121 protein-coding genes, 1 pseudogene, 7 riboswitches and 1 other annotated feature (2 of these 130 running past the window's edge) are annotated in these 113454 nt (G+C 41.0%); of the genes and pseudogenes, 91 read left to right on the top strand and 31 right to left on the bottom strand.

Annotated features, from left to right (window positions below):
* From MHB66_RS06130 to MHB66_RS06150, 5 genes are all read left to right on the top strand, one after another.
* Positions 1-1059, top strand: the 3' portion of a protein-coding gene (locus MHB66_RS06130; protein ID WP_046310710.1) for a peptide ABC transporter substrate-binding protein. 564 nt of this gene lie to the left of the window's left edge; 1059 of the gene's 1623 nt are visible here — the last part of the coding sequence; its start codon lies beyond the left edge, outside the window; the stop codon is at positions 1057-1059.
* 116 nt (positions 1060-1175) lie between these two features.
* Positions 1176-2117 (top strand): LD-carboxypeptidase, encoded by a 942-nt coding sequence (locus MHB66_RS06135; RefSeq protein ID WP_046310712.1) that lies wholly within the window; start codon positions 1176-1178, stop codon positions 2115-2117.
* Entirely contained in the window at positions 2114-3193 is a 1080-nt protein-coding gene (locus MHB66_RS06140; RefSeq protein WP_046310714.1) for a dipeptide epimerase, read from the top strand. The genes MHB66_RS06135 and MHB66_RS06140 overlap by 4 nt, the downstream gene beginning before the upstream one ends.
* Positions 3193-4110 carry an NlpC/P60 family protein gene (locus MHB66_RS06145; protein WP_046310715.1) on the top strand — a complete coding sequence of 306 codons (918 nt, stop codon included), beginning with the start codon at positions 3193-3195 and terminating at the stop codon, positions 4108-4110. Before MHB66_RS06140 ends, MHB66_RS06145 begins: the two co-directional genes overlap by 1 nt.
* Positions 4100-5068: an oligopeptide/dipeptide ABC transporter ATP-binding protein gene (locus tag MHB66_RS06150; RefSeq protein WP_041116397.1), complete on the top strand. Its 969-nt coding sequence runs from the start codon at positions 4100-4102 to the stop codon at positions 5066-5068. The genes MHB66_RS06145 and MHB66_RS06150 overlap by 11 nt, the downstream gene beginning before the upstream one ends.
* A 39-nt stretch (positions 5069-5107) precedes the next feature.
* On the opposite strand, the gene MHB66_RS06155 is transcribed toward MHB66_RS06150, so the two are convergent.
* The gene (locus MHB66_RS06155) at positions 5108-5989 is read right to left on the bottom strand and encodes a dimethylarginine dimethylaminohydrolase family protein (RefSeq protein ID WP_046310717.1); all 882 of its coding nucleotides are present in this window, start codon (positions 5987-5989) and stop codon (positions 5108-5110) included.
* A 179-nt stretch (positions 5990-6168) separates the two neighbouring features.
* Between MHB66_RS06155 and MHB66_RS06160 the strand changes: the two genes are divergently transcribed.
* The 5 genes from MHB66_RS06160 to MHB66_RS06180 all read left to right on the top strand — a co-directional run bounded on the left by MHB66_RS06160 (position 6169) and on the right by MHB66_RS06180 (position 9051).
* Complete coding sequence (locus MHB66_RS06160) at positions 6169-6690, top strand: acyl-CoA thioesterase (RefSeq protein WP_008346212.1); 522 nt, start codon at positions 6169-6171, stop codon at positions 6688-6690.
* Positions 6691-6804: 114 nt separating this feature from the next.
* Positions 6805-7131 (top strand): PadR family transcriptional regulator, encoded by a 327-nt coding sequence (locus tag MHB66_RS06165; RefSeq protein WP_034281498.1) that lies wholly within the window; start codon positions 6805-6807, stop codon positions 7129-7131.
* 4 nt (positions 7132-7135) lie between these two features.
* Positions 7136-7894, top strand: a complete 759-nt coding sequence (locus tag MHB66_RS06170; protein WP_046310720.1) for an NADH dehydrogenase — start codon at positions 7136-7138, stop codon at positions 7892-7894.
* A 105-nt stretch (positions 7895-7999) separates the two neighbouring features.
* Positions 8000-8488, top strand: coding sequence for a small multi-drug export protein (locus tag MHB66_RS06175; RefSeq protein WP_025092307.1), 489 nt, complete (start codon positions 8000-8002; stop codon positions 8486-8488).
* Between the two features lie 17 nt (positions 8489-8505).
* Positions 8506-9051 (top strand): GNAT family N-acetyltransferase, encoded by a 546-nt coding sequence (locus MHB66_RS06180; protein WP_046310723.1) that lies wholly within the window; start codon positions 8506-8508, stop codon positions 9049-9051.
* 14 nt (positions 9052-9065) lie between these two features.
* Here MHB66_RS06180 and MHB66_RS06185 read toward each other — a convergent pair whose 3' ends face one another.
* On the bottom strand, positions 9066-10109 hold the full coding sequence (locus tag MHB66_RS06185; protein ID WP_041116410.1) for a trifunctional transcriptional activator/DNA repair protein Ada/methylated-DNA--[protein]-cysteine S-methyltransferase: 1044 nt from the start codon (positions 10107-10109) through the stop codon (positions 9066-9068).
* Between the two features lie 219 nt (positions 10110-10328).
* On the bottom strand, positions 10329-10463 hold the full coding sequence (locus MHB66_RS06190) for a YrzI family small protein (protein ID WP_073204910.1): 135 nt from the start codon (positions 10461-10463) through the stop codon (positions 10329-10331).
* A 222-nt stretch (positions 10464-10685) separates the two neighbouring features.
* Positions 10686-10795: riboswitch (guanidine-I (ykkC/yxkD leader) on the top strand.
* A gap of 66 nt (positions 10796-10861) precedes the next feature.
* Between MHB66_RS06190 and MHB66_RS06195 the strand changes: the two genes are divergently transcribed.
* Positions 10862-11191 carry a multidrug efflux SMR transporter gene (locus MHB66_RS06195; protein WP_041116412.1) on the top strand — a complete coding sequence of 110 codons (330 nt, stop codon included), beginning with the start codon at positions 10862-10864 and terminating at the stop codon, positions 11189-11191.
* Complete coding sequence (locus MHB66_RS06200; RefSeq protein ID WP_024424636.1) at positions 11188-11502, top strand: multidrug efflux SMR transporter; 315 nt, start codon at positions 11188-11190, stop codon at positions 11500-11502. The genes MHB66_RS06195 and MHB66_RS06200 overlap by 4 nt, the downstream gene beginning before the upstream one ends.
* Positions 11503-11638: 136 nt before the next feature.
* Here MHB66_RS06200 and MHB66_RS06205 read toward each other — a convergent pair whose 3' ends face one another.
* Positions 11639-11824, bottom strand: a complete 186-nt coding sequence (locus MHB66_RS06205) for a hypothetical protein (protein WP_034281503.1) — start codon at positions 11822-11824, stop codon at positions 11639-11641.
* Between the two features lie 161 nt (positions 11825-11985).
* Between MHB66_RS06205 and purU the strand changes: the two genes are divergently transcribed.
* The 6 genes from purU (at position 11986) to MHB66_RS06235 (ending at position 17552) form a co-directional block, all read left to right on the top strand.
* Entirely contained in the window at positions 11986-12888 is a 903-nt protein-coding gene (gene purU, locus MHB66_RS06210; protein WP_046310727.1) for a formyltetrahydrofolate deformylase, read from the top strand.
* A 43-nt stretch (positions 12889-12931) separates the two neighbouring features.
* Positions 12932-13150, top strand: a binding site (T-box leader).
* Positions 13151-13205: 55 nt separating this feature from the next.
* Positions 13206-14303 (top strand): glutamate 5-kinase, encoded by a 1098-nt coding sequence (gene proB, locus MHB66_RS06215; RefSeq protein WP_034281505.1) that lies wholly within the window; start codon positions 13206-13208, stop codon positions 14301-14303.
* A gap of 12 nt (positions 14304-14315) precedes the next feature.
* Positions 14316-15563, top strand: a complete 1248-nt coding sequence (locus tag MHB66_RS06220; protein ID WP_046310729.1) for a glutamate-5-semialdehyde dehydrogenase — start codon at positions 14316-14318, stop codon at positions 15561-15563.
* A gap of 124 nt (positions 15564-15687) precedes the next feature.
* Positions 15688-16824, top strand: a complete 1137-nt coding sequence (locus MHB66_RS06225) for a Rap family tetratricopeptide repeat protein (RefSeq protein ID WP_046310731.1) — start codon at positions 15688-15690, stop codon at positions 16822-16824.
* Positions 16778-16948: a phosphatase gene (locus tag MHB66_RS06230; protein WP_235362209.1), complete on the top strand. Its 171-nt coding sequence runs from the start codon at positions 16778-16780 to the stop codon at positions 16946-16948. Before MHB66_RS06225 ends, MHB66_RS06230 begins: the two co-directional genes overlap by 47 nt.
* A gap of 175 nt (positions 16949-17123) precedes the next feature.
* Positions 17124-17552: an organic hydroperoxide resistance protein gene (locus tag MHB66_RS06235; RefSeq protein WP_041116420.1), complete on the top strand. Its 429-nt coding sequence runs from the start codon at positions 17124-17126 to the stop codon at positions 17550-17552.
* A gap of 33 nt (positions 17553-17585) precedes the next feature.
* On the opposite strand, the gene MHB66_RS06240 is transcribed toward MHB66_RS06235, so the two are convergent.
* Positions 17586-18032: a MarR family transcriptional regulator gene (locus MHB66_RS06240; RefSeq protein ID WP_024424644.1), complete on the bottom strand. Its 447-nt coding sequence runs from the start codon at positions 18030-18032 to the stop codon at positions 17586-17588.
* A 161-nt stretch (positions 18033-18193) separates the two neighbouring features.
* Between MHB66_RS06240 and MHB66_RS06245 the strand changes: the two genes are divergently transcribed.
* Positions 18194-18610 (top strand): organic hydroperoxide resistance protein, encoded by a 417-nt coding sequence (locus MHB66_RS06245; RefSeq protein ID WP_046310733.1) that lies wholly within the window; start codon positions 18194-18196, stop codon positions 18608-18610.
* 58 nt (positions 18611-18668) lie between these two features.
* On the opposite strand, the gene MHB66_RS06250 is transcribed toward MHB66_RS06245, so the two are convergent.
* The 3 genes from MHB66_RS06250 to MHB66_RS06260 all read right to left on the bottom strand — a co-directional run bounded on the left by MHB66_RS06250 (position 18669) and on the right by MHB66_RS06260 (position 22981).
* Positions 18669-19139: a nucleoside deaminase gene (locus MHB66_RS06250; protein WP_034281510.1), complete on the bottom strand. Its 471-nt coding sequence runs from the start codon at positions 19137-19139 to the stop codon at positions 18669-18671.
* A gap of 139 nt (positions 19140-19278) precedes the next feature.
* Entirely contained in the window at positions 19279-21567 is a 2289-nt protein-coding gene (metE, locus tag MHB66_RS06255) for a 5-methyltetrahydropteroyltriglutamate--homocysteine S-methyltransferase (protein WP_046310735.1), read from the bottom strand.
* 149 nt (positions 21568-21716) lie between these two features.
* Positions 21717-21908: riboswitch (cobalamin riboswitch) on the bottom strand.
* Positions 21909-22021: 113 nt separating this feature from the next.
* A complete protein-coding gene (locus MHB66_RS06260; RefSeq protein ID WP_046310737.1) occupies positions 22022-22981 on the bottom strand; it encodes a S8 family peptidase in 960 nt (319 codons plus the stop codon).
* Between the two features lie 443 nt (positions 22982-23424).
* Here MHB66_RS06260 and MHB66_RS06265 point away from each other — a divergent pair, with 443 nt between their 5' ends.
* The 7 genes from MHB66_RS06265 (at position 23425) to MHB66_RS06295 (ending at position 29825) form a co-directional block, all read left to right on the top strand.
* Complete coding sequence (locus MHB66_RS06265; RefSeq protein WP_034281512.1) at positions 23425-24111, top strand: response regulator transcription factor; 687 nt, start codon at positions 23425-23427, stop codon at positions 24109-24111.
* 3 nt (positions 24112-24114) lie between these two features.
* A complete protein-coding gene (locus tag MHB66_RS06270) occupies positions 24115-25464 on the top strand; it encodes an ATP-binding protein (protein ID WP_034281513.1) in 1350 nt (449 codons plus the stop codon).
* 66 nt (positions 25465-25530) lie between these two features.
* Positions 25531-26220 (top strand): PepSY domain-containing protein, encoded by a 690-nt coding sequence (locus MHB66_RS06275; protein ID WP_034281514.1) that lies wholly within the window; start codon positions 25531-25533, stop codon positions 26218-26220.
* 93 nt (positions 26221-26313) lie between these two features.
* Positions 26314-26832: a PepSY domain-containing protein gene (locus tag MHB66_RS06280; RefSeq protein WP_034281515.1), complete on the top strand. Its 519-nt coding sequence runs from the start codon at positions 26314-26316 to the stop codon at positions 26830-26832.
* Between the two features lie 280 nt (positions 26833-27112).
* Entirely contained in the window at positions 27113-27253 is a 141-nt protein-coding gene (locus MHB66_RS06285) for a hypothetical protein (RefSeq protein WP_003212346.1), read from the top strand.
* A gap of 134 nt (positions 27254-27387) precedes the next feature.
* Positions 27388-27552: riboswitch (M-box (ykoK) riboswitch) on the top strand.
* Between the two features lie 207 nt (positions 27553-27759).
* Positions 27760-29118 (top strand): magnesium transporter, encoded by a 1359-nt coding sequence (gene mgtE / locus MHB66_RS06290; RefSeq protein ID WP_024424654.1) that lies wholly within the window; start codon positions 27760-27762, stop codon positions 29116-29118.
* Positions 29119-29426: 308 nt separating this feature from the next.
* A complete protein-coding gene (locus MHB66_RS06295) occupies positions 29427-29825 on the top strand; it encodes a membrane lipoprotein lipid attachment site-containing protein (RefSeq protein WP_046310741.1) in 399 nt (132 codons plus the stop codon).
* Positions 29826-29859: 34 nt separating this feature from the next.
* Here the strand turns inward: MHB66_RS06295 and MHB66_RS06300 are convergent, their stop codons facing one another.
* Complete coding sequence (locus MHB66_RS06300) at positions 29860-30189, bottom strand: MerR family transcriptional regulator (RefSeq protein ID WP_024424656.1); 330 nt, start codon at positions 30187-30189, stop codon at positions 29860-29862.
* Between the two features lie 192 nt (positions 30190-30381).
* On the opposite strand from MHB66_RS06300, the gene MHB66_RS06305 reads away from it, so the two are divergent.
* From MHB66_RS06305 to MHB66_RS06315, 3 genes are all read left to right on the top strand, one after another.
* The gene (locus MHB66_RS06305) at positions 30382-30537 is read left to right on the top strand and encodes a hypothetical protein (RefSeq protein WP_087975683.1); all 156 of its coding nucleotides are present in this window, start codon (positions 30382-30384) and stop codon (positions 30535-30537) included.
* Between the two features lie 37 nt (positions 30538-30574).
* Positions 30575-30739 (top strand): stress protein, encoded by a 165-nt coding sequence (locus tag MHB66_RS06310; protein ID WP_034281517.1) that lies wholly within the window; start codon positions 30575-30577, stop codon positions 30737-30739.
* Between the two features lie 357 nt (positions 30740-31096).
* On the top strand, positions 31097-31561 hold the full coding sequence (locus MHB66_RS06315; protein WP_087975546.1) for a MarR family transcriptional regulator: 465 nt from the start codon (positions 31097-31099) through the stop codon (positions 31559-31561).
* A gap of 30 nt (positions 31562-31591) precedes the next feature.
* Here the strand turns inward: MHB66_RS06315 and MHB66_RS06320 are convergent, their stop codons facing one another.
* Positions 31592-34012, bottom strand: coding sequence for an EAL domain-containing protein (locus MHB66_RS06320; RefSeq protein ID WP_046310744.1), 2421 nt, complete (start codon positions 34010-34012; stop codon positions 31592-31594).
* Between the two features lie 246 nt (positions 34013-34258).
* On the opposite strand from MHB66_RS06320, the gene MHB66_RS06325 reads away from it, so the two are divergent.
* The 4 genes and pseudogenes from MHB66_RS06325 to MHB66_RS06340 all read left to right on the top strand — a co-directional run bounded on the left by MHB66_RS06325 (position 34259) and on the right by MHB66_RS06340 (position 38090).
* Positions 34259-34873 carry a DedA family protein gene (locus MHB66_RS06325; protein ID WP_034281519.1) on the top strand — a complete coding sequence of 205 codons (615 nt, stop codon included), beginning with the start codon at positions 34259-34261 and terminating at the stop codon, positions 34871-34873.
* A 77-nt stretch (positions 34874-34950) separates the two neighbouring features.
* Positions 34951-35057: riboswitch (yybP-ykoY riboswitch) on the top strand.
* A pseudogene (locus MHB66_RS06330) lies at positions 35053-35944 on the top strand (TerC family protein). Its footprint overlaps the riboswitch before it by 5 nt.
* A gap of 215 nt (positions 35945-36159) precedes the next feature.
* Positions 36160-36915 (top strand): RNA polymerase sigma factor SigI, encoded by a 756-nt coding sequence (sigI, locus tag MHB66_RS06335; RefSeq protein WP_003210952.1) that lies wholly within the window; start codon positions 36160-36162, stop codon positions 36913-36915.
* On the top strand, positions 36912-38090 hold the full coding sequence (locus MHB66_RS06340; RefSeq protein WP_046310746.1) for an anti-sigma factor domain-containing protein: 1179 nt from the start codon (positions 36912-36914) through the stop codon (positions 38088-38090). Before sigI ends, MHB66_RS06340 begins: the two co-directional genes overlap by 4 nt.
* 36 nt (positions 38091-38126) lie before the next feature.
* Here the strand turns inward: MHB66_RS06340 and MHB66_RS06345 are convergent, their stop codons facing one another.
* Both MHB66_RS06345 and MHB66_RS06350 read right to left on the bottom strand, forming a co-directional pair.
* Complete coding sequence (locus MHB66_RS06345; RefSeq protein ID WP_034281522.1) at positions 38127-38324, bottom strand: alpha/beta-type small acid-soluble spore protein; 198 nt, start codon at positions 38322-38324, stop codon at positions 38127-38129.
* A gap of 123 nt (positions 38325-38447) precedes the next feature.
* Positions 38448-39164, bottom strand: a complete 717-nt coding sequence (locus MHB66_RS06350) for a DUF1836 domain-containing protein (protein WP_025092320.1) — start codon at positions 39162-39164, stop codon at positions 38448-38450.
* Positions 39165-39442: 278 nt separating this feature from the next.
* Here MHB66_RS06350 and htpX point away from each other — a divergent pair, with 278 nt between their 5' ends.
* The 5 genes from htpX to MHB66_RS06375 all read left to right on the top strand — a co-directional run bounded on the left by htpX (position 39443) and on the right by MHB66_RS06375 (position 42983).
* Positions 39443-40342, top strand: a complete 900-nt coding sequence (htpX, locus tag MHB66_RS06355) for a protease HtpX (protein WP_034281524.1) — start codon at positions 39443-39445, stop codon at positions 40340-40342.
* A gap of 144 nt (positions 40343-40486) precedes the next feature.
* A complete protein-coding gene (locus tag MHB66_RS06360; RefSeq protein ID WP_080701186.1) occupies positions 40487-41833 on the top strand; it encodes a TrkH family potassium uptake protein in 1347 nt (448 codons plus the stop codon).
* A 294-nt stretch (positions 41834-42127) separates the two neighbouring features.
* Positions 42128-42646, top strand: coding sequence for a YetF domain-containing protein (locus tag MHB66_RS06365; protein ID WP_046310749.1), 519 nt, complete (start codon positions 42128-42130; stop codon positions 42644-42646).
* Between the two features lie 6 nt (positions 42647-42652).
* Entirely contained in the window at positions 42653-42817 is a 165-nt protein-coding gene (locus MHB66_RS06370) for a hypothetical protein (protein WP_087975542.1), read from the top strand.
* Positions 42810-42983, top strand: coding sequence for a hypothetical protein (locus MHB66_RS06375; RefSeq protein ID WP_170825835.1), 174 nt, complete (start codon positions 42810-42812; stop codon positions 42981-42983). The genes MHB66_RS06370 and MHB66_RS06375 overlap by 8 nt, the downstream gene beginning before the upstream one ends.
* A 26-nt stretch (positions 42984-43009) precedes the next feature.
* On the opposite strand, the gene MHB66_RS06380 is transcribed toward MHB66_RS06375, so the two are convergent.
* A complete protein-coding gene (locus MHB66_RS06380) occupies positions 43010-44029 on the bottom strand; it encodes an acyltransferase family protein (RefSeq protein WP_024426826.1) in 1020 nt (339 codons plus the stop codon).
* Between the two features lie 293 nt (positions 44030-44322).
* On the opposite strand from MHB66_RS06380, the gene MHB66_RS06385 reads away from it, so the two are divergent.
* From MHB66_RS06385 to MHB66_RS06395, 3 genes are all read left to right on the top strand, one after another.
* Positions 44323-46533, top strand: a complete 2211-nt coding sequence (locus tag MHB66_RS06385) for a PAS domain-containing sensor histidine kinase (protein WP_034281528.1) — start codon at positions 44323-44325, stop codon at positions 46531-46533.
* Between the two features lies 1 nt (position 46534).
* On the top strand, positions 46535-47026 hold the full coding sequence (locus MHB66_RS06390) for a methylated-DNA--[protein]-cysteine S-methyltransferase (protein ID WP_046310751.1): 492 nt from the start codon (positions 46535-46537) through the stop codon (positions 47024-47026).
* Positions 47027-47115: 89 nt separating this feature from the next.
* The gene (locus MHB66_RS06395; RefSeq protein ID WP_165585032.1) at positions 47116-47253 is read left to right on the top strand and encodes a hypothetical protein; all 138 of its coding nucleotides are present in this window, start codon (positions 47116-47118) and stop codon (positions 47251-47253) included.
* A 24-nt stretch (positions 47254-47277) separates the two neighbouring features.
* On the opposite strand, the gene mtnA is transcribed toward MHB66_RS06395, so the two are convergent.
* Both mtnA and mtnK read right to left on the bottom strand, forming a co-directional pair.
* Positions 47278-48339, bottom strand: a complete 1062-nt coding sequence (gene mtnA / locus MHB66_RS06400; protein WP_041116442.1) for an S-methyl-5-thioribose-1-phosphate isomerase — start codon at positions 48337-48339, stop codon at positions 47278-47280.
* 6 nt (positions 48340-48345) lie between these two features.
* Positions 48346-49539: an S-methyl-5-thioribose kinase gene (gene mtnK / locus MHB66_RS06405; protein ID WP_046310754.1), complete on the bottom strand. Its 1194-nt coding sequence runs from the start codon at positions 49537-49539 to the stop codon at positions 48346-48348.
* Positions 49540-49618: 79 nt separating this feature from the next.
* Positions 49619-49778, bottom strand: a riboswitch (SAM riboswitch).
* A 163-nt stretch (positions 49779-49941) separates the two neighbouring features.
* Between mtnK and MHB66_RS06410 the strand changes: the two genes are divergently transcribed.
* From MHB66_RS06410 to MHB66_RS06435, 6 genes are all read left to right on the top strand, one after another.
* The gene (locus MHB66_RS06410) at positions 49942-51123 is read left to right on the top strand and encodes a pyridoxal phosphate-dependent aminotransferase (protein ID WP_046310755.1); all 1182 of its coding nucleotides are present in this window, start codon (positions 49942-49944) and stop codon (positions 51121-51123) included.
* Positions 51124-51175: 52 nt separating this feature from the next.
* A riboswitch (SAM riboswitch) is annotated at positions 51176-51277 on the top strand.
* Positions 51278-51349: 72 nt separating this feature from the next.
* Positions 51350-52600, top strand: a complete 1251-nt coding sequence (gene mtnW, locus MHB66_RS06415; RefSeq protein ID WP_196797905.1) for a 2,3-diketo-5-methylthiopentyl-1-phosphate enolase — start codon at positions 51350-51352, stop codon at positions 52598-52600.
* The gene (locus tag MHB66_RS06420; RefSeq protein WP_046310758.1) at positions 52600-53295 is read left to right on the top strand and encodes a 2-hydroxy-3-keto-5-methylthiopentenyl-1-phosphate phosphatase; all 696 of its coding nucleotides are present in this window, start codon (positions 52600-52602) and stop codon (positions 53293-53295) included. The genes mtnW and MHB66_RS06420 overlap by 1 nt, the downstream gene beginning before the upstream one ends.
* Positions 53259-53897, top strand: a complete 639-nt coding sequence (locus MHB66_RS06425) for a methylthioribulose 1-phosphate dehydratase (RefSeq protein ID WP_034281536.1) — start codon at positions 53259-53261, stop codon at positions 53895-53897. Before MHB66_RS06420 ends, MHB66_RS06425 begins: the two co-directional genes overlap by 37 nt.
* A 16-nt stretch (positions 53898-53913) precedes the next feature.
* Positions 53914-54444, top strand: a complete 531-nt coding sequence (locus MHB66_RS06430) for a cupin domain-containing protein (RefSeq protein WP_034281537.1) — start codon at positions 53914-53916, stop codon at positions 54442-54444.
* 300 nt (positions 54445-54744) lie between these two features.
* Complete coding sequence (locus MHB66_RS06435; protein ID WP_024424676.1) at positions 54745-54987, top strand: aspartyl-phosphate phosphatase Spo0E family protein; 243 nt, start codon at positions 54745-54747, stop codon at positions 54985-54987.
* A 46-nt stretch (positions 54988-55033) separates the two neighbouring features.
* Here MHB66_RS06435 and MHB66_RS06440 read toward each other — a convergent pair whose 3' ends face one another.
* Positions 55034-56539: an ATP-binding protein gene (locus MHB66_RS06440; protein ID WP_034281538.1), complete on the bottom strand. Its 1506-nt coding sequence runs from the start codon at positions 56537-56539 to the stop codon at positions 55034-55036.
* Between the two features lie 204 nt (positions 56540-56743).
* On the opposite strand from MHB66_RS06440, the gene MHB66_RS06445 reads away from it, so the two are divergent.
* A complete protein-coding gene (locus MHB66_RS06445) occupies positions 56744-57199 on the top strand; it encodes a MarR family transcriptional regulator (RefSeq protein WP_034281539.1) in 456 nt (151 codons plus the stop codon).
* Between the two features lie 193 nt (positions 57200-57392).
* Here the strand turns inward: MHB66_RS06445 and motB are convergent, their stop codons facing one another.
* From motB to MHB66_RS06460, 3 genes are all read right to left on the bottom strand, one after another.
* Entirely contained in the window at positions 57393-58163 is a 771-nt protein-coding gene (motB, locus tag MHB66_RS06450) for a flagellar motor protein MotB (protein ID WP_034281540.1), read from the bottom strand.
* On the bottom strand, positions 58156-58950 hold the full coding sequence (gene motA, locus MHB66_RS06455; RefSeq protein ID WP_024424680.1) for a flagellar motor stator protein MotA: 795 nt from the start codon (positions 58948-58950) through the stop codon (positions 58156-58158). Before motA ends, motB begins: the two co-directional genes overlap by 8 nt.
* A gap of 377 nt (positions 58951-59327) precedes the next feature.
* Positions 59328-61430, bottom strand: a complete 2103-nt coding sequence (locus tag MHB66_RS06460) for an ATP-dependent Clp protease ATP-binding subunit (protein WP_046310761.1) — start codon at positions 61428-61430, stop codon at positions 59328-59330.
* 244 nt (positions 61431-61674) lie between these two features.
* Between MHB66_RS06460 and MHB66_RS06465 the strand changes: the two genes are divergently transcribed.
* The 5 genes from MHB66_RS06465 (at position 61675) to queF (ending at position 65328) form a co-directional block, all read left to right on the top strand.
* Entirely contained in the window at positions 61675-62718 is a 1044-nt protein-coding gene (locus MHB66_RS06465; protein WP_034623360.1) for a membrane protein, read from the top strand.
* Positions 62719-62789: 71 nt separating this feature from the next.
* Positions 62790-62834: riboswitch (PreQ1 riboswitch) on the top strand.
* A gap of 159 nt (positions 62835-62993) precedes the next feature.
* On the top strand, positions 62994-63650 hold the full coding sequence (gene queC, locus MHB66_RS06470; protein ID WP_046310763.1) for a 7-cyano-7-deazaguanine synthase QueC: 657 nt from the start codon (positions 62994-62996) through the stop codon (positions 63648-63650).
* Positions 63651-64091, top strand: coding sequence for a 6-carboxytetrahydropterin synthase QueD (queD, locus tag MHB66_RS06475; protein WP_034281544.1), 441 nt, complete (start codon positions 63651-63653; stop codon positions 64089-64091).
* A complete protein-coding gene (gene queE, locus MHB66_RS06480) occupies positions 64084-64815 on the top strand; it encodes a 7-carboxy-7-deazaguanine synthase QueE (protein WP_034281545.1) in 732 nt (243 codons plus the stop codon). Before queD ends, queE begins: the two co-directional genes overlap by 8 nt.
* 15 nt (positions 64816-64830) lie before the next feature.
* On the top strand, positions 64831-65328 hold the full coding sequence (gene queF / locus MHB66_RS06485; RefSeq protein WP_024426839.1) for a preQ(1) synthase: 498 nt from the start codon (positions 64831-64833) through the stop codon (positions 65326-65328).
* A 463-nt stretch (positions 65329-65791) separates the two neighbouring features.
* Here the strand turns inward: queF and MHB66_RS06490 are convergent, their stop codons facing one another.
* Positions 65792-66160 carry a winged helix-turn-helix transcriptional regulator gene (locus tag MHB66_RS06490; RefSeq protein WP_046310766.1) on the bottom strand — a complete coding sequence of 123 codons (369 nt, stop codon included), beginning with the start codon at positions 66158-66160 and terminating at the stop codon, positions 65792-65794.
* 168 nt (positions 66161-66328) lie between these two features.
* On the opposite strand from MHB66_RS06490, the gene MHB66_RS06495 reads away from it, so the two are divergent.
* The gene (locus MHB66_RS06495; RefSeq protein ID WP_034281548.1) at positions 66329-67075 is read left to right on the top strand and encodes a glucose 1-dehydrogenase; all 747 of its coding nucleotides are present in this window, start codon (positions 66329-66331) and stop codon (positions 67073-67075) included.
* A 387-nt stretch (positions 67076-67462) separates the two neighbouring features.
* Positions 67463-67681, top strand: a complete 219-nt coding sequence (locus MHB66_RS06500) for a hypothetical protein (RefSeq protein ID WP_046310768.1) — start codon at positions 67463-67465, stop codon at positions 67679-67681.
* Positions 67682-67784: 103 nt separating this feature from the next.
* On the opposite strand, the gene MHB66_RS06505 is transcribed toward MHB66_RS06500, so the two are convergent.
* Complete coding sequence (locus MHB66_RS06505; protein ID WP_046310770.1) at positions 67785-68309, bottom strand: GNAT family N-acetyltransferase; 525 nt, start codon at positions 68307-68309, stop codon at positions 67785-67787.
* Positions 68310-68456: 147 nt separating this feature from the next.
* A complete protein-coding gene (locus tag MHB66_RS06510; RefSeq protein ID WP_003211747.1) occupies positions 68457-68645 on the bottom strand; it encodes a DUF2187 family protein in 189 nt (62 codons plus the stop codon).
* Between the two features lie 167 nt (positions 68646-68812).
* Here MHB66_RS06510 and MHB66_RS06515 point away from each other — a divergent pair, with 167 nt between their 5' ends.
* From MHB66_RS06515 to MHB66_RS06540, 6 genes are all read left to right on the top strand, one after another.
* Entirely contained in the window at positions 68813-69007 is a 195-nt protein-coding gene (locus MHB66_RS06515; RefSeq protein ID WP_034281552.1) for a hypothetical protein, read from the top strand.
* A 306-nt stretch (positions 69008-69313) separates the two neighbouring features.
* The gene (locus tag MHB66_RS06520) at positions 69314-69964 is read left to right on the top strand and encodes a cell wall hydrolase (protein WP_034281553.1); all 651 of its coding nucleotides are present in this window, start codon (positions 69314-69316) and stop codon (positions 69962-69964) included.
* Between the two features lie 113 nt (positions 69965-70077).
* Entirely contained in the window at positions 70078-71394 is a 1317-nt protein-coding gene (locus tag MHB66_RS06525; protein ID WP_024424690.1) for a polysaccharide biosynthesis protein, read from the top strand.
* A 54-nt stretch (positions 71395-71448) separates the two neighbouring features.
* A complete protein-coding gene (stoA, locus tag MHB66_RS06530) occupies positions 71449-71937 on the top strand; it encodes an endospore biogenesis thiol-disulfide oxidoreductase StoA (RefSeq protein WP_046310774.1) in 489 nt (162 codons plus the stop codon).
* Positions 71938-72225: 288 nt separating this feature from the next.
* The gene (locus tag MHB66_RS06535) at positions 72226-74145 is read left to right on the top strand and encodes a heavy metal translocating P-type ATPase (protein ID WP_046310776.1); all 1920 of its coding nucleotides are present in this window, start codon (positions 72226-72228) and stop codon (positions 74143-74145) included.
* Positions 74146-74249: 104 nt separating this feature from the next.
* Positions 74250-75344: a Xaa-Pro peptidase family protein gene (locus tag MHB66_RS06540; RefSeq protein ID WP_034281559.1), complete on the top strand. Its 1095-nt coding sequence runs from the start codon at positions 74250-74252 to the stop codon at positions 75342-75344.
* A 53-nt stretch (positions 75345-75397) separates the two neighbouring features.
* Here the strand turns inward: MHB66_RS06540 and MHB66_RS06545 are convergent, their stop codons facing one another.
* Positions 75398-75541, bottom strand: a complete 144-nt coding sequence (locus tag MHB66_RS06545; protein ID WP_162842493.1) for a hypothetical protein — start codon at positions 75539-75541, stop codon at positions 75398-75400.
* Between the two features lie 93 nt (positions 75542-75634).
* Here MHB66_RS06545 and MHB66_RS06550 point away from each other — a divergent pair, with 93 nt between their 5' ends.
* From MHB66_RS06550 to MHB66_RS06595, 10 genes are all read left to right on the top strand, one after another.
* Positions 75635-76624 (top strand): LacI family DNA-binding transcriptional regulator, encoded by a 990-nt coding sequence (locus MHB66_RS06550; protein WP_046310778.1) that lies wholly within the window; start codon positions 75635-75637, stop codon positions 76622-76624.
* Between the two features lie 55 nt (positions 76625-76679).
* Positions 76680-77534 (top strand): transcription antiterminator, encoded by an 855-nt coding sequence (locus MHB66_RS06555; RefSeq protein ID WP_024424695.1) that lies wholly within the window; start codon positions 76680-76682, stop codon positions 77532-77534.
* A 202-nt stretch (positions 77535-77736) separates the two neighbouring features.
* A complete protein-coding gene (ptsG, locus tag MHB66_RS06560; protein WP_024424696.1) occupies positions 77737-79836 on the top strand; it encodes a glucose-specific PTS transporter subunit IIBC in 2100 nt (699 codons plus the stop codon).
* A gap of 93 nt (positions 79837-79929) precedes the next feature.
* Positions 79930-80196 (top strand): phosphocarrier protein HPr, encoded by a 267-nt coding sequence (locus MHB66_RS06565; RefSeq protein WP_003211078.1) that lies wholly within the window; start codon positions 79930-79932, stop codon positions 80194-80196.
* Positions 80196-81914: a phosphoenolpyruvate--protein phosphotransferase gene (ptsP, locus tag MHB66_RS06570; protein ID WP_034281562.1), complete on the top strand. Its 1719-nt coding sequence runs from the start codon at positions 80196-80198 to the stop codon at positions 81912-81914. Before MHB66_RS06565 ends, ptsP begins: the two co-directional genes overlap by 1 nt.
* Before the next feature lie 100 nt (positions 81915-82014).
* Positions 82015-82257 (top strand): transcriptional regulator SplA domain-containing protein, encoded by a 243-nt coding sequence (locus MHB66_RS06575; RefSeq protein ID WP_044331928.1) that lies wholly within the window; start codon positions 82015-82017, stop codon positions 82255-82257.
* Positions 82258-82339: 82 nt separating this feature from the next.
* The gene (splB, locus tag MHB66_RS06580; RefSeq protein WP_034281564.1) at positions 82340-83368 is read left to right on the top strand and encodes a spore photoproduct lyase; all 1029 of its coding nucleotides are present in this window, start codon (positions 82340-82342) and stop codon (positions 83366-83368) included.
* Between the two features lie 113 nt (positions 83369-83481).
* The gene (locus tag MHB66_RS06585) at positions 83482-85443 is read left to right on the top strand and encodes a methyl-accepting chemotaxis protein (protein WP_046310782.1); all 1962 of its coding nucleotides are present in this window, start codon (positions 83482-83484) and stop codon (positions 85441-85443) included.
* A 73-nt stretch (positions 85444-85516) separates the two neighbouring features.
* On the top strand, positions 85517-86302 hold the full coding sequence (locus MHB66_RS06590; RefSeq protein WP_034281567.1) for an SDR family oxidoreductase: 786 nt from the start codon (positions 85517-85519) through the stop codon (positions 86300-86302).
* A 13-nt stretch (positions 86303-86315) separates the two neighbouring features.
* On the top strand, positions 86316-87188 hold the full coding sequence (locus MHB66_RS06595; RefSeq protein WP_046310784.1) for an NAD(P)-dependent oxidoreductase: 873 nt from the start codon (positions 86316-86318) through the stop codon (positions 87186-87188).
* A 97-nt stretch (positions 87189-87285) separates the two neighbouring features.
* On the opposite strand, the gene MHB66_RS06600 is transcribed toward MHB66_RS06595, so the two are convergent.
* Positions 87286-88080, bottom strand: coding sequence for a CAP domain-containing protein (locus MHB66_RS06600; protein WP_034281569.1), 795 nt, complete (start codon positions 88078-88080; stop codon positions 87286-87288).
* A 337-nt stretch (positions 88081-88417) separates the two neighbouring features.
* On the opposite strand from MHB66_RS06600, the gene MHB66_RS06605 reads away from it, so the two are divergent.
* Positions 88418-90544 (top strand): penicillin-binding protein 2, encoded by a 2127-nt coding sequence (locus tag MHB66_RS06605; protein ID WP_046310786.1) that lies wholly within the window; start codon positions 88418-88420, stop codon positions 90542-90544.
* Between the two features lie 156 nt (positions 90545-90700).
* Positions 90701-92530, top strand: a complete 1830-nt coding sequence (locus MHB66_RS06610) for a PAS domain-containing sensor histidine kinase (RefSeq protein WP_065214310.1) — start codon at positions 90701-90703, stop codon at positions 92528-92530.
* 25 nt (positions 92531-92555) lie between these two features.
* Here MHB66_RS06610 and MHB66_RS06615 read toward each other — a convergent pair whose 3' ends face one another.
* The gene (locus tag MHB66_RS06615; RefSeq protein WP_046310791.1) at positions 92556-93725 is read right to left on the bottom strand and encodes an aminotransferase A; all 1170 of its coding nucleotides are present in this window, start codon (positions 93723-93725) and stop codon (positions 92556-92558) included.
* Positions 93726-94018: 293 nt separating this feature from the next.
* Here MHB66_RS06615 and MHB66_RS06620 point away from each other — a divergent pair, with 293 nt between their 5' ends.
* Entirely contained in the window at positions 94019-94903 is an 885-nt protein-coding gene (locus tag MHB66_RS06620; protein ID WP_024424706.1) for a cation diffusion facilitator family transporter, read from the top strand.
* Between the two features lie 64 nt (positions 94904-94967).
* Here MHB66_RS06620 and MHB66_RS06625 read toward each other — a convergent pair whose 3' ends face one another.
* Positions 94968-95120, bottom strand: a complete 153-nt coding sequence (locus MHB66_RS06625) for a hypothetical protein (RefSeq protein ID WP_162842519.1) — start codon at positions 95118-95120, stop codon at positions 94968-94970.
* A 301-nt stretch (positions 95121-95421) separates the two neighbouring features.
* Between MHB66_RS06625 and MHB66_RS06630 the strand changes: the two genes are divergently transcribed.
* The 3 genes from MHB66_RS06630 (at position 95422) to MHB66_RS06640 (ending at position 98379) form a co-directional block, all read left to right on the top strand.
* Positions 95422-95961 (top strand): RDD family protein, encoded by a 540-nt coding sequence (locus MHB66_RS06630; protein WP_024424707.1) that lies wholly within the window; start codon positions 95422-95424, stop codon positions 95959-95961.
* Between the two features lie 125 nt (positions 95962-96086).
* Positions 96087-97397: an MFS transporter gene (locus tag MHB66_RS06635; RefSeq protein ID WP_046312211.1), complete on the top strand. Its 1311-nt coding sequence runs from the start codon at positions 96087-96089 to the stop codon at positions 97395-97397.
* A gap of 73 nt (positions 97398-97470) precedes the next feature.
* Positions 97471-98379, top strand: a complete 909-nt coding sequence (locus MHB66_RS06640) for a chemotaxis protein (protein ID WP_024424709.1) — start codon at positions 97471-97473, stop codon at positions 98377-98379.
* 36 nt (positions 98380-98415) lie between these two features.
* Here MHB66_RS06640 and MHB66_RS06645 read toward each other — a convergent pair whose 3' ends face one another.
* Complete coding sequence (locus MHB66_RS06645; RefSeq protein WP_008356877.1) at positions 98416-98877, bottom strand: YkyB family protein; 462 nt, start codon at positions 98875-98877, stop codon at positions 98416-98418.
* Positions 98878-99192: 315 nt separating this feature from the next.
* Here MHB66_RS06645 and MHB66_RS06650 point away from each other — a divergent pair, with 315 nt between their 5' ends.
* Positions 99193-99624 (top strand): hypothetical protein, encoded by a 432-nt coding sequence (locus tag MHB66_RS06650; RefSeq protein WP_046310795.1) that lies wholly within the window; start codon positions 99193-99195, stop codon positions 99622-99624.
* Positions 99625-99763: 139 nt separating this feature from the next.
* Here the strand turns inward: MHB66_RS06650 and MHB66_RS06655 are convergent, their stop codons facing one another.
* The 4 genes from MHB66_RS06655 to MHB66_RS06670 all read right to left on the bottom strand — a co-directional run bounded on the left by MHB66_RS06655 (position 99764) and on the right by MHB66_RS06670 (position 103064).
* On the bottom strand, positions 99764-99979 hold the full coding sequence (locus MHB66_RS06655) for a hypothetical protein (protein WP_046310797.1): 216 nt from the start codon (positions 99977-99979) through the stop codon (positions 99764-99766).
* Positions 99980-100201: 222 nt separating this feature from the next.
* On the bottom strand, positions 100202-101479 hold the full coding sequence (locus tag MHB66_RS06660; RefSeq protein WP_024426859.1) for an MFS transporter: 1278 nt from the start codon (positions 101477-101479) through the stop codon (positions 100202-100204).
* A gap of 73 nt (positions 101480-101552) precedes the next feature.
* On the bottom strand, positions 101553-102050 hold the full coding sequence (locus tag MHB66_RS06665; RefSeq protein WP_034623332.1) for a L,D-transpeptidase family protein: 498 nt from the start codon (positions 102048-102050) through the stop codon (positions 101553-101555).
* Positions 102051-102206: 156 nt separating this feature from the next.
* Entirely contained in the window at positions 102207-103064 is an 858-nt protein-coding gene (locus tag MHB66_RS06670; protein ID WP_046310800.1) for a metallophosphoesterase, read from the bottom strand.
* A gap of 138 nt (positions 103065-103202) precedes the next feature.
* On the opposite strand from MHB66_RS06670, the gene fadH reads away from it, so the two are divergent.
* The 13 genes from fadH to MHB66_RS06735 form a co-directional block, all read left to right on the top strand.
* On the top strand, positions 103203-103967 hold the full coding sequence (gene fadH / locus MHB66_RS06675) for a 2,4-dienoyl-CoA reductase (protein WP_024426862.1): 765 nt from the start codon (positions 103203-103205) through the stop codon (positions 103965-103967).
* Between the two features lie 64 nt (positions 103968-104031).
* Positions 104032-105252, top strand: a complete 1221-nt coding sequence (locus tag MHB66_RS06680; protein WP_046312213.1) for an EAL-associated domain-containing protein — start codon at positions 104032-104034, stop codon at positions 105250-105252.
* Between the two features lie 399 nt (positions 105253-105651).
* The gene (locus MHB66_RS06685) at positions 105652-106548 is read left to right on the top strand and encodes a manganese catalase family protein (protein ID WP_046310803.1); all 897 of its coding nucleotides are present in this window, start codon (positions 105652-105654) and stop codon (positions 106546-106548) included.
* Positions 106549-106731: 183 nt separating this feature from the next.
* Entirely contained in the window at positions 106732-106974 is a 243-nt protein-coding gene (locus MHB66_RS06690) for a DUF1797 family protein (protein WP_003212254.1), read from the top strand.
* A gap of 146 nt (positions 106975-107120) precedes the next feature.
* On the top strand, positions 107121-107636 hold the full coding sequence (locus MHB66_RS06695) for a ribonuclease H-like YkuK family protein (protein WP_024426864.1): 516 nt from the start codon (positions 107121-107123) through the stop codon (positions 107634-107636).
* A 149-nt stretch (positions 107637-107785) separates the two neighbouring features.
* A complete protein-coding gene (gene abbA / locus MHB66_RS06700; protein ID WP_003210802.1) occupies positions 107786-107977 on the top strand; it encodes an antirepressor AbbA in 192 nt (63 codons plus the stop codon).
* A gap of 147 nt (positions 107978-108124) precedes the next feature.
* Positions 108125-108568, top strand: a complete 444-nt coding sequence (cbpB, locus tag MHB66_RS06705; RefSeq protein ID WP_024424720.1) for a cyclic-di-AMP-binding protein CbpB — start codon at positions 108125-108127, stop codon at positions 108566-108568.
* 96 nt (positions 108569-108664) lie between these two features.
* Complete coding sequence (locus MHB66_RS06710; RefSeq protein WP_024424721.1) at positions 108665-109546, top strand: LysR family transcriptional regulator; 882 nt, start codon at positions 108665-108667, stop codon at positions 109544-109546.
* Positions 109547-109669: 123 nt separating this feature from the next.
* Positions 109670-110146 (top strand): flavodoxin, encoded by a 477-nt coding sequence (locus MHB66_RS06715; RefSeq protein ID WP_024426866.1) that lies wholly within the window; start codon positions 109670-109672, stop codon positions 110144-110146.
* On the top strand, positions 110136-111029 hold the full coding sequence (locus MHB66_RS06720) for a hypothetical protein (RefSeq protein ID WP_046312215.1): 894 nt from the start codon (positions 110136-110138) through the stop codon (positions 111027-111029). The genes MHB66_RS06715 and MHB66_RS06720 overlap by 11 nt, the downstream gene beginning before the upstream one ends.
* A 16-nt stretch (positions 111030-111045) precedes the next feature.
* Positions 111046-111504: a flavodoxin gene (locus MHB66_RS06725; RefSeq protein WP_024424724.1), complete on the top strand. Its 459-nt coding sequence runs from the start codon at positions 111046-111048 to the stop codon at positions 111502-111504.
* Between the two features lie 109 nt (positions 111505-111613).
* On the top strand, positions 111614-112324 hold the full coding sequence (dapD, locus tag MHB66_RS06730) for a 2,3,4,5-tetrahydropyridine-2,6-dicarboxylate N-acetyltransferase (RefSeq protein ID WP_008347987.1): 711 nt from the start codon (positions 111614-111616) through the stop codon (positions 112322-112324).
* Between the two features lie 81 nt (positions 112325-112405).
* A protein-coding gene (locus MHB66_RS06735; RefSeq protein ID WP_034281599.1) for an N-acetyldiaminopimelate deacetylase crosses the window boundary here: on the top strand, positions 112406-113454 show its 5' portion. 82 nt of this gene lie beyond the right edge of the window; 1049 of the gene's 1131 nt are visible here — the first part of the coding sequence; its start codon is at positions 112406-112408; its stop codon lies off the right edge, out of view.

Here is a 113454-nt window from a genome sequence, read left to right on the forward strand (position 1 = left end):
TTTTTCCCTGTCAATGAGAAGGTAGCAGAGAAGGATCCAAACTGGGCAAAGGATGCCAAAACCTTTGTTGGGAATGGACCGTTTCAGCTGACAGAATGGAAGCATGATGAGAGCTTCACTATGGAAAAAAGTGAGACGTATTGGGACAAAAAATCAGTCAAGCTGGATCAGGTAAAGTGGCTGATGATCAGCGATCGAAACACTGATTATCAAATGTATCAATCGGGAGATTTAGATACTGCCTTCGTCCCAGCAGAACAAAGTGAAAATTTGCTGAAAAATAAAGATGTACAAATTGAAGATCAGGCCGGACTGTTCTTTTATCGTCTGAATGTGAACATGGAACCTTTTCAAAATAAGAACATTCGCAAAGCCTTTCAAATGGCGATCAATCCGCAAGATATCGTGGATTATGTCACGAAAAATAAAGAGAAGCCAGCCCGCGCCTTCGTTTCACCGGGGATTCTAGATTCAAAGGGTGATGATTTCAGAGAAGCTGGCGGTGATCTTGTCAAACAAGATACGAGTGAAGCTGCGAAGCTATTAGAAAAAGGGCTGAAAGAAGAAAACTATTCAAAGCTGCCGCCCGTCACATTAACATATAGCACAAAGCCTGAGAACAAGAAAAAAGCTGAAGCCATCCAGCAGCAACTAAAAGAAGCGCTGGGTGTGGACGTGAAGCTTGCAAACATGGAAGCCAATGTATTTGCAGAAGATCAAAAGGCACTGAAATTCCAATTCTCGCAAAGTTCATTTTTAGCAGACTATGCAGATCCGATTAATTTCCTAGAGAGCTTTCAAACAGGGAATGCGATGAACCGGACTGGATGGTCAAACGACACCTATGATCAGCTGATGAAAAAGGCGAGAAAGGAAGCAGATGAACAAAAAAGAAACAGCATCCTTCATGATGCAGAGGCACTTCTCATTGAAGAAGCACCAATCATTCCAATTCATTTTTATAACCAAGTGCATTTGCAAAAAGAGGGCGTGAAGGGAATTGTCCGCCACCCTGTTGGGTATATCGATTTAAAATGGGCACAAGTAGATGGAGAGTAATTGAAGGAAATGAGGAACACGGACGCTTTGAACAAAAGCGTCTGTTCCTTTATTTGTTCATGTTATGGAGAAGATGCCCATAGATTGTAAGAAATAAAGAGAAAGAGGGGATTGGCATGAACCAGCTGCCAGCGGCGCTTCAAACAGGGGATACGGTGGGGGTTATTGCACCAGCAAGCCCGCCTGATGAATTGAAATTAGCAAAAGGGATTGCCTTTTTAGAAAGCCTCGGGCTGAAGGTGAAAAAAGGGAAGTATCTTGATTCCCGGTACGGATATTTAGCAGGTCGTGATCATGAAAGAGTGGAAGATCTTCATGGCATGTTTCAAGATCCAGAAGTCAAAGCGGTTATTTGTGCCTGCGGAGGGTACGGAACTGGAAGACTTGTAGAAGTCATTGACTATGATCTCATTCGCCGGAATCCAAAAATCTTTTGGGGTTATAGTGACATTACGTTTTTACATACGGCCATCCAGCAGCAGACGGGTCTTGTGACTTTTCATGGTCCAATGCTTTCCTCTGATGTGGGACTTGAAGAGGTCCATCCGTATACGAAGGATACCTTTTTGCAGCTGTTCACGCCGAAGGCCTTTACGTATTCGCATCACTTGTCACCTCTTCATACCTTCTACCCCGGCACCGCTTCAGGGGACATCATAGGAGGGAATCTTGCCCTCATCGTGACAACACTTGGCACACCTTTTGAAATTGATACGAAGGGAAAGCTGTTGTTCATTGAAGATATTGACGAAGAGCCTTATAAAATCGATCGCATGATGCAGCACCTCACCTCTGCTGGAAAATTGGATGATGCGGCTGGATTCATCATTGGCGATTTTCATCAATGTGAACCAAAAAAGAAAGACCAGTCCTTAACCTTGGAACAGCTATGGGAAACCTATATTGTGCCGCAAAAGAAACCTGCACTTGGCGGCTTTCGGATCGGTCATTCATCACCCAACTTTGCCATTCCAATGGGCGTGCAGGCTGCACTAGATGCGGAAGGGAAAAAACTGCACATTTCTCCAGGCGTCGCAGCGAAAGAGGCGATCAAATGAAAATCGTGGATGTTCGTACATGCAGAACGAGTGTGCCGCTAAAAAAGCCTTTCAAAACCGCTTTAAGAACGGTGTATGACGCAGCATCTCTGATCGTCATCATCACATATGATCAAGGTGACGTCAGCTACGGAGAGGCAGTTCCCACATCGGTGATTACAGGAGAAACGCTGGAAAGCATCGACTATGCCATCTGTGAAGTGATCAGACCCATTTTGCTCGGGGCTTCCTTGGCAGAGTATGAACAAATCTTTTCTGCTATGAACCGCGTGCTCGCAAGCAACACAAGCGCAAAGGCTGCAATCGATATGGCCATTTATGATGGCTTAGCAAAGCAGTCAGGACTTCCGCTTTATCAATACCTTGGCGGATATCGTCATCAGCTCGAAACCGACTATACGGTCAGTGTAAACCGGCCGCTTGAGATGGCGGAAGATGCGAAGCAATACGCAGCCGAAGGCTTTCAGACGTTAAAGGTTAAAGTAGGAAAAGATGATATACACACGGATATGCAGCGGATCAAGCGGATTCGAGAAAAAGTCGGTCCGGATATTCAGATCAGGCTCGACGCCAATCAGGGCTGGACGTGGAAGGAAGCGATCACAGCCATTCGAAAAATGGAAGCGCTGAATATTGAACTAGTAGAACAACCAGTGCCGAAAGAAGATATTGAAGGTCTGCGCCGTGTGACAGAAGCAACTGAAACACTGATTATGGCAGACGAAAGCATTTTCAGTTTTCATGATGCCATTAGGGTGCTTGAAACGAGAAGCTGCGATCTGATCAATTTAAAATTAATGAAATCAGGCGGCATAAAAGAAGCATTAAAAATCAATGCCCTAGCCGAAGCATACGGTGTTCAGTGCATGGTTGGCAGTATGATTGAGTCAAAGCTTGGCATTACAGCAGCGGCACATTTCGCCGCAAGCCAGCCGAATATCACCCGCTGCGATTTTGATGCCCCGCTTATGCTGAAAGAGGACATGATAGACGGAGGAATCGTGTACAAAGGAAAAGATATATTTTTACCGCTGCATCATGGGTTAGGCATTCAAGGGGTGAAAGGAGTCTCATGATGATATACGAATCAAAGGTTCCAGTCGCTAACGTATGGACAGCGCCGCATTCGCCGAGAGAAATCGATCAGAAGGTACTTCAGGACTCCATCAACATCAAAGAGTGGATTGACCAGCAAACATATGAAGAAAAGCTGGCTTTATGTGAAGAGAATTTGATTCAATCTCAAGTACTGCTCGGCGGACGAGTGATTGGATTAGAAGAGACAGATGGCTGGATAAAAGTCGTCATACCGCAGCAGGCCAGCCGGAAACATCCAGAAGGCTATCCAGGCTATATACCTGCTGAGCAATTAACGCAAGTAACAGAGGGAAGTGTGTCAGCTGCATCTCTTATCGTTTGTCAGAAAAAAGCCATGTTATATCAAAACGGGGAACCAGATATGGAGATTAGTTTTTTAACAGAGCTGGCAGCAGCCGAAGAAACAGATGATCAATTTCATGTTGTCACCCCAGTAGGAATAAGAGAAATCAACAAAGCGGATGTACGCCCAGGCTCACATGCTTTCTCTATGACAGGCAAAGATGTCGTAGACGCAGGAAAACAATTTATAGGCCTTTCGTATTTATGGGGAGGCATGAGCAGCTTTGGCTATGATTGTTCAGGCTTTGCTTACAGCATGTACAAAGCGTGCGGATATCTTTTGCCGAGAGATGCAAGTGACCAAGCAGTTCAAGGAACGCCGGTTACATCAAGCCATTTAGAACAAGGCGACTTGCTGTTTTTTGCAAATGAAAACGGAAAGGGAGCGGTCCGCCATGTAGGGATCTACGCTGGGAACGGGATGATGCTTCATTCGCCCAAAACCGGCAGACAAATTGAGCTTCTCTCCCTTTCTGGCACTTCATATGAAAAGGAATGGGCAGGTGCAAGGCGGTATTTACCAAGCGAGAGGAGGAGCGATCATGACAGTTGAACCACTCTTACAAGTAAACAACCTTAAAAAACATTTTCATCTATCGAAAGGGAGAACCTTAAAAGCGCTGGATGGTGTCTCTTTTCAGCTGAAACAAGGAGAAACCTTTGGTCTCGTTGGTGAGTCTGGCTGCGGCAAATCCACACTTGGAAAAGTGCTCATGCGTCTTTATGAACCTACAGATGGTGAAGCCTTATATGAAGGGAAAAGTCTTCACCACCTTTCTAAAAAAGAATCATTTGATTTCAACCGGCAAATGCAAATGGTCTTTCAAGATCCGTATTCCTCGTTAAATCCAAGACTGTCAGTAAAAGATATTATGCTGGAGCCAATGGAGATTCATCAGCTTTATGGCAGTCAAAAGAAAAGGATTGCCCGCGTGAAAGAACTGCTTGAAGCGGTAGGATTAAGCTATGATTTTGCTACCCGCTATCCGCACGAATTTAGCGGGGGACAGAGGCAGAGAATCGGCATTGCAAGAGCACTTGCCTTAGCGCCAAAATTTATTGTGGCAGATGAGCCGATTTCTGCACTAGACGTCTCCGTTCAAGCGCAGGTCGTGAATCTGCTGAAAAAACTGCAAAAAGAGGAAGGATTAACTTTTCTCTTTATTGCACATGACTTGTCAATGGTGAAATATATTAGTGACCGGATCGGTGTCATGTATTTAGGTCATCTCGTCGAATTGACGACGAGTGATGCATTATATCAAACACCGCTTCACCCATATACACAAGCCTTGCTGTCTGCCATCCCCATTCCAGATCCTGACGTAGAGGACAAGCGCAAAAGGTTTATTTTAAAAGGAGAAATTCCAAGTCCAGTGAACCCGCCAAGCGGCTGTGTATTTCGAACACGATGTCCTGCCGCGATGGATGTGTGTGCTGAAAAAAAGCCGACATTACAAGCGGTGGAAGAAGGACATGAAGTCGCCTGTCATTTATACAATAGAAAATAGGACAAGCCCGATAAAAAGCCAGCAAGTAGACAAACTGTTCTACATGCTGGCTTTTTTAGTGGATGAACGCCGAATAGGCAATGTACAGCATCTGAAAGAGCCGCCAGATTTAATAATTTCCGAAAAGTCCACTTTAATAACGGTGTACCCGTGAGCGGTTAATAAAGCATTTGTTTCTTGGTTGCTGGGCAGGCTGATCACTTTTTTCTGCCCAATGGATAAAACATTTGGTCCAAGTGTGAATTGCTCTTGTTCGCTGATTTCAATCAAATCATAATACGTTTTGAGCAGCTGGAGATCCTTTTGCTTGAACGCGTCAGGATAAATGATTATCTCGTCATGAGACAGAATATTCATCACACAATCAAGATGCAAAATGTGAGGAGGAAGGTGAATCGGAATGATGTCATGATCCGGCAGTTCCTTTTTTAGCTGGTAGATAGCGGCTGAACTAGTTCTTTTGCTCGTGCCAACAAACACACGCTTCTGATCCACAAGCACATCGCCGCCTTCAATCGTTCCGTCTGTCAAGGTGACAGCTGACCACCCTTTTGCGTGTGCCCATTCTTTTAGGTATTGTTCTTCCCCTTGCCGTACCGGAGCGGCCATACTTGAAACAAACAGTGTCTGTCCAATCGTAAACCCAATATCCCGAGTGAAGACTTGCTCAGGGAAGCGTTCATTCGCCGGGAGCAGGATAGGCCGTACTTGATGATCTTTAAGGGTTTGGATCAATTGCTTATGCTGAGCGACTGCTTTCATTTGAGAAATATTTTCTTTCGCAAAATGTTTCTGGGTTTCGTTAATAATTTGTTTGATTTCCATATAAATAGGACTGCATAAAAGAACTTCTTCTAAATCGTCGTATTCATTCATGCATTGCGGCATTTTGTATAATTGCTCTGCTCTCATAGAATCCATCAAATGGCCTCCTTGTTCATTCATAGTTCTATTATTCCTTCTTCTAGCCATGGTTGAAACATTTCCGAAAGAAAATCTCTCACATAAGACTAAAGCAAAAAGTTTAGACAAACCTAAAAGAATAGTGTTTAATAAAAGTCGTTCCGCATCCACGAAAACAGCAAGAAGGAGCTATGATGATGAGTGAAGAAAATTTCAAATACTGCAAGGAATCAAAAGTTGTTAAAACCAGTAGGGTATTCCCTCTTGATACGAATAACCACCAAACGTTATTTGGCGGGAAATTAATGAGTTATATAGATGACATTGCCTCCATCTCGGCAGCAAGACACAGCCGCAGTGAAACGGTCACAGCTTCAATGGATTCTGTTGACTTTTTAGAGCCGATTGGACAAAAGGAGTCAGTATGCTTGGAATCCTATGTCACATGGGTGGGTACGTCTTCTATGGAAGTGTTCGTCAAAGTCATTAAAGAAAACTTGATGTCTGGAGAGCGCAGACTCGCAGCGACTTCATTTCTGACATTTGTCTCATTAGATGAAAACGGAAAGCCTAAACGAGTCCCGCAGGTGATGCCGGAAACAGAGGAAGAAATCATGCTTCATCAAACAGCGAAGCAGCGGGCAGAGGAAAGAAAAAGCCGCCGAAAGCATAGTAAGGCGCTTGCTGACGCACTTGGGACAGATAAGCCTTGGGCGTAAAAATCACCCTTTAAGCGGTGATTTTTTTCTGTGCCAGTATCTTGCATGGCAAGATAGTGTATGGTAAGATAAAGCTATCTTGTGATGCAAGATACTGGAATCGGAGGAACAATCATGACAACATCCACACAAATGCTAAAAGGAATTTTAGAAGGCTGTCTGCTGTCGATTATTTCTGAGGGCGAAATTTATGGGTATGAAATGACGAAGAAGCTCGCGCATTATGGGTTTGATCAAATTAGTGAAGGCAGTATCTATCCGATTTTGCTGCGTATGCAAAAGGAACAGCTGGTGACCACCGTTACAAAAGCGTCAGCGAGCGGTCCGAAAAGGAAATACTATACGCTCACACAAGCGGGAGAACAAGCGCTCACAGAGTTTATTGACCGCTGGAATGAGCTTTCAAAAAATGTAAACCGCTTATTACAAAAAGGGAAGTGAGATTATGGTATCAAAAGAAACAAGACACATTCTACTAGAGCTGCAACTTTATCTCATATCAAAGGGAAAAAATCAGGATGAAATCGATGAGCTGATGGACGAACTGACAGCACATGCGGTTGAGGCTGAAAAAGACGGCAAAACAGGTGAGGATGTGTTCGGAGGAGATCCGCGGAGCTATGCTGATGAACTGGCAAAAGAGCTGTCAGGAAACCATAAAGACTGGGTGCCATTCGTCAGTGCTTTCTTAATTGGATCGCTTTTTTATATGATCTTATCAGATGCAATCAGCCAAAACTTATCCTATTCTTGGTTTGCTTTAATTGGATATCCGCTCGTTTTAGTGGCCAATGTCATCATGATCATTGTGATGTTTAGAGCGTCTGCCTTTCAAACAAGCAGCCGGGTATTTCTTTACTTTTGGATGTTAGGAATCTTTCAGCTGACAGCGATGGTGACAATCAAACTATTGGATCAAAAGGTCGGCACACCACTACTTGTCCTTACTTCTGGCCAGAGGTGGGGCGTCATTCTGCTCATGCTGCTATGCATCGTTGTATTCAATGCAATCTTAAAGGCGAATGTCGTTTCATTGATTCCGATCATCTTTTTCGGACCGCAGCTCATCTTCGAATGGATTGGCTGGACGTCACCAAGTGTGATTTTGCTGCAAAGCCTGCTATCTATTGTGATTTTAATAGGGCTTATGCTCATTGTCCTGCGCCGGGCAAATAAGAAAAATGAAAATACGAATGTAAACTGAGCACATCTCATACGATGTGTTTTTCTTTTTCTAAAAAAATGTAGAAATGGAATTGTATTTTTCATTACAATGGGGAGAGGACAAAAATGAAAAGGGGTTCTGTTTTTGGATATCGTATGGGGATATGTACTCGTCTTTGTATTGGCTGCTTTGCCTTTTTTTGAAGTGATTGGTGTCGTTCCATTCGCAATCTTAAGTGGGCTGCACCCTGTGACAACGGCTGTAATTGGATTCATCGGCAACTTTCTCACAGTTTTGCTTCTCATTGTGTTTGTGGACCGGTTTAAAGCATGGTGGTTAAAGAGAAAAGAAGAGAAAGGTGATGAGAAAGGAGAGAAAAAGCAGCTGCGGGCGAGAAAAATTTGGGAACGATACGGTCTGCCTGGATTAGCGCTCATTGGTCCTTTTATCATCGGCAGTCATTTAGCGGCCTTGATGTGCATGAGCTTTGGAACGAAAAGAAAGCAAGTCGCGGTGTGGATGACCGTCAGTTTAATGATGTGGACAGCGCTGGCTGCAAGTTTAACCGGTGCGGGCTTCCATTACTTTGCCCCAGATTCAAATGGGTTGTTCGGAGATATTTTTAGCAAGTAAAAAAGGGGGGATCATCAATGACAGTTCAAACAAGAACAGTACTAGAAACAGAGCGCCTGAAACTGAGAACGATGAATGAACATGATGCGTCATTTTTATATGACGAGCTGTTCCAGGATGAAGAAGTGATGAAGTATTATCCTTCTTTGAAGGATGAACAGCAGACAAAAGAGTGGATTGCATGGAATCAAAAAAATGACCGCATGTACCACACCTCGCTATGGATCATTGAAGATAAAGAATCAAATGAACGTCTTGGACAAAGCGGAATTGTTCTGCAAAATATCGAAGGACAAACGGAGCTTGAGATCGGATATATGCTAAAGAAAGCGGCGTGGGGGAATGGCTATGCTGCTGAGGCTGCAAAAGGCTGCCTTACCTATGGATTTGAAGAAATGAAGGTCAGACGAATGGTCAGCCTAATTCGTCCTGAGAATGAAGCGTCGGTGAAGGTCGCTTTAAAAATGGGCATGAAACAAGAAAAAACCATTTCAAAATGGGACCAAATCATTGATGTATACAGCATCACCCGTAACGGAGAAAACGGCTCGCTTACCGATTAAGCAGAGCCGTTTTTTTATGCACGCTGTTCTAACTGAAGCAAATATTTCTTCCGTTCAATTCCCCCGCCGTAGCCTCCAAGCTCACCACTTGTTTGAATCACGCGGTGGCAGGGAATGATAATCGCCAATTGATTCGCACCATTTGCATTACCAACGGCACGAACCAAATGCGGATCGCCCAGTTTCGCGGCTAGATCACGATAGGATCTCGTTTCGCCTGCTGGAATGAGTGAAAGCTGCTCCCACACCTTCATTTGAAAAGGGGTGCCATGTAAGGAAAGCGGTACAGTAAACTTGGTCAGCTTTTTCTCAAAATATAAGGCCAATTCCTTTGCTAATTGCTGATGGACGTTTGTTTCTCCAACTAAAATGCGGGCATGATGCTTCTTTCTTAATGTTTCAATTTCTTTTTCGAGTCCCCGCCTGTCCATAAACTCCAGTAAATACACATGTGTGGCATCTGTCACACTCATCATCCGCCCGATCGGTGTGGAAATAAAATTAGCATAAAGAATGTGAATCTGCGCTTTTTTAGGGGGATTTCCCATGATTTTCGTAAATGCATCATTGAAGGCGCTTGAAGATTCATAGCCGAAAGTGACCTGCTGATCGATTACTTTTTTTCCGTTCAAAATTTCTTTAAAGGCAAGTCCCATTCGGCGTGATCTTGCATATTGAACAAAGGTCATGCCGTAAATATCTTTAAATTTTCTTCGAGCTGTGGCAGAGTGAATCCCTAATTGGCGGAAGTCCTCTTCCTTCCAGCGTTTCTCAGGATTTTTTTCTACTGCTGAAACGAGTGTTTTGACTTCTTCAGGAATGCTGTTCGGGTATGTTAATGGTGTGCAGCGCTTGCAAGGGCGATACCCTGCCAGCAGTGCTTCCTCCGCTGTAAAGAAAAACTCACAGTTTTCAAATTTTGGCTTTCTAGCCGTACATGTGGCATGACAGAAGATGCCAGTTGTCTTAATACAGGCAAAGAATGTGCCGTCATATTGCGGATTCTTGTCAACAAGTGCTTGATAAAATTCATGTTTTTGTTCATCGGTCATCATCATATGAAGCCACCTCTTAATTTTTTATAAAATGTTTTTCAGCATTATTTGGAGTACAACGGATGATCTGTAAATGCATCATCCTAAAGTTGAACGTTCATCACATCAATCTGATTTTATTATATCAGCGGTGTGATCGTTGCTGTACCCGGAATAGATCCTTCTCCCTCGTATAACAATCAAGCATCATTCTCCTTCTTTTCTCATTTTTCACTTCCTGTTTTAGTTCATATATTTTAGCTGCTTCTGTTTCATTTCTTCATAAAATGCTTCAACTTCTTGTTCGTAAAGTACGGTCTCCATGTCCTTGTATTTACGCTTAATCGTCAATGTCATAAAAAATAAATGAATTGTCATATACGCTCGTTTCCCTTCAGTTCGCAGCATGTGAAACAGCCCGCAGATCTTCTTTATCAGTTGACCTGTTTCTAACCCTTAGTATACGGAGGTCCCATAAAATTTCTTTCGAAAAATGAACAAGTATATTTGCGTGTGGCAAGCAAAGCGGTAGACCGGTATTTCGGGGTGTGATACAATTTTGACACACAGAATCTGCTTTAAGTCAGATCTGCTTATTAAGAATTGGTTTTCTAGGGTTCCGTGCGGGTGGCGCAGTCTGGACCGAGAGAAAACACATAAGGTCTACACAATAGACCGTATGTACACGGAGGGATAAAAGCCCGGGAGATTTGATCAAACGATCGATTTCCGGGCTTTTTTTGTTGGTTGGAATCGTTCAGAAAGGAAGGGATTAGATGAAATGGGGAAATGTCTTTATTGCGGCGATCTTTGAAGTCGGCTGGGTGATGGGGTTGAAATATGCTGACTCTTTATTGGAGTGGGCCGCAACCATCGTTTGTATTGTCGTCAGCTTTTATTTACTCCTGAAAGCCACGACTGTACTGCCAGTTGGCACACTTTACGCCGTTTTCACCGGACTTGGGACAGCAGGTACTGTCATAGTAGGTATGGTAATGGGTGAGCCGGTACAGCTAGTGAAATTACTTTTAATCATGGTGCTTTTAAGCGGTGTATTAGGGCTCAAACTGACCACGGGTGAAAAGAAAGGGGAGACTGAATCATGAGCTGGCTTTTACTTATTGGTGCAGGCATTTTAGAAATGCTTTGTGTCACCATGATGAATCAATTCCAGAAAGACCGGCATGTCAAATGGATTTTATTCATTGCAGCTGGATTTTCGCTGTCCTTTCTCATGCTCTCTCTTGCGATGAATACAATTCCGATGGGAACGGCATACGCCATTTGGACTGGCATTGGAGCTGCTGGAGGAGCCATTGTCGGCATGCTGTTTTACGGTGAGTCGAAGGACGCAAAACGTATTTTCTTTATCGCACTGATTTTATCTGCGGCGGTCGGGTTAAAAATCATTGAATAAGAAAAGGCTGGCATCTGTCTGCCAGCCTCTCCATGTAGACAAACCCTCGCATTCTTTGTCAGGGCTGCAAAGGTTTTCTATCACGCGTTAAAAGTAGAAAAAGGGCTCAAATAAAAATCATTTGAGCCCTTTTTTGTTACATCGAATGATGATTGGAATCGTTTTCATTTTTGCGGTAAAGCTGACTCACTAGAAGAAAACAGACACCAAATGTGAGTAAAGGAATGAGTCTCTCACCGGCTATAAAAAGATAAATACCTGTGATCAGACATACGATGCCGAGCCAAAAGCTCACTTTACCAAACAAAGTCATGCTTTTCATCTCCATCACTCCTTTTGTGATAAAAGGTCTACTCATATTATATCACGCTAGGTGCAGAATTGAATGAATATTCAATAAAAAATGGACTCTTCATTGCTTTTTCTCTTTCCAGTCCAGTATAATATTTCATTAGAATGAAAACGTAAATGAGGTCATGATACATGAGAACATTGATTACAGAGAAACTTGAATTACACAGACAAAAGCACGAGCAAAAAGGCAGATTACTTGTCAGCTGCCCGGATCAGCCTGGTATTGTATCAGCTGTTTCTTCCTTTTTATTTGAGCACGGAGCGAACATCATTGAATCCAGCCAATACACAACCGATCATGAAAGCGGCCGGTTCTTTTTAAGAATTGAATTTGATTGGAAAGACATCTCGGCGAATATGGATCAATTGAAAAATAGCTTTGAGCCAATCGCAGCATCATTTCAAATGACGTGGAGCATGTCGCGTGCAAGTGAGCTGAAAAAGCTGGCAATCTTTGTCTCAAAAGAGCTTCATTGTCTGCATGAGCTTCTATGGGAATGGCAAAGCGGAAATTTAATGGCTGAAATCGCAGTTGTGATCAGCAATCATGAAACGGCAAAAGATACAGTAGAAGCACTCGGAATTCCATTCCATTTTGTAAAGGCGAATAAAGATATTCGCAAAGAAGCTGAAAAAGAGCAGCTCGCCTTATTAGAAAAGTACGACATTGATGCGATTGTGCTTGCCAGGTACATGCAAATTTTAACGCCTGGATTCATTGAAGAGCATCCGAACAAAATCATTAATATTCATCATTCCTTCCTGCCAGCATTTATTGGTGCAAACCCCTACAAGCGGGCATATGAGCGGGGAGTCAAATTAATTGGTGCGACTTCTCATTATGTCACCAATGATTTAGATGAAGGACCGATCATTGAACAGGATATTGAGCGTGTAGATCACCGGGATGATGCGGAAGCCCTGAAAAATATTGGCCGGACAATTGAGCGCAGTGTGCTTGCACGTGCTGTCAAATGGCACCTTGAAGATCGAATTATTGTTCATGAGAATAAAACGATTGTCTTTAATTGACCGCTTGACTTTTCTTTAGCAATTGGTGATAATATAAAAAAATTAACGAGCGTTGAAAAGGAATAGTAAGCAGGAACTGATGCGTAAAGAGAGCAAATGATGTGCTGAAACATTTGCCGCAGACAGCTGCTGAACCTGCCCTTTGAGCCTTAGAGGAAAAATCTAAGCGCGTGCCTGGCGTTACAGGAGTTGAGTGGAATAAGCAGATCGCATGCTTATTCAATGAAGGTGGTACCACGGAAAATCCCTTTTCGTCCTTTACATAAGGAGAAAAAGGGATTTTTTTGTGCCTAAAGGTATAGCGGAGGGAATCAAGGATGAAAAAGCAAAGGATCGTCATAAAAATTGGCAGCAGTTCATTAACAGAGCAAAAAGGAGCCATTGATGAACAAAAGATGCGGGATCATGTAAGAGCCATCGCAAAGCTCAAAGAAGCAGGTCATGAAATCATTTTAATTTCGTCAGGAGCCGTTGCAGCAGGATTTGGCAGCTTAGGCTATCCATCAAGACCTGTGACCTTAAAGGGGAAACAGGCAGCTGCCGCCGTTGGTCAGGGCTTGTTAATGCAGAAATATACAGAGCTTTTTTCACAGTTTCACATGACACCTGCTCAAATGCTTTTAACACGTAATGACTTTTCAGATCGAACAAGATATCGAAATGCTTACGCAACGATGATGGAGCTGCTGGAAAGAAAGATTTTGCCGATCATAAATGAAAATGATTCAGTCTCCATCGAGGAGCTTACCTTTGGGGATAATGACATGCTGTCAGCTCTTGTCAGTGGATTAATCCATGCAGACCAATTGATTATATTAACAGACATCAATGGCATTTATGATGCAAATCCAAATGAGCATCCTGAGGCGAAGCGGTTTGATGTCCTGACCCACATTTCAGAAGAATTGTTTTCATATGCAAAGAGCACCGGTTCAAAGGTTGGAACAGGCGGAATGAAATCGAAGCTGTCTGCTGCACAAACGGCACTTTCACTTGGCGTGAAAGTCTTCATTGGCACAGGCACTGGGGAAGACAAACTGCTTCGCATTCTTGCGGGGCAAGGCGATGGAACGTATATCGGTGAACAGGATTTATCAGCCGTGAACAACCGTCGTCAATGGATTCAATTCCACTCACCGGTCTCTGGAAAGATCATGATTGATGCAGGAGCAGAAGCGGCGATTTTGCATAATGGCAGAAGCCTTCTTCCGGCAGGAGTCATTGATGTCGCTGGTGACTTTTCTAAAGGAGAAGTCGTAGAAGTCGTCGGTCCAAACGGATTAGTTGGTAAGGGACAAACCTTGTACGCCTCCGATGAGCTTCTCGGCATTAAAGGAATGCGAAGTGACGAGCTTTCAAAAGAGAAGCCTGAGGTCATACACCGAGATCACTGGGTACAGCATGTACAAAACTGAGGAGGGAATACGATGAATGAAGTTCTTGAAAAAGCAAAAAAAGCAAGTGCAGCCAAAGATCAGCTGCTTCTAAAAACGACGGAACAAAAAAATGCTGCCCTGCACGCCATCGCGAGTGCACTAAAAGCATCTTCAGCTTATTTAATAGAGGAGAACCAAAAGGATGTTCAGGCTGCTGAGGAAAAGCAGTTCACGCCATCTGTCATCGACCGGATCACGCTCACGGAAGAGAGAATTGAAGCCATTGCAGACGCGACCCTTCAACTCATTCAGCTAAAAGACCCAATTGGTGAAACGTTAGAAACCATTCAAAAAGAAAACGGCCTGCTCATCGAAAAGGTCCGTGTACCGCTTGGAACGGTTGGAATGATTTATGAAGCAAGACCAAACGTGACAGTCGATGCTGCGACCCTTTGCTTGAAAACTGGAAATGCTGTGATTCTGCGCGGAAGCTCATCTGCTATTCATAGTAATAAGGCAATTGTAAAGGTGATTCATGAAGCGCTTCATACGACGGATATTCCAGTAGACAGTGTGCAATTGATTGAAGATACTGGCCGTGAAACGGCGAAAACGCTGTTCACCTTAAATGAATACCTGGATGTCCTCATTCCGCGCGGCGGGAAGAATTTAATTGATCTTGTCGCGAGAGAGTCAACTGTGCCGGTGCTTGAGACAGGTGCAGGAAATTGTCATATCTATATTGATGAAACAGCAAAAAACGAAATGGCTGAGCGGATTGTGCTGAATGCCAAAACCCAGAGACCATCTGTTTGTAATGCGATCGAGAGCATTGTCATTCATGAAACATGGGCAAAAACATACGGTGCTTCGTTATTTGAAGCCCTTCAATCAAATGGGGTAGAAATACGCGGTGATGAAGCCGTTTGCGCGCTTGCTCCTAGTGCTGCATTAGCGACAGCAGAGGACTATGCAACGGAGTTTTTAGCACCGATCGTCAGTATTAAAATTGTAGAAAACATAGAACAAGCGATTCAGCATATTCAAACATATAGCTCTAAGCACTCTGAAGCGATCATTACGGAAAGCGATGAGCATGCAGCCCTTTTCTTAACAGCTGTCGATGCTGCCGCTGTTTATCATAATGCCTCTACTCGTTTCACAGATGGCTTTGAGTTTGGCTATGGAGCGGAAATAGGAATTAGTACACAAAAACTTCATGCAAGAGGGCCAATGGGTCTGCCAGCCTTAACGTCTGAAAAATTTGTCATTCGTGGTCAAGGACAAATAAGAGAATAACGAATTTAAAAGAGAGTCTTGTGACAACAGGCTCTCTTTTTCCTTTCATTTTTGTATTTCTCCGGTCAAGTATGATAAAATATGGTAATGTTTTATATTTTGAGAAGATTGGAGAAGGCAACGTATGGCGAAAATCATTCCCTCTTCGGATATTGGAGTGAAAATCAACAAGTGGTATGAATTAATCCGCAGATTTGATTCAGAACAAGCAGAACAGTTAAAACAGGAAATTCGCACCTCTCTTGATTCAATGGAAGAAGATCAGAATTTGCTTCTCTATTTTTCTTTAATGGAATTTAGGCATGAAGTCATGCTCGATTATTTAAAGCCATTAAAGGAAGGAAAGCTTCGCGCCAACTTTTCCGAGCTTTCGAAAGAAATAGATGAGCATCAAACGCATGTCACAGGCATGCTTGAATACTACTATCATTTTTTTAGAGGCATGTATGAATTCGGGCGGAGGGAGTATATTGCTGCCATATCGTCTTATCAAAAGGCAGAGCACAAGCTTTCTTTTGTATCAGATGATATTGAACGTGCGGAATTTCATTTTAAAATGTCAGAAATATATTATCACATGAAACAAACACATATCTCGATGCACCATGCCAAACTAGCGCTGGATGTTTATGTTCAGCATGAACTGTATGCGCTTCGCACGATTCAGTGTGAATTTATTGTGGCAGGTAACTACGATGATATGAGAAGGCATGAAAAAGCATTACCACATCTCGAAAGAGCACTTGCGAGATCAAGAGAGTTTCAGAATGTGCGTTTTATTGCCTCCTCTTTGTTTAATATGGGCAACAGTTATTACCGAATGGGAGACTTGACCCGCGCACTCGAATTAATGAAAGAATCCATCTCGTTATTTGATCAAAATCAATCCGATCATCTTCGTCGATCTATAGACCCTCTTTATACAGCCGCTCAGATATTATACAAACAAGGAAAACACGAAGAAGCATTACACTACAGAGAAGAATGTATGAAGCGAGCAGAAGCTCTTCAAGATGACATTCATCTTCAGAAAACCATATTTCTAGAAGCATTGTATTTAAGACGAGATGCTGAGCATATCAAACGAATTTTCCATTTTTTAGAGTCTGTCTATGCATATCCAGATATAGAGGAACTGGCATTAGATACCGCAAAGTATTATAATGAAATGGGGGATTATGAAAAATCTTCCATGTTCTATGGGGAAGCGGAACATGCTCGAATCTATATTCAGAGAGGGGATTGTTTATATGAATTTTAAAAAATGGGCAGTCGTCTGTACAAGCATCACCATCATGGCATTGTGGCTGGCAGCAGCAAATGCCGACCCAGATAACAGAAACCATACGCTGGAACAACCGAATCCGCAGCACGACACGATCTAAAAGCCCTTGTTAAAGGGCTTTTTTTACTGCCTAAACACCATTCTGCGGGACATGCTCATAAAAAGGAAACGAGGAGGAAAACTTAAAAAAGAGTATTTACTGATTGACTCTACAATTTAAATTGTGTACAATTCAATTGTAGGAAATATTATTGGAGAGAAAGAGGGTTATATTCATGTCAGACGTTTTATTTACAGCAACGGTATCAGCTGTCGGAGGAAGAGAAGGTAAGGTTGTTTCAACAGATGGTGTACTTGAGCATGATGTAGCAATGCCTGGAACACCAAGAGCAAAAAAAATTGAAAAAGCAACAAATCCAGAGCAATTATTCGCAGCAGGCTACTCTGCATGTTTTGATTCAGCCCTTCAAATGGTAGCAAGACAAGAGCGTATCCGTTTTGAAAGTGAAGTAACAGCACATGTCAGCTTATTAAAAGACAGTTCAGATGGCGGCTTCAAACTAGGTGTTCAATTAGAAGTAAAGGGAACTGGAATTGAGCAGTCTGCATTAGAAGAACTTGTTCATAAAGCGCACGGCGTATGCCCATATTCAAAAGCAACTCAAGGAAACATCGAAGTAGAACTAGTAGCTGTCGCACAATAATAGATATCAATAAAAGGCTGAGGGAACATTCCCTCAGCCTTTTGATTGTGTTAAATTTTGCAAAAGCTCATGTAAAGAGGCACGCAGTGTTTTTAGCTCTTCTTCCGATCTTCCTGTCCCAGTCAGCATGTGAGACGGAATCGCAGTGGCTTTTTCTTTTAGCTGCTCTCCATATTCCGTTAAACGAATTTGCACAGACCGCTCATCCTCTTTCGAACGTTCTCGGATAATGAGTCCGTTTTGCTCCATTCGTTTCAGCATGGGCGTGAGTGTACCGGAGTCTAAATAGAGAAGCTCTCCCATCGTTTTCACATTTAATGTTCCATGCTCCCACAATAAAAGCAGTGCCAAATATTGCGGATACGTAATGTTTAATTCTTCTAATAACGGTTTATACTGCTTCGTCATCTCTCGTGAACTTGCATATAACAAGAAACAAAGCTGATTTTCCAGCTTCATATGTTCAAATTCATTTGTCATGTCAGTCACCAACTATTTTTTGTCATACTTATCATTGTATAAGATTTTCTTCCTTTTTAAAATAAATACAGACGAAAAATGAAAAATTCTTCAATGTGCCATCAATGTTTGAGAATTGAATAGAACGTGAAAAGGATGAATAGATGAAGGAGGAGATGAAGATGAAACCATTATTCACAGCAAAAGTAAAGGCGCAGCATGGAAGAGCTGGACATGTTCGTTCAGAGGATGGTGTGCTCGATCATAACATTGTCATGCCTAACGCTAAGAAAGATGGAGAGACTGGTACAAACCCAGAGCAATTATTTGCAGCAGGCTATGCAGCTTGTTTCGGAGGAGCACTTGAGCAGGTAGCCAAGAAGCAAGGGATAGAAATAGAATCGGAAGTAGAAGGACATGTCAGTCTTTTAAAAGATGAAAGTGACGGCGGCTTTAAGCTTGGCGTAAAGCTGATTGTATCTGCGAAAGGTCATGATCATGACAAAGTGAAAGAGCTTGTCCATGCTGCACATGAATTCTGTCCATATTCAAAAGCAACAAGAGGGAACATTGAAGTAGAGCTTGAAGTGACTGAATAAAAAAGTTTTCTATCACGCTGAAAAGAGAAACACCTGCTGATGAGCAGGTGTTTCTTTTTTAATATTCTTTCTTTTGTTCATATGCTTCCCATGCTTCAAATGGCGCAAGGGTTTTTTGAGGTGTCAGCTTGTAAAATGGTATATTTCTTGATTCGTATTCTTTGTTGATTTCTTCATAAATAAATGAGTCATCAAAACCAGAATCCGCTGCATCCTGATGTCCAGCGGCAAAATACACAGCTTTTGGTCTAGCCCAGTAAATAGCGCCAAGGCACATCGGACAAGGCTCGCAGCTTGTGTATAGAGTGCAATCTTCTAATTGGTATGTATTCAGCGTCTGGCACGCCTTTCGAATGGCTGTGACTTCAGCATGTGCGGTTGGATCATTTGCTGTTGTTACGTTGTTGCTGCCCTCTGCAATAATCTGACCATCCTTGACAATGACTGCTCCAAAAGGGCCGCCAGTACCACTATTGACTCCTTCTACTGCAAGATCAATTGCTCGTTGTAAAAAATCTTCGTGATTCATTGTCTTCCTCCCTTTGTTCGACTGACTTCTCTAGTATAAACGAATCATGCTAGAAAAGAAATCATCATAGTAGAAGATCGAACAGGCCAAATTACGCATAAAAAACCCCTGCCGCGTTCAGCAGGGGAGAGACATTCAATTAAGCGTGCTGCGCCAGCTTTTTACGAGCGACTTCAGCAGCTGTGACCATGTTTTTCAAAGCAGCAATGGTTTCAGGCTCTTGTCTAGTTTTTAGACCACAATCCGGATTCACCCAGAAGCGATCTGTTGGACAAACGTTCAGCGCATCATCAATGATCTCGCTCATTTCTTCAACAGATGGAACGCGCGGGCTATGGATGTCATAAACGCCTAGTCCAAGTCCTTTCAAATACGGGTGTTTTTCTAAGTAATCGAGGAATCCGCCATGACTGCGTGAATGTTCAATTGTAATCACGTCAGCATCCAAGTCTTCGATTGTATCGACAATATCCTCGAAGTTACTGTAGCACATATGTGTATGAATTTGTGTTTCATTTTGAACGGATGATGTAGATAAACGGAATGACTCTGCTGCCCAGTTTAAATATTCTGCCCAATCACTTTCTTTGAGCGGAAGTCCTTCTCTTAGCGCAGGCTCATCCACTTGGATCACTTGAATACCAGCTGCTTCTAAAGCTTCTACCTCTTTACGCAAAGCGAAAGCAATTTGGAAAGCAATGTCTTTGCGAGAGATATCCGTTCTTGGGAAAGACCAGTTTAAGATGGTAACAGGTCCTGTCAGCATGCCCTTGACTTTTTTCTCTGTTAAACTTTGTGCGTATACCGTCTCTTTCACTGTCATTGGCTCTGTAAACTCTACATCTCCATAAATGATTGGCGGCTTCACGCAGCGTGATCCATAGGATTGTACCCAAGCAAATTTTGTAAAGGCAAATCCGGCTAGCTTCTCACCGAAGTATTCAACCATGTCTGTACGTTCAAATTCCCCATGTACGAGCACATCCAGACCAATTTCTTCTTGAATATCAATCCATCGTTTTGTTTCTTTCTTAATAAACTCATCATACTCTGCATCTGTCCACTCATTTTTGCGCCACTTTTGACGAGCACTGCGCACTTCGGCAGACTGCGGGAAACTGCCAATTGTTGTTGTTGGAAGAAGCGGAAGCTCAAGTGATTCGTTTTGGATACGTAGGCGTTCTTCAAAGGCAGCTGGACGTTTAAAATCTTTCGATGAAAGATTGTTGCGTTCCGCTGTTAGATCCGCATTTGTTCCTTTTGCGAACTCTTTTAAGGTAAGAAGTGCTTGTGCTGCTTCGTTAATATCAGCATCAATGGCAGCTGCTCCTTTTGTTAAACCTTCTTTTAGTAATGTCAATTCAGCCAGCTTTTCAGTGGCATAAGACAGTCCGTTTAATAGTTTTTCTTCAAGCTGTTCGCTTGGGTGTTTGGCAACTGGCACATGCAGCAAGCTGCTTGATGGCTGCAGCCACACTTCTTTCGGCTGAACGTCAGCAATGACTTCAGAAATAAAGGATAATCTTTCGCCAAGGTCTGATCTCCAAATATTTCTTCCATCAATGACGCCTGCTGCTAAAATTTTATCTTTCGGGAAGCCGTGCTTTTTCACTTGATCAAGGTTGCGCCCTTGATCATGGACAAAATCAAGACCAATTGCTTCAACAGGATATGTGACAAGCTCTTCATACGCATCTACTGAATCAAAGTATGTTTGAAGAAGAATGTTCAAGCCAGGTACGGCTTCTTTGATCGTTTGATAAATTTCTTTTACGGATTTTACGTCTTCACTGGAAGCTGTGACAAGTGCAGGTTCATCAATTTGAACCCATTTGACGCCTGCTTCTTTAAGTTCTTTTAAAAGCTGAGTATAAAGCGGCACTAGACGCTGCTGGATTTCTTTCACTTCATTTGCTTCATAACCTTTAGAAAGTGAGACAAATGTATATAGACCAAGTACAACCGGTTTTGTTTCAACACCAAACGCCTTTTTCACCTTTTCGTAAGCTTCAAGCGGCTTGTTGTGTGTGAGTTTAAATTCTGTGCTTTTTTCGTATTCTGGAACGATGTAGTGATAGTTTGTATTAAACCATTTTGTCATTTCACTTGAGACGGCATCTTTTGTTCCTCTTGCCATCGCGAAGTATGTATCTAGCGGGTCTTTTAAGCTGCGGAAGCGCTCTGGAATCCAATTGAACATAACAGCGGTATCCAGCACGTGATCATAGAAGGTAAAGTCTCCAGAAGGAACAACATCAATTTGTTGATCGATTTGTGTTTTAATGGCAGTTAAAAATTGTTCATCCAGTGTGCTTAAGAGGGTTTCGCGGTCTGTTTGACCTTTCCAGTAAGACTCAAGTGCTTTTTTCCATTCTCTGTTTAAACCAATGCGCGGAAAGCCTAGATTACTTGTTTTAACAATTGTCAATTCCAATTCCTCCTCTAAATATAAAAAGACATTTACGCTCATGATCATGATTGATGAGGTAAATGTCTGGTTTAAAAGACAAAATGTGTGTGCGAAATAAGGCGTGAGTATCACTGACGCTTTTCCGACATCTCCTATCAACCGTAGGGGGTTTGATGTGATAGAGCGGCTGGTATCCTGGCTGGTGAATCTGCAAGCTTTTCATCCTTCCCATCCTAATGACAGTGGATTCCTGAGAAAAGCTCTCCTCACTCACAGTGGCGGGACCGCGCCGGATTTTCACCGGTCTTCCCAATTAAAATTCGACGTGTAATCGAATTACCGACTCTCAAACTATGAATTTATTGTGTTCGATTATATAACGTTCACTTCATTTCGTCAAAGTAAATTTTGAATAATTTTAATTAAAAAAATCCTGAGAAAATTCTATCTTTTCTCAGGACCTCTATTTAAGCTATAGAGATAAAAGATCTGCTTCTAATGTTTTTTCTAAAAGGACATCAGGCGCAGTTAAATATAAAAATCCATTCCCTACAAGGGCTTTCGACTGTTTTAATGGAAGGGTTCTTCTGACAAGCTGAGCATAAACCTCAGGCTCTGTCAGCTTGCGCTGGAACGCTTCTTCTTCGGCGTTTTTAATAATGGCTAGTGCACCGCTTACGTGAGGGGCGGCCATTGAAGTCCCTGTGAGCCTGCCATATTTATGGTTAGGGAGAGTGGATAAAATGTCTTCTCCTGGAGCGACGAGGTCGATTTCTTTATTGGCGTTAGAAAATTCAGAGGATTCTCTAGCAAGGGAAACAGAACCGACGGCAATGACTTCATTGTATGCTGCTGGGTAGGAGAACTCTTCCGTACGCTCGTCCCCGTCCCCTTCATTTCCTGCTGCGCACACCACAAGCACACCGCTTTTTACCGCATTTTGAATGGCTTCCTGCAGGGCAGGCTCATTGCTTGGACCACCGAGAGACATAGAGATAATATCCACCTTCTGCTCTGCGGCATAGTTGATGCCATCAATGATCCACTCATATTTTCCGCTGCCATTTTCACCGCCAAGAACTTTCACGATGAGCAGCTTGGCTTCAGGGGCAACCCCTAAAATTCCGCCATTTTGATCGGTTGCGGCAATCGTTCCTGCTACATGGGTACCATGCCCATTATAGTCTTTTACATTTTCAGCATCTCCATCGTCATCATCGGTAAAGTTCTTCCCACCGATAATCTGATCTTTTAAGTCGGGATGCTCTGTGTCACAGCCTGTATCAAGGACAGCAATGGTTATGCCTTTTCCTTTGAAGCCACTTGACCAAAGTTCGGGTGCTTTAATCTCCTGAATACTTTTCGGCGTCTCTTTCGCTTCCATCACATTGGCTTTTACTTCATACGGAATTAAGCGAATTTCACCTTTCATAAGAAAGCCCTCCTTATTTTGTTTTCAAAGTAGATTCAGGCTGCATAATGTTATTGTATAAAAGAAACTTTTGATCGGAAAGGGTCGATTGTAATAATTTTTCAAATAATCAATCTATTATCAAAAGTGCAGTTCTCCTCACATATTGACGAAAGAGCTCACCTTTTGAAGAAAACTCTTGATATCATATGAAAAAGAAGGAAATGCTGCATAGTGAGGTTGCACCTGTACAGATGAAAATGGGTGAATAGAACTAAAAGAGGCAGACTAAAAAATAATGAGATGAAGTAACAAATTGAGAAGAAGGATTAAGTTAAATGTTTTTTCTCAAAAATAATTCCCTCCATAAAAAAATAGATGTGAAGATTGTGACTGTTCCAAATGAGAAAGGCAACATATAATAATGGAAAGACAAGCTTGCCTTTTAGATAGGAGAGATAGAGATGAACAAAGGGAAGATACTCGTAGTCGAAGATGAAAAGAAAATCGCAAGGGTACTGTCACTTGAACTTGAATATGAAGGATATGAAGTGACAGTCAAAGAGACAGGAATGGACGGGCTTCAGGCTCTTGAAGAAGACAGCTTCGATTTGGTGCTGCTTGACGTCATGCTTCCAGAGTTAAGCGGTCTTGAAGTGCTGAGAAGGGTTCGGAAAACAAATACAGCGACACCTATTATTTTGATTACAGCAAGGGGAAGTGTTCCTGATAAGGTAAGCGGGCTCGATCTTGGGGCGAATGATTATATAACAAAACCTTTTGACATAGAAGAATTATTAGCGCGAATTCGCGCACAGCTAAGGTTGAATATACATGCACAAGAAGAAAAGGAGACAGAGCTGAGCATAGCAGATTTAACGGTCAACGAGAAAACAAGAGAAATCCAAAGGGCTGGGCAAATGCTTGAACTCACACCGAGAGAATATGACCTGCTTGTCCACTTATTGAACCATCAGCAGCAAGTGCTCACAAGAGATCAGCTTTTAACAGCGGTTTGGGGTTTTGATTATTTCGGTGATACAAATGTGGTAGATGTCTATATCCGTTATTTAAGGAAAAAAATCGATTACCCATTCGAAAAACAGCTGATTCACACAGTGAGAGGTGTGGGTTATGTGATGAAAGGATAAAGAATGAGATTAAAAAATAAGATTCAGCTTTATACGTCGTTGTCTTTGTTTTTAATGGTGCTCTTGTTTCATACAGCCATTTATTTTATTTTTTCGATGACCTTGACGCAAAAAGATATGTCCCGCTTGTCTGAGGTGGCTGAAAATATTGCCATTGCTTTAAAAAAATCAGAGGAAGAGGGTCTTCCGTCCTCGGAGCTGCTGAAGGCGTACCTGCCTCAAAATGGTATGATCCGAGTCGTGACAGAAACGGGAGAGTCAAAACTGACTGTCACAAAGGAATCAACGTTTAGCTCACTGCCTTTTACATACGAATCTGGCCAGACAGCAGAAATCAAAGAATACAATAAGCATATGATTGCGTTCGCTGCTATTCCGGTCATTTGGACAAATGGTGAGATTATGTCGCTTCAAGTATATGAAGAAATCGAAAATACGGAAGAGAACTTAGCGTTATTAAAAATGATTTTAATCGCTACCGGCGTTTTGTTTATTGTGCTTTCCTATTTTGCAGGCCACGTTTTAACAAAGCAAATTGTCCGGCCGATTAGCAGAATGACGAATACCATGAAGGCAAGTATGAAAGAGAAGGCGTTTAAACGAATTGAATTAACAGGCGATTCAAAGGACGAACTATATCAAATGGGACAAACCTTTAATGAAATGTCCGAGATTCTCGAGAAGCATTATGAAAAAGAACAGCAATTTTTGCATGATGCCTCCCATGAATTGAAGACACCGATTACCGTCATTATGAGCTACAGCAATTTACTCAAACGCTGGGGGCAAACACGTCCAGAGGTTGTAGAAGAATCCTCCCAAGCGATTCATGATGAAGCGAAAAAAATGAAAAGACTGACAGATCAATTATTGACATTGGCGAAAAACGGTCAGCCGTTATACTTGGATATGAAGCCGGTTGATCTTGGTCATTTGTGCAAGCAGCTTTGTCATACACTTGAAGTGGCTACCAATCGAACGATTCAATCTCATGTGCAGACAGATCAGCCGCTGATCGCAGAAGGAGACGAAGAGAAAATCAAACAGCTTTTGACCATCTTAATTGATAATGCGGTCAAATATAGCAGAGAGCCAGTTGATGTGACCTGCGGATGGGCAGAAGACAAGCCATTTATTTCAGTGATTGATCAAGGAATTGGCATAAAAGAAGAGGATCTGCCGAAAATCTTTGACCGCTTTTTCCGCGTGGATGAAGCGAGAAACAGTGAGACGGGCGGAACCGGACTCGGTCTTTCAATTGCGAAGCAAATTGCAGAAGAACATGAGGCCGAGCTGAAGGTAGACAGCCGTATCGGCGAAGGGACAGCCATGACCATTCTTTTTCAGAAATAAATGGGTCTTTTCTCATCAATTTCTCATTTCCTCCTTATAAAATAGGAAATAGGAAGGAGGCGCTGCATGTCTAGAAAAACGAAAATGGTGCTTGCGCTCGCAGGATGTCTTGTGATTCTTGCGGCCTTTGCAATGCTCATGATCCAAACCATTGATCAAAAAATATTAAGTGAAGCAGAAATGAAAAAAATGATCGCAAAAGACTACAATGGAAACATTACACATATTGATTTAATCAATCATAAACAGGACTATACAATGACGCTGGAAAATGCAAATGGCATCTATCAAATCATTGCATCTTCTGCAAGCGGTCAAATGAAAGAAATTAGACAGTTAAAAAGCTATCAAAAGCCAAATGAAAAAAATGCTGAGCTCCAGGCAGAAGAGGCGGCTGTTAAAAAGGTGAGCGGAACTGTCATTCAAAAAAAAGAGACGTCAGATCGTTTCATTTTTACCATCCAATCAAAAAAAGAATTATATCAAGTCGAGGTCGACAAACAGTCATTTAAGGTGCTTGAAGCAGAAAAGAAAAAACCAACCTCTAAAGAAAAGAAGCTTACGAAAATTACTGTCGAGGAAGCCATCCAAATTGCCGTCAAAGAAGTTGGCGGAACAGTGGATGATGCTGATCTTGAAACATTCAGCGGTATGCTCGTATTTGAGGTGGAGCTGGATTTGCCTGACGGCAGAGAGGCGGAGGTGCTTGTGAACGCCTATACAGGGGATATTGAGGGCATTACGTACGAAAACTAATCCTTTTCTCATGATATTCTCATGTTTCTTTCCTTCCTTTATCATCTTGTTTTCTTAAGATAGAGAAGAAATCAAACAGAGGAGGAATTGAACATGATGAAAAAAGTACTAGTAGCTACAGCATTAACGGGAACTCTTGTCGCAGGTGGTTTCACACTTCAAGCGCAAAATACAAATCAAACAGCAAACGCCGAGCAAGTCGTGCAAAAGAAATCGTCATTTGTTTCAAAGAAACAAGCTGAAAAAGCAGCCTTAAAAGTGGTGAAAGGCTATGTGGATGATGTGGATCTTGAGCGTAAAAAAGGAAAATGGGTGTATGAGGTCGAGATCAAAAAAGGCGGCTTTGAATATAAAGTATATGTCGATGCAAAAACTGGAAAAGCGATGAATGATCCAGTCAAAGAAAAGAAACAGAACGTGAAGATCACGAAAAAACAGGCTGAAAAAATGGCTCTTGCAAAAGTAAAAGGCACAGTCACTGATTCTGATCTAGATAAAGAAAATGGTGTGTACATTTACGAAATTGAAATCACAACACCAAGCGGCGAGGAAGTTGATTTTGAGATTTCCGCTAAAACAGGCAAAATCCTGAAGCAAGAATGGGATGATTAAGCTATGACCAAACCTTACACTTTCATGTGTAAGGTTTTCAGCGTGTAGACAAACCCTCGCATTCGGTGTCAGGTCTGCGCTCCGGTGCTCACGAATGTCGAATTCGCTCCGCTCCGGTGCTCGCCCTTCCTAGACTGCAAAGGTTTTCTATCACGCTGAATAGAAGACAAAGGGCTAAATAAAGATCATTTTAGCCCTTTGTCAACAATCTGCAAACCTTACACTTTCATGTGTAAGGTTTTTTCATTGGGACAAACTACGGGAAAGGAGGCGAGAGAATATGAAGAAAAAAGAAGAAGAGCAAACAATGGATCACGCGGAATACGTTCCGCATCCTGATGGAGAAGGATATGCTTTGTTTTTGCATGATTCCTTTCATCTCCTCTCCCAAGAGGATATGAATCAGCCGGAAGAGGAATAAAAAGACATGAAAAGGGCGATGGCTGAGCTGTCTATCGCTCTTTTTTTTGAAAAGTAAGCGAATACATAAGGATACTTGGCATCTTGCTTATTGACATCATTCCGCTTTTTCTGTAATCTCAGTGTGTTAACAATATGAGACTTCGTTAGGTGAGGCTCCTGTATGGAGATACGCTGCTGCCCAAAAATGTCCAAAGACGCCAATGGGTCAACAGAAATCATCGACATAAGGTGATTTTTAATGCAGCTGGATTTTTTCCTATGCCATACAGTGCTAAAGCTCTACGATTGAAGGAGCAAGTGTTTATTTTGTCATGCTTACAAAGCGCCTTCATTCGGTTGAAGGTGCTTTTTTATGAGAAAAGGAGGTGTGGGGATGGATCATCCCGATTCGAGACACATAGAGAGTATGTCAAAAGATCAGATTGACGCATCAGACAGAGGAGATCCTGACCCCGCACATTCTAAGGGATTCGGGTATCTCCTGACTTTGGGGAGGTAACAGCGATGATACAGAACATTACGTACGATGAACTCATTTTAAGAATCATTATTTTATTAAGAGATGGCAAACGCAAAGAATTTAAAAACATTATGGAAGAACTTCAGCCATATGATATGGCCTATTTATTTAAAGAACTTCCGGAAAAACACCGCGGCCGTTTCCTCAGCTTTTTAACAATCGATGATGTGACGGAAATGATGGGTGAGCTTGAGCGCGAATACCAAGAAATTGTGCTTGAAAAAGTAGGAAAAGACAAAGCCACCTTCGTCACAAACAAAATGGATAACGATGACCTAGCCAACTTGTTTGATGAAATGGATGATGAGCTGAAAGATCAGCTTTTATCAAACATGGAGGCAGAGGAATCAAAGGCCGTCCAGCTTCTCATGAATTATCCTGCTGAGACAGCAGGCCGGATCATGACCAACCGGTACGTATGGATTCCTCAGCACTATACGGTTCAGGACGCAGTTGTAAAGCTGAAAAGCTTTGCTGAAATTGCAGAATCGATCAACTATTTATATGTCATTAATGATCAAAAGCAGCTTGTAGGGGTTCTGTCGTACCGGGATCTCATTTTAGGTGAACCAGATGAAAAAGTGCAGGATCTTATGTTTACAAGAGTCATTGCCGTTGGAGCCTTTCAGGATCAGGAGGAAATCGCAAAGCTGATTGAACGGTATGATTTTCTTGCCATTCCTGTTGTAGAAGAGAACAATGTCCTGGTCGGAATCGTCACAGTCGATGATATCATTGATGTCGTCATTCAAGAGGCAGGAGAAGACTATGAAAAGTTCGCTGCCTCTGGTAAAGATATTACGTTCGACACGCCCGCTTTTGTGGCAGCATACCGGCGTCTCCCGTGGCTCATTTTGCTCTTATTCATTGGGCTGATTTCAGGCAGTATTTTAAATTACTTTGAAGATACCCTTCAGCAAGTCGTCGCCTTAGCCTTCTTCATGCCAATGATTGCCGGAATGACAGGGAATACAGGCACACAGTCGCTTGCGGTCGTCATTAGAGGACTTTCAAAAGAAGAATTAACGAAAAAAACCATTATGCGCCTGATTTTTAGAGAGCTCCGAACAAGTATTTACATTGGGATTGTCTGTTCCATCATTATTACAGTCGTCGCAATGGTGTGGCAGGGCAATATGATTTTAGGGTTTGTTGTTGGTTCATCACTGCTTGCCACACTGATTATTGGAACGATGGCAGGTACGATCGTGCCTATTATTTTACACAGATTAAACGTGGACCCTGCGATTGCATCTGGGCCGCTCATTACAACATTGAACGATATTTTATCACTGCTCATCTATTTTGGTATTGCGACAGCTTTCCTTCATACACTCATGTAGCAAAAAGACTGTAAAACATGACGTTTTACAGTCTCAGCGCGCCGACAAACCCTTGCATTCGTTGTCAGTTCTTGCGTGCCGGTGCTCACGAATGTTCAATTCGCTCCGCTCCGGTACTCGTCCTTCCTAGACTTCAAAGGTTTTCAGATCGCGCTGAAAGGTAGACAAAGGACTAAAATAAACATCATTTTAGCCCCTTGTCCACAATCTAAGACTGTAAAACATGACGTTTTACAGTCTTTTTTTGTATAAAGATTGCATATAGCGCTTCCATCCTTTACATTTTAAGGAGAAGGTGGGAGAGAAACATGAAGAAATTCTTATTCGTTTTGATATGTATGTTTTTGCTGAGTGCATGTCAAAGGGAGGACGAGGGGAAAGACCGAAGGCTAGTGGCTGCAGAGCATATGCTTGAAGCCATCACCGAAGGAAATAAAAGAAAAATGGAAGACATCTACGTCGAAGGCGCAGTCCCGAGCCCAGATGACATTCTGAAACTGAAAAAAGAATGGGGCATAGACACGCTTTCTTATGAGGATTTTCAATTGGAAGAAGCCAGCATTCATGTATTTCATGCGAATTATGAAGAAGCAAAAACCGGGAAGAAAAAGGCACTTGCCCTGCGGGTGAAAGAAGATCCTGAAAGAGGTGGCGTGCTGATTGACTTTGTAGGGGTTGTAGAAGGTACTGAAGCTTCCTCTAAATAAAAAGAATCGTTCAAAAGAGCGATTCTTTTTTTGTTTAACGATTTTTATACCGAAAGTGTGCGTTAATCTGGCCTTCCAGCATTTTTTTCTTAAATTGTCCGCTTTTTAGCGCTTGTTCTTTTTTCTTCATGTCTTTTAAAATTTCAGCTGTCTGCACACCGTCTTCTCGTTTATTGGCGATGTCCATCAAACGTTCAACATCTGCAAAAGAATATTTCCGTGTGCCTCTTGTTGACCGCTGGGGGTAAATGAGTTTACGTTCCTCATAATATCGGATTTGCCTGACGGAAAGCCCTGTTAGCTCACTGACAATCCCGATTGAAATGACTTTTTTATCTTTATAAGATACATCTTCCTGCGTCATATACTCACCCCTGCAAGTCTTTTCTTCATATTATATAGAACGAGAAGGAAAAAAACCTATCGTTTGTTAGAAAATATAACACAAAAACGAAAAAAATGAAAAAACCATGGAAGGAAAGATAACAGGGAGTGTGCAATACATCTTACGGCGGCATATAATCATGGTGAGTTGACATAGGAGGAGGAGCATATGATGGAGCAAGCACAGATCATTCGTATGGCAAAAGAAATCATCGCATTAGATGTGAAGAGGGATGAATTGCTTGAGCAATTCATGCAGGCTGCAGGTCAGAATGCACATGCGCTTCTAAGAGCCATGCAAAATGATTTGTATAAGAAGTCTTCATAAGCACCCGATCCAAATCACTTGATAGGAGGGATAATCGGTGCGGCGTATATTAAAAGAAGCTTTAGCAAAGGAAAGACATTATTATACGAAGCAGCTATGTTCATTAGGGGTTTACAGCCCTGATGCGGCCAAGGACATGACAATTAGTGACTTAAAAAAAGAGTATCATTTCTTTTTCAACAAAACAGAGCGCTATTTGTAAAAATCCCTTGAAATGTGCGTATGTCACATAAAGGGTTCTTTTTTTGTGTTTAATATTATAGCAATATTGAATTTTGTAGAAATTTGGCGAATGAAGTGTAAGAAACCATAGATTCTTTACAGATTTTGTTAAAGTGTGTCGCATCTTGATGGTTTGCTGAAAAAGCTTTTTTTCGAGATGATTGTGAAAAATAAGAAGGATTTTAAAAGTTTATATCGAAACCTTATACATAACACGAATGGAGTCACTTATGTGGTTGAAAGGGTTTTCAAAAACGTACTTCTATTTTTTACGAAAGGCTCCAACTGCACCGCAAGACAGCCTTGAAGTTAAAAAAATATTATAAGAGGTAGATATGTGATGAGACTATCGTTTAATGAAGAAGAAGTAGAACGCTCAATGACGCTTTACAAGGTTTTTGCAAGAGCATTTAAAAGCGTTTCAGAACACAGTATTAGAGACAGCAAAGAGCATGGATTCAATCCAACTGAATTTGCCGTTCTTGAATTACTGTACACAAGAGGTGCTCAAAAGCTTCAGCAAATCGGCTCAAGACTCCTGCTTGTCAGCGGGAATGTGACGTACGTAATTGACAAATTAGAACGAAATGGTTTCATTGAAAGAGAACAGGACCCCAAGGATAAACGGTCTGTTTATGCCCATTTAACGGAAAAAGGGCGAAGCTATCTTGACAAGATTTATCCGATCCACTCTCTTCGGATTGCGCGTGCATTCTCTGGTCTGACGCGTGAAGAGCAAGAGCAATTGATTAGTCTATTGAAAAAAGCAGGTATTCACAGTCAGCATTTATTATTTAGATAAAACGAAAAGGTGCCAATGATGGCACCTTTTTTATGTGTCAAGCAGCGCCGGATAGGCGATGAATTTTTCAATATCGCTTGCTGGCAGCGGCTTGGCATAATAAAACCCTTGCAGGTCGTCACAGCCCTGGGCAGATAATAGCTGAGCCTGTGCAAATGTTTCAACACCTTCTGCTATCACTTCGAGAGATAATTGATGTCCCATCGCTATAATAGCCCCTGTAATCTGTTCAGACTTTGAATCACTTAAAATATCCTCTATAAAGGATTTATCAATTTTCAGTCGATGAATCGGTAAATCCTTTAAATAGCTTAATGAGCTGTGGCCTGTACCGAAATCATCAATACTAATGCGGACGCCAAGCTGTTTCAGCGACGTTAACACCTGTTTTGATTGCTTGATATTGTCCATTGTCATACTTTCTGTGACTTCAAGCTCCAAGAGTGACGGTTTCAGATCGTATTTTTTCAGTGTCAGCTTGATCAAATCAATTAAGTCTTCAGAATTGAATTGTTTCGCAGATAAATTGACAGCCACAGGAATCTTCAGCCCATCGTCATACCACATTTTTGCCTGCTTGCCAGCCGTATCAATGACCCATCTGCCAATATCAATGATCAGACCTGATTCCTCTGCCAGCTCAATAAAAGCCTCAGGTGACTTTAAGGAACCATCTGGTGCCTTCATTCTCAAAAGGGCTTCAACCCCAGTCATTTTTCTTGTTTTGGCACTGACTTGCGGCTGGTAGTGAAGGACAAATTGTTCTCTTTGAATGGCATCCCTTAGCTCCAGCTCCCGGTTTAACCTGTCCTCACTCAATCTTTCCATGGATTCGGTAAAGAATTCATAACGGCTTTGCTTATGTTTTTTGGATAAATACATGGCCATATCGGCTTTTCTCATCAGCTCCATCCCGTTTTTTCCATTTTGCGGAGAGATAGCGATTCCAATGCTGATCGATGTAATGAGCTGATGGTTCTGGATGAAAAAAGGACGTTCAAATTGATGGATGATATTTTTAGAAAATTGTTCGATTTTATGTGTATCATGATCCATGTGGGGAAAGATCATTAAAAATTCATCACCGCCAAGTCTTGCGATAAAGCCATTGTCCGGTAAACATTGCGTTAGTCTGTTTGCGGCAGCTTTCAGCAGTAAGTCTCCTATGTTATGACCAAGTGCATCATTAATAATTTTAAAACGATTTAAGTCCAGAAACAGAACCGCTGTTGATGTTTTTGACTTTTCTTGAGCGGAGAGAACATCATTTAAATGATTGATGCCGTGGCGGCGGTTAGGAAGCTCTGTTAGTGCATCATAATGTGCCATCACATGAATTTCTTTTTCTGCAATCCGCTGCTGCGTTAAATCTTTTAAAACAAGATAAATGCTGTCGAGTGAATTGTTCACATGAACAGGTATGTAAGTGACATGATAATAATAAAAACGATCTGCTGTTTTCAGTTCTGCTTCGCGTGTGATGGCCTTTTTTGACTGAGAAATAAATTCTTCCCACAACTCAGTCGGCATCACATATTGGCTGACATCATCACCAATCTTAGAATTGCACAACTCTAAGATTTGTTTACCAGAGTCATTTGCAGAAAGAACCTTTTGATCGACAGATAACACGATAATGCCGTCTATATTATGTTTGATGAGCGATTGAAACCGCTGTTCATTTTCTTTCAGCTGATCTGACTGCGTCATGATCCGGTGATCAATATAGGCACCAAAGATCATCAGCGTTTGAACAATAAGTGTCATCAATCCGATGAAAATCGACAGACTGAATGGCGACATTTCAAGATAGCCGCCTGCAGCAGCCTGTCCATTTGAATGATAAAACATGGTAGAGGCAGCCATACCAGTATAATGCATGCCTGCTATAGCACCGCCCATCAACATTGAACCAAGGCTCTTTAAAAGATAATTCTTCCGTTTACTTTTCATGTGCTCAACACGAAAGAAGAGCTTCAATGAAAAGTAGGAGGCAATGGCAGCGATGAAAAATGAAAGAAAAAAGAGGACTGGATCATAGCTGATTGAGACATTGGCCATTGATTCCATTCCAAGATAATGCATGCTGCAAATAGCTGTACCCATGGTGATTGAACTAATGAACAGCCGTCTTCTAGAGACCTGCTTTTGAATGCATATTGAAAAAGCAATCAAGGATCCGATAAATGAGGCCAAAATCGATAAAATCAGTAAGGACGTATCATATGTAATGCCAACACGCATTTGAAATGCCATCATGCCAATAAAATGCATCGACCATATCCCCATTCCCATGATCATTGCACCAATGAGCAGCCATACCTTTTTCTTTGCACCGCTTGACTGTGCTACCCTGCTGGCTATATGAAGAGCTGAGTAGGAGGCGACAGCGGCGACAGCGATTGACAGAAAGACAAGCCATCCATTGTAGCTTCCTGTTAAATGGGTCATGTAAGAAAACCTCCTGTATCTTAAAACAGACATATACTTAATATATCGGATCGAATGGCTTCTGTGTTCACCTTTCCTTCACTTAAATAAAACAATCAACGTTTTTTTCATCCTTCTTTTATAGTAAAATCAAATTTAATGTAAAAAAACGATGAAAAGTGAATCGTTTCTTCGGTTTTATTCGTTTAATATATGGTGTGATTCTAAAAGAGATAGAATCAGTCAAATGATTATGTGTGAAAGGGATTGATAAACATCGAAGATTTTATTATTTCATTAGCTGATGCCTTTAAGAACTTGTCATACTTTGGCATCTTCCTCGCATTATGCATTGAATTTGTACCTGCTGAAGTGGTTTTGCCTCTTGCGGGTTACTGGGTCTCAGAAGGGGACATGGCCTTTATCGGTGTTGTGGCGGCCGGCTCCATTGGCGGCGTGGCTGGCCCGTTGACCTTGTACTGGTTAGGACGTTACGGCGGCAGACCCTTTTTAAATAAATATGGAAAGTACTTTTTTATAAAACCTGAGTCACTTGATAAATCGGATGCTTTCTTTGAAAAGCATGGCGGATTGGTCGCATTCAGCGGCCGGTTTATACCAGGAGTCAGAACACTGATCTCCATCCCGTGCGGTATTGCTAAGATGAATGTGTGGGTCTTTTGCCTGTATACGTTTTTGGCGATTACACCAATTACGTTTGTATATGTGTATCTTGGGTTTATGCTTGGGGAGAACTGGAAAGAGGTTGGCGCTATGTTAGATCCTTATCTTTTACCAATTGGGATCGGTGTTGTGTTATTGTTTGTTCTGTACCTATTTATAAAACGAAGAAAAAGAAAAACAGAAACGCCAACTGCCTAATCAATGGATCGAACAGAAAGTCACCTGTTGACAATTCAGTGTCTATTGATTAAGATATAAGTAATCTAAATATTCTAAATCCCGCCAAAGGGGAGTAGCGTCCGGTTTTTACCGGAAACAAAGTCGTCATTACATGGACTGATGTTCATCGGCTTTGTTGGCATGATTCTACATATCACATGTCTAGCAAGACCTTTGCCATTACAGGCAAAGGTCTTTTTTGCATTCATAAGCCTTTGTCTGTTGTGGGACAATAGATAAAAACAAGGAGGAATGATGATGGATGCAGCCATTATTTTAGAGTACGGGTGGGTTCTGCTCGTACTGATTGGATTAGAAGGGATTTTAGCAGCTGATAACGCGCTGGTCATGGCCGTGATGGTCAAACACCTTCCTGAAAAACAAAGAAAAAAGGCACTGTTTTACGGACTTGCAGGAGCATTTATTATGCGATTTGGTTCTCTGTTTCTTATTTCGTTTTTAGTGGATGTGTGGCAAGTTCAAGCCATTGGTGCCATTTATCTTCTTTATATTTCCATTCACCATATTTTAAAATCGCACGTATTTAAGAAAAAGGAAACAGATACAAACATGAAACAAAGCGGCTTCTGGGCAACAGTCGTGAAAGTAGAGCTTGCCGACATTGCTTTTGCTGTAGATTCCATTTTAGCGGCAGTCGCTTTAGCTGTGACACTGCCAAAAACAAGTCTTCCGCAAATCGGTGGACTCGATGGCGGTCAATTTATTGTTATTCTATTAGGCGGTATCATTGGTCTTGTTATTATGCGATTTGCAGCAACGGTCTTTGTGAAACTGCTCAAAACAAGACCGAGCCTAGAAACAGCAGCATTTGTCATTGTCGGATGGGTGGGTGTGAAGCTCACGCTTTATACACTGTCACATCCAGCCATCGGGGTCGTATCGTCTCATTTTATCCATTCAGCATTATGGAAAGTCATTTTCTGGACAGTGCTTCTCGCAATTGCAGCATTTGGCTGGTTTTTATCAAGTCCATCAAGAAAAGGCGGGCAGGAAAACGAGGAGAAACAAGAGGCACGCCTGGGAGAGTAGGTTTTTTGAAAGAAATATCATTTCATTTTCATAACACGTATATTACAAATAAGGGGGAGATACCCCCTTATTTCTTTGCTTTTAGACGAAACATTGTAAAGTAGATGGTGACATACATGTCATAATTGAGTAACAGGAAATGAATTCCTCATTTCTTCCTTTGCGCTTCCCTCATAAATTAGCTATCATAAATGAGTAATATAGGGAGAACTGAGGTGAAACCATTGCTTAGCCTTTTGTTTAAAAAAGGAAAGAAAAAGCAAACATTAGAGCAGTCGGCTATCAGTATTCAACAAGGTGATATCGAACTGCAAAATGCATTAATAGAGCAATACAAACCATTTGTCGCTAAGACGGTTTCATCCGTTTGTAAACGATATATAGATGAAAAAGATGATGAATTCAGCATAGGCTTAATAGCCTTTAATGAAGCGATAGAAAAATACTCTGCCGAAAAAGGAAACTCACTGCTTGCTTTCGCAGAATTAATTATTAAAAGAAAAGTGATTGACTATATTCGAAAAGAAGCAAGAAATGCGCCAACGGTTCAAATGGACCTGCAAGAAAGTGAGAATGGCGAATACTCTCAAAGCATGATTGAAGCAGAGCTCTCTGCAAATGAATATAGGCGTTTAATTGAACAAGAACATAGAAGAGAAGAGATTGAACATTTTAAAGAACGATTGAAAGTTTACGGTCTCACGTTTCAAGAGCTGCTTGAGCATTCACCAAAGCATGCAGATGCCAGACAAAATGCCATTAAAGTAGCCCATACACTCGTTGAACACGATGAGCTGAGAACCATTTTATTTCAGAAAAAACAATTGCCTGTCAAACAGCTGGAAAAGCTAGTGGAAGTCAGCCGCAAAACGATTGAGAGAAATAGAAAATATATCATTGCGATGGCGATCATTATGACAGGTGATTATGTGTATTTGAAAGATTACCTTAAAGGGGTGCTTAATTCATGAGAAGAGGCATTATAGTAGAGAAAAACAAAAAATATGTCACGCTGCTGACCCCTGATGGACAATTTCTGCGGACAAAATATGAAGAGCAAAACTATGAAATCGGCCAAGAAGTGACTTTTCCGAATGAATCACGTCTCGAAAGAAAAAGAGCCGGTTTTTTTGACCTGCTTCGTTTACGTCCGTTAAATGCAGGAATCCTATCAATAGCAGCGATTATTGTCGTGATTTTTACTATGATGCCATCTTTCTCAAGTCAAAAAGCATATGCGTATATGACAATTGACATTAATCCAAGCTTTGAGCTGAAGCTTGATCACAATTATCAAGTGATCGGTGTCACACCGCTGAATAAAGATGCAAAGCAAGTACTGGCGAGTATGAAGGATTTAGAAAAAAACGACATGACCAAAGTCGTGCAGGAAATTATAGATGACTGTGACAAAAAAGGATATGTGAACAATTCTAAAAGTATTTATATTTCAACCGTTTATGAAAACAAGCAGGACAATACATATAAAACAAACGTAAAAAGCAAAATTAACACCATTTCTGGTGAATATCAAAAACGCAATTATAAGCTGGAAACTGTGGAAAGTGACCTGGAAACAAGAGAAAAAGCTCAAAAGGCAGGCATTTCAACAGGAACATATATTAGAAATCAAGAAATGCAAAATAAAGAACATGAAGACATCAAAAAGGATGAAGACGCAGCAGAGAACGATGCTGTGAAGGAAGAAGATCCTAAGAAACATGAAGAAGAACAAGCAGATAAAGACAATCAAGAAGACGTAAAGACAGACGATAGCGAAGAGATGCAGCCAGATCAAGAGGCTCCTGAAGCTGAGCACAAAGAGCAGAAGGAGGCAGAGAGGGAAGAGCAAGGATCTGTTCAAAAGCCTCAAAAACCTGATAATGAAAGCAAAGACAGCAACATAAAGGAAGAAAAGGATCATTCTTTCGATAAAGAGCAAAAAAAAAATCACTCAACTGATCCTGATGAAAGAAGACACTGGAACGGTACATCACGTGGTGATGCAGAAAAACACGCAAAAAAAAACGGCAGGGATCAGAACCATCCATCCGCTGAACAAAAAAGAGAACATGCAAAGCAAAAAGGGAAAGGTGCACCGTTTCCTTATCGCGAGAACCGGCATGAGCACACATATCAACAATAAAAAAACGCCAGAATAGCTCCGGCGTATTTCACCATGTCATGATTTAGATTGATTACCCATTTGTGATTGAGCCTGTTGAACGAGTCTTTTTGTGATTTCACCGCCAACAGAACCGTTTGCACGTGAAACTGTATCTGAACCGAGAGTGACGCCAAATTCTTGAGCGATCTCGTATTTAAATTGATCTAAAGCTTGTTCTACTCCAGGAACAAGAAGTTGATTTCGATTTGCCATGTTCGTATTCCTCCTTTCACCTCATGTTTGTTGCGCCTTCTTATTTTGAAAAAAAAGCCGTACAATTATGCTGGCAATTGCTGTACAAAAAACCGAGATGATGAAGGTCACCTCGGTTCTTATTTATCCCTTATTCAGCTGCAGCGTATTATACATCATTTCTTGAGCTGTACTTTGCAAATGAGAAGTAAATACAGAGAAGACGGTAGAACTGATAATCCCTTTAATCAAATTCCATTGGCTCTTCGTCAATTCTGTAAACTCGTCATGAAGCTTGTCTGTCTGCTCCTCGGTTATTTCTCGTAAATTTGTTTCCTTTAATGGAAATTGTGTATGGTGATAAATAAAATCAAGGACGTGCGCATATGCTTCATAAAAACGGATTGGACTAATAATATCATCTGTTCGATCTGTGATGGTGTTAAATAAGGCAGATAAGATCATACGTATGGTATCGAAGTCAAAAACTGATTTTAAATCCCTGACAATTAATAAAATAACGACCTGATCAATAGAGTACTTTTTGCCAAGCTCTGGATGGCCAATCATATCTTTAATATCACGTTTGATCCAATTTTGGATCGCCGTCGATTTAAGAGAAGTCAGCTCACACAAGTTGCCAAGCTCAACAATTTCATTTGTAGAAAGACCATGCTCTGATTTTTGCTTCCGCCGTTCAAGCTTCTCAAAAAAAGACGGGATCTTTAATTCATCATAGTCATGATCCTTGCCATTTTTTACAGATAGTTTCAAAAGCTGAAGCGGAGTCAGATCTCCCTCTCCTTTTAGAGAATACAGAAGTCTTGTCATGTCAATTCTCGTTAATTTAAAAGTAACCATGTTCCACCTCATTTGTACGTCAAAACGTGATTATTGATCTAATTCAACATCATAGTCTCTTTTTGATGAAAATGCAAAATAAACTCAAAATCAGACCTGTGCGTCACAATTTGTTCACTTTTCTGCTGGGGCAAATGTCGTAAATATTGATGTGACGGGGCTTTAGCCGTTATGATAAACAAAGAAAGTGATTCCTTTTTCCTTGCAATTTGAGACGTTTATTTTTATAATTTTATTAATAAGTTCATTTGAACTTAATATGACAGCGGAGGTTATGTATGGGTAAGAGAATATTTCTGTTTATATTAACGAACATTCTTGTTATCACTACGATTGGTATTGTACTGTCGGTTATTAGTGCAGCAACTGGTGTTGGTTCTTATATAGGAGCAGACGGAAGACTTGATATCCTTTATCTTCTTGTATTCAGTGCAGTTGTTGGTTTTGTTGGCTCGTTTATGTCACTTGCAATGTCTCGCTGGATGGCAAAAATGATGATGGGTGTACGCGTGTTAAATCCAGAAAAGGATTCATTAACATATGATGAGCAGCAGCTAGTTGACCGCGTGCACAGACTATCAAGAGCAGCAGGCCTTTCTAAAATGCCTGAGGTTGGTATTTATCAATCATCTGAAGTAAATGCTTTTGCAACAGGTCCTTCTAAGAGAAGATCACTTGTTGCGGTATCAACTGGATTGCTTCAGGAAATGGATGATGCAGCAGTTGAAGGTGTAATCGCCCACGAAGTCGCTCACGTTGCAAATGGTGACATGGTGACCATGACGCTGCTTCAAGGAATCGTCAACACGTTTGTTGTGTTCCTTTCAAGAATTGCGGCATGGATCGCTAGCCGTTTTGTTTCACGCGAAGAGCTTGTGCCGATTGTTCATTTTATCGCTGTGATTGTTTTCCAAATCATTTTCTCTATCCTAGGAAGCCTTGTCGTGTTTGCATATTCTAGACACCGTGAATTCCATGCAGACCGCGGCGGAGCCGACCTTGCAGGTAAAGATAAAATGATTCATGCGCTTCGTTCACTTGAGGCGTACACGTCAAGAATCAAAGATGATGATCAAACAGCAGTCGCTACACTTAAAATCAGCGGTAAACGAAAAGCTTCTCTTTTCTCAACACACCCTGATTTAAACGAAAGAATCAGAAGACTAGAAGCAAAATAAGAAAGAGGAAAAAGACATTCTTTTACAGGATGTCTTTTCTTTTTGATGAAAAAGAAAATAAAGCATAAAATAGCTTTAAAATCATGTCTCTTTTCATTAAAATGATAAAGGTATTCGAAAAGATAGATAAAAGAAGGAATGACAATGAATCCTATAAAAAAGCTAATTGACCGGCTGTCAGCTTTTCAGTTGATTGCCCTTTATTATTTTCTTGCTGTGACCGTGTCGTTTATTCTTCTCAGCCTGCCAGTGGCTCATCAAGAGGGAGTCAAATGGACATTCATTGATGCCTTGTTTACAGCGGTGAGTGCTGTAAGTGTTACAGGACTGACTGTTGTCGACACCTCACAAACATTTAGTGTGGCAGGGATGTGGATCCTTGCATTTGTTCTGCAAATCGGAGGCATCGGCATTATGACGCTCGGTACCTTCGTATGGCTAGTTATGCGAAAAAGAATTGGAATTAAAGAAAGAAAGCTTATCATGGCAGATCAAAACCAAAGCAATTTATCTGGAATTGTGAAACTAATGAAGCAGGTCTTATATTTAATTTTGCTGATTGAGTTTGTCGGCGGGCTGATTTTAAGCATGTATTTTCTCAAGTATTACGATGTGCAAGGCGCTTTCTTACATGGCTTCTTCTCAAGTATTAGTGCGACAACCAATGGGGGCTTCGATATTACAGGGAGTTCTCTTATTCCTTACAAAGATGATTATTTCGTCCAGTTTATTACGATGCTGCTGATCATCTTTGGAGCGATTGGTTTTCCTGTGCTCGTGGAAGTGAAGGATTATTTGTTCAATCAGGACCGAAAGCACGCATCATTCTCATTGTTTACAAAAATCACAACGCTCACGTTCGGCGGCCTTGTCGTTGTTGGAGCGATTGGAATATATGCACTTGAAGCCGGGTTTAGCTTTGTAGGGAAAAGCTGGCACGAAATCTTGTTCTATTCTTTGTTTCAATCGACTGCAACAAGAAGCGGGGGGCTGACAACGTTAGATATTACGCAGCTGACGGAACCGACGCTTTTATTTTTATGTATGCTCATGTTTATCGGGGCTTCCCCAAGCTCTGTGGGGGGCGGCATTCGGACAACTACGTTTGCTCTTAATTTACTTGCCTTGTTTCATTTTGCTAGGGGAAATAAATCCATCAAAATCTTCAAGAGAGAGCTTCATCAAGCGGATATTAATAAATCTCTTATGGTAACCATGATGGCCTTTATTTTGGTCTTTGGTGCTACGTTCCTGTTATCCTTAACAGAGCATAATACACTTCTTGAAAATTTATTTGAAGTCTGCTCTGCTTTCGGAACAACGGGGCTGTCGCTTGGGATCACCTCAGATCTCACTGTGTTTGGTAAATGTATCATCATGGTTGTCATGTTTATTGGCCGGATCGGTATTCCAAGCTTTTTATATTTAATAGGCCGAAGAGAAAGCGAAGCAAATTATCATTATCCGAAAGAGCGCGTCATTATTGGCTAAACAGCATTCAATTTGAATGCTGTCAGCGTGTAGACAAACCCTCGCATTCGCCCGCAGTTCTGCGCTCCGGTACTCACGAATGTCAAATTCGCTCCGTTCCGGTGCTCGTCCTTCCTAGACTTCAAAGGTTTTCTATCACGCTGAAATGAAAACAAAGGGCCAAAATGAAGATCATTTTGGCCCTTTTTCAACATCTTACAGCATTCAATTCGAATGCTGTTTTTTTATTTCCATTATCTAACTGGCTAAATCACATGGGATGTTCGCAATCTATAGGTAAGAGGTGAACGAGACGTGCTGGATGTGTTATGGAAAGCAATTGTCATGCTGCTAGTTGGTACCTTGCTGCTGAGAATAGCAGGGCCTAAATCGATTAGTCAATTAACTGTACAACAAACAGTCATCATGATTTCAATCGGATCGATTATTATCCAACCCTTTATTGAGCATAATTTACTTGAAACCATTTATGCAGCTACCATCTTTATTGTGGCACTTGTCATTATGGAGAAGCTGTCGATTCAATCGGATTTTTTTGAAAAATTGCTTTCAGGCAAATCGGTCGTGATTTTACAGGATGGCCAAATGCTTGATCATAAGCTGAAGAAAACAAGGCTCACAAGGGACGAATTTAAAATGCGTTTAAAGCAGCAAGGCATCACTGACATCAGCTGTCTCAAAAAAGCCACGCTAGAAGCCAATGGGCAAATTGGCTATGAGTTAAAACCTGAGGAAAAGCCAGTGACGGTCAAGCAAATGAAAGAACTCCTTGACCAATTAAGAGAAGAACTAAACCTGTCAAAAAAGGACTGAATTCAGATGAAAAGAAAAGCAGCGAAAAATGAAGCATTAACAAATAATATGACGCCGACAGAAAGTATGGCACATGATCAAGGACAAACTCAATTTGACGAACAATCAAGAGATCGTCAGGCAAACCGAAATTCTCATAAAGGGAAACAAGGGGGAGCATCTCGTGACTAAGAAGCATATGAAGAGCAAAGAGATGAAGGACCATAAAAAGCCAATGGACCCAGATATTTTAGAAGAGGAATTTGGCAGTGAGCTTGGAGATATTAACAGCAGCAAATGGATTGATACGTTGGTAAAGCCAAAGAAAGATGATGCATGTCAGCAGAATAAGAAATAGAAAAAACGATCCATGAAGGATCGTTTTTATTTGATATAACTGCCTTGCCTGCCGGTGATCGTTCGCATGAGATGGGTCATTTTGAGCTCGATCACTGGCTGTGCAACGGTTTTGACAAAAGTGCTAGACAGGGTAAAGGTTAACAGAATGGTCAGCAGCAATAAAATGAGTACACTTGCTGCATTTAGCGCCCAGTCATCAAACCAAGTGGTTCTTAGCAGCTTGATCACAAAGCCGTGTAATAAATAAACATATAACGTTCTTGTTCCCCATTTTGTAAAGAAGAAACGGCGTGTTGGAACTAATGCAAAGAAGCTGAAAGTAGCGCCAAATGCAAGCAAATACCATGCCATTCGTTTCATCGCCGCAATCATTCCTTCATCCCCAAGAGAAGCATACGACTTTGAGCCAAATAAGAAGGAATAATCAAATTCATAGAAGTAGCAAAACAGGAACACAGCCATTAATACAAAAAGTGCTGCCAGCTTTCCTTTGCTTGTACGGATGAATTCAAAATGCTGCTTTTTTAAATAGAATCCAGCTAAAAACATAGGCAAAAAGACAAACGTACGTGATAAGCTGAGTGTATCGCTGATGCTGTCCACATAACCGACGAGTAAAGCAATCGATAAACTGACGATCATCGCCCAGTGAAACGGCAGTTTTGAAAAAGGAATGAGCAGCAAATTCCAAAAGAATAAACTAATTAAAAACCATAAGGACCATTGTGGATCAATTGGATTTAAATTGGCCATGCTTTGATCCTGCAAGAGATAATAGTAAACCGAATAGATCACCTGAAAGATTAAATATGGGATGATCAGCTTAACGGCGACTTTTTTCATAAAGCCCGGTTTTCTAAACCCTTTTGCAAAAAAGCCAGAAACTAAAATAAAGGCGGGCATGTGAAAGGTATAAATAAACTTGTATAAATAGAGCATCCAGTCATTATCATGAATGAATGATCGTAACAAATGACCAAAAACAACTAGAAAAATCAGAAGGAATTTCGCATTATCAAAATAACTATCTCGTGAAGATGCCATAACATCACCTTTCCTGCTCGATTTCAAACATAAATGTTCTAAGTGCACTGTTCCCTTATTTGCCTCATTCTAAAATACATTTTCGCTCAATTCGCTATTTGAAGTGAAATTGTAGAATGGTTGTAAAAGAAGCGTAAGAAAAGTGAACCGTTATACAATCCTGTCATCCAAATGAAATAAATGAGACAGTCTTCGTGTAAAAAGTTATCTTTTTTTATGAGTCGAATGAAGGAACAATGAAAATATTGTAGAAATATTGTAGAGGAATGAGGCTGGAAAAGGAGTGTAAGAGAATGACTGAAACGCTCGATGGCAATAGGTTAACCCCTGCGGGAGATATCAGAAAATTAGAAAAAGAGAACGAATATTTGCGAACTGAGTTAATGCAGCAAAAAATGCTATTAAATAAGACGCTAGATGCCATTTTTATATTTGATCAGCACCTCAACATCATCCAAGCCAACGAAGCAACATGCAGGCTTGTCCAGACACCGAAAGAAGACCTCCTCAATAAATCCGTTCTAGATTTCCTATACGGCATCCCGAAAGATAAAATTGAATGCTCACTCGATCTATTTTTTCGAAAAGGTACGTTAAAAAGAGAGATCTCCATTCAGCTGGAAAATGGTGAGACAAAATACATTGAATTTGTCGCAGAGCACGATACCATGAGTCAGCAATATATTGTGGTCATGCGAGATATTTCTTCAAAGAAAATATTAGAACGAGAACGCTCCATGAATGAGCAGCTGTTCAAAGATTTGTTTGACCGAGCCATTGACGGGATGGTCATTTTTGATCAGGATGGCTGCATGATTGATGCGAATCATTCTTTTTGTCAGAGCTTTGAGCTGCAAAAGACTGATTTAACCGATCGCTATTTACATGAATTTGTCGAAGAAGAAAATCTTCCCGCCTTGCAGCATCTTTTAACGTCACTTAAAGAAACAGGGAAAGCAAAAGGGGAGCTTCCTGTTACCCTTCAATCTGGCCAGCAAAAATTATTTGAACTCACCATTACATCAAATGTGATGAGTGGTTTTTATATGTCCATCATGCGGGATATTACAGAAAAAAGACTGATGGAAGAGAAGCTGTTAAAAAGTGAAGAACGCTTTAGAGAAATTTTTGAAAATGCAATGGATGCCATCATCATATGGGCGGACGATGGAGAGATTGTGAAAGCCAATGAATCAGCCTGCCGAATTTTTGAATTACCGATGCACTCGCTGATTGGCAAAAAACTCACCGACTTTCTCGTCAAATCTGATAAGAGATATAGACCAACAAGAAGACGCTATATCCGGAATGATGAAATAAGGGAAGAGCTGTTGTTCAAAATGGCTAATGGACAGTATAAAGAGCTTGAGTTTACTTCAAAGCATGCGGTATTAGAAGGACAGCACTTAACCATTTTACGTAATGTAAGTGATCGAAAAAGAATGGAGCAGGAGCTGCGCGAAAGTGAGCTCAAATTCCGTAAAGTCTTTAATGGCTCAATGGACGGCATTGTTCTTTTTGATAATCAATACCGAATCATTGAAGTCAATCCATCTGCCAGCGAGCTGCTTCAATTGAAGGACGATCATTTAACAGAAATGAATCTTTTCCACATCCTTGCCCCTTATCAAATAGAAAATTTGGCTCAGCCCGCCGAGGCGATGTCATTAGATGAAATGGATAATGAGGTTCCGTTTGTACTGAACCATCCAGATCAGCGTATCCTGGAATTCTCTTTTAAACGCAACATTATCCATAATATGAATTTGGCGATCTTTAGAGATGTGACAGAGCGGAAGGAATTAGAAGAGCGGGTGAGAAAATCAGATACCCTTCATGTGGTCGGAGAGCTTGCCGCTGGAATTGCTCATGAAATTAGAAACCCGATGACAGCATTAAAAGGCTTCATTCAGCTGTTAAAAGGAAATATAGAAGGGGAATATTCGCTCTATTTTAATGTCATCACATCAGAGCTGAAAAGGATTGAATCCATCATCACCGAATTTTTGATTTTAGCGAAACCGCAAGCCATTGTATATGAAGAAAAAAATGTGGTGCAAATTGTGAAAGACACGATGGATCTTCTGCACGCACAGGCGAATCTTGGCAATGTTCAAATGCATCTCAATGTACTGGATGAGATTCCGCTCATTTATTGTGAACAAAACCAATTAAAGCAGGTCTTTATTAACATTTTAAAAAATGCAATTGAAGTCATGCCGCGCAAAGGAAATGTCTATGTGAGCATTCAGCGGAAGGGCGAGGAGCATATTGTCATTTCACTGCGTGATGAAGGCTGCGGAATGGCAGAGGATAAGCTAAAGCGTCTAGGCGAGCCTTTTTATACAACGAAAGAAAGAGGAACTGGACTTGGCTTAATGGTTAGTTATAAAATTATTGAAGAGCATCAAGGAACCATTGAGGTAGAAAGTGAGGAAGGCGTAGGAACCGTCTTCCATCTCACGCTGCCACTTAGGCAGCAGAAACAAGAAGGAGAGCAGTAACGTGTATTATACCGTCTATCACGCACCCATCGGGGAATTATACATACTAGAAAAGGACGGTGCCATCATCGAGGTGATGTTTGATGATGAACCGTTTTTAGCAAAAAAGCAGGCAGCGAATCTAAAGCAAGCAGATACGCCTGTCTTACAAGAAGCGAAAAAGCAGCTAGATGAATATTTCAAAGGTGAGCGGCAAGTATTCGATCTCCCGCTCAAGCAAACTGGTTCTCCGTTCCAAGAGCAGGTGTGGGAAGCATTGTCGGCCATTCCATATGGTGAATCAAAAAGCTATGCAGACATTGCAGAAGCGATTGGCAATCCAAAGGCTGTAAGAGCCATCGGACAAGCTAACAGACGAAATGCATTACCTATTTTTATCCCGTGTCACAGGGTGATTGGAAAAGACCGGACTCTGACGGGCTATGCAGGATCGAAAACAGACATGAAAGCGGTCCTCCTTGAATTAGAAGGCATCCCATTTGTTCAAAAATAAATCGATTGACCTGTTCCGAATGTTTGTCAAGCGACATATCCTTTTATTAAGCTAAAAAAGTTGGTTGAGGGAAAAAGGAGGGCGCTGGCATGTTTTGGGGCAAAAAAGGCAAAATGTATGCCGTGACGTCACTATGTGTCAAAATGAACGTTTTGACAGAAGAACAAAAAAAAGAAATCTTAACAAAAACGAATCAAGAACCAAAAAAGCGCGGTGCTCTTAAATGACAAGAACACGGCGCTTTTTTGCGATCACTGGGAGATGCTTTCGGCGAAAAGAGCATCAATCTCTTCTGCATAGTTCGATGTGATAATTCCCTTTTCTGTAATGATGCCTGAAATAAGATGATGAGGAGTGACATCAAAGGCGGGATTGAATACCTGAACATCAGGCGGTGCAATGGGGACGCCGTTTAATTCCTTTACTTCCAGCGGGTCGCGCTCTTCAATTGGAATATCTGACCCGTCGCGGGTGGATACATCAAAGGTTGAAAGCGGTGCTGCTACAAAAAACGGAATGTTAAAATGCTTGGCTAGAACGGCAAGACCTAACGTTCCAATCTTATTCGCTGTATCTCCATTACGGGCGATACGGTCAGCTCCAACAATGACAGCAGAAATTTGCTTTTCCTTCATCGTATGGGCTGCCATGTTATCTGTAATGAGCGTCACATCCACGCCGCCTTGCATGAGCTCCCATGTTGTCAGACGAGCGCCTTGAAGAACAGGGCGTGTTTCACATGCATAAATGTGAAGATCAAGATTTTTCTTTTTGGCTAAATAAAAGGGAGCAAGGGCTGTTCCATACCGGCTCGTTGCGATGGAGCCTGCATTACAAATGGTCATGATACGGTCACCTGATTTAAAGAGCTGAAGTGCATTTTGACCGATTTGTCTGCATGTTTCTTCATCTTCTATTTGAATTTGAATGGCTTCATGCACAAGGTCTGTTTTGGCTGCATTCACTGATGCTGCACGCTGAATGCGCTGCAGCAGCCGGTCTAATGCCCAGGCGAGGTTCACAGCGGTTGGACGAGCACTGTTTAAATATTCTTTGATTCGAATGACTTCTTGTTTAAAAACATCCAATTCTTCTGTTTCAATTGCTTGTGCACTAAGCGCCAGCCCAAAAGCTGCTGTAATGCCAATCGCAGGCGCTCCGCGTACTTTTAATGACACAATCGCATCATACACATCTTCTTTCGTATATAAATGCTCAAATACGGTTTCGGTTGGTAATTTTTGCTGATTTAAAATGTTAATACGGTTTTCTTCCCATTCGACAGAACGGGGGACTTCAAATTCTTTTGACAAAACCCGTCACTCCTTTACAGATGGCTGGAATAATGCGACGAGGTCAGACGCTGTTTCCACTGCATGATATTGTTTGATAAATGTTTTTCCAAGTGTCAGTGCTGCTTTTTTCTGCTGAATCCGTCTAGTTGGTGATGGAATTGCATCAAGGTCAGCGGCATGAGCAAGACCAATTGTTCGGCGGACAAGCTCACAGCCGGCAAAGCCTGTTGCTTCTTTTAAAATCCGGTCAAACGTTGTTTCTAAAAAGCTGTCCGATACACTAAACGCTTCAATGCTGTCCTCTTTCCAAGCTTTTGTGAACACTTCTTTGAAGGTTGCCCATACATTGACGACATGGTCAAAAAGGTGCTGCTGCTCGTGTTCACTCTCGCGAGATAAAGCATTCAGGAACAGATTGGCGATAAAGTGGCCGATATCGAATCCGAAGGGACCGTAAAACGCGAATTCTGGATCAATGATTTTCGTTTCAGTTTCATTTGCAAAAATACTGCCTGTATGAAGATCTCCATGAACCAATGTTTCAGCTGATGTCAGGAAGATACGCTTTAATTCTGCTGCCCTAGCTTGCACTTCAAGATCTGCCCAAAGCGCTTCTGCAAATTCTCTTAATTCTTCTTCGAAGTCATTTGTTTCACTATCGAAGAAAGGGTCTGTGAAGACGAGTTTTTCTGTGATATCACACAGGTCAGGGTTCGTAAATTGCTTCACAAATTGTTTTTTGATTTTAGGATTTGTAGCAAAGTCAGATGTGTAAAAAAGTGTTTTTCCTAAAAATTCTCCAACATGATCAGATAAATGCGGATATTGTTTTCCGGCAATTAGCCCTTTTCTGACGATTTCTAAGTGGGAGAGATCCTCCATGGCTGTCACTGCAAGAGCTGTATCTGAATAATAGACTGCTGGTACAAGGTGAGGCGCATATTCTGACTGCTTGATCAGGGCGGCACTTTCAATTCTTGCCCGGTCTAATGTAAGCGGCCAGCTCTCCCCTACCACCTTTGCATAAGGCAGCGCCTGCTTGATGATCAATCCTTTTTCTTGTTTGTGATCATAAATATGAAAGACGTAATTTAAATTCCCGTCACCGATTTCAGTACATGTCAAATGACTGCTTTCTTGGATCAAGCCAAGTCTAATTGCGAGTGCAACTGCCGAGCTTTCTGTTAGTTCTTCATATGATGCCGTAAGTGTAACCAATTGCTTCCCCTCCAAATCATATAAAAAAGCCTCTTTCTCCTGAGAGAAAGAGGCTTGATGGTGTGTATGCTCAAAGCCTCTCTTATCTCTCAGCACATACGTCTGATGGAATTAGCACCGTGCCCTATAAGACAATTGTCTTGGCGCGTTACTTGCTGCGCCCCACTTCACAGTGGTATTAACGGTCGGTTGCTGTTGGGGTCAAAAGGCCAAATCCCTCGCCCAACTCTCGATAAGAGAAATCAATATGTAATTGTTTCGTGTCTGATTGCATTTCTTAATTCAAGATATTATCAGAGCTGCGCTTTACATGTCAATCTTTTTTCAAAATTGCTTTACAATTCATAAAACAATCCATTACAGTGATTGTATTGTCACGTAACTTGAATAGAAGGTGAAGAAATGGAATTCCAGCAATCAGATGTGTTGAAACAATTACCGAAACAATTTTTTGCGTCCCTTGTCCAAAAGGTGCAGAAAAAAGTGCGGGAAGGGGCAGATATCATTAATTTGGGGCAGGGAAATCCTGATCAGCCAACTCCTCCGCACATTGTAAAAGCCATGCAGGAAGCGGTAGCAAAACCTGAAAATCATCAATACTCCTCATTCCGTGGAACAGCGAAATTAAAAAAGGCTGCTGCCGCTTTTTATGAAAGAGAATATGGGGTCGCACTTGATCCAAAAACGGAAATTGCGATTTTATTTGGCGGGAAAGCAGGGCTTGTTGAGCTGCCGCAATGTCTGCTGAATCCGGGTGATACGCTTCTTGTCCCTGATCCTGGTTATCCTGATTATTGGTCAGGCGCTGTGCTTGCTGGAGCGCATATGGTAACCATGCCACTTCTTGAAAAAAATGATTTTTTACCTGACTACGATTTGCTGCCTGAAGATGATAAGAAAAAGGCAAAATTAATGTATTTAAATTACCCCAACAATCCGACGGGGGCTACGGCAAGCCGTGTATTTTTTGAAGAAACCGTTACGTTTGCGAAAGATCACGAGCTATGTGTAGTCCATGATTTTGCATATGGCGGCATTGGATTTGATGGGGAAAAGCCGCTCAGCTTTCTGCAAGTAGAGGGAGCGAAAGAGACGGGAATAGAAATTTACACATTATCTAAAACGTACAATATGGCAGGGTGGAGAGTAGGATTCGCAGCAGGAAATTCGTCTGTTATTGAAGCGGTTGAGCTTTATCAGGATCATCTGTTTGTCTCGCTGTTTAAAGCCACTCAAGATGCAGCAGCGGAAGCGCTATTAAGCGATCAAACGTGCGTGCAGGTGCAAAATGATCGATATGAGAAAAGGCGGAATGTGTGGATGGCTGCCTGCAAAGAAATTGGCTGGGAAGTCAGTGCACCAAAGGGTTCATTTTTTGCTTGGTTAAAGGTGCCGGAAGGATATACATCTGAAGCCTTTTCTGACTTATTATTAGAGAAGGCACATGTTGTTGTTGCGCCAGGCAATGGCTTTGGTGCTCACGGTGAAGGGTACGTGCGAGTAGGGCTTCTAACAAGTGAGGAGCGGTTACAAGAAGCCGCTCAGCGCATCGCTGCTTTGAAGCTGTTTGAAAAAAGCCATTGACAACATAAAAAAATGGTGCGATAATTCAGGCAATATTTAAGAAAATTGAATATTCTTATCAAGAGTAGGCAGAGGGACTAGCCCAATGAAGCCCGGCAACCGACTTCCATGAAGCACGGTGCTAATTCTTGCAGCAAGCGCTGAGAGATAAGATTCGGATGAATGACACGAAACAACCTCTTTAAGGCGCTCATGAAGCACTTGAAGAGGTTTTTTTATTGAACATATGCATGACGCAATCGAAAGGGGATTCCTAGTGAGTGAATTACTGGCAACATACGTATTAACACATCGAGAGGATGAACAAATAAATCGAAAAGCGGAGCAGATCGCGCTTGGTTTAACAGTTGGATCATGGACGGATTTGCCGCAGCTCAAAAAGGAGCAGCTTCAAAAGCATAAAGGCCGAGTTGAAAAAGTATTAGAAAAGGCTGTTCCAGCCGAAAATGGCCTTTATCAATCAGAGGTGACCATTGCTTATCCTGAGGCAAACTTTTCAGCTGATTTACCAGCTGTTTTTACGACGATTTTTGGAAAGCTTTCACTAGACGGAAAAGTGAAGCTAGTCGATATCCAATTTTCTGAAGAATTTAAAAAAAGCCTGCCAGGACCTGTATTTGGAATTGATGGCATACGAAAAAAGGTAAATGTGTTTGATCGTCCATTATTGATGAGTATTTTTAAAGGCGTTATCGGCCGTGATATGCAGGATTTAAAAGAGCAGCTCCGCTTACAGGCATTAGGCGGGGTTGACTTCATCAAAGACGATGAAATTTTATTCGAAAGTCCATTAGCCCCTTTTGAAGAGCGAATCAAAGAAGGAAAAGCGATTTTAAAAGAAACCTATGAAGAAACAGGACACCGCACACTGTATGCTGTCAATTTAACGGGCAGAACCTTTGACCTGAAGGATCGAGCGAGAAAGGCCGCTGAACTTGGGGCAGATGCGCTCTTATTCAATGTCTTTGCATACGGCCTTGATGTCATGCAAAGCCTAGCTGAGGACCCAGACATTCCACTGCCGATTATGGCGCATCCCGCTGTGAGTGGTGCTTTGACATCCTCTCCTGAATATGGATTCTCGCATTCTCTTCTTTTAGGCAAATTAAATCGATATGCTGGCGCTGATTTGAGCCTCTTTCCCTCACCTTATGGGTCGGTTGCTCTTTCGAAAAAAGATGCCTTTGGAATCTATGAAGCTTGCGTAAAAGAGGATACGGTTCAAAAAACATTCCCTGTCCCGTCAGCAGGCATTCATCCAGGAATGGTTCCAGTATTGATCAAAGATTTTGGAATTGATCATGTGATAAATGCAGGTGGAGGCATTCACGGACATCCGCGGGGAGCCATTGGCGGAGGGAAGGCATTTCGTTCGATCATTGATGCCGTGATTCACGAAGAGTCCATCCGAGATAAGGCGGCTTCCTGCCAAGACTTAAAAGCGGCACTTGATCTTTGGGGAAGGGTAGCAGAATAATGAAAAAACCAATTGTATGCTGTGATTTTGATGGAACAATTACAAAAAATGATAATATCATCCGCATCATGAAACAGTTTGCACCAAGTGAATGGACGAAGCTGAAGGATGGTGTCCTGTCAAAGGAAATCACCATTCAAGAAGGCGTCGGGCAGATGTTTCAATTACTGAAAAGTGATCAGAAGGATGCTATTCAATCATTTATTTTAGAGGATACAGAGATTCGAGAAGGATTTAAGCAATTTGTCGATGAGGTAAAAAAAGCAGATATTCCTTTCTATGTACTTAGCGGGGGGATGGACTTTTTTGTCTACCCCATCCTCGAAGGCATTGTCGATCGAGACGATATTTATTGCAACCATGCATCATTTGTGGAAGGCCATATTCAGATTGAATGGCCGCATGCCTGCGATACGCCATGTCAAAATGGCTGCGGATGCTGCAAGCCCTCAATCATTCGAAAGCTGACTCATGAGGATGACTTCATCATCATGATCGGAGATTCAGTGACTGATGTGGAGGCGGCGAAGCATGCGGATCTTACGTTTGCGCGCGACTACTTGCTCAATGAATGTCAAGAGCTCGGGCTCGTACACAAGGAATATGACACATTTATTGATCTACAAGCGCAATTTGTTCAAATAAAGGAAGTGAAGGAATGGCAGACGCAAAGAGCAAACGCTGGCAGGAGCTAGCAGACGTTAAACGTGAACTGGCTCAAAGAGATTGGTTTTTCGGAACAAGCGGTAATTTATCGATCAAGGTGTCGGATGATCCAATCACGTTTTTGGTGACGGCAAGCGGCAAAGATAAACGAAAAGAAACAAACGAAGATTTTGTGCTAGTAAATGCGGCAGGCCAGCCCCATGATCCGAACGAGCCGCTTAGACCATCAGCTGAAACACTGCTTCACACGTACGTATATGAACGGACGAAAGCAGGCTGCTGCCTCCATGTCCATACAATCGATAATAATGTGATGTCAGAGCTGTATGGGGATAAGGGAGAGATTCGTTTTAAAGGCAACGAAATCATCAAAGCGCTTGGTTATTGGGAAGAGGATGCAGAAGTGTCGATTCCGATTATTGAAAATCCAGCTCATATTCCGCAGCTTGCAGAGCAATTTGCCAAACATCTGACACTAGAGGCGTCATCTGGTGCTGTACTCATTCGCAATCATGGTATTACAGTCTGGGGAAAAACAGCCTTTGAAGCAAAACGAGTATTAGAAGCATATGAATTTTTATTTAGCTATCACTTAAAATTAGCGCTTTATCAACAGCAGCTTGTAAGATAAAAAGGAGGAAAAACACATGGCGACGATTTTGATTCATAATGAAGAGAACACATTACTTGAAAGCGAGCAAGAGGTAGCATCATATTTGGAAAACCAAGGGGTCATTTATGAGCATTGGGATATTGAAAAGCTGCCAAACCGTTTATCAGAAAAGTATGATTTAACCGATGAGGAAAAGGAAGAGATTTTGACTGTTTTCCAAAAGGAAATCCAAAGTATTTCTGAAAAAAGAGGGTACAAAGCGCAGGATGTCATTTCATTATCTGATGCCACGCCAAATCTTGATGAGCTGCTCCAAAACTTTAAACGTGAGCATCACCATACAGATGACGAAGTACGCTTTATTGTGAGCGGGCACGGAATCTTTGCTATTCAAGGCAAGGATGGCGTCTTTTTTGATGTGAGATTGAATCCAGGTGATTTAATTTCTGTTCCGCCAAACATTCGTCATTACTTTACACTTCAAGAGGATCGCAAAGTGGTCGCAGTTCGCATATTTGTCACAACTGAGGGCTGGGTGCCGATTTACGAGGAAGAAACGGTTTAATGATAGAGCTGATCATTCCGCATGAGGCGGAAGATCAGCTTTTTTTTAGGAAATTAGACATAAAATGAGAAAGAAAATAGTTGATTTTGATCTTCTGCATAGGATAAAATTCTGTTTAATCAATGTGTCAGTCCTGTCCAAATTTGAAGTTTACCCCCAAATTTGATTGGGTAAAAGGTCTTTAGGCTGTAAAAAATTAAATAAAATAAGCATATTTAATTTAATTTACAAATAAAGTATAATTTTGGTGTCGGATCATTTTGAGCATAGACAGTCGAAATCATTGCGGGAGCTGAGATCATGAATATTTACGTAAGGAAAGAACAATTGCTGATGTCCATTGATGAGAAGAGAAAACAAATGGTAGAAGCTGCTCAAGTGGAAGGTTACACTGGTGAGAAGACAATTAAATATAGTCAAGAACTGGACAACCTGATGAATGAGTATCAGCATCTTCTTTTTCATGAGAAACAATCTGCCCCCTCCTTTCATGATCTTGTGTCTCAAATGAGTCTTTTATCTGTGAACCGCCCCTCTTATTGACATGAAAAACCGGTCTTGCATAAGCAAAACCGGCTGACATCTTCAGTTATGCTGAGTGAGCAGAAGGAAGCATGATCATGACAGTCGTTCCTTTATTCACTTCGCTATGAATATCAATTGTTCCGCCATACATCGAAATGATTCGTTTACACACGACAAGCCCAAGACCTGTGCCTTTTTCCTTCGATGTAATAAAGGGGAGGAAGATGTGCTTTAACATCTCTTCTGGTATGCCTTCACCTGTATCCTCTACTTTAATGATGACATGTTCTTTTTCAGCTTCGATCACAATCTTCAAATGACCGCCGTTTGGCATCGCTTCTAAAGAGTTCTTTGCTACATTTAAAACAACTTGTTTAATATGATCCTTTGTGCAATACACGCCGACATCTTGAATCGTATTGATTTGCAAATCCACTTCGACATTATAAAGATTTGCCTCAGAGAATACGATCGGCATGATCTCACTTACAATTTCTTTTACAGAGTTATTCTGCCATTTTTCTGCCGTTGGTTTTCCTAATACAAGAAATTCACTGACGATTTGGTTGATCCGTTTAATTTCTTCCTCGATGACAGAAAAATAGAGCTGATCTTCTTCTGAATGATACTTCTTTTGCAATAGCTGGATAAATCCGCTAATCCCTGTTAATGGGTTGCGAATTTCGTGTGCTGTACTTGCTGCGAGTGTTCCGATCAATTCAAGCTTTTGCGCTTCATTTTGATGACGCTCCTGCTGAGTTTGCCGCCTTAACACGATATATTGGACGAGTGTGAATAAAATATTTAATAAAATAAACGCACTGGATAAAGGGATGAGCATCACAGACAGCACTTCACTTGTTGAAGCACGCTGCGGAAAGACCTCCAGCTTCCAGCTGTTTTCATCTAAATATGTAGACACGGTGCTGCCGCCCTCGGGTACTGGCTGTGGACCGCTTGTAAAGACGACATGTCCATTTTGATTCAGCATCTTAAAATGAAGATCAGGGTTCAATACATTCATAATATTTCTTAAATAGTCAATTTGAATGGCGGCAATCAGTACATTGGTGACCTCTTCGTTTTCATCGAGAACAGGCACACAAATGGAGAGAATCCGCTGTTTTGTAATTCGGCTCACATAGTTGTCTGTGATCACGGTCTGCTTGGTCACTTGAATGCGTTTAAAGTAATCTCTGAATGATAGGTTAATTTTTTCCTTTAACGGGGTGGTGCTTGCTGTTACATTTCCTTTTTTGTCTAGGAGATACAGACCTGAAAAACGAGGTTCTTGTTTATAGATTTTCTCTAGGATGTTTTGTACTTTTTTCGTCTCAAGCGGCTGGTCAAATCCCATGGCGAGGGAAGTTAATCTCGCTTCTGTTTCACTTATTAAATAATTCATTTGATTTTTGTGAATATTTAACATAAGTGTAGCGGTTTGTTTGTTCTTTAAATCGATTTTTTCAGTTTCTTTTTCGTAGATAAAATAACTAATGATTAGGGTTGGAAGCATGACCAAAATAAGGTAAAGCCTGATCTTCTTCCAAAACCCTTTCAGTATACTCATCATTCATCGCTCCAACGTATTACCTAATAGACTTATTATAGCATTGAACCTATCTTTATTACGATGACTTGTGTGATTTTTAAAAAATTAGGTGATTCGTTCTGGTCTCATTTTCGTGCTAAAGATGGATCAAAATGTTGACATTTTACTTATTGTTTATTAATGTCACATTAGTGGGTTGCATTTCATAAAGGATGATAAAAAATGGAAAATCATAATGTTGAAAAATCATTGAAACTATTTATTGTATTATCACGTGCCTATCGCTCAATTAATCATCACATGAACAAACATATTGTGAAGCACGGGCTGAATCCAACTGAATTTGCTGTGCTAGAATTGCTGTATCATAAAGGTGATCAGCCGCTTCAGCAAATCGGTGATAAGATTTTACTTGCAAGCGGCAGCATCACGTATGTGGTTGATAAATTGGAGAAGAAAGAACTCCTCAGCCGCAAGGCTTGTGCAGAAGACCGCAGGGTGACATTTGCGCATATTACCAAGCAGGGACGAGCTTTGCTTGATGACATCTTCCCAGATCATGCGAAAGAAATTCATGAGATGATCAGTGTCCTCAGTGAAGAAGAGAAAGATGCCTGCATCGATATGCTCAAACATGTAGGGCTGCGTGCAAAGCATTTATATGATCATCAAGAATAAATAAAAAGGAAGCCGCTGGCTTCCTTTTCAGCGCGCAAGCAATCCCTCGCATTCAGTTGTCAGCCCTGCGTGCCGGTGCTCATTCCTAGACTGCAAAGGTTTTCTATCACGCTGAAAAGAAGACAAAGGGCTAAAATAGAGATCATTTTAGCCCTTTGTCAACAATCTGTAAAGAAGCCGCTGGCTTCTTTTTTTATTTCGCTTTTTTCTCAATCGGTAAAATGAGTACTTCTACACGCCGGTTTTTACTTCTGCCTTCTGCTGTATCGTTCGAGGCAATCGGTTTGAATTCGCCGTATCCTTTTGTACTAAAGTTCTCTTGGTTTAGATTGCTGTTTTCAAGAAGAATATTTAAAAAGTTCACAGCGCGAATGGCGCTTAAATACCAGTTTGATTCAAATTCTGAATTTCTGATCGGTACATTATCTGTATGTCCGCTAATGACAATGTCACGAGCAGGATTAATGACGAGCAGTTTTGAGATTTCTTTTGCTAACGGGACATCCTGAGGGCGAATAACTGCCCGTCCAGAGTCAAAGAAGATACTGTCCTCAATCGTAATGAGAAGACCTTCATCCGTAAGCTTTGTTTCGAGCTTTGAACCAAGTTTTTTATTTGCAATGAATGAATCGACCTGCTTTTTGACCTTTGTGAGAACCGCTTGGTCCCTAGCCTTTGCTTTGGCTTCTTCATCTTTCTCTTCCTCGGCTGCTTTCTTGACTTGGTTGCTGTTTTCAGTTTCTTCCGTGCTTTGCATGCTGGATTGATCCATAACACCAGTACCGCCAGTAAAAACTACATTAAAAGACTTAGCCATCTGTTCATATTTTGCCGCATCAATTGAACTAGATGCAAAGAGCACAATGAAGAGGGCGAGAAGAAGCGTTAGTAGATCGGCATAAGGGATAAGCCAAGATTCATCTACATGGTCTTCATGATCATGGTTTTTACGTTTCCTAGCCATTTTGATTTTCTCCTTCTTCAATGACAAGATTTGCACGTTCTTTTGCTGGTAAGTACATAAGAAGTTTTTGTTCAATGACTTTTGGAGATTGACCTTCAAGAACAGAAAGAATACCTTCGATCATAATCAGACGAAGCTTTACTTCTTCCTTTGATTTACGCTTCAGCTTGTTGGCAAATGGATGCCATAACACATATCCGGTAAAAATCCCAAGCAGTGTGGCGACGAAGGCAGCACTGATCGCATGTCCAAGTGCTTCAATATCTCCCATGTTGGCAAGTGCGGCAATAAGTCCGACAACGGCGCCAAGTACCCCTAGCGTCGGAGCGTATGTACCAGCTTGTGTAAAGATTAATGCACCTGACTGATGTCGTTCAGACATGGCGTCAACTTCTTCTGTTAAGACGTCTCGAATAAATTCAGCACTTTGGCCGTCAACTGCCATGCTTAACCCGTTCTTTAGAAAATCATCATCGACTTCCTCAAGACTTGCTTCTAATGCCAAAAGACCTTCACGACGCGCAATTTGTGCCCAGTTTGAAAATAGAGGGATCATTTCTTGAATCGTTGGAAGCTGGCTGTCTTTGAAAATTTTGCCGAACAATTTTGGTGTTTTCTTAATTTCACTAGAAGGGAATGCGATGACAACAGCTGCAACCGTCCCAACAATGATGATTAATATAGCCGCCGGGTTGAGAAGAGCAGTTAGACTCACACCTTTCAAAACCATACCGACACCTAGTGCAATAAATGCTAAAATAATACCAATTAACGATGTTTTGTCCATTATCTCACCAAATCCTTTAACTATCTTTTTCTATAGTTAATATCGGTGTGTTCCAGAAGGGTTTTAGTCAGAATATAAAATTAAGACACTTTCTGTGAAGAATTTTTGACGAAAGCGCTTTCTATCTGCGTAAAAAGAAAACTCCCTCTCATATAAAGGGAGTCTCCATTTAATCGTTTTGAGCTGGTTCATCTAAATGAAGCAGCTCTTTTAATTTTTCTTCATACATGATTTTAACAAGATCGTAGCTCCAATTCATCATGTGATCCACCTCTTTTTCTTTTATCGTAAAGGAAAAGAGGCGGGGGAGCGTCGTCGTTCAGATGGAACTTAGACGCCGCAACATGATGGAGATGCATATCATCCTGAAGATGTAGTTATCCTTTTTTTACGACGATTTCGTCATGTTCAACATCCACAGTAAATCCAGAAAGCTGCTCCTCTTCAAGCAGGATCTCCGTCATTTGGTCTTCAACGTGCTCTTGGATGGTTCTTCGAAGTGGACGAGCACCAAATGCAGGGTGATATCCAAGCTCTGCGATTTTTTCTTTCGCTTCATTTGTGACATGGACTGTTAAATTCTGCTCTTTTAATTGCTCTGACAGCTCATTGAGCAGAAGATCAACAATCTTCACTAAATCATCTCTGTCTAATGATTCAAACTGAATGATGCTGTCAAAACGGTTCAAAAATTCTGGTTTGAAGTAGCTGCTTAGTGAATCAATGAGTGATTGTTCCTCAATCGCTTCTTCCTGATCAGACTGGAAGCCGACCTTGACCGTTTTATCTGCGCTGCCTGCGTTACTTGTCATGATGATGACTGTATCTTTAAAGCTGACCGTTCTGCCTTGGCTGTCTGTTAAGCGGCCATCTTCCATGATTTGCAGGAACATGTGCTGTACATCTGGGTGTGCTTTTTCGATTTCATCCAGCAAAATGATGCTGTATGGTTTTCTGCGCACTTTTTCAGTCAGCTGGCCAGCTTCATCATGTCCAACGTAACCAGGAGGAGAACCGATGAGTTTGGACACAGAGTGTTTTTCCATGTACTCACTCATATCTAAACGAATGATCGCATCTCTTGAACCGAATAATTCTTCAGCTAACGTTTTAGACAATTCGGTTTTCCCGACACCTGTTGGTCCAACGAAAAGGAAGGAGCCTGTTGGTCTATGTTTCGATTTTAAACCAGCTCTGCTTCTTTTCACGGCTTTCGCCACTTTATCAACCGCATGTTCCTGTCCAATCACTCGTGCTTTTAGACGGACGTCAATTTCTTTCATTTTGGTTTGTTCGTCTGCTTGGAGTTTCCCGACAGGAATGCCTGTTTTTTGTTCCACAATGGCCTGAATGTCCTCTGCTGTAACGATATGCTCTTTTTCAGTTGTTTTGTTTTGAAGTCTTGCTTCAATGGCTTCTTCTTCATCGCGAAGCTTCGCTGCTTTTTCATATTGTTCTTCTTTTAGCGCAGCTTGTTTTTCTGCGGCAATTTGCGCTAGTCGGTTTGTCAGCTCATCTTCACTTGCTGCATCAATGGAGAGATTCGCTTTTGAACCAGCTTCATCCATTAAATCAATGGCTTTATCCGGCAAATGACGGTCTTGAATATACCGCGAAGATAATTGAACGCACGCTTTGATTGCTTCATCTGAATAGGAGACACCATGATAGGCCTCGTATTTATCTTGAATGCCTTTTAAGATGTCGATTGCTTCATCTTGTGTTGGCTCATCTACGATAACGGGCTGGAAGCGCCGTTCGAGTGCAGCATCTTTTTCAATTTGGCGATATTCTTTTAATGTCGTCGCACCTACTAGCTGCAGCTCGCCTCTTGCAAGGGCTGGTTTTAAAATGTTTCCAGCATCCATTGATCCTTCTGCAGATCCTGCGCCCACAAGAAGGTGGATTTCATCTACAAATAAGATGATATTTTTACGGCTTTGCAGTTCTTTGATTAACTGCTTCATTCTTTCCTCAAATTGACCGCGTACACCTGTGTTTGCGACAAGTGAGGAGACATCTAATAAATAGATTTGTTTGTTCTTTAATTTATTTGGCACATCGCCGCTCGCAATTTTGAGCGCGAGTCCTTCTGCGATCGCTGTTTTCCCAACACCTGGTTCACCAATAAGAACAGGGTTATTTTTATTTCTTCTATTTAAAATCTCAATGACTCTTGCGACTTCTTCGTCTCGGCCAATGACTGGATCAATTAAACCAGCATTTGCTCCATCTGTTAAGTTACGGCCAAGCTCATCGAGTAAGCCTTTTTGCTTTGGCTGCTCCATGTTTGGGGCATGACTTGCTGCCTGAGAGAAGAATGAACTTCCTCCAAAAAGCTGAGGTCCCATTTTCATTTTTGACTGCTCCATCAAAGAGGTATAGCAGTCTTCACATAAAACCATTTGGCTCCGGGACGAATTTACTTGCATATTCAGGCGAATAGTTGCTTCATTTACTTGACAATGTTGACAACGCATTTGCCATGACCTCCTTAAAATAAAGTTTGACTTTATTTGACCAATGAATGTTAAAGAAAATGGTCTATTGTTTGACCATCTTTGACTATAGTATACTCTGACCTATTTTGACTTTCAACTGTTTTGCTCAAAGGGGAATAAAAATCCTTTTTTGCATTTAATCATGGTTTGTCCTTCTTTTCAAGGAACTTGTCTCATAGGATAAAAAAGAGACAATCGAAAGTGATGGGTGCGGAGGGGTCACATGAAACGTTCAAATGAATCCGCTTTTCAGCTTGCCTTTGTTTATGTAGGAACAGTGGTTGGAGCTGGGTTTGCGACAGGGAAAGAAATCGTAGAATTTTTTGTTCGTTTTGGCTGGATTGGACTATTAGGAATCCTGATTAGCGGTGTTATTTTTACTGGCCTTGGGGCAAAAATGATGCTGATTTCGAAACGAATCGAAGCAGAATCTTATCAAGATATGAACCGTTTTTTATTTGGCGCAGCTGCGAGTCGATATATTAATATTGTCATGTTTTTTATTTTACTTGGTGTCACCTCAGTCATGATTTCAGGCGCAGGGGCTATTTTTGAAGAACAGCTTGGTATATCGAAGGAATATGGGATCTTTTTGACGATCATTTTGAGCGTCATTGTACTCTTTAAAGGTTCAAAAGGGCTATTTGGAGTCAACGTCCTTGTCGTTCCAATGCTGATTTTCTTTTCAATGATCGTGTTTCTTGATTCATTTGTGTTTAGCAGCAGTGAAAGTTATGTTCTTGCGCTGCAAATGGGTGAGGGCGAGTGGATATTATCAGCCGTGTCATATGGTGCCTTTAATTTAGCACTGTCACAGGCAGTGTTAGTACCCGTCGCAAATGAAATGACCTCTGAAGCAGTCATTAAAAAGGGAGCGGTGCTTGGGGGCGTCATGCTGACACTCATTTTGCTTGCTTGCTTCTTATCTCTTTCTTCATTAGATATGCTGGAGGCGTTTGATATTCCAATGGCCCAGGTAGTGTATCAAGTCGCAAACTCCATTCATCTCATTTATTTATTTGTCATCTTCGGTGAAGTTTTTACATCCGTCATAGGCAATTTATACGGGCTGGAGAGACAAGTGAGGGCATATATCCGAATGAACAGCATCTTTACGATATCCCTTATTCTCATATGCTGCTATGTGATTAGTAAAATTGGTTACGGTACACTGATTTCAACGGTTTATCCGGTTTTTGGCTATGTCAGCATCTTTTTTATCCTCTTTCTTTGTCTAAAAAAAGTGCCTGCCCCGCTAGATAAGTAAAGAAAGGATAGCCTGCATGAAAAATATGTGGTACACTATCCTCTGTGAAAATTGAACAAAAATCCGTGAAGACGGGAGAGGTTCTAGCAAAACCCTCTATAAAAAACTAAGGACTTGCCGTATCCTTGGATGTGGCATTTTTTATTTTTTATGGCTGGGACACCTCATACACATGTAAAGGTGTCTTTTCTTTTGAGAAAAATAGGGGTTTTCAGGAGCCTTTCAGATGCAGTGTTGTACGGTTGTACTCATCTGCAAAAGGAGGAGAACAGAAAATGAAAAATGAAAAAGCAGTCGTTGTCTTTAGCGGGGGACAGGACAGTACGACATGTTTATTATGGGCACTTCAACAATTTGAAGAGGTAGAAACCGTGACCTTTCATTATAATCAGCGTCATCAAGAAGAAATTGATGTCGCCAAAAGAATCGCTGACAAATTAGGTGTGAAGAATCATCTGTTAGATATGTCTCTTTTAAATCAACTGGCACCTAATGCTTTAACAAGAGATGACATTGACATTGAGGAAAAAGAAGGAGAGCTTCCTTCCACATTTGTACCAGGAAGAAACTTAGTGTTCTTATCTTTCGCCTCTATTCTTGCGTATCAAATTGGAGCAAGACATATTATCACAGGTGTTTGTGAGACAGACTTTAGCGGCTATCCAGATTGCCGTGACGAGTTTGTGAAATCTTGCAACGTCACAGTGAATTTAGCAATGGAAAAACCATTTGTGATTCATACACCACTGATGTGGCTGAATAAAGCAGAAACATGGAAGCTGGCAGACGAGCTTAATGCGCTGGATTTTGTGAAAAATGAAACGCTCACTTGCTATAACGGCATCATCTCTGATGGCTGCGGGGAATGTCCTGCGTGTAAGCTGCGGAAAAATGGCTATGACACTTATATGGAAAGGAAGGAGGCAAAATAAATGCTTTCTCAAATCTATCCACAAACCGATCATCCATTTTCATTTGAATTAAATAAAGACATGCATGTTTCTGCTGCCCATTTCATCCCGCGAGAAGATGCGGGCGCATGCAGCCGTGTTCATGGTCATACGTACACCATCAATATCACGATTGCGGGAGACGAGCTAGATGAATCGGGTTTCCTTGTCAATTTCAGTACATTGAAAAAGCTCATTCATGGGCAGTACGATCACACGCTGCTCAATGATCATGAGGAATTCTCATCAAACGATCGATACGCGATGCCAACCACTGAGGTGGTAGCAAAGACCGTACATGACAAAGTCGCAGCGTATTTATCGACTTTAGCGAACAAGCCGGCATGTGTTCAGGTCTTTGTCAGAGAGACACCAACAAGCTATTGCATTTACCGTCCGAAACGAGTTGAGATCAATGGCTAAAGCGATTCCCGTATTAGAAATCTTTGGTCCAACCATTCAAGGAGAAGGAATGGTCATTGGACAAAAAACCATGTTTGTCAGAACGGCTGGCTGTGACTACTCGTGCAGCTGGTGTGATTCCTCCTTTACATGGGATGGCTCAGCTAAGCATGACATTCAGTGGCTTGAGGCAGAAGACATTGTCAAAGAATTAAAAAGAATAGGCGGACAGGCTTTTTCTCATGTCACCATTTCAGGGGGAAACCCAGCCCTTTTAAAACAAATGGAATCCCTCATTGATTTACTGCATGAAGAGGGAATTGATACAGCGCTTGAAACACAAGGGACGATGTATCAGGAATGGTTTTTGAAAATTGATGATTTAACCATTTCTCCTAAGCCGCCAAGCTCGAATATGAAAACAGATTTTACAAAACTAACACGTATTATAGATGAGCTGAAAAACGGAAATAGGTTGCAGCATGCTAGCCTGAAGGTCGTGATCTTTGACGATCGTGACCTAGCGTATGCGAAGGATGTTCATGCAAAATACCCTGAGCTTCCTTTTTATTTGCAGGTAGGAAATGATGACACGACGACAGCTGATGATGCGTACTTATTGACGCATTTATTAAAGAAATATGAAGCGCTTGTCGATCAAGTCGCGCAAGATCCAGACTTAAACCGCGTAAGAGTGCTGCCGCAGCTGCACACGTTATTGTGGGGAAATAAACGAGGCGTATAGAAAGGAAGAGATGACATGACGACAAGAAAACCAGAAGAATTAGAAGGTGTCACGCTACTGGGAAACCAAGGAACCAATTATTTGTTTGATTATGCACCACAAGTGCTTGAAACGTTTCCAAATAAACATACAAATAGAGATTACTTTGTGAAATTCAACTGCCCAGAATTTACCTCACTATGTCCGCAAACAGGTCAGCCTGATTTTGCGACAGTTTATATCAGCTATATCCCAAATGAAATCATGGTCGAAAGTAAATCGCTAAAATTATATTTGTTCAGCTTCCGTAACCATGGTGACTTCCATGAGGACTGTATGAACATTATTATGAACGACCTGATTGAATTGATGGATCCAAGGTATATTGAAGTTTGGGGCAAATTTACGCCAAGAGGCGGTATTTCCATTGACCCGTATACGAACTACGGGAAACCTGGCACGAAATATGAGGAAATGGCAGAATACCGTATGATGAACCATGATATGTATCCGGAGACGATTGATAATCGGTAATTATTCCGCTGTGTGAGACGGAGTGTGAAACGAATTGGTGTCACATTAAAGTGGAAAAAGTCACACCTGAAAATACTCATGGGAATTGTATAAAAAGTGTGACCTGAGGTGCAACCTGAACTGTGACTTTTATGCAGTGAAAAATTGATAGTACAGAAGCAGATGAAGGCGTACAATTTGTACGTCTTTTCTTTTTTATCCGAAAGAAAAAATGCCTATTTAGAGATCATAGGCATTAAATATTATGATCATATCTTCATTTATTGTTTAAAGTTAAGTTTCTGAACCTTCTCTTTAACATTTGAAACAGCTCATTTTTGAATTTCATCAAAGTTCTCCTGAATATAGTCCATGACACTTCTGATTAGAACTTCACTTTCAAAATTGACTATCTCATTTATTTCTGACTGTTCTTCATCTGTTAGGTGATGGTATTGATGTTGTTTATCATTTACTTCAGCAGCTACTTCAATCCTAACTTTAGTTGTTCTGGTTGTACAATTTCATATTCACCTTCTGCATACTCTTGCTCCGCATAATGGCTCCCCCATTGACAGAGCTCCTGCAAGATAGGTTTAAGAGATTCTCCAAGTTCAGTGGAAGAATATTCAACCTTCGGCGGTACTTGATTATACATCTTTCTGGTCACAAGTCCACTGGCCTCAAGCTCTCTAAGTGTTTGAATCAGCATTTTCTGCGTGATATTTGGGATAATGCGCTTTAATTCACTCGTTCTCTTTGGTCCATTCATTAAAAAGTATAATACAAGGCCTTTCCATTTTCCGCCAATCACTTCCTTTGTCACTTCAAACCCGCAGCTGAATTTTTTCATGTCTAAAGCTCTCCATTCCACATTTATTACTTTTTAGTTACTATATCACAAAAAAGTGGGTACTTCCGATAATGTGCTTGCTGGAGGATACTATATCTTGTAAGTTGCTCTTCAAGTACTTAAAGGTACTAGATATAAAATAATATGAATTCTAAAGGAGTGTTAAGTATGGGGAAATTTGAAGGTAAAATAGCGCTTGTAACGGGTGGAACAAGTGGGATTGGTCTTGCTGCTGCACAAAAATTTGTAAACGAAGGTGCATATGTGTATATCACGGGACGTAGACAAAACGAACTTGATAAAGCTGTTAACCAAATTGGCAAGAACGTAACCGGTGTTCAAGGTGATATTTCTAAGCTTGAAGACTTAGACAAACTATATGACATGATAAAGCAGGAAAAAGGTAAGTTGGACATCCTTTTTGCTAATGCAGGCATCGGCAACTTCCTGCCATTAGGTGAAATTACTGAAGAGCAGGTTGATAGAACGTTCGACATTAACGTGAAAGGAACCATTTTTACTGTTCAAAAAGCGCTATCACTATTCCCGGACAAAGTAGGTTCTATTATTGTAACGGGCTCTACTGCTGGATCAATTGGCAACCCAGCATTTAGTGTATATGGAGCATCTAAAGCAGCATTAAGAGCACTAGTTCGCAACTGGATTCTTGACCTAAAAGGTACTGAAATTCGTGTAAATGTGGTAAGTCCAGGAGTGATTCTTACACCTGCATACGATGAGCTTTTTGGTGATGCACTTGAAGGAGCGATGGAAAATGCCAGAAATACTGTTCCAGCTGGAAAAGTTGGGACACCTGAAGAAGTAGCAAACGCTGTAACTTTCCTTGCTTCAGACGAAAGCAGTTACTTGACGGGTGTTGAATTGTTCGTAGATGGCGGGCTAGCACAGGTATAATGTCACTGCGAAGAGATTACAAATCGTCCCCAAAAAAAGTTAATGGGGATTTACTTGAGTCATATAAAAAAGTCGTTTTCCTGATGTCCTGAGTAACCACAAATGCTGCAAACTAAGTTTGGTGATGATATGTAAAATGAGAAAAAAGGAAAAGACATGCCGGATGCATGTCTTTTTTTGCGAATCAACCATAAAAAAAGAGAAGAGTCATGTCACTCTTCTCATACGAATGGGAATAGAACTTGCTAGGACGGCTGGGGGCTACCAGCTCGTAAACATATTATACATGACAGAACGTACGTTTGTAAAGGGGATCATGTTTTTTTGCTTATCTCATTTGATGTAAGATAAAATAGAGGGAATGAATGATAAACGGAGGCGTTTGAGTTGGCAAACAAAGAAGAGCGGACAGAGCAGCTGCTAATGGATCTAAGGGAAGAGCTTCAAATACTCGAACATCAAAACAAAGAACGGTATAAATGGAGTGCCTCCACATTGCTTGGAGTGATTGCCCTCTTGATTGATAAAGGAGTGATCACACCCGAGGAAGTCGAGATGTACAAGACGAAGGCGGAAATGCAAACCTTTCATATGAAAAAAGATTGATGCTTTCTTCATATGAAGTAAGGTAAAAATAAGAAAAGGACATAACAAATTGATGACTCAATTGATATTATGTCCTTACTTTCTGCAATTCGTTTTCACAGCATTAAACAAGCTTATACATTAAAACATCATCCCAGTATTCATGGTCATTTATTTTAAATTCTTTTATTTTACGTCCTTCTTCTATAAACCCCATCTTTTTGTACAAAGAAATGGCCTTTTGATTTGTTGAGAAAACGGCTAAACTAACCTTTTCAATTGAAGGGTTCTTTTCTGCCCAATGTAATAATGCTGTTAGCAGCATTTCCCCTACGCCTAAACCTCTATAGCTCTTATGCACCATCAACCCGAAAGAACCCGTATGGGAAGTTCTTTTTCTATTTGATGAATGTTCAAAGGCTAACCATCCAATGACTTTTTCATCAGTTTGAGCAACTATGTACGTCTCATTTTCATTATCTATTCTTTTCTGTATCCATTCCCTGTGTTCTAAGAGGTTTTTTTTGTTTTCTTCAGGCGATGTAAGTAAATAATCTGATTCAGCAATAACAGATTTCTGTATTTCTAAAGTCATTTCAGCATCTTCCATTTTTCCAAAACGTACAATGATATCATTGGAATTTTGCATATTAGTTTTCTCCTGTCTAGAGCTAATACTGCATCTCATCATTTTTTAAAATGAAAAAGAAGGGTATTGAAATAGCTTTCACCATTTGGCTAAATCGTGATTAGCTTTGCTTCGTATGTACCGATTGTCTGAATTGAGGATTGCAAATTAATGTACGGAGTCTTTGATGATTTTATAGTTTTTATGATTAACGACTGTTAGTGAATCCAGTTCTAGATCTCTATAGTTGTCCATAATGGTGACATCCACAATGACAGAGTTTTCATTCACTTTTTCAACTACACCTGTTAAACCATTTCTAAATTCGATCACATTTCCAATTTTTGCAATCTTCAACCGATCCCTCTCCTTTAAAAACAGATTTCATTCCCTATTAAAAAGTATTTTGCAATATTTTCATACCAATGTAAAGGATAAAGACGTTTTTGTTTTGTTTTCGTTGTATGCTCTTCTAACGAATGGTATATTTAATAATTGATCATGGCTGAAAAGGAGCGGTTTTTTTGACTGAAGAACAAATCCTCACAATCCTCGAATCTTTACGGAATGGGACGGAAAAACAGGTGGCCATCCAAAAAGATGACTTTTTAACGTTTCGTTCTGTTTTGGTGAATCAAGATGATTTTAAACATTTTCGCGGGATCGCCAAACATGGTGGAGATGTTATTTTTGAATATCTTACAGAAGCAAGAAGCTAAAGCTTTTTCTCATTGATGAGAGAAAGCTTTTTTATTTTCGTTCTTTTGTCACACTTCAAACGACTCTGATACATATGAAAAGAAAATGTAATAACCCATAATCAGGAGCATAAGGATGATGATAGGTGAAAAAGGGACCTTTTTAAGCGCTAACAATTCCATTTTATGTGCGCTCAACTAGGACATGCCATTTAATGACGGAATTTGGACAGGCATGTAAATCTTTGTGCGTGAAAATAGAATGAGCTCTTGTTAGAGTGGACAAGTATCTTACAGCCTACTTTGATTATAGGAGGAAAAAGGCGAATGATTAAAATTCATACAGCTCTTTTTGTCATCCTTATGCTCGTTGCAGCAATGAAGATGGACAATATACAAGAGCAGCAAGGCACATTAAGTCACGAACTTTCACAAGCACCTGTTAAACATCAGCTTTCATATATAGATCAAGACCACGATCAAGTCATCCCAGCATTTTCTGAACAAAAGCGTCAGCCAAAAGTGAAATTGCTAAGTACGTCAACAGAAGAAAAGTCTTCAAAACCGAAGCAAAAGAAAAAAGTAAAATCTGAAACAACGAATAAGGCAAGTGGCAAACAGTATTCTAATGAAGAAATGGACTTGCTTTCTCGGTTGGTACACGCTGAAGCGAAAGGTGAATCTTACGAAGGGAAAAAAGCGGTGGCAAGTGTTGTCTTAAACAGGGTGGAGCATCGTTCTTTTCCTGACAGCGTGAAAGGTGTGATTTATCAGCGAAATGCCTTCCAGCCAGTATCAAATGGAAGTATTCATGATAAGGCAGATCAAGATTCCATTAAAGCGGTGAAGCAGGTAGTAAAAGAGCATGACAGAACAACAAAGGCTATCTATTTTTATAATCCAAAAACGGCAACAGATCATTGGATTCGTTCCCGCAAAATTGTAGAACGTATCGGACGTCACGTGTTTGCCGTATAGAGAAAAAGAGCGATCAATGAGATTGCTCTTTTTTTGTCTTCAATTATTAAAATATTTTTTGGACTTGTCTCATAGAATGTGAAAAGAATTTGCTTTAGACAAGGGGAGGCTACATGAATCGATTTGTAAAAGGGGTCATTCTGCTATCTGTCGCAGCTTTTATTGCGGAGTGTATAGAGTTTTTAGTCAATATGATTTTAGCGAGAGAGCTTGGAGAACATGGAATGGGTTTATATATGAGTATCCTTCCAATCATCATGCTTGTCCTTGTGATCGCCAGTTTAGAGCTGCCAGTCTCCATTTCTAAATTCATTGCAGAATCACATGAGCGTCTCCACAAAAGCATGCTCCGTCATGCCTTTAAAATGACACTTGTGGTGACAAGTACAACAACAGCTATAGCAGCTATTGTACTGCCTTTCATTCCAGTGTTTCAGTCGTATCATCCGCTTATGAAGGGCCTAGTGCTGTCACTTATCCCGATTATTGCGTTTACCTCCATTGCCCGCGGCTATTTTATGGGAAAACAGCAAATGGGCAGAATTGCTTTAGCCAATATGCTGAAGAAAACGATCCAGCTTATCTGCTTGTTTTTGTTTTTTCATTGGTATTCGTTTGATATTGAAACAGCAGTACTCATCGCCATTGGTGTCATTGTTGCGAGTGATCTTGTTGTCTTTATTTATTTATACTCCCAATACGTCATGGCAAAAAATGCTGTGAATGTCAGGTCTGTTGAATTAAGAGGAAGTGATGTGCGAAAGCGCCTATTAGCCGTTTCCATTCCGACAACGGGCATGCGCATCTTTCATGCGATCGCCAATGCGGTTGAACCATTTTTAATCAAAGGAGCGCTCGTAGCAGCAGGCATTTCTGGAACACTTGCTGTTGATCATTACGGCATGCTGGCTGGTGTCGCAATGTCGATCGGTTTTTTCCCAGCGTTTATCGCTCATTCCATCATGATTGTGATGATTCCGAGTGTCTCTGAAGCCTATGCTTTAGGTCAATATGATCTTGTGAAAAAACGTGTCAGACAGGCGATTCTTATAACGTTTGGATACGGGGTGCCGGCAGTGATGGTCATGTATTATTTTGCTTACCCGCTCACACAGCTCTTTTTTGATTCACCGCAAGCTGCTGTCTATTTACAGCTGCTTTGGCCATACTTTTTATGCCACCTGTTTGTGATGCCGTTTCAAGCGTGTTTAATCGGGATGGGGCTCATCAAAGATGTGTTCCTACATAATATATGGGTGCATGTCGTCTCTTTTTCTATGGTGTATTTCCTCGGTTCAATTGAAAGCTTGAATATGATGGGGGTCATTTTAGGGATGAACACAGGCATGCTGCTGTTGACTGCACTGCATTATGCGACGATTTGTAAGGAGCTCGGCGTTTCAATGTTTCTTACATTGAAAAAAGCTTGAATGTCATCGCCATCGAGAGGGCAAGCTAGAAGAAAACTGGGAAGGAAGATCATGATGAATCGTAAACATCTACCCGCCAGTCTTCTGATGATGACCCTGCTTCTATTTCTAACGAGCACAGCAGCAGAAGCAAAAGAGCCTGTGATGGCGCCAAGGATAGAGGCGCCGACATTAAATGGTGGCATGCAGATGGTTCCCGAAAAAGGGAAAAAGACCATTTTGCATTTTTGGACAACATGGTGCCCGTCCTGCAAAATGGAGCTGCCCGAATTTGAACAGATTGTGAAAGAAAATCAGAGTGATGTTGACATATTGACCGTGAATTTACTAGGTGCTGAACAAAGTAAACATGCTGTTGCCCAATTTGTGAAAGACAGAAGGTTTACATTCCCGATCATACTAGATGAACACGGAGAAATGATGAAGAAATATCAAATCATCACCATTCCAACGACCTTTTTGATTAACGAAAAAGGAGAAGTGGTGAAAAATCATGTAGGTCCACTGACGAAAAAACAAATCAAAGAGTGGACAAATTCGTAGAACAAATCCTTTCTGTGAAAGAACCAATTCTGTTGGTTCTTTTTTGTGTTCGTTTGCTTTTCATCTGAATACACTGTGCTCAGAAGAAGACGGAACGGTCTATATCAATAATGATAATTATTATCAAAAAGAAATTATAATAATTATTAATTGAAAATTAATCAGAACCTGTTATAATGAGTGACAGACCAATAAAAAGCTTGAAATAGCAGAAAATATAGATGAAAAAGAAACGGGCAACGATTGATAATATGAAAACGATTATCAATTAGAGAGGAGAAAACAATCATGAATGAGAATACAGCACTTTACCAAACGACAAATCAAAAGGAATCGAAATGGTCCTTACATAAATGGGCACAGCACGGAGAATTAATTGCAGCAGGTATATCGGGGATTCTTATTCTAACTGGATGGATTCTAAAGGATCAGAGCATGTGGAGCATTCCTCTTTTCATCCTAGCATTTGTCATTGGAGGTTTTGCAAAGGCGAAGGAAGGAATTGAAGAAACGATTTCGTCGAAGACCTTAAATGTGGAACTTTTAATGATTTTCGCAGCGATAGGATCAGCTCTGATTGGCTATTGGGCAGAAGGCGCTATCTTAATTTTTATTTTCTCACTGAGTGGTGCGCTTGAAACGTATACGTCAAATAAAAGCAAGAAAGATTTAACAGCATTAATGAGCATTGCACCAGATGAAGCAACTTTAATTGAAGAAGATGGTACGACCATTCAAATCGCCGCTTCATCATTAACACCAGGTGACCGGATTATGGTCAAAGCTGGGGAACGCATTGCAGCAGATGGTGTCATTTTAAGCGGGAGAACAAGTGTGGATGAATCTGCCCTCACAGGCGAATCTATTCCACAGGAAAAAGGGCAGGGGGAAGACGTATTTGCAGGAACAGTGAATTTAAATGGTTCCTTAACAGTGGAAGTCACGAAACATAATGAAGAAACGCTATTCCATAAAATTATTAAACTTGTTGAATCCGCTCAAGAAAGTGTTTCGCCAAGCCAGGCATTTATCGAAAAATTTGAGGGTGCCTATGTAAAAGGTGTGCTGATTACCGTTGCGGTATTAATGGTTCTGCCACATTTTGTACTCGGCTGGAGCATGAGTGAAACCTTCTACCGGGCAATGGTGTTTATGGTCGTTGCTTCACCTTGTGCTCTAGTTGCATCCATCATGCCAGCAGCACTGTCACTGATCTCAAATGGCGCGAGAAATGGAATGCTTGTTAAAGGAAGTGTCTTTTTAGAAAAACTAGGCACAAGCAGCATGATTGCTTTTGATAAAACGGGGACAATTACAAGCGGGAAGCCAGCCGTAGAACAAGTCGTCATGGCTAAAGGGCAGGATGAATCTGCTTTTTATCAGGCACTCTATCAAATTGAGAGTCAATCAAACCACCCATTAGCGAAAGCAATTTCTGATATGGCAAAAGAACACCAAACAGAAAGATCAGTCCATGTCACCATTGAAGAAACCTCTGGATTTGGTGTAAAAGCACAATTAAATGGAGAAACGTGGCGGATTGGGAAGAAAGACTTTGCGGGTAAGGCGTCAATCGACCGCGAGATTGAAGAGACAGGTGATGACCTTTCAGCTCAAGGATACACAGTGGTCTACGTTCAAAAGGGTGAAGAAGTTGTTGGCTGTCTTGGCCTTAAGGATCAAATCAGACCTGAAGCCAAAAAAATGATTCAAGAACTAAATGATTTAGGCATCCAAACCGTCATGCTGACAGGAGATCAGCAAAAAACGGCTGAAGCGATTGCGCAGGAAGCCGGTATCCAAACCGTAGTGGCTGAATGTCTTCCAGATGAAAAGGTACATGAGGTCAATCAATTAAAAAAACAAGGTAATTCAATCATCATGGTAGGAGACGGAATCAATGATGCACCAGCGCTCGCCACAGCAGATGTTGGGGTTGCGATGGGCGGAGGCACAGATGTTGCCTTAGAAACAGCGGATCTCATTTTAATGAAGAACAATTTAAGTAACCTAACAAAGATGATCCGTCTTTCAAGAAAAATGAATCGAATCATTAAGCAAAACATTATTTTCTCATTAACGGTGATCTGTCTGTTAATTTGTGCGAATTTCTTACAAGTGCTTGATTTGCCTTTTGGTGTCATCGGGCATGAAGGAAGTACGATTTTGGTCATTTTAAATGGTCTGCGTCTGCTTCGTGCATCCTAAATCAATCATCAGGGCGCACTGGATTCATGCCAGTGCGCTTTTGTGCGAAATACAGCAAAAACTGATACAATAGACCAGTAGTAAAACGTGTGAGGAGGATCATGATGAACCGAATGAAGAGCTTGTCTTCTTGGCTTAAGAAAGAAGACATTCAAGGTGCATTTATACATACAAAGGAAAATGTGTTTTATCTATCTGGATACTTCACAGAGCCGCATGAAAGAGTGATGGGGCTGTTTGTGTTCCAAGAGGCAGAACCATTTTTTATTTTGCCTAAAATGGAAGTCGAGCAGGCAAAAAATGCAGGATGGTCCGGCGATATCATTGGATATGAAGATCATGAGAATCCATTTGATTTCATTCAATCAGCGATAGAAAAACGAGGTATTCAAGCGGCGCGTCTTGCGATTGAAAAAGAATCGATTCCGCTTCAAAGAGCAGAACAGCTCCAAGCTGTCACCGGGGCAGAAACGTTCGTCCGGGCTGAAGATGCGCTCGATCAGCTCAGACTGATCAAAGATGAATCTGAAATTGCTACACTGAAAAAAGCGGCTCAATTGGCAGATGAAGGTGTAAAAATTGGTGTTAACGCCTTAAAAGAAGGAATCACAGAAACAGAAGTGCTCGCTGTCATAGAATATGAACTAAAGAAAAAAGGCATTCAAGGCATGTCCTTTTCAACCATGGTTCTCTTTGGTGAAAAATCAGGCGAGCCTCATGGAAATCCGGGACAGGCAGCCTTAAAAAAAGGCGATTTTGTGTTATTTGACCTTGGCGTCATTGTCGATGGATATTGCTCAGATATCACAAGAACATTTATCTATCAGGAAGCTTCTGAAAAGCAAAAGGACATCTATCAAACCGTCTTAAATGCAGAAATGGCAGCACTTGAAATGAGTAAGCCAGGCGTGAGAATCGGTGATCTTGACTTAAAAGCCCGCGGGCTGATTTCAGAAGCGGGGTATGGTGAATATTTCCCACATCGCCTCGGACATGGGTTAGGGATTTCTGTTCATGAGTTTCCTTCTATGAGTCAGGCAAATGACGACCTTCTGCAAGAAGGTATGGTGTATACGATTGAACCAGGAATTTATGTCCCGGGAGTCGGCGGCGTAAGAATTGAAGATGATGTTCTCATTACGGCAGATGGTCCAGTCACCTTAACCAATTATCCGAAAGAGCTGACGATCATCAAGTAATAAAAAAATCACGATGAACGTCCAGGTCTTGGAAGTGTCATCGTGATTTTTTATCACTCTTCTCGATCCTTATCAACAAAAAAATCATCAATTGATTGAAACGGTTTGATTTTATGTTCTTTTCCTAAAGGATGTAATGCAAAACGAGCAGAAAACAAAACAGTCATACATAATATAATCCATATGATGAAACCCATCTTGAATTCCCCTTTCCATCCAGTGATTTGTTCAGCTCACATACATCTTAAAGTATGAAACGCTTACCATATCAAGAGAAAGTAGGAGAAAAAATGGCAAACATAAGGGAGATTGCGAAAAGAGCGGGCGTATCTGTGACAACCGTATCACGTGTGTTGAATGAGCATCCTTATGTTAAAGAAGAAAAAAGGGAACGTGTTCTACAAGCGATGAAAGAGCTCAAGTATACGAGAAACATCCAGGCGGTTCATTTAGCGAAGGGCTATTCGAATATGCTTGGCATTGTCCTTCCAAACATTGAACACTCTTATTTCAGCACACTCGTCACAGGTATTGCAGAAAAAGCACAGGCGCGCGGTATGCATTTTGCTTTATTTCAAACAGGATATGACCCATTAAAAGAAAAAGAAGCGTTAATGAGTTTAAAAGAACGCCGTGTGGACGGTTTAATATTTTGTTCAAATGCATTAAGTGAAAGGCACATTTTAAAGTGGCAGGAATCAGGACCGATTATATTTTGTCATCCTGCGCTGCACGATCAATGCTCAACCGTGTCGATTGCGCATGATCAAGCATTTAAGGAAGGCCTGTATCATTTGGCGGCATGCGGCCATCAACGAATTGCGATCGTTCTCGCCAGAACAGAAGGAGCGAATAGCGAGTCGCGCCTTCAGGCTTATCAAGACATGATGCAATCGCTCGGGCAGACCATTGATGAGGAATGGATCATCGAAGGGAAGTTATCCCTGCTTGATGGGAAGCAATTATTTGCAGAATGGCAGGAAATGAAAAATCGTCCTACAGCTTTATTCATCACAAATGACGAAGTCTCTGCAGGCTTTTTATTAGAGGCGCAGCGTCATGACATAAAAGTAGGAGAATCACCAGCCATACTCAGCTTTCAAAATAACCAATTGAGTGAGGTTTTGGGGATTTCCAGCATTCATATTCCCCTCAAACAAATGGGACAGGAAGCTTTTGACTTGTTCGACCGGGCATTAAAGGGAGAGAAATCAGAAAAAAGAATGCTGCCATTTCACCTGATTGAGCGGACAACAACCGTTTTGAAAAACAATCGTTGACGCACGTTTCATCTGTTTTGTACGATAAGAGGGATTGAATAAGAAGGAGGTGGGGATGTTCATGGAATCCTTCACCGTTGATAAAGCGTTAAATAATAATGTCATCATCGCAAGACACCCTTCTTTGGGCGAAGTGGTTCTGATTGGGAAAGGGATCGGCTTCGGTAAAAAATCGGGTGATCTTCTCGATCAAGACGTGTTTGAAAAAATGTTTGTGTTAAAAAACACGAAGGAACAAACAGAATATAAACAGCTGCTTCATCATATTGATGAGAACATGATTGAGCTTGCCAATGACGTCATTTATCATATACGAGAAAAAATGGGACAGCGATTGAATGAGCATATTCATGTTGCACTGACCGACCATATTGCGTTTAGTTTTAAGCGGGTGCAGCAAGGCTATGATATCACGAACCCTTTTATGCTTGAGACGCAATCGCTTTACCCGAAAGAATACGAGGTTGCAAAGGAAGTCGTTGAACTGATTAACGAGCGGCCAGATGTCGAAACGAAGCTGCCAGAAGGAGAAATAGGCTTTATAGCGCTTCATATTCATTCAGCTTTGACGAATCGGCCTTTATCTGAAGTGAACCGTCATTCGCAGCTCATTACACAAATGGTCCAGGTCATTGAAGATTCATTTCATATGAAAGTAGACAGAGAAAGTATTCATTATTTACGCTTATTACGCCATATTACGTTTTCAATTGAGCGTATTAAACGGGGAGAATCATTAGAGGAGCCAGAAAAATTGCTTCATCTATTGAAAAATGAATATCCTTTATGCTACAATACTGCTTGGAAAATGATCAAAATTTTGCAGCATGCATTGAAAAAGCCTGTACAGGATGCTGAGGCCGTCTACCTGACACTTCATCTGTACAGATTGACAAATAAAATTTCATAGTTTCCTTGAAACGTGTAACTGATTCGATCAGGCATGAGTGACTTAAGGTAAATACAGGATAAGATCCTGTTATTTGCGCAACCTTATATCACCATGCCTTTTTTTGCGTTTGAAAGTGAAATGTAAACGGTTAATTATGAAATGTACGTCAGGGAGCATCCCAAATGTATGTTGTAAGCGAAAACAAAAGGAGGTTCAACCAGTGTTTAAATCACTTTTTGGTGTGTTGCAAAAAATTGGACGAGCACTCATGCTTCCAGTTGCGATCCTTCCTGCTGCCGGTATTTTACTAGCACTTGGGAATGCGATGCAAAATCCGCAGCTGATTGATGTAGCTCAATTTTTAAGCAACGATACAATTCAGCTTGTTGCAAGTGTCATGGAGAATGCGGGGAACATCGTCTTCTCGAATCTTCCGCTATTATTTGCTGTAGGGGTTGCCATCGGTCTTGCCAATGGAGACGGAGTGGCAGGAATTGCCGCTATCATCGGTTATCTTGTCATGAACGTAACGATGAGTGCCGTATTAATGGCCAACGGATCCATTCCATCCGATTCACTCAAACTAGCCCAGTTCTTCAAGGAAAGCCATCCAGCATATATTAATATGCTCGGTATACCGACCTTGTCTACCGGCGTTTTTGGCGGGATTATCGTCGGGGTATTAGCAGCTTATATGTATAATAAATTTTACAAAATTGAGCTCCCGCAATATCTTGGCTTCTTTGCTGGTAAGCGTTTTGTTCCAATCGTTACTTCTATTTCAGCACTTATTTTAGGGCTATTGATGCTAGTCATTTGGCCGCCAATCCAAGGTGCACTGAACTCATTTTCAACAGGACTGCTCGCAGCGAATGAGCCGCTGGCTGCCTTTGTATTCGGTGTCATTGAACGATCATTAATTCCATTTGGTCTGCACCACATTTTCTACTCACCATTCTGGTATGAGTTCTTTAGCTACAAGAGCTTATCAGGAGAGCTTGTCCGTGGTGACCAGCGTATTTTCATGGCGCAAATCAAAGATGGTGTTCAGCTGACAGCTGGTACATTCATGACAGGGAAATATCCGTTCATGATGTTCGGTCTTCCAGCAGCAGCACTTGCGATTTACCATGAAGCAAAACCAAAGAATAAAAAGCTAGTAGCAGGAATAATGGGATCAGCGGCCCTTACTTCTTTCCTAACAGGGATCACTGAACCGCTTGAATTCTCATTCTTGTTTGTTGCACCAGTATTATTTGCGATTCACTGTGTATTCGCTGGATTATCCTTTATGATAATGGATATTCTAAACGTGAAAATCGGGATGACCTTCTCAGGAGGGTTAATCGACTTTTTCCTATTTGGTATCCTGCCAAATAGAACCGCTTGGTGGCTCGTCATTCCAGTAGGTCTTGTCCTTGCTGTCATTTACTACTTCGGATTTAGATTCGCCATTCGCAAATTTAATCTGAAAACGCCAGGCCGCGAGGATGAAGCAGCAGACGGAGCAAGTGAGGCGAAGTCTGAAAAAGGTAATGACTTGCCTTATGAAATCCTTGAAGCAATGGGTGATCAAGAAAACATTAAGCACCTTGATGCTTGTATCACGCGTTTACGTGTTACTGTCAATGATCAGAAGAAAGTGGACAAGGACCGCTTGAAAAAGCTTGGCGCTTCAGGTGTTCTCGAAGTAGGGAACAACATCCAGGCAATCTTTGGACCGCGCTCTGATAATTTAAAAACACAAATGCAGGACATCATTGCAGGCCGCACGCCTCGTCCAGCGAAAGACCCTTCTGCAAAAGAAGAAGTCAGCCAGCAGGTCGAAGAAGTCATTGCAAAGCCGCTTCAAAATGAGCAAGGGGAAGAAATTTTTGCTTCACCAATTACAGGGGAGCTTCATCCAATTACAGATGTACCAGATCAAGTATTCTCAGGGAAAATGATGGGTGACGGTTTCGCCATCTTGCCAACAGATGGAACGGTTGTTTCACCGGTAAGAGGGAAGATCTTAAATGTGTTCCCGACGAAACACGCCATTGGCCTGCAATCTGATGGTGGACTTGAAATTTTGATCCACTTCGGAATTGATACGGTCGGCCTCAAAGGAGAAGGGTTTGAAGCATTTGTACAAGAGGGAGATCAAGTAGAAATCGGTCAAAAACTTTTAGAGGTTGATATTGATAAAATTAAGTCTGAAGTACCATCTTTGATGACTCCAATTGTATTTACCAACTTAAGTGAAGGACAATTTATTGACCTTCAAGCATCCGGTGAAATCAAAGCTGGACAAGAAAACATCATGAAAATTTCAAAATAATTTTCATAACTGCCGTTCTTGTTAGATGACAAGCTCGGCAGTATGATATAATATTGTGGATGTATTAATTGTATAAAAAGGAGATTGATAAAAATGGCTCAACAAACATTCAAAGTAACTGCAGATTCTGGAATTCACGCACGTCCTGCAACAGTTCTTGTACAAACTGCTAGTAAATATGATGCTGATATCAACTTAGAATATAATGGTAAAACAGTGAACCTGAAATCTATTATGGGTGTAATGTCTCTAGGAATTGCGAAAGGTGCTACAATCACAATCTCTGCTTCTGGTTCTGATGAAAATGATGCACTTGCTGCGCTTAAAGACACAATGAAAAGTGAAGGCCTAGGCGAGTAATGCAACAACTGAAAGGAATCGGTGCTTCAGCAGGCGTTGCGATTGCAAAAGCGTATCGTCTGGAAGAACCAGATTTAACAGTTCACCAAAAAGACATCAATGATCCAGAGACAGAAGTGAAGCGTTTTGAAGAAGCAATTCATGTTTCTAAACAAGAACTTGAAGCAATTAAAGAGCATGCGCTAAAAGAGCTTGGCCAAGACAAAGCAGATATCTTTTCTGCCCACCTTCTTGTGTTAAGTGATCCTGAACTGCTAAGCCCAGTAAAGGATAAAATCAAATCTGATAAAGTAAATGCTGAATTTGCTTTAAAAGAAACAGCGACGATGTTTGTCACAATGTTCGAAGCAATGGACAATGAATACATGAAGGAACGTGCGGCGGATATTCGCGACGTAACGAAACGTGTGATTGGACATTTGTTAGGCGTTGACATTCCAAACCCAAGCATGATTTCTGAAGAAGTCATCATCATTGCTGAAGATTTAACACCTTCTGATACTGCTCAGCTGAACAGACAATTTGTCAAAGGCTTTGCAACAGATATCGGCGGTCGTACTTCTCACTCAGCGATCATGGCAAGATCTATGGAGATTCCAGCAGTTGTTGGGACAAAAGAAGCAACAAAAACGGTGAAAAACGATGATCTGATCATTGTGGATGGTATTACTGGAGACGTCATCATTCAGCCTTCTGAAGATGAAGTGAAAGCGTATCAAAAAAAGCATGAAGACTACTTAGCTCAAAAAGCGGAATGGGCGAAACTTGTTGACCAGCCAACGGTTACAAAAGACGGCGTTCACGTAGAGCTAGCTGCAAATATCGGAACACCTGAAGATGTAAAAGGTGTACTTGAAAATGGCGGCGAAGCAGTCGGATTGTACCGTACTGAATTTTTATACATGGGCAGAGACCAGCTTCCTACAGAAGAAGAGCAGTTCGATGCGTATAAAACAGTTTTAGAGAAGATGGAAGGGAAAGCAGTGGTTGTCCGCACACTAGATATTGGTGGCGATAAAGAACTTCCTTACTTGCAGCTTCCAAAAGAAATGAACCCGTTCCTTGGCTATAGAGCCATTCGCCTTTGCCTGGAAGAGCAGGAGATTTTCAGAACACAACTACGCGCCTTACTTCGTGCAAGTACATATGGAAACTTGAAAATCATGTTCCCTATGATCGCGACGTTATCAGAATTTAGAGAAGCAAAAGCCATTTTACTTGAAGAAAAAGAAGCATTGGTTGCCGCTGGTACAGACGTTTCTGATTCGATTGAAATCGGAATGATGGTAGAAATTCCATCAACAGCTGTCATCGCAGACCAATTTGCAAAAGAAGTAGATTTCTTCAGTATTGGAACGAATGATTTGATTCAATACACAATGGCTGCTGATCGAATGAACGAACGAGTGTCTTACCTTTACCAGCCTTACAACCCAGCGATTTTACGTCTTATTACGCTTGTGATCGAAGCAGCGCATAAAGAGGGTAAATGGGTCGGCATGTGCGGTGAGATGGCAGGAGATGAAATCGCAATACCGCTACTACTTGGATTAGGATTAGATGAATTCTCAATGAGTGCAACATCCATTCTTCCAGCTAGAACGCAGCTAAGCAAGCTTTCTAAAGAAGAAGCTGCATCATTTAAAGAGCATATTTTATCACTTAGCACAACAGAAGAAGTGGTTGATTTCGTCAAGAAGACGTTTCAACAGAACTAAGTGAATGAAAACCAGACAGATGAAACTGTCTGGTTTTTTTGTCGAATTTTATCATATTGAGTCATATTGGGCAGTGAGAAGGGCACCCTATAATTAAAAAATGGAGGTGACCAGATTGCCTTTCTCAGACTACAAACCGGGTGATCAAGTATATGTGATTTATCGAAATCCACATGCTGCAAACGTAGCACAAATTAAAGAAGCAGAAATTGTTTCACATCCATACAACGAAGAAGAGCTTGCCCTCTTTTTGCTTGAAACGTATCATCCACTAGCACCAGATGATGCTGTTTTTCCAACATATGAAGAAGCAGAAGCTCTTTATCAAGACTTGTTTGAATAAGGGAGATTTTAGAAAGGATAAAAGCCATCCTGTGCGGTTAAAGTAACGGTATGAAAACCTTAAAGGTAAGGATGTGCTTAATATGATCAAACCTTTCGTTCCCCAGCTTGTTTACATTGAACCTCGGGCGTTAGAGTACCCGTTAGGACGAGAGCTGAAGGAAAAGTTTGAGGGTATGGGAATCGAAATAAGAGAAACGACTTCACACAACCAGGTCAGAAATATTCCGGGAAAAAATGACTTGCAAAAGTATCGTAATGCGAAGTCAACACTTGTCATTGGTGTGCGGAAGACATTAAAGTTTGACTCGTCTAAACCATCTGCAGAGTATGCGATCCCATTTGCAACAGGATGTATGGGGCATTGTCATTATTGCTATTTGCAAACAACAATGGGAAGTAAGCCGTACATTCGAACGTACGTCAATGTAGAAGAAATATTAGATCAGGCAGATCAATACATGAACGAGCGGGCGCCGGATATCACGAGATTTGAAGCATCATGTACTTCAGACATCGTAGGAATTGACCATTTGACACATACACTCAAACGAGCGATTGAATACTTCGGGCAGACGGACCTGGGAAAACTTCGCTTTGTCACGAAATTCCATCATGTCGATCATCTGTTAGATGCAAAGCATAATGGCCGGACAAGATTCCGTTTTAGCATCAATGCCGATTATGTCATTAAATATTTCGAGCCTGGCACATCACCGCTAGATCAGCGGATTGAAGCGGCTGTTAAGGTCGCAAAGGCAGGCTATCCTCTAGGCTTTATTGTTGCTCCAATCTACATCCATGAAGGCTGGCAGGAAGGATATAAAGTTCTTTTTGAAAAGCTTGATGCAGCTCTTCCTGAAGATGTGAGAGACGATATCACCTTTGAGATGATTCAGCATCGCTTTACAAAACCAGCAAAACGTGTGATTCAAAAAAACTATCCGAAATCAAAATTAGAATTAGACGAAGAAAAAAGAAGATACAAATGGGGAAGATATGGGATAGGAAAATATATCTATCAAAAAGATGAGGAACAAGAACTGAGAGAGACTTTAGAGTCATATATAGATCAGTACTTTCCTTCTGCAAAAATTGAATATTTTACTTAAAACAAGCCTATATGGCTTGTTTTTTCTATTTAAATTTTCTTACAACTATTGAATGCGGTATCATTTTGCCGATATATAAATTAAGGTGTGAAAGTAGATGTAGGGGTGATGAGATGTTTAAGAAACTTCAAGTGAGAATAGCTGTTTTCATCTCAGTTATTTTAATTTTAACCGTCGTGGCTGTTCAAGTGGGTTCCAACTTAGTGTTAAGACCACTGATTGAACGAGATGCAAAAACCACCGCAGCAGCAACGGCAGAAAGTATGAGAGACATTATTACAGAAAAGCTTGATAATTACGGCAATACAATTAATAAACTCGCAACAAGTACAATGACTGAAGAATTTGCGCGAAAACAAACCAAGCAAACATTGGCTTTTGAAAACGATGAACTAAAAAACATGCAGGAACAGGATAAACTCATTTCGTTTGCCTATATAGGTACAAGTGACGGAAAAATGTTCGGCTTTCCGGAGTTCGATCTTGGCGAAGGGTATGATCCATCGAAACAAGGCTGGTTTAAACAAGCAGCCGAAAAGCCTGAACAGGTCGTTTGGACAGATCCATATGTTGATGAAGCAACGAAAAAAATGATTGTCTCAGCCACGAAGGCGATTGTCAAAAATGGAAAAGTCATTGGGGTCGCTGGACTTGATTTGAAGCTGTCCTCCATTCAAACGTATATAAATGAACAAGAGATTCCTTATAAGGGGACCGCTTTCTTAGTTGATGGCACAGGCACCCTTTTGGCGCATCCAACAGAGCAAGGAAAAAACATATCAAAGGTCGCTTCTGTGAAAAAAGCGCTTGACAACTCAGGTGTTGATGACAGCAAAGAACTGACGGTCCTATCTAAAATCAAAGAAGCCGATTGGACGGTTGGTGTCAGCTTTGAGAAAAGTAAACTGCTTTGGATCACAGAAAAAATGAATCAGACAAGTATCATTATATCCGTCATTGCCATTATTCTTGCGATGATCCTCAGCTTCTTATTGGCAAGAAGCATTACAACGCCAATCAAGCGTCTAATAGAGCACGCTCATAAGGTGTCAGAAGGCGATTTAACAAGCACGCTTGAAACGAAGTCCCAAGATGAAATTGGTTTCCTCACGAAAAGCTTCAATCAAATGACCGAGGATATCAGGGAGTTAATTGAAAAAGTGAAAGGGGCTTCAGATCAAGTTGTGAAATCAGCGGATGAAGTGACGCACATTTCAAATGAGACCTTGCTTTCTAGCGAACAGATTGCAACGGCCATTCAAGAAGTGGCAACAGGAGCGTCTAAGCAGGCATCAGATGCAGAAACAATTAATGAGAAATCAGAGCATTTGTATGAGAAAGTGCGTCATATGGGTGAGCTTGCCACGCAAATGCAAACCAATTCAAAATCATCTGAAGATGCCAGCTATAAAGGACTTGACGCACTTGGTGTGCTCGTCCAAAAATCAACACAAGCGAACGAAGAATCGAAAAAGGTAGAGCAAATGCTGCTAGACCTTGAGCATAAAACGAAAAATATTGAAAACGTCGTGACTGCTATTTCTGAAATCTCGGATCAAACGAATTTACTTGCACTGAATGCAAGCATTGAAGCAGCGAGAGCAGGAGAAAGTGGACGAGGATTTGCTGTAGTTGCAGAAGAAGTGAGAAAGCTTGCTGAACAATCTGCGCAGTCAACAAAACACATTAGTGAAACCGTCAAACTCATTCAAGATGAATCGAAGAAGGCGGCTGAAGCGATGACAACAGCAAGTAAAATGAATGAGGAACAAGGTGCCGCCATCAATGCAACAGGTGAGGCACTCAGCAGCATCACAATGGAAATGCAGGCACTTGTCGGTTCAATCGACAGCATTCATACACAGATCAATGAAATGACAGAAGAACAGCAGAAGATGAGTGACTCGATTCAAAGCATTGCTGCCATTTCAGAAGAATCTGCTGCCTCAGCTGAGGAAGTGCATGCGTCTACAGATGAACAAGTTCAAGCGTTAGAAAGAACGAAAACTTCAACTGAAATGCTGAACGAATCAAGCCAGGCACTGCGTCAGGCGGTTGACCGATTTAAGGTGTAATGAGCGGAATGGAACCTTGCGATGTGAGCAAGGTTCTTTTTGTATGATAAAATAAACGAGAGGAGGTGTTGACATGGATGTCAATCTAACTGGAAAAAAAGCATTGGTGGCTGCAAGCAGTCAAGGTATTGGAAAAGCGATTGCCTTTGCTCTAGCAAAAGAAGGAGCAAATGTGATGCTCTCGGGAAGACATGAACAGAAGCTGAAAGAAACAGTCAACGAGCTGTCTCCGCTTGTTAAAGGACAGCTGACTTATCAAGTATGTGATGTATCTGACGCCGGGCAAATCAAGGCGCTTGTTCAAGCGGCGGCCGGTGATGAGAAGTGTCTAGACATTCTTGTGAACAATACAGGCGGGCCAAAAACAGGGACGCTCGACACCTTAACAGATGAAGATTGGATCGAATCATTTCAACTTCATTTACTCAGCTATATTCGATTATTAAAAGAGGCATTGCCTTATTTGAAAAAACGCGGCGCACGTGTGTTAAATATTGCGTCAATGTCAGTGAAAGAACCGATACCGGGCTTGATGCTGTCGAATACATTTAGACCGGCCATTGCCGGCTGGACAAAAACAGCCGCTCAGGAGCTTGCGAAGGATGGCATTTTGATCAATACGTTAGCACCGGGAAAAATTGAAACAGACCGTGTGAAACAGCTGGAAAAGCACCGAGCACAAAGAGAGAATCAAACGGTTGAAGAAATCAAAGCACAGGCTGAACGAGCGATCCCGCTTGGCCGTTACGGACAGCCAGAGGAATTTGCAGCATATGCAGTGTTTCTTTTATCTGAAGCCAATACATATATGACAGGTCAAACACTGATCATTGATGGTGGATTGACAAAGTCTCTTTAAGGAGGAACAAGTGATGGCACAAATCAAAACAGTTGGTTTTATAGGAATCGGTGTAATGGGACGCAGTATGGCAGGGCATTTAATGGATGCAGGCTATGAAGTTATCGTTTATACAAGAACGAAAGCAAAAGCAGAAGCATTGATTCAAAAAGGGGCATCATGGAAGCCGGCAGTAAAAGAGATTGCAGAAAGTGCAGATGCCGTCATCACAATGGTGGGATATCCATCGGATGTAGAAGAGATCTATTTAGGTGAAGATGGGCTTGTGACACATGCCGCTCCAGGTACATATCTCATTGATATGACGACATCGAAGCCTCAGCTTGCAAAAGAAATTGAGCTGAAAGCGAAGGAAAGAGGTGTATTTGCATTAGATGCACCTGTATCAGGCGGAGACATAGGAGCCCAAAATGGCACGCTGGCCATTATGATCGGCGGAGAAAGGTCAGCCTATGAAGCCTGTCTGCCGCTATTTGAGCAAATGGGTGAAAACATTCAATATCAAGGACCGGCAGGAAGCGGTCAGCATACAAAAATGTGTAACCAAATTGCCATTGCAGCGGGGATGGTCGGTGTCGCAGAGGCAATGGCCTATGCCGAAAAATCAGGGCTTGATCCAGAGCAGGTGCTCAAAAGCATCACAACAGGTGCAGCCGGCAGCTGGTCCTTGTCAAATCTTGCACCAAGAATGCTGAAAGGCGATTTCGAGCCAGGGTTTTATGTGAAACATTTTATCAAGGATATGGGCATTGCACTTGAAGAAGCAGAGCTGATGGGGGAAGAAATGCCAGGGCTCTCACTTGCGAAGTCACTTTATGAAAAGCTGAGCGAACAGGGTGAAGAAAACAGCGGGACCCAGAGCATCTATAAATTATGGGTCAAATAAATAAACTGCCCCGCCTAGGTGGAATAGTTTGCAGCTTTAAACAAACTCTCAAAACAAACTAAAAACCTGTCCCACATAGGGACAGGTTTTTTTGATATTATTTTCCGATGAATTGCTGAGTCCAGTAGTTGCCAGATTTCACATAACCAACACCGATATGTGTATAGCTTTTGTTTAAAATGTTCGCTCTGTGGCCCTCACTGTTCATCCATGCTGTCACAACTTCTTGAGGGGATCTTTGACCTTGGGCAATGTTTTCACCTGCTGATTTGTAAGTGATACCGAATTGCTTCATTTGATCAAATGGAGATCCATAAGTTGGGCTTGTATGAGAGAAATAGTTTTTATCTTTCATATCTTGAGATTTTGCGCGAGCAGATTTGCTTAATTTAGAATCAACAGAAAGTGCCTTTAAGCCTTGCTTTGCACGCTCTTTATTTGTCAGCTCAACCACTTCTTTTTCAAATGCATTTAAGCTGCTGTCTGCTTTTGATGCCGCTGTGTCTTTTTGGTCAGCTTTAGTGTTGCTGCTTGTGTTTTCTTTTGCTGGAGTGCTTGGCTTAGAAGCAGTTGGTTTTTTCACTGATTCTTGTTTTTGTTCTTGTTTTGCTTTGTTTACTTCTTTCACTACTTTTGTTCCAGTAACAGGTTGACCGCTTTTGATCAGTTTGTTTAATAGAGCTTCGATCTCTTTTTGATTCGACTTGCTTAGCTTGTTTACATCTGAAGAGATATGTAATTTTGCTGCTAGTGTATGAAGATCAATGGCTTGATGCTGTACATTTATTACTTGTTTCAGGTTAAGCTCCTTCGCATCAGCTGAATGTCCTCCAGTGAATGTGATGAGTGCAGCAGCTGTCAGCGCTGAAAAAAAGAATGATTTCTTCTTCATATTGTAACTCCTCCTAAAATCTTTGTTTTGTTTTCTCACAAAAAATCATAACATGGACTTTTTGTTATAAACGTACCAGCATCCTCCATTGACAATGCCAGTTTGTCATTTTTGTTAAAGTCATCGTAAGAGCCGCTTCATATCAAAGGATAGGGGATTCTTCCATTTAAAGAAAACGACATAAACATACCAATATTTTAAAGTGTTAGTATATTTTTTTGCAGATTAGGGATTGACAGCTTTTTTTCACTCGTTTCGCTGTAACAACTATTACAAAAGTGTTACAATAATGAGTGGTAATTGTAAAAGATTGAAAAGGATGAGAGGAGCTACATAAGTGGGAGAGAAACAGCATCAAGGTGCTGCCGAGCAAAAAAAAATCAAGCGCCGGAACGCCTGGAGAATTAATCTCTTTTTCTTCGCTGTATTTAGTTTATTTGCTGGACTTGTGATCAAGCTGGGTGTGCTGCAAATCGTCAATGGTGAAGATTATAAAAAGCAAGCCAACCGAACAGAGGTCAAAACAGCATCATACCCGTCTCCAAGAGGAAAAATGTATGACGCGAGAGGAAGAGTCGTCGTTGATAACGAAAGTGTACCTGCCATCGTTTATACATCAGAAAGCGGTGTGAAAGCGGAGGATAAGATTAAGGTAGCAAGAAAACTTGCGACTTATATAAAAATGGATACTGATTTTTTGAGAGAGCGTGACATTCGAGATTTTTGGCTGGCGAGCCATCCGAAAGAAGCGGATAAACTCATTTCAAAAGCGGAGAAAAAAGATATCGATGCAAAGGATGTCTATCCGCTTCAAGTAGAGCGTGTCCCAAAGAAAGAAGTCAAAGCGATCGAAAAGGATGCAGAGGAAAAAGCTGTTGCAGCGATCTACCGTAGATTTACAGGCGGTTATGCCTTTGAGCCCCAAATCGTGAAGGCAATGAACCCAAACGAAGAGAAAAAAGGGGACGAAAAAGTGGCTTTACTCGATGAAACGAAAGAATCAAAACAAACTTCATCCGTAAGCCTGACATATGAAGAAATTTCACTTGTCTCAGAGCATCTTGATGAACTGCCTGGTGTGAACGTCATCAACGACTGGACAAGAAAATATCCGTATGAAAAGACCCTTTATAATGTACTTGGCGGTGTGACTACACCAGAGCAAGGAATCATTAAAGAGCGTGAAGATTACTATATGGCAAGAGGCTACTCGCGAAATGACCGGGTAGGGAAGAGCTATTTAGAATATCAATACGAGGATTTTCTAAACCCAGAGAAAGCGACCGTTCAATATACACAGGTTGGCGGGAAGCTGCTCGATGAAATCAAGCGGACAGAAGGACGAAGAGGACTTGATCTTGCGCTGACATTTGATATGGAGCTGCAAAAGGAAGTCGACAAAATCGTTGAATCAGAGCTTAGATCTGCCAGCGCGAGAAACTATATGATGGATCGTGCCTTTGTCGTCATGATGGACCCTCACACAGGGGATGTTCTCGCGATGTCAGGCAAGAAAATGGACGGCAGAGACGTCACAGATTATGCAATCGGAACATTTACGACCCAGTACGAAATGGGCTCTGTTGTCAAAGGAGCCACTGTCCTCTCTGGTTATCAAGACGGAATGTCACACAACCAAGCCTATATGGATACACCGCTCTACTTTGCAGGAAGTAATGGAAAACCGAAGCGGTCTTACAAAGATCTTGGATGGGTTAACGACATTCAAGCACTCCAAAAAAGTTCCAACGTCTACATGTTCCAAGTAGCGATGAGAATGGCGGGCATCACCTATCAAAAGGATGGTCCGTTACCGGCAAGGCCTGAGCACTTACAAAAAATGAGAAACTACTATGCGCAATTCGGTCTTGGCGTGAAAACGGGGATCGATCTGCCGCAGGAATCAAGCGGGATGCAGACGCATCCTAAGACGGTCGGCGGACTCTTGCTTGATGAAGCAATTGGTCAGTACGACACGTATACACCGCTTCAAGTGGCGCAATACATGTCAACGATCGCCAATGGAGGCAGCCGTATTCAGCCAAGAGTAGTGAAAAGTGTTCATCTTCCAACGAAGAAGGATGAAGTAGGCCCAGTCGTAAAAAAATATGAGCCGAAGGTGCTGAATACGATTAACAACTCGAAAGCAGATATTGACCGCGTAAAAACGGGACTGAAAATGGTCACATCAACAGGCGGAACTGCCGCTGGCCGGTTTGGTCAGCATGATGTCGCGGGAAAAACAGGTACAGCGCAAACGTTCTACTATGGTGCCAACCGCAGCTGGTGGGGAAATTCAACGTACAACTTAACCTTTGGAGGATATTATCCTTCTTCTAATCCAAAGGTGGCGTTTAGTGTCGTGACACCTTATGTCTCAGATAAGGATCCTGTTATTAAAAACATCCCAAGTAAAATTGTGGATAAGTACGTTGAATTACAAAAGAAATATGAAAAACAATAAACCGCAGGGAGCACAGCAGCAGAAAGTGCTCCCTTTTTGCTGAAAATATGGACGTTTCCCTCGATGACAGAAGGAAAATACGGGTTTTCTAGCGAATCTTTTTTATACATCAATCTAAGGACAACCCTAAAAAATGAAAAGGAGGGTCGGACGACGATGGAACAACAAATGAAAGATTCGAATCAATTGTATTCGAACATCGATTTACATGCCGTTCTTTCTTCTAATGGCCGCTTTCTCTACATTTCTTCCAACTGTAAGCAGCTTTTGCTCTATGAACAAAAGGATTTACTAGGGTGTTTTTTGAAAGACTTTGTTCATACCGAAGATCAATTTCTCGTCGAAAGTTATTTTTACAATCAGCACATGCTAGAGGTTTGCCACTTTAGACTGCTAAGAAGTGATCTGACAGCTGTATGGATCGAAGCAAGCATTGATTTTGTTGCTTGTGATGGGTTAGACAACGAAGTAAGTAGAGAAATGATCCTGAAAATGAGGGTGCTGGATACTGAGCCCCAAAAAGCAGCATTTCAAACAACATCAAAAGTAGCAGAACAGTCGTTAGGCAGTCTGCCGGCTTTCCAAAATGTCGGTGAAGCTGAACAATTGATTGCCATGCTGCCAAACCCGTTATGTATTACGACTTTAGGGAAAATTGTGTATGCGAATGATGCGATGCTGCAATTAATGGGGGTAAGTGCAAGAGATGACATGATCGGCAAGTCCGCGTTTGATTTTATTGCTGAAGAGTACCATGATATTGTCAGAAGCCGAATAACAAGGCTGCAGCAAGGACTTCCAGTCGGAATGATTGAACAGATATGGAAGCGTCAAGATGGGAGCAGTATTCATATTGAGGTAAAGTCATCACCGACGATTTATCAAAATCAGCGGGCAGAGCTTTTACTGCTCGTGGACATCTCATCCCGTAAAAAATTTCAAACCGTTCTTCAAAAAAGCCGGGAGAGGTATCAGCTGCTCATTCAAAATTCCATTGATACGATTGCGGTCATCCATGATCACAAATGGGTGTTTATGAATGAATCTGGCATTAAATTATTTGAAGCAGAGCATTACGATAAATTAATAGGAAAGGATATCTTTCATCAAATTCATTCCTGTGATCAGCAAAAGGTCAAAAAGAGTTTATCACGTATTATTGAAAGAGCATCAGATTCTGAGATTGTCACAATGAGCTGTCATACGTTTAAACATAAGCTGATTTATACAGAAATGGTCTGTATCCCAACTACATTTTTTGGAGAAACAGCGGTTCAAATTATTTTAAGAGATATCTCCGAACGTAAGCAGACAGAAGAGCTCATGCTCCGCTCTGAAAAATTATCGATTGCAGGCCAATTGGCGGCTGGCATTGCACATGAAATCAGAAACCCATTGACCGCCATCAAAGGCTTTTTACAGCTCATTAAACCGAAAACAAAAGATCGCGATCAATACTTCGAGATTGTTTTCTCTGAGCTGAGCCGAATAGAAATTATCTTGAGTGAGCTGCTAATGCTGGCGAAACCGCAGCAAACGTCCTCAATGCAGACGCTTGATTTGAAAAAAATCATCAGCGAAGTCACAGCCTTGTTAGAAACACAAGCGAACTTAAATGGCATTTTAATGAACACAAGTGAGATAGAGGAAGGTCTCCTGATGAACGGGGATCAAAATCAGCTCAAGCAAGTGTTTATCAATTTAATCAAAAATGCCGTAGAATCCATGCCGGACGGAGGAAAGGTAGACATCACAGCCAAAGCAGAAGGTGATGGAATACTTGTCACCATTCGTGATGAAGGGGTTGGCATTCCTGAATCGGTAATGAAGCGGATTGGAGAGCCCTTTTTAACCACAAAGGAAAAAGGAACCGGACTTGGCCTCATGGTCACTTTTAATATTTTAGAAAATCATAACGGGACGATCCGTGTGGATAGTCAGCCTGAAAAGGGCACCGTATTTCACATCACGTTTCCTGCAAAATAAAAACAACGGCAAGAGAGCCGTTGTTTCAATCTAGCGAATGAAGGGAACGTTTTTCAAGTACAAATTGTTCTAGCCGGTCAAGTCCTTCTTTCAGCGTTTCAAGTGAATAAGCATAAGACAGGCGCACATACCCTTCGCCGAGTGGAGAGAAAGCAGAACCTGGTACGACCGCAAGTCTTGTACTTTCTAACAGCTCCATGCAAAAATCAAAGGAACTCATCCCAAACGATTCAATGGATGGAAAAATATAAAAAGCGCCAGAAGGTTTAATTACCGGAAGCCCCATAGAAATGAGCCGATCATATACATAATCGAGTCTTTTCTTATATTGCTCTCTCATGATCAGTGCATCATCCACACCATTTGTCACAGCTTCAAGTGCCGCCTTTTGTGAGACAGCCGAGGCACAAGACACGTTATATTGATGTACTTTTAATACATGTTTAGCAATTGGAGCTGAAGCAAATAAAAATCCAATTCTCCATCCAGTCATGCTATGAGATTTAGACAGTCCATTGATGACGATGGTCTGTTCTTTTAAGAAAGAGGCAATTGAATGATGCGGCCGGTCAAATGTCAGCTCGCTGTAGATTTCATCGGATAAAATAAAGATGTCTTTTCCTTCAAGGAGCTGGGCAATTTCTTTCAATTCTTCTTCTGAAAGCGTGACACCAGTCGGGTTTGAAGGGTAAGGAAGAACCACACACTTTGTCTTTTCCGTTAACGCATCCTCAATCAGCTTGGCATTCAATTTAAAGCCGGCATTCGTTGTGTCAATATGTACGGGCATGGCACCGCACATTCGAATGATCGGTTCATATCCGGGGTATACAGGTCCAGGTAAAATGACCTCATCGCCTTCTGTTAAAATGGTTCGAAACGCAGCATCAATTGCTTGACTTGCACCTGTCGTCACAATGATTTCTGACTCTGCATTATAATCAAGATTCACTTTCTTCTTGATATAATGCTGGATCGCTTGTCTTAGCTCTAGGAAACCAGCATTGTGAGTGTATGAGGTGAAATTCTCGTCAATGGCTGCTTTGGCAGCTGTTTTGACATGATGCGGCGTATAAAAATCGGGCTGGCCTATCGTCAATGAAACGACATCTTCATATGACGATACGAGATTTGAAAATGTTCGAATGCCTGAAATTTCAATATCCTTTACTCTTGGATTCAGCAAATGCTCCATTTCTCATCACCTTAAAAATTTATGTTTTTATCCTATTTTACCATTCACTGCATAAATGTCACCTGCGAAAGGCACTGGATATCGTTATATGTAGTCTATTCTCCTATCCATCACCGCATGAGTGATATATTGAAGAAAGAGCAACATTTATTATAGCGTAACCTCAAGAGAAAATACAGGCTGTGATGAAGATGATTAGAAAACGGCAAAACTGCGTAAACTGAAAGAACATGAGAATCAGGGTCATGGGAATGGCTTTCATAGACATACGATCTCCTAAAGGAGGACGATAGATGGAACAATCAGCGAAGACATCGAAAATCGCGTTCCTATCCGTGCTGAGCAACACATTTGTGGTCATCTTAAAAATCATTGTGGGTCTTTTAACCGGATCTGTTGCGGTTTTATCAGAAGCCATTCATTCGTTTCTCGATTTAATGGCGTCGTTTATTGCATTTATTTCTGTTCGTATTTCAAGAAAGCCAGCAGATTCTAAACATCCTTATGGACATGGAAAAGTCGAAAATATTTCTGGAACGATTGAGACCCTGCTGATTTTCGTTGCTGGCATTTGGATTATATACGAATGTGTTCACAAATTAATGCATCCAGAGCCAGTCAAGCTGCCTGTGCTTGGCATTGTGGTCATGCTGCTAGGCGCGCTCATCAATTTTGTTGTATCGAGGGTTGTGAACAAAGAGGCTGAGCGAGTACATTCAGTTGCCATGAAATCAAATGCATTGCATCTTTTAACGGATGTGTTTACGTCATTAGGGGTGGCATTTAGTTTATTGCTTGTGGCATTAACCGACTGGTATTTCCTAGATCCGATCATTGGAATGGTTCTGGCCCTCTTTATTATGCGTGAAGCGTTTAAACTCATGAAGGAAGCCTTCCCGCCGCTTGTTGATGCTCGGTTAACACCAGAGGAAGAACAATCAATCGAAGCGATCATTCAAGGATTTAGTCAAGAATTTATTGAATATCATGACTTTCGAACAAGGCGGTCTGGTGCCGAGGAATATATTGATTTTCATTTGATTGTAGATGGAAAGACAACGATTGAAGATGTGCACCAATTATGTGATCGAATTGAAGAGAAGATTCAGCTGGAATTTCCGCATGCACAAATCTTTATTCATGTGGAACCTGAAAGTGAAAGAAGCGCACAAACGTAAAAAAGGCGATCAACCTATTCTCAGGTTGTATCGCCTTTTTTTACGCTTCATCTATGAAATGAAATCAATATCCATAAGCAGTATCGTAGTCTTCATACCAAGAGATATAAGCTGTGTCATCATTTGACAAACCATGCTTCATATCTAAAAAATCAGCCTCGCAAATATCTTCAATTACAGTCATTTCGTTGTTCTTTAATAATACGACAGTTCCCATCATGAACACCTTTCTTTAAAAAATCCTTGACTATTGTACCATTTGAAGAATCATTGTCAACAGAAGAATGGAAACAAGACGAAAATATCACAAAATGTTAAAAAATCAGGAGGTAAAAGAACTAGAAGTGCCATGTTTTTCACAAATTTTCAGTATTTATTCACATAAATCGCTTAGATCAAACTGATCTAAAATGTATGTAAAAGTGTAAAGCTCCATTGATCTTGCTATATTCATAGGATATAATAACGAATGATTATAAGAAATTTATAGAAAACATACATAATAAAGGAGAAATAGGATGGAAACCAACATAACAGAACCACACATTCAAGAAAAGAAGCATCCTGAGCTAGCAGGTGTAGGCTATCGTTTTCTTGCACACCTTTTGGACGGTATCATTATCGGTGTACCAATTGCATTTATCATGTTTATTTTGGCGTCAGTCTTTTTTATCTCAAGTCCAGAGGCAGCAATGATGATGGATGACGACAGTTATTACTATTCTTCAACCGTCATAACGGATGAGGAGTGGGAAGCTATTATGGGACTGATCTTTTTCTATATAGGGGCAATCTTGATGGGTACCGTGGTGACATGGCTTTATTACGCCATCATGGAATCATCAAAATTGCAAGGAACACTTGGAAAGATGGCTCTCGGCATCAAAGTAACAAAAGTCACAGGCGAAAAGGTCACATTTGGCCGTGCAACTGGCCGCTTCTTTGCAAAAGGCTTTTTGTCTCCGATCTTATATATTGGCTATATCATTGCCTTTTTCACAGAGAAAAAACAAGCACTTCACGATTTGATTGCAAGTACCATTGTTGTGAAGAAATAATGAAAAAAGCACCTCTGCTATATGGTAAGAGGTGCTTTTTTTCATAGATCGCTCGTATGGAAGAGGGAAACAGCACATAAAATAGAATGATAGTGAAAAATGAGGCAGGGAAGGGAGACAATCGATTGAGAACAGGAAAAAAGACCGCACAGAAAAAAGGGGCAGGCTTTGGGCTGTTTTTGACAGCACCTGTGCTGGCCTGGGCGTTGTATGATTTTGCAAATACGATCTTTTCATCAAATATGATCACCATTTTCTTCCCATTTTACTTGCAGGAAACGATCGGGGACAGTGCGAGAATGGACCAGATCGCCAGCACCTTTATTTCTTATGCAAACGCACTAGCCAGCTTTTTTCTCGTCATTTTTACACCTTTATACGGAGTGCTGATTGATCGTACAGGGAACAAGAAACGCTACATTACGGTGTTTACGTTCATATGTATTGCTTGTACGCTTTTGATGGGGATTTTTGCTGGGATTGATTTCTCAAGTGAATGGTTTGGGCTGCCTGTTTCTTTATTAGTCGTGGTCACCTTGTTTGTGATCGCAAAGTTTTTTTATCATTCTAGTCTTGTTTTCTATGACACCATTTTGCCCGATCTTGGGACAAAGGAAGAAATCCCGCTTATTTCAGGATTTGGTATCGCCGTTGGCTATTTAGGAACACTTGTCGGCCTCTCTGTTTATTTACTTGTCGGCAATGACCAGTTTCATGAAGCATTTATTCCGACAGCTCTTTTATTCCTTCTCTTTTTTCTACCCTTTCTCTTTTTTGTAAAAGATCTTCATCCGCTGCCTCAGCGAGAGAAAAAGGCGTCTTTTTTCAGCGGGTATAAAGAGATTATTCACACGTTTAAAGAGATGAAAAAGTACAAGCCAGCTTTTATCTTTATGATTGCTTTCTTTTTTATGAATGATGCTTTACAAACAGCGATTGCGATGATGGCTGTTTATGCCAAAATCATCATTGGCTTTACCGCTGGGCAATTTATTTTGCTCTATCTTGTGTCGACCATTTCAAGTATCATTGGCTCCTTTCTGTTTGGATATATCACAAAAGCGATAGGGGCAAAGCGATCGATTACAGTCGTGTATGTCATTTTGATTGTGGCGCTCATTCTGGCTGTGACAGCGGCAACCGAATGGGTCTTCTGGATAGCGGGCAGTTTATTCGGGATTTCACTTGGCGCAAGCTGGGGGGCATCACGAATCTTGATTATTGAACTGACACCGAAGGAAAAAAGGGGACAGTTTTTTGGCCTCTTTGCATTCTCAGGGAAGGTATCTTCCATTATCGGGCCGATCATTTATGGCTCAGTTACCCTGCTGTTTGCAGAGCACGGAAATCTCGCAAGCCGCCTTGCACTAGGGTCTTTGCTCATCCTTGCAGCGATAGGACTTGTGATTCATCAATTCGTTCGAGAGAAAGCGTAAAGAAACGTCAACTTTTTACCTATGCTGCCGATATAAAAAGTACAATCTTATATTGAAGAATAGAGGGATTTCCGTGGCTTTAAACAAACAAGAAATTTTACTTGACTCTGGTACCAATGAATTGGAAATTGTGAAGTTTGAAATTGGTGCAAATCAATTTGGCATTAACGTCATGAAAGTAAGAGAAATCATTCAGCCGGTTGAGGTGACGGTTGTACCGCACTCTCACCAAGATGTAGAAGGGATGATTAGTTTACGAGGCGAGATTTTACCAGTCATCAATCTATTTTCCTTTTTTAATGTCGAGTCAGATCAGTCAGAACAAGAGAAATATATTGTGACTGAATTCAACCAACGGAAATTTGTGTTCCATACAGGAACGGTATCACAAATTCACCGCGTCAGCTGGGAAGAGATTGAGAAGCCGACTGCACTCAATCAAGGGATGGACCGTCATTTAACGGGCATCATTAAGCTTGATGAAAAAATGATTTTCCTTCCAGATTACGAAAAAATCATTTATGATATTGAATCCGCTTCTGGTGTTGATACGTATCATATGTTTGACGGTGAGAAAGACGAGAGAAGAACAGGGAAGAAACTGTATGTCGTTGAAGATTCTCCGCTTCTCATGCGTTTATTAACAAATGAATTAACCGAAGCAGGCTATAAAAACATTGTGACCTTTGAAGATGGCAAACAAGCATATGATCATGTCATGGACCTTGTCAGCAAAGGAATCAGTGTCACAGAAGAAATTGATATGATTATTACGGATATTGAAATGCCTAAAATGGATGGCCACCGGCTCACAAAACTGCTGAAGGACAATCCTTTAACAAATTCCATTCCGATTCTTATTTTCTCTTCGTTAATCACTGAAGATTTGCGTCATAAAGGGGAAACGATCGGGGCAGATGATCAAATCAGTAAACCAGAAATTCATCAGCTGATTGAAAAAGTCGATCATTTTATTATCTAAACGAAAAAACCACTCGGTATGAGTGGTTTTTTCTGTTTAAAAATAACTTTCCCCGAGTCGTTTGAAGACGGGCTTTGTGTAATGTGATTTTTGTTTTGTGGCGGCAGGTTTTTCTTTTAAACCGACATACGTTTGAAGTATTTGCTTTGCTCGGTTTAATGACATATTCGCTTTCGGATTGCGATATGATTGATTTAAATTTCCTAAGTGTGGCAAAAATTCGAAGTCTTCTTTCGTTGGTGGCAGGTGAAAATAATAATCTCCAATTTCAATCAGCACGTCGGACTGTTGTTGACTATACTTGGGATTGTTAGAGAAATGTAGGCCCACTTTTCTTCCTTTACCTTCTTGCAATAGTTTTTGCAGCGCGCGTTTTTTCAAAAGATAAAGAAACTTGGGGTTTGGTGCGGTTTTAGCATGGCGGTTAACAGTATAAATGGCTTTTGCGATGTTTTCTGCTGTAGGTTCTATGTCTTTAGTATGAGCATAATCGTCCATTTTTTCTCTCCTTTGTCTTTCGTCTTCCTGTGCTTAGTATAAATTATACGTTTTTATTAGTAAATTGCAAATAGGGTTATGGTTAAAAGTGATATATGTATTGGACTTGGTCGGCATTTTTTTTAAATTATGAACATGACTTTGATGTTTATTATAGAAACAAAATGGGATTAAATACGAAAAAATTATTTATAATATGAAAATTGAATAAATAATTTTGAAAACGTTTTTGTATATTGTAATTCAGAAAGAATTGTTGATCAAAATGTAATAATATTATATAATTTCTATATATTTTAAAAAAAGGGTGATTTTATGAAGTTAAGACTAGTAATATCGTTTGTATTTTTATGTGTATCAATCTTTTTTTCTATCGATGCATCAGCTGCTACTAGCAATTGGCAAACCCCTTATTTTGCTAAATCTACATGTAAGGTAAGAGTATGGACAGATGCTACCAATTATTCTAAAAAAGCTAAAACTGTTGATTTTACAATTGAACAAAATGGTAAATGTGGTGAACTAAGATATGATGCTCATTTGTCCCCAATCGGACTCTATACATATACCGCAAAATTTGAAAGAGGGAGTTTTAAATATAAAACCCCGCTGAAAAAATTAAGCTTAAATCTACCAGAATACAAACATAGAGGATATGAAGCTGTTGTACATGTCGATTTATCTAGTAAGAATGGTAAAGATCTAGGGTATGTACAATCTAAAACAATTAATATAAAAAAACGTTAGAAACCTCATAAAAGTTAATAACTTATATATATAATTCATTCTCCCTTTAATAGGGAGAATTTTTATTTTACAAATTAAAGTTAAATAGGTTTAGATGACTGCAGATTTATCATATGTAAGACAAACATAACATCATGTTTTATTTTGTATGAATAGAATAAGCGCAATAGAAACATCCATTAAAATCAGCTTCATTCGTCAATTGTTTGGCTTCTTCAATGGCGCTTTCACCATTCATATGCAGGCCAATCAACGTTCGGCTTGCAGCATCACCTAAAAATGCACAATCTTCTGTATGTACAACAAATTGTCCCTGTTGATCTTTTGTATGAATAAAATAGTAGCTTTTTAGCATTTCTTTCACCTCCAACCTAACTATCCTACTATAAAACTTCCAAATGTAAAGGGATTTTATTAAAAATGTTGTAATTTTATACACATTTTTGTTATATCAAAACCCAAAAAAAGGGATCAACATAACGAGAGATACTATATCGATGGAGGGTTTAGTGCTGCAAGATATGATAAAAATGAAAAAAAGACTTTCTTTATAAAGAAAGTCCTTTTGACTATTCATTTATTGAACTCCTTGACCCTTTAGTTCACGCTGCACGTCTAAGTCGGCAGCTTCTCTGCTGAACTTTGGCAGTGTAATGAAGTAAAAAAGGAAAACGAGTAAAATAATAAAGCCCATTCCGTAATAAATATAAGAAACATTTGTGATGAGTTTTGGAAATAATACAGCAATCAGACCTAATGTCATCGATTGAGCAAACATAGTAAGCGGATCAACCCATCCTGACACACGGCCCATCAGGCGAGGGTGGACGATTCTAGGCAGCCAGCCGCCAATGACAATGTTGACTGGGCCAATGCATGTACCAATGACAAATGATGTGACATAAAACAACCATAATGTATGGGTAGAACCAAGGACAAAAATCAAAATACCTGCGACCAGAATTGGAATCGACATGAGATATTGCATCTTTACCTTCTTAGCGAGGACAGAGCCCATTAAGCTTCCAACGAGCAATCCTGCACCGATCGCAATTGTAAAGAAGGATGTATGCAGCTCAAAATGGTCTGGTGAAAGTCCATATTTCATTGTAAACATCGGAAGAACGGCAAATGCGCCATTGACTAGACCGAAAACAAAAAAGCCAAAAATTAAAGAAGCCAATAATTTGTTTTTTAAAATATACAGTATGCCTTCTTTAAAATCTTTCAGAGACGTTTTAATGGTCATGCCTCTCCAGCCAGCTTGTCCATTTGGCTGACGCGCTTCAATTGGAATGTTACATGAACGAATCAGGATGCCTGAAATAATAAAGCTGACTAAATCAATTGTAATGGCACCGTGAAGACCAATCGTTTTATACATAATGGCACCGAGTCCAACGCCAAATACCATAAATAAACTAAACAGCATTTGATTTAAGCCAGCGGCTTTTGCATATTGATCTTTATTTAAAATGGCCTGAACGAGAGAAGCTTCAGCTGGATAGAAGAATTTCGTAATGGCACTTCGAATAAACAAGATCAAGAAAATAAGTGGCAGTGAATTAAAATAAATCACGATGAATAATACAATCGTCAGCCCAGCTCGTATCCAATCACAATTCTCTGCGACTTTTTTACGATCAAACCGGTCTGCGACCACACCGACCATAAAAAAGACAAAGACAGTAGGAAGAGAATACATAAGCTCAGCCAATGTGGCGTATGCGGGCTGATGACTAAAATGGTCGAGCAAATAAAAGGCAAACGCCATATTGCCTACTGTTGTCCCCATTTGCGAAGCAAGTGCCGCAAAAAAGAGACGAACAAAATTTCTGTTTTTAAAAATATCCATAAATACGCTCCTTAACCTGAAGATCCCACTTTATATCATATAAAATTTTAACCATTCGTACAATTGATTTCATCTACTGGCTAATGGTCACAGGTGTTCCGTTTGGAACGAGTGAAGCAAGCTCGATGACATTCTGATTATACATGCGAATGCATCCTCTAGAAACAGCTTTACCAATTGAAGACGGGTTATTCGTACCGTGAATGCCGTAATGAATTTTTGAGAGGCTCAGCCAATAAGCGCCAAAGGGACCTCCTGGGTTTGGCTGTCTGTTGACAATATAATAAGAACCTGTCGGTGTCATATTTAAAATTTTCCCTGTTGCAATCGGATACGAACGAATAAGCTGTGATCCAGAAAACAAAACAAGACGTTTCGTTGAAATCGAAACAAAGATGCGGTAAGGGATCGTATTAGGATCCGGCAAACCAGGAATAATGATGACCTCATTTTGTTCGGGCTCGCGAGCTTGAAGTGACGGATTTGCAGCCTTTAAGGCATCTGTTGTTGTTCGAAAATCAAGTGCTATAGAAGCAAGGGTTTCCCCGCTTTTCACCGTGTATCGAAGCACCAAAGCACACTCCTTTTACTCAAATAAAAGAAGCCATGATGCCGTCGCTTGACATACTATATGGACGGAATCAGGCCCCGTAAGGTTTCTCCTAACATTTGTCATGAGAAAGATCTTTGATTATACATATGCAGGAGAGGGCGGTTTGGCTTCTATTTATACGCGAGATGTCAAGGTAAAAAAGGTTAACTCGGGTTTGGCTAAAAACCGAAGCGGCAGCCGCGTTGTTCCAAGTCCACGGTTGACATAGATTCGGTGCTGATCACTGCCGTATAAACCTTCTACATATGTACGGCCGTAAGGTGCTGTGAGAATCGGTCCATAGAAAGGCAGCTGCACTTGACCGCCATGCGTATGCCCGGAAAGCTGCAAGTTAATAGATGTGGTTTTCAGCTCTAATGCGGCATCAGGCTCATGGACGAGCAGTAATGTAAATAAATCAGTTGATACTTCCCGTTTGATCAAATCGTAATCAGGCACGCTCATCATGAGATCATCCAGTGAAGCAATCTGAATATGCGCATGATCTTTTTCTAATAGAAACACATCATTTTTACATAAAGTAAATCCACAAGCCTCCATTGTTTTCTCATAGAGCTCCACGCCAAATGGTCCGTAGTCATGATTTCCGTAGATGGCAAGCTTACCGAACGGAGCATGAAGCTTATTCAAATAAGCCTTCGCTTTTTCATGCTCTTCAGAGGATGCTTGAAAATCAACGAGATCACCTGTGAACACAATGAGATCTGGACATGCAGCATTGATTTTCTGGACGATGGCTTCTAGATTCTTCGCAGCGAATGTATCACTCAAATGAACGTCACTAAATTGGGCTATTTTAAACTGGTCAAATGAAGCTGGAAGCTGAGCATCTTGAATGGTCAGTGACACGGTATCGATCATGCGCGGCTCAATGTACCTGGCATATCCATATCCACAACTTGTAGCCAAAAAACCGAGAATACTCGCACCAGCTGCTCCTTTTAAAAATTGTCTGCGGGAAAGCTGCTTCATATAAGACTCCTTTATAAATAAAATTAAGTATAGCATCATATTTGGATAATCTCCCATATGGTGCACCGAGGGTCAATCATGATATGATAGACAATAATGAATGAATAGTCATTCAAATGACACAGAGGGGGAGAACAAATGACGAAACAAACAGTGATTGTCACAGGGGGATCAAGCGGTATGGGGAAGGCGATGGCTGCTCATTTGGCAGCTGAAGGCTGGAATGTCGTGATTACTGGTAGAACGGAAGAGACGCTGGAAAAAACGGCAAAAGAAATGAAGCAGAAGGGCGGATCGGTCGCTTATTTCCAAATGGATGTACGAAACCCAGAGGATGCTGACCAAATGGTCAAGTTTGCAGTGGATACATTTGGTGATGTCGATGCCCTCATTAACAACGCAGCAGGAAACTTTTTAGTGCCAGCAGAAAAACTGTCTCCTAACGGCTGGAAGGCTGTCATTGATATTGTGTTAAATGGTACATTTTTTTGCAGCCATGCAGTGGGGAATTACTGGATTCGTCAAAAGAAAAGGGGAAGTATGATTAACATGGTGGCCACCTATGCATGGGGTGCTGGTGTAGGCGTGGCGCATTCGGCGGCAGCAAAGGCCGGTGTGTTGTCTCTCACTCGAACGCTTGCTGTGGAATGGGGGAAGCAATATCGAATTCGCGTCAATGCGATCGCACCAGGTCCAATTGAGAGAACAGGCGGTGCAGATAAACTATGGGAATCTGAAGAGGCAGCGCAAAGAACATTAGATAGTGTTCCTCTTGGCAGACTGGGCACACCTGAGGAAATTGCAGCGCTTGCGAGCTTTTTATTGTCTGAGCATGCGTCTTATATAAATGGAGATTGTATCACGATGGATGGGGGACAATGGCTCAACCAATCACCATTTTGATTGACGATGTAAGACCTGCTTTTGATGTGGTATAATCACACAAAGAGAGAAGCAGGTGATGAAAATGGTCGATCCATTGGATATTTTAACGAATATTGAAGATGTTTTCCCGCACTATCAAGCAATATTCAGTGCGGAAGAGCAAAAAGTGATAGGCTATGAGATTCTAGGAAGAATGAAGCTTGAGTCAGAAACGGTCAGCCTAGGCTCCTTCTTTACGGATTCATCTATTCCTGACGAATATAAATTGGAAGTAGATCACAAAGTATTGACTCAAGCACTTGATCTCTTCACAACTGCAGATGACGATTTGCTCATTTTTATTAATCATGATGCCAATATCCTCATGCTGGATCATGGAGAAAGCTTTTTAGAACTTTTAAAGGAATATGAAGCACGGGGCATTCAGCTTAACCGGTTTGTTATTGAGTTTGCAGAGCATACGTTTAGCGGCGACATTGAACAGCTATACCATACGTTAACGTATTATCGTACATATGGGATTAAAATCGCCGTCTCAAATATAGGAAAAGAAAGCAGTAATCTTGACCGGATTGCCTTGCTTTCACCTGATTTATTAAAAATAGATTTACAGGCATTAAAGGCATCGGCTCCATCTCCTTCCTATGAATATGTCTTGTACAGCATTTCATTGCTTGCAAGAAAAATAGGAGCAGCCTTAATTTATGAGGATATTGAAGCAAATTTCCAGCTGCAGTATGCTTGGAGAAATGGCGGGAGATATTTTCAAGGGTTCTATCTTCATGAGCCTGCACGAGAATTAATCGACCGAAACCACCGAAAAGATCAGCTTAGAGAAGAATTCCAGCAATTTATTGCCCATGAGAAAAAGAAGCTGCAAGCGGTCTACGAACATTCTGAAACATTCTATAAACGAATTCATCAAGCTGTTACGACTTTAAAGAAATCGTGCAGTACAAATGATGAGCTCATTCAAAAGCTGGCACTCGAACTAACAGATTGCAGCTTCCGGATTTATATGTGTAATGAAGAAGGCTTTCAAATCACTGGAAATGTGTTCAAAAAAGAAGAAGAATGGCTGTTTCAGCCGGAGTATATCGAAAAAAACTGGAGCTGGCGTCCTTATTTCCTAGCAAATATTCTTCAAATGAGAATTAGCGGAAAAGGATTTTTCAGCGATATTTACAGTGATTTAGAAACCGGTGAGAGGATACGTACGTTTTCTTATCCTTTAGAGGGAGATATGTATTTGTTTATAGACCTTCCGTATGCTTATTTATATGAGCAAGATGGATTAATTTGAAGATGCGGCGTGAAGACAAACCCTCTCATTCGTTGTCAGTCCTATGTGCTAGTGCTCACGAATGTATAATTCGCTCCGCTCCGGTACTCGTCCTTCCTAGACTTCAAAAGTTTTCTATCACACTGAAATGTAAACAAAAGGCAGCCTTGAAGGCTGCTTTTTTTGATAGAAAAAAGAAATAAAAAATGGTTGACAATGAAACTGATAATCATTATCATTTAGTTATAGAGAGAAGCTACTCTCTGTTCCCCAACCCCTCTATCAGATCAAGATCCAAAAAACTTGGCGCTACCCCCGCCAAGTTTTTTTTGTGCTTCAATCTTTCCCTTCATGCATAGGACAGCCCAAACCTTCCATACACCTTAAGTGATGATAGTTAGACGGTAGGAGGGAAACATCATGATCAAACGTGACACGCGGCTGCTCATTGATTTGCCAAGGCCAGATCACCCAGATGCAAATGGTGCCGCTGCTGTGCAAGAATTACTCGGCGGAAAATTCGGTGAAATGTCCACATTAAATAATTACATGTTTCAATCCTTTAACTTTAGAGGAAAACGAAAACTTAAACCGTTTTATGACCTCGTATCCAGTATTACGGCTGAAGAATTCGGTCATGTTGAGCTTGTAACCACAGCCATCAATCTCATGATTACAGGAACCACCCATGGCGGGGACCCAGATACGACGCCGATGAAGGCAGCTGTCGATAAACGAAATACACAGCATTTTATTCAAACAGCCCAAACAGGCTATCCGTTTGATTCAATGGCAAAACCTTGGACCGGAGAGAATGTGTTCTCAAGTGGCAACCTCATTCTTGATCTTCTCCATAATTTCTTTCTTGAATGCGGAGCACGTACGCACAAAATGCGCGTATATGAAATGACGGACCATCCTACAGCAAGAGAGATGATCGGTTATTTACTTGTCAGGGGCGGCGTGCATATTGTGGCATATGCAAAGGCACTTGAAGTCGCTACAGGAGTAGATGTGGGGAAGATGCTGCCAATCCCAAATCTCGACAACAAATACTTTGATTCAGCGAGGAAATTTGAAGACCAGAATGTTCATACAAAGCTGTACACATTTAGTGATACGGATTACAAGGATATTAATAAAATTTGGAAAGGCACCCATCCGATTGATGGAAAGCCGCTGACAGTCATTGAGGGCACCCCGCAAGGTGCACCTGTGCCAGATTATAGAGAATTACCGGAAGAGTTTGCTCCAGGCATTTCAAAAGAGGATTTTGATGAAATTGCGAAACGGCTGATGAGATCTGCTGGTTTATAAAATCAGGGTGCATGAGATGAGAAAAAAGACTCAAACTAAAAAAACAGATTCTTTTTCTTTTTTTGAATTCAAGAGGAAAAATATCATCTGAGAACACTTTATGGTATGATGCTTTGTAGGACTTGTGTATAATCAATACGGGTTCATCTTGAGTTGTTTTTTTGAAAGGAGTCTTTTTTTAGAATGTCACAATTAATGGGTATCATTACAAGGCTGCAAAGTCTTCAAGAGACAGCAGAAGCTGCAAACGAGCCGGCACAGCGTTATTTCGAAGTGAACGGTGAGAAAATCTGTAGTGTTAAGTATTTCGAAAAGAATCAAACGTTTGAATTGACTGTTTTTCAACAAGGGGATAAGCCAAATACTTTCCCATTTGACAACATTGATATGATTTCGATTGAGATTTTTGAGCTTCTACAATCCTAAGCTGAATCGTATGAAATGTTTTTTCTGAGGATTCCTTCGTTTATTGCGGCAGCATACATGGATCATCATAGATGATATGTACAAATGGAAGATGATCAATCAGCGCATTTTTCGGATAAGAGACCATTAAAAAGGAGTTCCTTTCTGTGAGTGATTCTTTTTTCTACAATCTTTCTGAAGATCATTTAGCGTTTTCTGATGTCGTCATGAGAATGAAAGACTTTATTCGAAAAGACCCTAGATCCGCCTATGTGTTATCAATTGGTACGGACTCTCAGGTCAATCAAAATGTCACAACATTTATGACTGCAATTCATCTCCACCGGATTGGCAAAGGAGCATGGGGCTGTCTCACACAACAAGTGATCGAGAGACCCGTGCAAAGTCTTAGAGAAAAAATTTCATTAGAGACAGCGTTTAGCCAAAAGGTATGTGCAGACATCCTTGAGGGGCCTTTAACAGAACTGATGGATTTGCTTCTTCCGTTTGCTGAGGAAGGGGCAGACCTTCGTTTTGAAGCCCATCTGGATATTGGCAAAAAAGGAAGTACGAAAGAGCTGATTCAGGAAATGACCGGAATGATCACAGCTATGGGAATTGAAGCAAAAATAAAACCCGACTCATATGCAGCATTTTGCTATGCCAATCGATACACAAAATAAATTCCGTCATTTTTCTCCAAACCTTGTCGAAACGTGCGGTTGACGATTCGATTCTAGTTCCTTATTCTAGCTGTATAGAGAGGAAGCAGACATTCAAAAGCCTGCTAATCAATATAAAAGCATATATGAAACAGGGGGCCTGATGTTGAATGAGCGTCATCGAAAATCGTTTTAATGAAGAAGAGAAAAAGCTATTATTAAACGTATTGCTGAATCAGGAATATGCTGTCGAATTACTAAGCAGTGAGATCAATGATATAGAATGTGGAACAAAAAATGTCGACGACAATACGTATAAGCAATTGATCACATTGTATGACAGAGTAAGGTTTGAGAATTAATATTGGTTTAACATTCTATTAGATACTCGGGGGCTGAGTATCTTTTTTATGCAGAAAAAAATCTTTCGACAAAATTCGTTTTAGTTTATGCTTAATCGTAATGGGGAATGTATGATTGATGATTGAGAGAAAAGGGGTCGAAGAAACATGATAGAGATAGAACCGACTCAATTGCTTGAGTCCACAGTAGCCGAGCATATGATTGATGCAGATAAAGTCGCACATGTTCAAATTGGAAATAACCTTGAGCATGCCCTATTGGTTCTAACAAAAACAGGATATACAGCTATACCGGTATTAGACGCTTCTTATCATTTACACGGGTTAATTGGAACGAATATGATTATGGATAAAATCTTCGGTTTAGAACGAATCGAATTCGAGAAGCTCGATCAGTTGAAGGTTGAAGAAGTCATGCTGAAGGATATTCCGAGACTTAAAACAACAGATCCTGTACTAAAAGGCGTTCACGCAGTGACGAATAATGGATTTGTTTGTGTAGAAAATGAGGAGCAGGTCTTTGAAGGCATTTTTACTCGACGAGTTGTATTAAAGCGCTTAAATGAGGTCATTCATTCCGCAAAAAAATGAGCTGCAGCCCAGCTTATTTTTTTTGCCTTCATAAGTTAAAATTTATATAATGAGCATATAAAATAAGAAAAACTTATAGAGAGAAAGGGGACGCCCATGCAGCTTCAGGAGTTACATATGCTTGTTGTGCTAAGTGAAGAATTGAATATGAGAAAGGCTTCAGAGCGGCTCTTTGTCTCTCAGCCTGCATTATCTCAAAGATTGCAGACGATCGAAAAGGAATGGGGAACCAAAATCTTTTTTCGTTCACAAAAGGGGCTGACTGTGACCTCGGCAGGTGAACAGATTATTCAATTTGCAAAAGAGGTGACAGTTGAACAGGATCGAGTGAGAGAGCGAATTGATGAACTTGAGGGTGATATTCACGGTACACTCAAGCTTGCGGTGGCGTCGATTATTGGACAGCACTGGCTGCCAAAGGTGTTAAAACGGTATGTTGAAAAATATCCAAATGCCAAAGTATCACTCGTTACTGGCTGGAGCAGTGAAATGCTCAAAAGCTTGTATGAAGACCACGTGCACATAGGAATCATTCGCGGTAACCCTGATTGGAAGGGGACAAAGGAATACTTGATGACAGATCATTTATATTTAGTCGATTCCGTGATCAAGGACGTAGATGAATTAATCAAGACGGAGCGGCCATTTATCCAATTTAAAAGCGACAGCACATATTATCAGGAAATCCAGCACTGGTGGCACCAAAAATTTAAAGTGTCTCCAAAACAGACGATTCTCGTGGACCAAATTGAAACATGTAAACAAATGGCCTACCACGGCATCGGCTACGCCATTTTGCCTTCTGTTACCTTATATGACCACGAAAAAAGTGTTTATAAAACACCGCTTGTTGATGTGAATGGAGAGCAAATCGGCCGTGACACATGGCTGCTAGGCTATGAAGCGTCTTTTCAGCTAAAACAGGTGCAAGCTTTTGTCGGTGTGGTTAAAGAAATGCTTGAAAATGATGCGGTGTAAGTACCTTCTTGGAATAGGGAGGTACTTTTTTTTATGAAATCATTTGACAATGAAAATCATTATCATTTAAAGTGTACATATAATAATTGAAAATGATTATCATTTAGATGAGGTGACCGATAGATGAAAGCACTAATTGCATTTGCGAGTATGTCTGGAAATACGGAAGATATGGCAGCAATCTTAAAGCAAACACTTGAAGGAAAAGGGATCGATACAGAAATGATGGAATTTGATGATACGAATGCAGAAGACCTTTCCTCATACGATTACGTATTCATTGGTTCTTATACATGGGGTGATGGAGATTTGCCTTATGAAGCAGAGGATTTTTATGAAGAGGTCTCTACTCTTGAACTTAGCCACATCAAAGCAGCTGTCTTTGGATCGGGTGATTACAGCTATCCGAAGTTTTGTGAGGCTGTCCATACATTCCATGACATGCTGAAATCAACGGGTGCATCCGTTTTTCCTGAAACATTAAAAATGGAGCTTGCACCGGATACAGATGAAGATGTGGCGTGCTGTCAGGAATTTGCAGCGAGCTTTTTAACGTGGGCTGCTTTGTCTGAGAAACGAGTTGAAAATCATGTTTCATAAAGGAGCAACAGCCGTTGCAGCATCTAAAAACGGTGGATACTTTGTTGCTGTAAAACGTGAAGGTATTTTTCACTATAATGTGGAAAGCGGATGGCAGCAGCTGTTTAAGCTCAAGCATAAAATCCATGCGATCAGCTATATTGGCCCTTATTTATTCGGTGTTGGTGAAAATGGCACAGTAATTAGATCAGGAGATGAAGGCAGTACATGGGCGTTGTCTTCATTCCCAACAAATGCAGTCGTTTGGTCTATTACAGGACGCAAAGATGGGTTTGTATGTGCGCATGGAAAACATAGTATCTATGTGTCAAATGATTTCGGAATTTCCTGGGAAATTATGAAGCCATTTGCTCATGTGAATCATCCGCCGGTCATTCGTTCTTTATGTGCTGCAGGTGACCATCTTTATATTGGAACACAGATTCATGAGGTTCACGGAGGAATATGGGTGTATGACTTGCAAAGTGAACAGATTTTTCTTCTAAACAGAGAGGAGCACCGCATGACAGCTTCTATGCTGCTCTGTCATGAACATCTTCTTGTTTGTGCGTTAGGTTCAAAAAAAGGCAAAAAAGGATCTGTTCAAATTTTAGATTTACATACAAATATTCTGCATGATATTCAATCACAGGCCTTTGCTAGAGAAGAATCATTTTTGGATGTGTCAGAGGATAATGGCATTGTGTATGTGACCACCTCACAAGACGAACACGGATTTTCTAAAGTGTATCAGCTTGATATTGAGCAAAAAGAGCTCAAATGGTTTGATACGATCAAAGGACATGGTTTTCGTGTAGCCAATCAAAACGAAAACTTTTTCTGTGCGGGTTTATATGAAAGTAAGTTTGTCAGGCCATATGAGGAGCCTGCATTGATTCATTGATAAGGAGGAAGAAAAAGTGACAGAAAAGGTTTTATTGGTATATGCCACGATGTCTGGAAATACAGAAGCGATGGCAGATTTAATTGAAAAAGGTATAACGGAAGCAGGAGCCAGCGTAGACCGGCATGAAGCGATGGATATTGATGCTGAGCTGCTCAATGATTACTCGCACATTATGTTAGGTGCGTATACATGGGGAGATGGCGATCTTCCGGATGATTTTATTGATTTATATGAAGAAATGGAAGAGCTTGATTTAACGGGAAAAGCATTTGCAGTATTTGGTTCTGGCGATACATCTTACGAACATTTTTGCGGAGCTGTCGACCTAATTGAAGAAAAAGTGAAGGAGCTTGGCGGTGACATTGTCCTGCCTTCAGTTAAGATTGAGCTCAATCCAGAAGGGGAGGAAGAAGACGAATTAATTTCTTTTGGCAGACAATTTGTTCAGCTTCACCAGCAAGAAGCGGGATAATCGGTCCCGCTTGTTTTATTTTCCATTGCGGAGATGACTCTAACACTTGTCATTAAAACACTCCTTTGGTACAGTAATGAAGTATAAATTAAGAGGAGGACATACATACATGAAACAAATGGACGCTAATGAAATTATTTCATTTATTCAAAATAGTACAAAATCAACACCTGTCAAAGTCTATATCAAAGGAGACTTAGAAGGTATTGAGTTTGGTGAACATGCAAAAACATTCATCACAGGAAACACTGGAGTTGTTTTCGGTGAGTGGAGCGAAATTCAAGAAGCGCTAGCATCTAACAAAGATAAAATTGAAGATGTTGTCGTAGAAAATGACCGCCGCAACTCTGCAATTCCGATGTTAGATTTGAAAAACATTAAAGCCCGTATTGAGCCAGGGGCAATCATTCGTGACCAAGTTGAAATCGGTGATAATGCAGTCATTATGATGGGTGCTTCTATTAATATCGGTTCTGTGATTGGCGAAGGTACGATGATTGACATGAACGTGGTGCTTGGCGGCCGTGCGACAGTAGGTAAGAACTGTCATATCGGTGCTGGATCTGTTCTTGCAGGTGTCATTGAGCCGCCGTCTGCTAAACCAGTTGTTGTAGAAGATGACGTTGTCATCGGTGCGAACGCTGTTGTTCTAGAAGGCGTGACAATTGGTAAAGGTGCAGTAGTAGCTGCTGGTGCGATCGTTGTAAACGATGTAGAGCCTTACACAGTTGTAGCAGGTACACCTGCTAAGAAAATCAAAGACATTGATGAGAAAACAAAAGGTAAGACTGAAATCAAACAAGAACTGCGTCAGCTTTAATTATATAATTCGCAGCTGAAGACAAAGACGTGGATGAGATATCCACGTCTTATTCGTATAGAAGAAAGGAAGTGAGTTCACTTGTTAAATCGTGAGCAATTAATATCCATTCGAAGAGATTTACACCAAATCCCTGAGCTTGGTTTCCAAGAATTTAAAACTCAAGCGTATCTCATTCAGCACCTTAGCACCTATTCAAAAGATCGAGTTGAGATTGAAACGTGGCGAACTGGGCTTTTTGTGAAAGTGAAGGGAACAAATCCAACGCGCGTATTTGCTTATCGTGCAGATATGGACGGTCTGTCTATTCCTGAGGAAACAGGGTATCCATTTGAATCTGTGCATGAAGGAAAGATGCATGCATGTGGACATGACCTTCATATGACCATTGCACTTGGTATCATTGATCATTTCGTTCATGAACCGATCAAAGAAGACGTATTATTTATCTTCCAGCCGGCAGAAGAAGGGCCAGGCGGAGCTGAACCGATGCTTGCAAGTGATGTATTGAAAAAATGGACACCAGACTTTATTACAGCGCTGCATATCGCACCTGAATATCCTGTTGGAACAATTGCTACGAAGCCTGGTTTGTTATTTGCCAATACGAGTGAGCTTGTGATTGAGCTTGAAGGAAAAGGCGGACACGCTGCATATCCTCATTTAGCAAATGATATGGTTGTTGCTGCAAGTGCACTTGTAGGTCAGCTGCAATCGGTCATTTCGCGTAATGTCGATCCCCTTGATAGTGCGGTCATTACAGTCGGTACAATTACCGGTGGAACGGCTCAAAATATTATTGCGCAGCATGCAAAGCTTGACGGTACCATTCGCACACTATCCCCAGAGTCTATGGACAAGGTGAGAAAGCGAATTGAAGCATTGGCAAAAGGCGTTGAAATTGGCTACGAATGCAAGGCAACCGTTCAATACCCTTCCTCTTATTACGAAGTGGACAATTCAAAGGATTTGACAGAGGAATTTATGTCATATGTAGCCGAAGAAGGGCTAGCAAATGTGATTGAATGCAGAGAAGCCATGACAGGAGAAGATTTTGGCTACATGCTGAAAAAATATCCCGGCTTCATGTTTTGGTTAGGGGTCGATTCAGAATACGGCCTGCACCATGC

Source organism: Bacillus sp. FSL L8-0167 (genome assembly GCF_038630295.1).
Taxonomy (GTDB): Bacteria; Bacillota; Bacilli; order Bacillales; family Bacillaceae; genus Bacillus; species Bacillus safensis.

Excerpts from the sequence above, each read along its gene's own strand:
- MHB66_RS06690 (WP_003212254.1), top strand. The coding sequence starts at position 106,732 with ATGTCACAATTAATGGGTATCATTACAAGGCTGCAAAGTCTTCAAGAG.
- MHB66_RS06565 (WP_003211078.1), top strand. The coding sequence starts at position 79,930 with ATGGCTCAACAAACATTCAAAGTAACTGCAGATTCTGGAATTCACGCA.
- cbpB (WP_024424720.1), top strand. The coding sequence starts at position 108,125 with ATGATAGAGATAGAACCGACTCAATTGCTTGAGTCCACAGTAGCCGAG.
- MHB66_RS06395 (WP_165585032.1), top strand. The coding sequence starts at position 47,116 with ATGTTTTGGGGCAAAAAAGGCAAAATGTATGCCGTGACGTCACTATGT.
- MHB66_RS06440 (WP_034281538.1), bottom strand. The coding sequence starts at position 56,539 with ATGAGTATACTGAAAGGGTTTTGGAAGAAGATCAGGCTTTACCTTATT.
- MHB66_RS06170 (WP_046310720.1), top strand. The coding sequence starts at position 7,136 with ATGGTATCAAAAGAAACAAGACACATTCTACTAGAGCTGCAACTTTAT.
- splB (WP_034281564.1), top strand. The coding sequence starts at position 82,340 with ATGATCAAACCTTTCGTTCCCCAGCTTGTTTACATTGAACCTCGGGCG.
- motA (WP_024424680.1), bottom strand. The coding sequence starts at position 58,950 with ATGGACAAAACATCGTTAATTGGTATTATTTTAGCATTTATTGCACTA.
- MHB66_RS06350 (WP_025092320.1), bottom strand. The coding sequence starts at position 39,164 with ATGGTTACTTTTAAATTAACGAGAATTGACATGACAAGACTTCTGTAT.
- MHB66_RS06300 (WP_024424656.1), bottom strand. The coding sequence starts at position 30,189 with ATGACGCAGGAAGATGTATCTTATAAAGATAAAAAAGTCATTTCAATC.
- MHB66_RS06280 (WP_034281515.1), top strand. The coding sequence starts at position 26,314 with ATGATGAAAAAAGTACTAGTAGCTACAGCATTAACGGGAACTCTTGTC.
- MHB66_RS06680 (WP_046312213.1), top strand. The coding sequence starts at position 104,032 with ATGGTCGATCCATTGGATATTTTAACGAATATTGAAGATGTTTTCCCG.
- MHB66_RS06380 (WP_024426826.1), bottom strand. The coding sequence starts at position 44,029 with ATGGCATCTTCACGAGATAGTTATTTTGATAATGCGAAATTCCTTCTG.
- MHB66_RS06625 (WP_162842519.1), bottom strand. The coding sequence starts at position 95,120 with ATGGGAACTGTCGTATTATTAAAGAACAACGAAATGACTGTAATTGAA.
- MHB66_RS06445 (WP_034281539.1), top strand. The coding sequence starts at position 56,744 with ATGGAAAATCATAATGTTGAAAAATCATTGAAACTATTTATTGTATTA.
- MHB66_RS06285 (WP_003212346.1), top strand. The coding sequence starts at position 27,113 with ATGAAGAAAAAAGAAGAAGAGCAAACAATGGATCACGCGGAATACGTT.
- MHB66_RS06220 (WP_046310729.1), top strand. The coding sequence starts at position 14,316 with ATGAATGAAGTTCTTGAAAAAGCAAAAAAAGCAAGTGCAGCCAAAGAT.
- MHB66_RS06360 (WP_080701186.1), top strand. The coding sequence starts at position 40,487 with ATGAATCCTATAAAAAAGCTAATTGACCGGCTGTCAGCTTTTCAGTTG.
- MHB66_RS06710 (WP_024424721.1), top strand. The coding sequence starts at position 108,665 with ATGCAGCTTCAGGAGTTACATATGCTTGTTGTGCTAAGTGAAGAATTG.
- MHB66_RS06465 (WP_034623360.1), top strand. The coding sequence starts at position 61,675 with ATGAAACGTTCAAATGAATCCGCTTTTCAGCTTGCCTTTGTTTATGTA.
- MHB66_RS06275 (WP_034281514.1), top strand. The coding sequence starts at position 25,531 with ATGTCTAGAAAAACGAAAATGGTGCTTGCGCTCGCAGGATGTCTTGTG.
- MHB66_RS06155 (WP_046310717.1), bottom strand. The coding sequence starts at position 5,989 with ATGGATTCTATGAGAGCAGAGCAATTATACAAAATGCCGCAATGCATG.
- htpX (WP_034281524.1), top strand. The coding sequence starts at position 39,443 with ATGGGTAAGAGAATATTTCTGTTTATATTAACGAACATTCTTGTTATC.
- MHB66_RS06180 (WP_046310723.1), top strand. The coding sequence starts at position 8,506 with ATGACAGTTCAAACAAGAACAGTACTAGAAACAGAGCGCCTGAAACTG.
- MHB66_RS06590 (WP_034281567.1), top strand. The coding sequence starts at position 85,517 with ATGGATGTCAATCTAACTGGAAAAAAAGCATTGGTGGCTGCAAGCAGT.
- MHB66_RS06650 (WP_046310795.1), top strand. The coding sequence starts at position 99,193 with ATGAAGTTAAGACTAGTAATATCGTTTGTATTTTTATGTGTATCAATC.
- MHB66_RS06160 (WP_008346212.1), top strand. The coding sequence starts at position 6,169 with ATGAGTGAAGAAAATTTCAAATACTGCAAGGAATCAAAAGTTGTTAAA.
- MHB66_RS06595 (WP_046310784.1), top strand. The coding sequence starts at position 86,316 with ATGGCACAAATCAAAACAGTTGGTTTTATAGGAATCGGTGTAATGGGA.
- MHB66_RS06260 (WP_046310737.1), bottom strand. The coding sequence starts at position 22,981 with ATGAAAGGTGAAATTCGCTTAATTCCGTATGAAGTAAAAGCCAATGTG.
- MHB66_RS06660 (WP_024426859.1), bottom strand. The coding sequence starts at position 101,479 with ATGGATATTTTTAAAAACAGAAATTTTGTTCGTCTCTTTTTTGCGGCA.
- MHB66_RS06195 (WP_041116412.1), top strand. The coding sequence starts at position 10,862 with ATGAAATGGGGAAATGTCTTTATTGCGGCGATCTTTGAAGTCGGCTGG.
- MHB66_RS06525 (WP_024424690.1), top strand. The coding sequence starts at position 70,078 with ATGAATCGATTTGTAAAAGGGGTCATTCTGCTATCTGTCGCAGCTTTT.
- MHB66_RS06230 (WP_235362209.1), top strand. The coding sequence starts at position 16,778 with ATGCTCGAATCTATATTCAGAGAGGGGATTGTTTATATGAATTTTAAA.
- MHB66_RS06615 (WP_046310791.1), bottom strand. The coding sequence starts at position 93,725 with ATGGAGCATTTGCTGAATCCAAGAGTAAAGGATATTGAAATTTCAGGC.
- MHB66_RS06555 (WP_024424695.1), top strand. The coding sequence starts at position 76,680 with ATGTTCATGGAATCCTTCACCGTTGATAAAGCGTTAAATAATAATGTC.
- MHB66_RS06520 (WP_034281553.1), top strand. The coding sequence starts at position 69,314 with ATGATTAAAATTCATACAGCTCTTTTTGTCATCCTTATGCTCGTTGCA.
- MHB66_RS06645 (WP_008356877.1), bottom strand. The coding sequence starts at position 98,877 with ATGGACGATTATGCTCATACTAAAGACATAGAACCTACAGCAGAAAAC.
- stoA (WP_046310774.1), top strand. The coding sequence starts at position 71,449 with ATGAATCGTAAACATCTACCCGCCAGTCTTCTGATGATGACCCTGCTT.
- MHB66_RS06240 (WP_024424644.1), bottom strand. The coding sequence starts at position 18,032 with ATGACAAATGAATTTGAACATATGAAGCTGGAAAATCAGCTTTGTTTC.
- MHB66_RS06575 (WP_044331928.1), top strand. The coding sequence starts at position 82,015 with ATGGAGGTGACCAGATTGCCTTTCTCAGACTACAAACCGGGTGATCAA.
- MHB66_RS06670 (WP_046310800.1), bottom strand. The coding sequence starts at position 103,064 with ATGAAGCAGCTTTCCCGCAGACAATTTTTAAAAGGAGCAGCTGGTGCG.
- MHB66_RS06135 (WP_046310712.1), top strand. The coding sequence starts at position 1,176 with ATGAACCAGCTGCCAGCGGCGCTTCAAACAGGGGATACGGTGGGGGTT.
- MHB66_RS06430 (WP_034281537.1), top strand. The coding sequence starts at position 53,914 with ATGGCGACGATTTTGATTCATAATGAAGAGAACACATTACTTGAAAGC.
- MHB66_RS06420 (WP_046310758.1), top strand. The coding sequence starts at position 52,600 with ATGAAAAAACCAATTGTATGCTGTGATTTTGATGGAACAATTACAAAA.
- MHB66_RS06205 (WP_034281503.1), bottom strand. The coding sequence starts at position 11,824 with ATGAAAAGCATGACTTTGTTTGGTAAAGTGAGCTTTTGGCTCGGCATC.
- queC (WP_046310763.1), top strand. The coding sequence starts at position 62,994 with ATGAAAAATGAAAAAGCAGTCGTTGTCTTTAGCGGGGGACAGGACAGT.
- proB (WP_034281505.1), top strand. The coding sequence starts at position 13,206 with ATGAAAAAGCAAAGGATCGTCATAAAAATTGGCAGCAGTTCATTAACA.
- MHB66_RS06425 (WP_034281536.1), top strand. The coding sequence starts at position 53,259 with ATGGCAGACGCAAAGAGCAAACGCTGGCAGGAGCTAGCAGACGTTAAA.
- mtnW (WP_196797905.1), top strand. The coding sequence starts at position 51,350 with ATGCATGACGCAATCGAAAGGGGATTCCTAGTGAGTGAATTACTGGCA.
- MHB66_RS06685 (WP_046310803.1), top strand. The coding sequence starts at position 105,652 with ATGATCAAACGTGACACGCGGCTGCTCATTGATTTGCCAAGGCCAGAT.
- mgtE (WP_024424654.1), top strand. The coding sequence starts at position 27,760 with ATGATACAGAACATTACGTACGATGAACTCATTTTAAGAATCATTATT.
- MHB66_RS06600 (WP_034281569.1), bottom strand. The coding sequence starts at position 88,080 with ATGAAGAAGAAATCATTCTTTTTTTCAGCGCTGACAGCTGCTGCACTC.
- MHB66_RS06385 (WP_034281528.1), top strand. The coding sequence starts at position 44,323 with ATGACTGAAACGCTCGATGGCAATAGGTTAACCCCTGCGGGAGATATC.
- queD (WP_034281544.1), top strand. The coding sequence starts at position 63,651 with ATGCTTTCTCAAATCTATCCACAAACCGATCATCCATTTTCATTTGAA.
- MHB66_RS06165 (WP_034281498.1), top strand. The coding sequence starts at position 6,805 with ATGACAACATCCACACAAATGCTAAAAGGAATTTTAGAAGGCTGTCTG.
- MHB66_RS06370 (WP_087975542.1), top strand. The coding sequence starts at position 42,653 with ATGAAAAGAAAAGCAGCGAAAAATGAAGCATTAACAAATAATATGACG.
- MHB66_RS06585 (WP_046310782.1), top strand. The coding sequence starts at position 83,482 with ATGTTTAAGAAACTTCAAGTGAGAATAGCTGTTTTCATCTCAGTTATT.
- MHB66_RS06270 (WP_034281513.1), top strand. The coding sequence starts at position 24,115 with ATGAGATTAAAAAATAAGATTCAGCTTTATACGTCGTTGTCTTTGTTT.
- MHB66_RS06535 (WP_046310776.1), top strand. The coding sequence starts at position 72,226 with ATGAATGAGAATACAGCACTTTACCAAACGACAAATCAAAAGGAATCG.
- MHB66_RS06655 (WP_046310797.1), bottom strand. The coding sequence starts at position 99,979 with ATGCTAAAAAGCTACTATTTTATTCATACAAAAGATCAACAGGGACAA.
- MHB66_RS06490 (WP_046310766.1), bottom strand. The coding sequence starts at position 66,160 with ATGAAAAAATTCAGCTGCGGGTTTGAAGTGACAAAGGAAGTGATTGGC.
- MHB66_RS06225 (WP_046310731.1), top strand. The coding sequence starts at position 15,688 with ATGGCGAAAATCATTCCCTCTTCGGATATTGGAGTGAAAATCAACAAG.
- MHB66_RS06245 (WP_046310733.1), top strand. The coding sequence starts at position 18,194 with ATGAAACCATTATTCACAGCAAAAGTAAAGGCGCAGCATGGAAGAGCT.
- MHB66_RS06505 (WP_046310770.1), bottom strand. The coding sequence starts at position 68,309 with ATGCAAAATTCCAATGATATCATTGTACGTTTTGGAAAAATGGAAGAT.
- MHB66_RS06305 (WP_087975683.1), top strand. The coding sequence starts at position 30,382 with ATGGAGCAAGCACAGATCATTCGTATGGCAAAAGAAATCATCGCATTA.
- MHB66_RS06715 (WP_024426866.1), top strand. The coding sequence starts at position 109,670 with ATGAAAGCACTAATTGCATTTGCGAGTATGTCTGGAAATACGGAAGAT.
- MHB66_RS06460 (WP_046310761.1), bottom strand. The coding sequence starts at position 61,430 with ATGCGTTGTCAACATTGTCAAGTAAATGAAGCAACTATTCGCCTGAAT.
- MHB66_RS06190 (WP_073204910.1), bottom strand. The coding sequence starts at position 10,463 with ATGACAATTCATTTATTTTTTATGACATTGACGATTAAGCGTAAATAC.
- MHB66_RS06265 (WP_034281512.1), top strand. The coding sequence starts at position 23,425 with ATGAACAAAGGGAAGATACTCGTAGTCGAAGATGAAAAGAAAATCGCA.
- MHB66_RS06630 (WP_024424707.1), top strand. The coding sequence starts at position 95,422 with ATGGAAACCAACATAACAGAACCACACATTCAAGAAAAGAAGCATCCT.
- MHB66_RS06435 (WP_024424676.1), top strand. The coding sequence starts at position 54,745 with ATGAATATTTACGTAAGGAAAGAACAATTGCTGATGTCCATTGATGAG.
- MHB66_RS06145 (WP_046310715.1), top strand. The coding sequence starts at position 3,193 with ATGATATACGAATCAAAGGTTCCAGTCGCTAACGTATGGACAGCGCCG.
- MHB66_RS06295 (WP_046310741.1), top strand. The coding sequence starts at position 29,427 with ATGAAGAAATTCTTATTCGTTTTGATATGTATGTTTTTGCTGAGTGCA.
- MHB66_RS06720 (WP_046312215.1), top strand. The coding sequence starts at position 110,136 with ATGTTTCATAAAGGAGCAACAGCCGTTGCAGCATCTAAAAACGGTGGA.
- MHB66_RS06140 (WP_046310714.1), top strand. The coding sequence starts at position 2,114 with ATGAAAATCGTGGATGTTCGTACATGCAGAACGAGTGTGCCGCTAAAA.
- MHB66_RS06150 (WP_041116397.1), top strand. The coding sequence starts at position 4,100 with ATGACAGTTGAACCACTCTTACAAGTAAACAACCTTAAAAAACATTTT.
- MHB66_RS06340 (WP_046310746.1), top strand. The coding sequence starts at position 36,912 with ATGAGAAGAGGCATTATAGTAGAGAAAAACAAAAAATATGTCACGCTG.
- fadH (WP_024426862.1), top strand. The coding sequence starts at position 103,203 with ATGACGAAACAAACAGTGATTGTCACAGGGGGATCAAGCGGTATGGGG.
- MHB66_RS06410 (WP_046310755.1), top strand. The coding sequence starts at position 49,942 with ATGGAATTCCAGCAATCAGATGTGTTGAAACAATTACCGAAACAATTT.
- abbA (WP_003210802.1), top strand. The coding sequence starts at position 107,786 with ATGAGCGTCATCGAAAATCGTTTTAATGAAGAAGAGAAAAAGCTATTA.
- MHB66_RS06495 (WP_034281548.1), top strand. The coding sequence starts at position 66,329 with ATGGGGAAATTTGAAGGTAAAATAGCGCTTGTAACGGGTGGAACAAGT.
- MHB66_RS06620 (WP_024424706.1), top strand. The coding sequence starts at position 94,019 with ATGGAACAATCAGCGAAGACATCGAAAATCGCGTTCCTATCCGTGCTG.
- MHB66_RS06320 (WP_046310744.1), bottom strand. The coding sequence starts at position 34,012 with ATGACCCATTTAACAGGAAGCTACAATGGATGGCTTGTCTTTCTGTCA.
- ptsP (WP_034281562.1), top strand. The coding sequence starts at position 80,196 with ATGCAACAACTGAAAGGAATCGGTGCTTCAGCAGGCGTTGCGATTGCA.
- MHB66_RS06235 (WP_041116420.1), top strand. The coding sequence starts at position 17,124 with ATGTCAGACGTTTTATTTACAGCAACGGTATCAGCTGTCGGAGGAAGA.
- MHB66_RS06250 (WP_034281510.1), bottom strand. The coding sequence starts at position 19,139 with ATGAATCACGAAGATTTTTTACAACGAGCAATTGATCTTGCAGTAGAA.
- queE (WP_034281545.1), top strand. The coding sequence starts at position 64,084 with ATGGCTAAAGCGATTCCCGTATTAGAAATCTTTGGTCCAACCATTCAA.
- purU (WP_046310727.1), top strand. The coding sequence starts at position 11,986 with ATGAGAACATTGATTACAGAGAAACTTGAATTACACAGACAAAAGCAC.
- MHB66_RS06345 (WP_034281522.1), bottom strand. The coding sequence starts at position 38,324 with ATGGCAAATCGAAATCAACTTCTTGTTCCTGGAGTAGAACAAGCTTTA.
- queF (WP_024426839.1), top strand. The coding sequence starts at position 64,831 with ATGACGACAAGAAAACCAGAAGAATTAGAAGGTGTCACGCTACTGGGA.
- MHB66_RS06200 (WP_024424636.1), top strand. The coding sequence starts at position 11,188 with ATGAGCTGGCTTTTACTTATTGGTGCAGGCATTTTAGAAATGCTTTGT.
- motB (WP_034281540.1), bottom strand. The coding sequence starts at position 58,163 with ATGGCTAGGAAACGTAAAAACCATGATCATGAAGACCATGTAGATGAA.
- MHB66_RS06540 (WP_034281559.1), top strand. The coding sequence starts at position 74,250 with ATGAACCGAATGAAGAGCTTGTCTTCTTGGCTTAAGAAAGAAGACATT.
- MHB66_RS06185 (WP_041116410.1), bottom strand. The coding sequence starts at position 10,109 with ATGATGATGACCGATGAACAAAAACATGAATTTTATCAAGCACTTGTT.
- dapD (WP_008347987.1), top strand. The coding sequence starts at position 111,614 with ATGAAACAAATGGACGCTAATGAAATTATTTCATTTATTCAAAATAGT.
- MHB66_RS06610 (WP_065214310.1), top strand. The coding sequence starts at position 90,701 with ATGGAACAACAAATGAAAGATTCGAATCAATTGTATTCGAACATCGAT.
- MHB66_RS06550 (WP_046310778.1), top strand. The coding sequence starts at position 75,635 with ATGGCAAACATAAGGGAGATTGCGAAAAGAGCGGGCGTATCTGTGACA.
- MHB66_RS06545 (WP_162842493.1), bottom strand. The coding sequence starts at position 75,541 with ATGGGTTTCATCATATGGATTATATTATGTATGACTGTTTTGTTTTCT.